The 114,976-nt window shown below is 55.2% G+C and carries 107 protein-coding genes and 2 pseudogenes (2 of these 109 only partly in view); 71 read left to right on the plus strand and 38 right to left on the minus strand.

Going from position 1 to position 114,976, the window contains the following annotated elements:
• The 6 genes from aspS to ruvB form a co-directional block, all read left to right on the plus strand.
• Window positions 1–1,727: the 3' portion of an aspartate--tRNA ligase gene (aspS, locus tag AC4OVS_RS08780; RefSeq protein WP_023300446.1), read on the plus strand. Its footprint begins 46 nt before the window's first position; only the last 1,727 of its 1,773 coding nucleotides appear in the window; the start codon falls outside the window, past its left edge; the stop codon is at window positions 1,725–1,727.
• 1 nt (window position 1,728) lies between these two features.
• Entirely contained in the window at window positions 1,729–2,172 is a 444-nt protein-coding gene (nudB, locus tag AC4OVS_RS08785; RefSeq protein WP_023300445.1) for a dihydroneopterin triphosphate diphosphatase, read from the plus strand.
• A 27-nt stretch (window positions 2,173–2,199) separates the two neighbouring features.
• Window positions 2,200–2,940: a YebC/PmpR family DNA-binding transcriptional regulator gene (locus AC4OVS_RS08790; RefSeq protein ID WP_003859747.1), complete on the plus strand. Its 741-nt coding sequence runs from the start codon at window positions 2,200–2,202 to the stop codon at window positions 2,938–2,940.
• A 34-nt stretch (window positions 2,941–2,974) separates the two neighbouring features.
• Window positions 2,975–3,496, plus strand: coding sequence for a crossover junction endodeoxyribonuclease RuvC (ruvC, locus tag AC4OVS_RS08795; protein ID WP_014884319.1), 522 nt, complete (start codon window positions 2,975–2,977; stop codon window positions 3,494–3,496).
• Window positions 3,497–3,576: 80 nt separating this feature from the next.
• Window positions 3,577–4,191: a Holliday junction branch migration protein RuvA gene (gene ruvA / locus AC4OVS_RS08800; RefSeq protein ID WP_022648487.1), complete on the plus strand. Its 615-nt coding sequence runs from the start codon at window positions 3,577–3,579 to the stop codon at window positions 4,189–4,191.
• An 8-nt stretch (window positions 4,192–4,199) separates the two neighbouring features.
• Window positions 4,200–5,210 carry a Holliday junction branch migration DNA helicase RuvB gene (gene ruvB, locus AC4OVS_RS08805; protein ID WP_491922323.1) on the plus strand — a complete coding sequence of 337 codons (1,011 nt, stop codon included), beginning with the start codon at window positions 4,200–4,202 and terminating at the stop codon, window positions 5,208–5,210.
• Between the two features lie 52 nt (window positions 5,211–5,262).
• On the opposite strand, the gene znuB is transcribed toward ruvB, so the two are convergent.
• Window positions 5,263–6,048 carry a zinc ABC transporter permease subunit ZnuB gene (znuB, locus tag AC4OVS_RS08810; RefSeq protein WP_022648485.1) on the minus strand — a complete coding sequence of 262 codons (786 nt, stop codon included), beginning with the start codon at window positions 6,046–6,048 and terminating at the stop codon, window positions 5,263–5,265.
• Window positions 6,045–6,800 (minus strand): zinc ABC transporter ATP-binding protein ZnuC, encoded by a 756-nt coding sequence (gene znuC / locus AC4OVS_RS08815; RefSeq protein WP_003859757.1) that lies wholly within the window; start codon window positions 6,798–6,800, stop codon window positions 6,045–6,047. The genes znuB and znuC overlap by 4 nt, the downstream gene beginning before the upstream one ends.
• Before the next feature lie 77 nt (window positions 6,801–6,877).
• Between znuC and znuA the strand changes: the two genes are divergently transcribed.
• The 3 genes from znuA (at window position 6,878) to lpxM (ending at window position 10,248) form a co-directional block, all read left to right on the plus strand.
• Window positions 6,878–7,822 (plus strand): zinc ABC transporter substrate-binding protein ZnuA, encoded by a 945-nt coding sequence (gene znuA / locus AC4OVS_RS08820; protein WP_491922324.1) that lies wholly within the window; start codon window positions 6,878–6,880, stop codon window positions 7,820–7,822.
• A gap of 15 nt (window positions 7,823–7,837) precedes the next feature.
• Window positions 7,838–9,157, plus strand: coding sequence for a murein DD-endopeptidase MepM (gene mepM, locus AC4OVS_RS08825; protein WP_022648483.1), 1,320 nt, complete (start codon window positions 7,838–7,840; stop codon window positions 9,155–9,157).
• Window positions 9,158–9,276: 119 nt separating this feature from the next.
• Window positions 9,277–10,248, plus strand: coding sequence for a lauroyl-Kdo(2)-lipid IV(A) myristoyltransferase (gene lpxM, locus AC4OVS_RS08830; protein WP_491922325.1), 972 nt, complete (start codon window positions 9,277–9,279; stop codon window positions 10,246–10,248).
• A 43-nt stretch (window positions 10,249–10,291) separates the two neighbouring features.
• Here the strand turns inward: lpxM and pyk are convergent, their stop codons facing one another.
• A complete protein-coding gene (pyk, locus tag AC4OVS_RS08835; protein ID WP_003859767.1) occupies window positions 10,292–11,734 on the minus strand; it encodes a pyruvate kinase in 1,443 nt (480 codons plus the stop codon).
• 114 nt (window positions 11,735–11,848) lie between these two features.
• The gene (locus AC4OVS_RS08840) at window positions 11,849–12,718 is read right to left on the minus strand and encodes a MurR/RpiR family transcriptional regulator (RefSeq protein WP_003859769.1); all 870 of its coding nucleotides are present in this window, start codon (window positions 12,716–12,718) and stop codon (window positions 11,849–11,851) included.
• A 354-nt stretch (window positions 12,719–13,072) separates the two neighbouring features.
• Here AC4OVS_RS08840 and zwf point away from each other — a divergent pair, with 354 nt between their 5' ends.
• The 9 genes from zwf (at window position 13,073) to AC4OVS_RS08885 (ending at window position 25,342) form a co-directional block, all read left to right on the plus strand.
• Window positions 13,073–14,548 (plus strand): glucose-6-phosphate dehydrogenase, encoded by a 1,476-nt coding sequence (gene zwf / locus AC4OVS_RS08845; RefSeq protein WP_022648481.1) that lies wholly within the window; start codon window positions 13,073–13,075, stop codon window positions 14,546–14,548.
• Between the two features lie 234 nt (window positions 14,549–14,782).
• On the plus strand, window positions 14,783–16,594 hold the full coding sequence (gene edd / locus AC4OVS_RS08850; RefSeq protein WP_032624046.1) for a phosphogluconate dehydratase: 1,812 nt from the start codon (window positions 14,783–14,785) through the stop codon (window positions 16,592–16,594).
• A gap of 39 nt (window positions 16,595–16,633) precedes the next feature.
• Window positions 16,634–17,275 (plus strand): bifunctional 4-hydroxy-2-oxoglutarate aldolase/2-dehydro-3-deoxy-phosphogluconate aldolase, encoded by a 642-nt coding sequence (kdgA, locus tag AC4OVS_RS08855; protein ID WP_023300441.1) that lies wholly within the window; start codon window positions 16,634–16,636, stop codon window positions 17,273–17,275.
• 338 nt (window positions 17,276–17,613) lie between these two features.
• Complete coding sequence (locus AC4OVS_RS08860) at window positions 17,614–20,127, plus strand: DUF2345 domain-containing protein (RefSeq protein WP_491922326.1); 2,514 nt, start codon at window positions 17,614–17,616, stop codon at window positions 20,125–20,127.
• A complete protein-coding gene (locus AC4OVS_RS08865; protein ID WP_323633591.1) occupies window positions 20,124–22,238 on the plus strand; it encodes a T6SS effector phospholipase Tle3 domain-containing protein in 2,115 nt (704 codons plus the stop codon). The genes AC4OVS_RS08860 and AC4OVS_RS08865 overlap by 4 nt, the downstream gene beginning before the upstream one ends.
• A gap of 9 nt (window positions 22,239–22,247) precedes the next feature.
• Window positions 22,248–22,955 (plus strand): T6SS immunity protein Tli3 family protein, encoded by a 708-nt coding sequence (locus tag AC4OVS_RS08870; protein ID WP_491922327.1) that lies wholly within the window; start codon window positions 22,248–22,250, stop codon window positions 22,953–22,955.
• A 3-nt stretch (window positions 22,956–22,958) separates the two neighbouring features.
• Window positions 22,959–23,678, plus strand: coding sequence for a T6SS immunity protein Tli3 family protein (locus tag AC4OVS_RS08875; RefSeq protein ID WP_150312831.1), 720 nt, complete (start codon window positions 22,959–22,961; stop codon window positions 23,676–23,678).
• A gap of 87 nt (window positions 23,679–23,765) precedes the next feature.
• A complete protein-coding gene (locus AC4OVS_RS08880) occupies window positions 23,766–23,948 on the plus strand; it encodes a PAAR domain-containing protein (protein ID WP_420536426.1) in 183 nt (60 codons plus the stop codon).
• The gene (locus AC4OVS_RS08885; protein ID WP_491922328.1) at window positions 23,948–25,342 is read left to right on the plus strand and encodes a hypothetical protein; all 1,395 of its coding nucleotides are present in this window, start codon (window positions 23,948–23,950) and stop codon (window positions 25,340–25,342) included. Before AC4OVS_RS08880 ends, AC4OVS_RS08885 begins: the two co-directional genes overlap by 1 nt.
• A 61-nt stretch (window positions 25,343–25,403) precedes the next feature.
• Here AC4OVS_RS08885 and purT read toward each other — a convergent pair whose 3' ends face one another.
• Window positions 25,404–26,582 carry a formate-dependent phosphoribosylglycinamide formyltransferase gene (gene purT, locus AC4OVS_RS08890; RefSeq protein WP_491922329.1) on the minus strand — a complete coding sequence of 393 codons (1,179 nt, stop codon included), beginning with the start codon at window positions 26,580–26,582 and terminating at the stop codon, window positions 25,404–25,406.
• A 172-nt stretch (window positions 26,583–26,754) separates the two neighbouring features.
• Between purT and AC4OVS_RS08895 the strand changes: the two genes are divergently transcribed.
• Together AC4OVS_RS08895 and ptrB are read left to right on the plus strand one after the other, a co-directional pair.
• Window positions 26,755–27,405 carry a tellurite resistance TerB family protein gene (locus AC4OVS_RS08895; protein ID WP_022648470.1) on the plus strand — a complete coding sequence of 217 codons (651 nt, stop codon included), beginning with the start codon at window positions 26,755–26,757 and terminating at the stop codon, window positions 27,403–27,405.
• Window positions 27,406–27,480: 75 nt separating this feature from the next.
• Window positions 27,481–29,556: an oligopeptidase B gene (gene ptrB, locus AC4OVS_RS08900; protein WP_022648469.1), complete on the plus strand. Its 2,076-nt coding sequence runs from the start codon at window positions 27,481–27,483 to the stop codon at window positions 29,554–29,556.
• Here the strand turns inward: ptrB and exoX are convergent.
• The 3 genes from exoX to AC4OVS_RS08915 form a co-directional block, all read right to left on the minus strand.
• Window positions 29,538–30,200 (minus strand): exodeoxyribonuclease X, encoded by a 663-nt coding sequence (gene exoX / locus AC4OVS_RS08905; protein ID WP_022648468.1) that lies wholly within the window; start codon window positions 30,198–30,200, stop codon window positions 29,538–29,540. The genes ptrB and exoX overlap by 19 nt on opposite strands.
• Window positions 30,201–30,224: 24 nt before the next feature.
• Entirely contained in the window at window positions 30,225–30,863 is a 639-nt protein-coding gene (locus AC4OVS_RS08910) for a nitrilase-related carbon-nitrogen hydrolase (RefSeq protein ID WP_023300434.1), read from the minus strand.
• Window positions 30,864–30,974: 111 nt separating this feature from the next.
• A complete protein-coding gene (locus AC4OVS_RS08915) occupies window positions 30,975–31,205 on the minus strand; it encodes a DNA polymerase III subunit theta (protein WP_003859784.1) in 231 nt (76 codons plus the stop codon).
• A 137-nt stretch (window positions 31,206–31,342) separates the two neighbouring features.
• Between AC4OVS_RS08915 and yobA the strand changes: the two genes are divergently transcribed.
• From yobA to AC4OVS_RS08930, 3 genes are read left to right on the plus strand one after another with little or no spacing between them, the layout of a single operon-like run.
• Complete coding sequence (gene yobA / locus AC4OVS_RS08920) at window positions 31,343–31,714, plus strand: CopC domain-containing protein YobA (RefSeq protein ID WP_023300433.1); 372 nt, start codon at window positions 31,343–31,345, stop codon at window positions 31,712–31,714.
• A 1-nt stretch (window position 31,715) separates the two neighbouring features.
• A complete protein-coding gene (copD, locus tag AC4OVS_RS08925) occupies window positions 31,716–32,585 on the plus strand; it encodes a copper homeostasis membrane protein CopD (protein WP_023300432.1) in 870 nt (289 codons plus the stop codon).
• Between the two features lie 16 nt (window positions 32,586–32,601).
• Window positions 32,602–32,940, plus strand: coding sequence for a YebY family protein (locus tag AC4OVS_RS08930; RefSeq protein ID WP_022648464.1), 339 nt, complete (start codon window positions 32,602–32,604; stop codon window positions 32,938–32,940).
• A gap of 125 nt (window positions 32,941–33,065) precedes the next feature.
• On the opposite strand, the gene AC4OVS_RS08935 is transcribed toward AC4OVS_RS08930, so the two are convergent.
• A complete protein-coding gene (locus AC4OVS_RS08935) occupies window positions 33,066–33,263 on the minus strand; it encodes a hypothetical protein (RefSeq protein WP_032609507.1) in 198 nt (65 codons plus the stop codon).
• Window positions 33,264–33,308: 45 nt separating this feature from the next.
• Window positions 33,309–34,289, minus strand: a complete 981-nt coding sequence (locus AC4OVS_RS08940; RefSeq protein ID WP_491922330.1) for a VirK/YbjX family protein — start codon at window positions 34,287–34,289, stop codon at window positions 33,309–33,311.
• 167 nt (window positions 34,290–34,456) lie between these two features.
• On the opposite strand from AC4OVS_RS08940, the gene pphA reads away from it, so the two are divergent.
• Window positions 34,457–35,101, plus strand: coding sequence for a protein-serine/threonine phosphatase (pphA, locus tag AC4OVS_RS08945; RefSeq protein ID WP_063148576.1), 645 nt, complete (start codon window positions 34,457–34,459; stop codon window positions 35,099–35,101).
• A gap of 34 nt (window positions 35,102–35,135) precedes the next feature.
• Here pphA and AC4OVS_RS08950 read toward each other — a convergent pair whose 3' ends face one another.
• The 4 genes from AC4OVS_RS08950 to yebS all read right to left on the minus strand — a co-directional run bounded on the left by AC4OVS_RS08950 (window position 35,136) and on the right by yebS (window position 40,885).
• Complete coding sequence (locus AC4OVS_RS08950) at window positions 35,136–35,375, minus strand: YebV family protein (protein WP_006811010.1); 240 nt, start codon at window positions 35,373–35,375, stop codon at window positions 35,136–35,138.
• A 104-nt stretch (window positions 35,376–35,479) separates the two neighbouring features.
• Complete coding sequence (gene rsmF, locus AC4OVS_RS08955) at window positions 35,480–36,943, minus strand: 16S rRNA (cytosine(1407)-C(5))-methyltransferase RsmF (protein WP_155024598.1); 1,464 nt, start codon at window positions 36,941–36,943, stop codon at window positions 35,480–35,482.
• Between the two features lie 56 nt (window positions 36,944–36,999).
• Complete coding sequence (locus tag AC4OVS_RS08960) at window positions 37,000–39,633, minus strand: PqiB family protein (protein ID WP_022648460.1); 2,634 nt, start codon at window positions 39,631–39,633, stop codon at window positions 37,000–37,002.
• Window positions 39,602–40,885, minus strand: coding sequence for a membrane integrity lipid transport subunit YebS (gene yebS, locus AC4OVS_RS08965; protein ID WP_022648459.1), 1,284 nt, complete (start codon window positions 40,883–40,885; stop codon window positions 39,602–39,604). Before yebS ends, AC4OVS_RS08960 begins: the two co-directional genes overlap by 32 nt.
• A gap of 132 nt (window positions 40,886–41,017) precedes the next feature.
• Between yebS and AC4OVS_RS08970 the strand changes: the two genes are divergently transcribed.
• From AC4OVS_RS08970 to htpX, 4 genes are all read left to right on the plus strand, one after another.
• Complete coding sequence (locus AC4OVS_RS08970) at window positions 41,018–41,515, plus strand: GAF domain-containing protein (RefSeq protein ID WP_038416256.1); 498 nt, start codon at window positions 41,018–41,020, stop codon at window positions 41,513–41,515.
• A 96-nt stretch (window positions 41,516–41,611) separates the two neighbouring features.
• The gene (gene proQ / locus AC4OVS_RS08975; protein ID WP_003859895.1) at window positions 41,612–42,298 is read left to right on the plus strand and encodes an RNA chaperone ProQ; all 687 of its coding nucleotides are present in this window, start codon (window positions 41,612–41,614) and stop codon (window positions 42,296–42,298) included.
• 19 nt (window positions 42,299–42,317) lie between these two features.
• Window positions 42,318–44,366, plus strand: coding sequence for a carboxy terminal-processing peptidase (prc, locus tag AC4OVS_RS08980; RefSeq protein WP_003859896.1), 2,049 nt, complete (start codon window positions 42,318–42,320; stop codon window positions 44,364–44,366).
• A gap of 193 nt (window positions 44,367–44,559) precedes the next feature.
• Window positions 44,560–45,441 carry a protease HtpX gene (gene htpX, locus AC4OVS_RS08985; RefSeq protein ID WP_003859899.1) on the plus strand — a complete coding sequence of 294 codons (882 nt, stop codon included), beginning with the start codon at window positions 44,560–44,562 and terminating at the stop codon, window positions 45,439–45,441.
• A 51-nt stretch (window positions 45,442–45,492) separates the two neighbouring features.
• On the opposite strand, the gene AC4OVS_RS08990 is transcribed toward htpX, so the two are convergent.
• On the minus strand, window positions 45,493–46,866 hold the full coding sequence (locus AC4OVS_RS08990; RefSeq protein WP_022648456.1) for an MFS transporter: 1,374 nt from the start codon (window positions 46,864–46,866) through the stop codon (window positions 45,493–45,495).
• Between the two features lie 178 nt (window positions 46,867–47,044).
• On the opposite strand from AC4OVS_RS08990, the gene kdgR reads away from it, so the two are divergent.
• The gene (gene kdgR, locus AC4OVS_RS08995) at window positions 47,045–47,836 is read left to right on the plus strand and encodes a DNA-binding transcriptional regulator KdgR (protein WP_022648455.1); all 792 of its coding nucleotides are present in this window, start codon (window positions 47,045–47,047) and stop codon (window positions 47,834–47,836) included.
• Between the two features lie 63 nt (window positions 47,837–47,899).
• On the opposite strand, the gene AC4OVS_RS09000 is transcribed toward kdgR, so the two are convergent.
• Entirely contained in the window at window positions 47,900–48,139 is a 240-nt protein-coding gene (locus AC4OVS_RS09000) for a YobH family protein (RefSeq protein ID WP_022648454.1), read from the minus strand.
• 160 nt (window positions 48,140–48,299) lie between these two features.
• Here AC4OVS_RS09000 and mgrB point away from each other — a divergent pair, with 160 nt between their 5' ends.
• From mgrB to rlmA, 6 genes and pseudogenes are all read left to right on the plus strand, one after another.
• Window positions 48,300–48,443, plus strand: coding sequence for a PhoP/PhoQ regulatory lipoprotein MgrB (gene mgrB, locus AC4OVS_RS09005; protein ID WP_003859906.1), 144 nt, complete (start codon window positions 48,300–48,302; stop codon window positions 48,441–48,443).
• Window positions 48,444–48,517: 74 nt separating this feature from the next.
• Complete coding sequence (locus tag AC4OVS_RS09010; RefSeq protein WP_023300358.1) at window positions 48,518–48,805, plus strand: YebO family protein; 288 nt, start codon at window positions 48,518–48,520, stop codon at window positions 48,803–48,805.
• Window positions 48,806–49,474: 669 nt separating this feature from the next.
• Window positions 49,475–49,619, plus strand: a pseudogene (locus tag AC4OVS_RS09015) (DUF2627 domain-containing protein).
• A gap of 12 nt (window positions 49,620–49,631) precedes the next feature.
• Window positions 49,632–49,841, plus strand: coding sequence for a transcription antiterminator/RNA stability regulator CspE (gene cspE / locus AC4OVS_RS09020; RefSeq protein WP_001062678.1), 210 nt, complete (start codon window positions 49,632–49,634; stop codon window positions 49,839–49,841).
• A 216-nt stretch (window positions 49,842–50,057) separates the two neighbouring features.
• A complete protein-coding gene (gene ftsI, locus AC4OVS_RS09025; protein WP_491922331.1) occupies window positions 50,058–51,803 on the plus strand; it encodes a peptidoglycan glycosyltransferase FtsI in 1,746 nt (581 codons plus the stop codon).
• A 39-nt stretch (window positions 51,804–51,842) separates the two neighbouring features.
• A complete protein-coding gene (gene rlmA, locus AC4OVS_RS09030) occupies window positions 51,843–52,658 on the plus strand; it encodes a 23S rRNA (guanine(745)-N(1))-methyltransferase (RefSeq protein WP_491922332.1) in 816 nt (271 codons plus the stop codon).
• Here the strand turns inward: rlmA and mntP are convergent.
• The 5 genes from mntP to manX all read right to left on the minus strand — a co-directional run bounded on the left by mntP (window position 52,655) and on the right by manX (window position 56,809).
• A complete protein-coding gene (mntP, locus tag AC4OVS_RS09035) occupies window positions 52,655–53,221 on the minus strand; it encodes a manganese efflux pump MntP (protein ID WP_032622454.1) in 567 nt (188 codons plus the stop codon). The genes rlmA and mntP overlap by 4 nt on opposite strands.
• Window positions 53,222–53,621: 400 nt before the next feature.
• Window positions 53,622–54,080 carry a DUF986 family protein gene (locus AC4OVS_RS09040; protein WP_022648449.1) on the minus strand — a complete coding sequence of 153 codons (459 nt, stop codon included), beginning with the start codon at window positions 54,078–54,080 and terminating at the stop codon, window positions 53,622–53,624.
• Between the two features lie 54 nt (window positions 54,081–54,134).
• Window positions 54,135–54,986: a PTS mannose transporter subunit IID gene (locus tag AC4OVS_RS09045; protein WP_006810994.1), complete on the minus strand. Its 852-nt coding sequence runs from the start codon at window positions 54,984–54,986 to the stop codon at window positions 54,135–54,137.
• A gap of 12 nt (window positions 54,987–54,998) precedes the next feature.
• The gene (manY, locus tag AC4OVS_RS09050; RefSeq protein ID WP_022648448.1) at window positions 54,999–55,799 is read right to left on the minus strand and encodes a PTS mannose transporter subunit IIC; all 801 of its coding nucleotides are present in this window, start codon (window positions 55,797–55,799) and stop codon (window positions 54,999–55,001) included.
• 47 nt (window positions 55,800–55,846) lie between these two features.
• Complete coding sequence (manX, locus tag AC4OVS_RS09055; RefSeq protein ID WP_022651434.1) at window positions 55,847–56,809, minus strand: PTS mannose transporter subunit IIAB; 963 nt, start codon at window positions 56,807–56,809, stop codon at window positions 55,847–55,849.
• Between the two features lie 463 nt (window positions 56,810–57,272).
• On the opposite strand from manX, the gene yoaE reads away from it, so the two are divergent.
• Window positions 57,273–58,832 (plus strand): CNNM family cation transport protein YoaE, encoded by a 1,560-nt coding sequence (gene yoaE / locus AC4OVS_RS09060; RefSeq protein WP_023300354.1) that lies wholly within the window; start codon window positions 57,273–57,275, stop codon window positions 58,830–58,832.
• Between the two features lie 6 nt (window positions 58,833–58,838).
• Here yoaE and AC4OVS_RS09065 read toward each other — a convergent pair whose 3' ends face one another.
• The 4 genes from AC4OVS_RS09065 to pabB all read right to left on the minus strand — a co-directional run bounded on the left by AC4OVS_RS09065 (window position 58,839) and on the right by pabB (window position 64,026).
• Window positions 58,839–60,437: an EAL domain-containing protein gene (locus tag AC4OVS_RS09065; RefSeq protein WP_023300353.1), complete on the minus strand. Its 1,599-nt coding sequence runs from the start codon at window positions 60,435–60,437 to the stop codon at window positions 58,839–58,841.
• Between the two features lie 130 nt (window positions 60,438–60,567).
• Complete coding sequence (gene sdaA, locus AC4OVS_RS09070; RefSeq protein ID WP_323633599.1) at window positions 60,568–61,932, minus strand: L-serine ammonia-lyase; 1,365 nt, start codon at window positions 61,930–61,932, stop codon at window positions 60,568–60,570.
• A gap of 184 nt (window positions 61,933–62,116) precedes the next feature.
• Window positions 62,117–62,695, minus strand: a complete 579-nt coding sequence (locus AC4OVS_RS09075) for a CoA pyrophosphatase (protein ID WP_022648443.1) — start codon at window positions 62,693–62,695, stop codon at window positions 62,117–62,119.
• The gene (gene pabB, locus AC4OVS_RS09080) at window positions 62,692–64,026 is read right to left on the minus strand and encodes an aminodeoxychorismate synthase component 1 (protein WP_063146326.1); all 1,335 of its coding nucleotides are present in this window, start codon (window positions 64,024–64,026) and stop codon (window positions 62,692–62,694) included. Before pabB ends, AC4OVS_RS09075 begins: the two co-directional genes overlap by 4 nt.
• Before the next feature lie 61 nt (window positions 64,027–64,087).
• Between pabB and AC4OVS_RS09085 the strand changes: the two genes are divergently transcribed.
• Window positions 64,088–64,267 (plus strand): YoaH family protein, encoded by a 180-nt coding sequence (locus AC4OVS_RS09085; protein WP_022648441.1) that lies wholly within the window; start codon window positions 64,088–64,090, stop codon window positions 64,265–64,267.
• A 6-nt stretch (window positions 64,268–64,273) separates the two neighbouring features.
• On the opposite strand, the gene AC4OVS_RS09090 is transcribed toward AC4OVS_RS09085, so the two are convergent.
• The gene (locus tag AC4OVS_RS09090) at window positions 64,274–64,618 is read right to left on the minus strand and encodes a RidA family protein (RefSeq protein ID WP_022648440.1); all 345 of its coding nucleotides are present in this window, start codon (window positions 64,616–64,618) and stop codon (window positions 64,274–64,276) included.
• 133 nt (window positions 64,619–64,751) lie between these two features.
• On the opposite strand from AC4OVS_RS09090, the gene yoaA reads away from it, so the two are divergent.
• The 5 genes from yoaA to rnd all read left to right on the plus strand — a co-directional run bounded on the left by yoaA (window position 64,752) and on the right by rnd (window position 71,131).
• Window positions 64,752–66,662, plus strand: a complete 1,911-nt coding sequence (gene yoaA / locus AC4OVS_RS09095; protein WP_491922333.1) for a DNA repair helicase YoaA — start codon at window positions 64,752–64,754, stop codon at window positions 66,660–66,662.
• 66 nt (window positions 66,663–66,728) lie between these two features.
• Window positions 66,729–67,424, plus strand: coding sequence for a tRNA (adenosine(37)-N6)-threonylcarbamoyltransferase complex dimerization subunit type 1 TsaB (tsaB, locus tag AC4OVS_RS09100; protein ID WP_409249237.1), 696 nt, complete (start codon window positions 66,729–66,731; stop codon window positions 67,422–67,424).
• 37 nt (window positions 67,425–67,461) lie between these two features.
• On the plus strand, window positions 67,462–68,043 hold the full coding sequence (locus AC4OVS_RS09105) for a Slp family lipoprotein (protein WP_023300347.1): 582 nt from the start codon (window positions 67,462–67,464) through the stop codon (window positions 68,041–68,043).
• 203 nt (window positions 68,044–68,246) lie between these two features.
• Window positions 68,247–69,932, plus strand: a complete 1,686-nt coding sequence (gene fadD / locus AC4OVS_RS09110) for a long-chain-fatty-acid--CoA ligase FadD (protein ID WP_491922334.1) — start codon at window positions 68,247–68,249, stop codon at window positions 69,930–69,932.
• A gap of 83 nt (window positions 69,933–70,015) precedes the next feature.
• Complete coding sequence (gene rnd, locus AC4OVS_RS09115) at window positions 70,016–71,131, plus strand: ribonuclease D (protein WP_491922757.1); 1,116 nt, start codon at window positions 70,016–70,018, stop codon at window positions 71,129–71,131.
• Window positions 71,132–71,217: 86 nt separating this feature from the next.
• On the opposite strand, the gene minE is transcribed toward rnd, so the two are convergent.
• From minE to minC, 3 genes are read right to left on the minus strand one after another with little or no spacing between them, the layout of a single operon-like run.
• A complete protein-coding gene (gene minE, locus AC4OVS_RS09120; RefSeq protein WP_003859937.1) occupies window positions 71,218–71,484 on the minus strand; it encodes a cell division topological specificity factor MinE in 267 nt (88 codons plus the stop codon).
• Between the two features lie 3 nt (window positions 71,485–71,487).
• Complete coding sequence (gene minD, locus AC4OVS_RS09125) at window positions 71,488–72,300, minus strand: septum site-determining protein MinD (RefSeq protein ID WP_003859938.1); 813 nt, start codon at window positions 72,298–72,300, stop codon at window positions 71,488–71,490.
• A gap of 22 nt (window positions 72,301–72,322) precedes the next feature.
• A complete protein-coding gene (gene minC / locus AC4OVS_RS09130; RefSeq protein WP_022648434.1) occupies window positions 72,323–73,030 on the minus strand; it encodes a septum site-determining protein MinC in 708 nt (235 codons plus the stop codon).
• Window positions 73,031–73,153: 123 nt separating this feature from the next.
• Between minC and AC4OVS_RS09135 the strand changes: the two genes are divergently transcribed.
• The 3 genes from AC4OVS_RS09135 (at window position 73,154) to ycgN (ending at window position 74,670) form a co-directional block, all read left to right on the plus strand.
• Window positions 73,154–73,429, plus strand: a complete 276-nt coding sequence (locus AC4OVS_RS09135) for a YcgL domain-containing protein (RefSeq protein WP_006810982.1) — start codon at window positions 73,154–73,156, stop codon at window positions 73,427–73,429.
• Window positions 73,430–73,476: 47 nt separating this feature from the next.
• Window positions 73,477–74,136: a fumarylacetoacetate hydrolase family protein gene (locus AC4OVS_RS09140; RefSeq protein WP_022648433.1), complete on the plus strand. Its 660-nt coding sequence runs from the start codon at window positions 73,477–73,479 to the stop codon at window positions 74,134–74,136.
• A gap of 93 nt (window positions 74,137–74,229) precedes the next feature.
• Window positions 74,230–74,670 (plus strand): cysteine cluster protein YcgN, encoded by a 441-nt coding sequence (ycgN, locus tag AC4OVS_RS09145; RefSeq protein ID WP_022648432.1) that lies wholly within the window; start codon window positions 74,230–74,232, stop codon window positions 74,668–74,670.
• Between the two features lie 99 nt (window positions 74,671–74,769).
• On the opposite strand, the gene dsbB is transcribed toward ycgN, so the two are convergent.
• Window positions 74,770–75,300: a disulfide bond formation protein DsbB gene (dsbB, locus tag AC4OVS_RS09150; protein ID WP_032622423.1), complete on the minus strand. Its 531-nt coding sequence runs from the start codon at window positions 75,298–75,300 to the stop codon at window positions 74,770–74,772.
• Window positions 75,301–75,346: 46 nt separating this feature from the next.
• Window positions 75,347–76,885, minus strand: coding sequence for a Na(+)/H(+) antiporter NhaB (gene nhaB / locus AC4OVS_RS09155; RefSeq protein WP_045308313.1), 1,539 nt, complete (start codon window positions 76,883–76,885; stop codon window positions 75,347–75,349).
• Between the two features lie 202 nt (window positions 76,886–77,087).
• Between nhaB and fadR the strand changes: the two genes are divergently transcribed.
• Window positions 77,088–77,807: a fatty acid metabolism transcriptional regulator FadR gene (gene fadR / locus AC4OVS_RS09160; RefSeq protein ID WP_015570315.1), complete on the plus strand. Its 720-nt coding sequence runs from the start codon at window positions 77,088–77,090 to the stop codon at window positions 77,805–77,807.
• A 111-nt stretch (window positions 77,808–77,918) separates the two neighbouring features.
• Here the strand turns inward: fadR and AC4OVS_RS09165 are convergent, their stop codons facing one another.
• On the minus strand, window positions 77,919–79,451 hold the full coding sequence (locus AC4OVS_RS09165) for a SpoVR family protein (RefSeq protein WP_022648429.1): 1,533 nt from the start codon (window positions 79,449–79,451) through the stop codon (window positions 77,919–77,921).
• A 321-nt stretch (window positions 79,452–79,772) separates the two neighbouring features.
• Between AC4OVS_RS09165 and AC4OVS_RS09170 the strand changes: the two genes are divergently transcribed.
• Window positions 79,773–81,071 carry a D-amino acid dehydrogenase gene (locus AC4OVS_RS09170; protein ID WP_022648428.1) on the plus strand — a complete coding sequence of 433 codons (1,299 nt, stop codon included), beginning with the start codon at window positions 79,773–79,775 and terminating at the stop codon, window positions 81,069–81,071.
• A 9-nt stretch (window positions 81,072–81,080) separates the two neighbouring features.
• Complete coding sequence (dadX, locus tag AC4OVS_RS09175; protein WP_022648427.1) at window positions 81,081–82,151, plus strand: catabolic alanine racemase DadX; 1,071 nt, start codon at window positions 81,081–81,083, stop codon at window positions 82,149–82,151.
• A 163-nt stretch (window positions 82,152–82,314) separates the two neighbouring features.
• On the opposite strand, the pseudogene AC4OVS_RS09180 reads toward dadX, so the two are convergent.
• Together AC4OVS_RS09180 and ldcA are read right to left on the minus strand one after the other, a co-directional pair.
• Window positions 82,315–83,982, minus strand: a pseudogene (locus tag AC4OVS_RS09180) (potassium/proton antiporter); the annotation flags it as partial.
• A 97-nt stretch (window positions 83,983–84,079) separates the two neighbouring features.
• Window positions 84,080–84,994 (minus strand): muramoyltetrapeptide carboxypeptidase, encoded by a 915-nt coding sequence (gene ldcA / locus AC4OVS_RS09185; protein ID WP_063849150.1) that lies wholly within the window; start codon window positions 84,992–84,994, stop codon window positions 84,080–84,082.
• A gap of 107 nt (window positions 84,995–85,101) precedes the next feature.
• Between ldcA and emtA the strand changes: the two genes are divergently transcribed.
• Window positions 85,102–85,713: a membrane-bound lytic murein transglycosylase EmtA gene (gene emtA / locus AC4OVS_RS09190; protein WP_022648424.1), complete on the plus strand. Its 612-nt coding sequence runs from the start codon at window positions 85,102–85,104 to the stop codon at window positions 85,711–85,713.
• A 37-nt stretch (window positions 85,714–85,750) separates the two neighbouring features.
• Here emtA and ycgR read toward each other — a convergent pair whose 3' ends face one another.
• On the minus strand, window positions 85,751–86,482 hold the full coding sequence (gene ycgR, locus AC4OVS_RS09195) for a flagellar brake protein YcgR (RefSeq protein ID WP_491922335.1): 732 nt from the start codon (window positions 86,480–86,482) through the stop codon (window positions 85,751–85,753).
• A gap of 160 nt (window positions 86,483–86,642) precedes the next feature.
• Here ycgR and AC4OVS_RS09200 point away from each other — a divergent pair, with 160 nt between their 5' ends.
• A complete protein-coding gene (locus AC4OVS_RS09200; protein ID WP_491922336.1) occupies window positions 86,643–88,745 on the plus strand; it encodes a TonB-dependent siderophore receptor in 2,103 nt (700 codons plus the stop codon).
• Between the two features lie 72 nt (window positions 88,746–88,817).
• Here AC4OVS_RS09200 and AC4OVS_RS09205 read toward each other — a convergent pair whose 3' ends face one another.
• The 3 genes from AC4OVS_RS09205 to AC4OVS_RS09215 all read right to left on the minus strand — a co-directional run bounded on the left by AC4OVS_RS09205 (window position 88,818) and on the right by AC4OVS_RS09215 (window position 92,783).
• Entirely contained in the window at window positions 88,818–90,500 is a 1,683-nt protein-coding gene (locus AC4OVS_RS09205) for an alpha,alpha-trehalase (RefSeq protein WP_045623225.1), read from the minus strand.
• Between the two features lie 213 nt (window positions 90,501–90,713).
• Window positions 90,714–91,724, minus strand: coding sequence for a type I glyceraldehyde-3-phosphate dehydrogenase (gap, locus tag AC4OVS_RS09210; protein WP_157507419.1), 1,011 nt, complete (start codon window positions 91,722–91,724; stop codon window positions 90,714–90,716).
• A gap of 78 nt (window positions 91,725–91,802) precedes the next feature.
• On the minus strand, window positions 91,803–92,783 hold the full coding sequence (locus AC4OVS_RS09215; protein WP_022648419.1) for a GlxA family transcriptional regulator: 981 nt from the start codon (window positions 92,781–92,783) through the stop codon (window positions 91,803–91,805).
• A gap of 929 nt (window positions 92,784–93,712) precedes the next feature.
• On the opposite strand from AC4OVS_RS09215, the gene AC4OVS_RS09220 reads away from it, so the two are divergent.
• The 21 genes from AC4OVS_RS09220 to tssF form a co-directional block, all read left to right on the plus strand.
• Entirely contained in the window at window positions 93,713–94,207 is a 495-nt protein-coding gene (locus tag AC4OVS_RS09220; protein ID WP_006810964.1) for a hypothetical protein, read from the plus strand.
• A gap of 23 nt (window positions 94,208–94,230) precedes the next feature.
• Window positions 94,231–94,734, plus strand: a complete 504-nt coding sequence (gene tssJ / locus AC4OVS_RS09225; RefSeq protein ID WP_023306460.1) for a type VI secretion system lipoprotein TssJ — start codon at window positions 94,231–94,233, stop codon at window positions 94,732–94,734.
• A gap of 28 nt (window positions 94,735–94,762) precedes the next feature.
• Window positions 94,763–96,106, plus strand: coding sequence for a type VI secretion system baseplate subunit TssK (gene tssK / locus AC4OVS_RS09230; protein WP_022648417.1), 1,344 nt, complete (start codon window positions 94,763–94,765; stop codon window positions 96,104–96,106).
• 17 nt (window positions 96,107–96,123) lie between these two features.
• Window positions 96,124–97,362, plus strand: a complete 1,239-nt coding sequence (locus AC4OVS_RS09235) for a DotU family type VI secretion system protein (protein ID WP_023300334.1) — start codon at window positions 96,124–96,126, stop codon at window positions 97,360–97,362.
• A 2-nt stretch (window positions 97,363–97,364) separates the two neighbouring features.
• Window positions 97,365–100,985, plus strand: coding sequence for a type VI secretion system membrane subunit TssM (tssM, locus tag AC4OVS_RS09240; protein WP_023306458.1), 3,621 nt, complete (start codon window positions 97,365–97,367; stop codon window positions 100,983–100,985).
• A 16-nt stretch (window positions 100,986–101,001) separates the two neighbouring features.
• Window positions 101,002–101,718: a type VI secretion system-associated protein TagF gene (gene tagF, locus AC4OVS_RS09245; protein WP_006810959.1), complete on the plus strand. Its 717-nt coding sequence runs from the start codon at window positions 101,002–101,004 to the stop codon at window positions 101,716–101,718.
• Window positions 101,719–101,729: 11 nt separating this feature from the next.
• On the plus strand, window positions 101,730–102,746 hold the full coding sequence (tssA, locus tag AC4OVS_RS09250) for a type VI secretion system protein TssA (RefSeq protein ID WP_023300332.1): 1,017 nt from the start codon (window positions 101,730–101,732) through the stop codon (window positions 102,744–102,746).
• 75 nt (window positions 102,747–102,821) lie between these two features.
• A complete protein-coding gene (tssB, locus tag AC4OVS_RS09255; protein ID WP_022648413.1) occupies window positions 102,822–103,346 on the plus strand; it encodes a type VI secretion system contractile sheath small subunit in 525 nt (174 codons plus the stop codon).
• 3 nt (window positions 103,347–103,349) lie between these two features.
• On the plus strand, window positions 103,350–104,849 hold the full coding sequence (gene tssC, locus AC4OVS_RS09260; protein ID WP_006810956.1) for a type VI secretion system contractile sheath large subunit: 1,500 nt from the start codon (window positions 103,350–103,352) through the stop codon (window positions 104,847–104,849).
• Window positions 104,850–104,928: 79 nt separating this feature from the next.
• A complete protein-coding gene (locus tag AC4OVS_RS09265; protein ID WP_045308301.1) occupies window positions 104,929–105,354 on the plus strand; it encodes a Rap1a/Tai family immunity protein in 426 nt (141 codons plus the stop codon).
• A 3-nt stretch (window positions 105,355–105,357) separates the two neighbouring features.
• Window positions 105,358–105,852 (plus strand): T6SS effector amidase Tae4 family protein, encoded by a 495-nt coding sequence (locus AC4OVS_RS09270; RefSeq protein WP_022648411.1) that lies wholly within the window; start codon window positions 105,358–105,360, stop codon window positions 105,850–105,852.
• Window positions 105,837–106,286 (plus strand): T6SS amidase immunity protein Tai4 family protein, encoded by a 450-nt coding sequence (locus AC4OVS_RS09275; RefSeq protein ID WP_491922337.1) that lies wholly within the window; start codon window positions 105,837–105,839, stop codon window positions 106,284–106,286. The genes AC4OVS_RS09270 and AC4OVS_RS09275 overlap by 16 nt, the downstream gene beginning before the upstream one ends.
• Before the next feature lie 180 nt (window positions 106,287–106,466).
• Window positions 106,467–106,949, plus strand: a complete 483-nt coding sequence (locus AC4OVS_RS09280) for an Hcp family type VI secretion system effector (protein WP_014884229.1) — start codon at window positions 106,467–106,469, stop codon at window positions 106,947–106,949.
• A 75-nt stretch (window positions 106,950–107,024) separates the two neighbouring features.
• Complete coding sequence (locus AC4OVS_RS09285; RefSeq protein ID WP_015570333.1) at window positions 107,025–108,014, plus strand: hypothetical protein; 990 nt, start codon at window positions 107,025–107,027, stop codon at window positions 108,012–108,014.
• Window positions 108,008–108,424 (plus strand): hypothetical protein, encoded by a 417-nt coding sequence (locus AC4OVS_RS09290; RefSeq protein WP_126314960.1) that lies wholly within the window; start codon window positions 108,008–108,010, stop codon window positions 108,422–108,424. The genes AC4OVS_RS09285 and AC4OVS_RS09290 overlap by 7 nt, the downstream gene beginning before the upstream one ends.
• A gap of 90 nt (window positions 108,425–108,514) precedes the next feature.
• The gene (gene tagH / locus AC4OVS_RS09295) at window positions 108,515–110,290 is read left to right on the plus strand and encodes a type VI secretion system-associated FHA domain protein TagH (RefSeq protein ID WP_491922338.1); all 1,776 of its coding nucleotides are present in this window, start codon (window positions 108,515–108,517) and stop codon (window positions 110,288–110,290) included.
• The gene (locus AC4OVS_RS09300) at window positions 110,287–111,084 is read left to right on the plus strand and encodes a PP2C family protein-serine/threonine phosphatase (RefSeq protein ID WP_003859969.1); all 798 of its coding nucleotides are present in this window, start codon (window positions 110,287–110,289) and stop codon (window positions 111,082–111,084) included. Before tagH ends, AC4OVS_RS09300 begins: the two co-directional genes overlap by 4 nt.
• Before the next feature lie 16 nt (window positions 111,085–111,100).
• Window positions 111,101–112,093 carry a hypothetical protein gene (locus tag AC4OVS_RS09305; protein WP_063147832.1) on the plus strand — a complete coding sequence of 331 codons (993 nt, stop codon included), beginning with the start codon at window positions 111,101–111,103 and terminating at the stop codon, window positions 112,091–112,093.
• A gap of 9 nt (window positions 112,094–112,102) precedes the next feature.
• On the plus strand, window positions 112,103–112,915 hold the full coding sequence (locus AC4OVS_RS09310; protein WP_022648404.1) for a type VI secretion system accessory protein TagJ: 813 nt from the start codon (window positions 112,103–112,105) through the stop codon (window positions 112,913–112,915).
• Window positions 112,908–113,471, plus strand: a complete 564-nt coding sequence (tssE, locus tag AC4OVS_RS09315; protein ID WP_015570336.1) for a type VI secretion system baseplate subunit TssE — start codon at window positions 112,908–112,910, stop codon at window positions 113,469–113,471. Before AC4OVS_RS09310 ends, tssE begins: the two co-directional genes overlap by 8 nt.
• A 2-nt stretch (window positions 113,472–113,473) precedes the next feature.
• Window positions 113,474–114,976, plus strand: the 5' portion of a protein-coding gene (gene tssF, locus AC4OVS_RS09320) for a type VI secretion system baseplate subunit TssF (protein ID WP_023300321.1). It continues 369 nt past the right edge of the window; only the first 1,503 of its 1,872 coding nucleotides appear in the window; its start codon is at window positions 113,474–113,476; the stop codon falls past the right edge of the window.

Consider the following 114,976-nt stretch of genomic DNA (forward strand, 5'->3'; position numbering starts at 1 on the left):
AGCAGGTCACCCTGTGTGGTTGGGTCAATCGTCGTCGCGATCTTGGTAGCCTTATCTTTATTGATATGCGTGACCGCGAAGGTATCGTTCAGGTGTTCTTCGATCCGGATCGCGCTGATGCGTTGAAGCTGGCCTCTGAGCTGCGTAATGAGTTCTGCATTCAGGTGACGGGCACCGTGCGTGCGCGTGACGAGAAAAACATCAACGCCGATATGGCGACCGGTGCTATCGAAGTGCTGGCGTCCGATCTGGTGATTATCAATCGCGCAGAAGCGTTGCCGCTGGACTCCAACCACGTCAACACCGAAGAAGCGCGTCTTAAATACCGCTACCTGGATCTGCGTCGCCCGGAGATGGCTCAGCGCCTGAAAACCCGTGCGAAAATCACCAGCCTGGTGCGTCGCTTTATGGATGACCACGGTTTCCTCGATATCGAAACCCCGATGCTGACCAAAGCCACGCCGGAAGGCGCGCGCGACTACCTGGTTCCATCCCGCGTCCATAAGGGCAAATTCTACGCGCTGCCACAGTCACCACAGCTGTTCAAGCAGTTGCTGATGATGTCCGGCTTCGACCGCTACTATCAGATCGTGAAATGCTTCCGCGATGAAGATCTGCGTGCAGACCGTCAGCCAGAATTTACCCAGATCGATGTGGAAACCTCCTTCATGACCGCCGAGCAGGTGCGTGAGGTGATGGAAGCCCTGGTGCGTAGCCTGTGGAACGACGTAAAAGGCGTTGAGCTGGGCGATTTCCCAATCATGACCTTCGCGGAAGCCGAGCGTCGCTACGGCTCCGACAAACCAGACCTGCGTAACCCAATGGAGCTGGTGGACGTGGCAGACCTGGTGAAAGCCGTTGAGTTCGCGGTCTTTGCTGGTCCGGCTAACGATCCGAAAGGCCGCGTGGCTGCCCTGCGCGTACCGGGCGGTGCTGCGCTGAGCCGTAAGCAGATTGACGACTACGGCAACTTCATCAAGATCTACGGTGCGAAAGGTCTGGCCTATATTAAAGTAACCGAGCGTGCTAAAGGTCTGGAAGGCATTACCAGCCCTGTTGCGAAATTCCTGAATGCGGACATCGTGGAAGCTATTCTGGAGCGCACCGGCGCGCAGGACGGCGACATGATCTTCTTCGGCGCAGACAACAAGAAAGTCGTTGCGGATGCGATGGGCGCGCTGCGTCTGAAGCTCGGCAAAGACCTGAACCTGACCGATGAAAGCAAATGGGCGCCGCTGTGGGTGATCGATTTCCCGATGTTTGAAGACGACGGTGAAGGCGGCCTGACCGCGATGCACCACCCGTTCACCTCGCCAAAAGACATGACGGCGGCGGAACTGAAGGCTGCACCGGAAGATGCGGTAGCGAATGCCTACGATATGGTTATCAACGGCTACGAAGTGGGCGGCGGCTCCGTGCGTATTCACAGCGGTGAAATGCAGCAGACCGTGTTCGGCATTCTGGGCATTAACGAGCAGGAGCAGCGCGAGAAGTTTGGCTTCCTGCTGGACGCCCTGAAATACGGTACGCCTCCGCACGCGGGTCTGGCCTTTGGTCTTGACCGTCTGACCATGCTGCTGACCGGCACCGACAACATCCGTGATGTTATCGCCTTCCCGAAAACCACCGCAGCGGCGTGTCTGATGACTGAAGCGCCAAGCTTTGCCAACCCGGCCGCGCTGGCTGAGCTGGGCATTGAGGTGGTGAAGAAGGAAGAGAAAAACTGATATGGCATATAAGCGTCCCGTTTCGGTTCTGGTGGTCATTTATGCAGAAGACTCGAAGCGGGTGCTGATGTTGCAGCGGCGCGACGATCCTGATTTCTGGCAGTCGGTTACCGGCAGTCTGGAAGAGGGAGAGTCCGCGCCGCAGGCCGCCGCGCGTGAAGTAAAGGAAGAGGTCGCCATTGACGTTGCTCGCGAGCAACTGACCCTGAAGGACTGTCAGCGCACGGTGGAGTTTGAAATTTTTAGCCATTTACGTCATCGCTATGCACCGGGAATTGAGCGCAATACGGAATCGTGGTTCTGCCTTGCGCTTCCCCATGAGCGGGAGATCGTGTTCACGGAACACCTGACCTACCGCTGGGTGGATGCGGCGGATGCCGCCGCACTGACCAAGTCATGGAGCAACCGGCAGGCGATAGAAGAATTTGTAATTAACGCTGCCTGAGAAGGCGCGATTTTTGGAGAACTTTTTATGGCAGGTCATAGTAAGTGGGCCAACACCAAACACCGTAAAGCGGCACAGGATGCCAAACGCGGTAAAATCTTTACCAAAATCATTCGTGAGCTGGTAACAGCGGCGCGTCTGGGTGGCGGCGATCCGGCCTCTAACCCACGTCTGCGCGCGGCGGTGGATAAAGCCCTGTCCAACAACATGACGCGAGACACCCTGAACCGTGCAATCGCACGTGGCGTGGGCGGTGATGAAGACGCGAACATGGAAACCATCATTTATGAAGGTTACGGTCCTGGCGGTACGGCGGTGATGGTAGAGTGCCTGTCCGACAACCGTAACCGTACCGTTGCGGAAGTGCGCCACGCGTTCACCAAAACCGGTGGTAATCTGGGCACTGACGGTTCCGTTGCTTACCTGTTCAGCAAAAAAGGCGTCATCTCCTTCGAGAAAGGCGACGAAGATGCGATCATGGAAGCGGCGCTGGAAGCCGGTGCGGAAGACGTAGTGACCTACGACGACGGCGCTATCGATGTCTACACCGCATGGGAAGAGATGGGGGCCGTGCGCGATGCGCTGGAAGCGGCAGGTCTGAAAGCGGATAACGCTGAAGTGTCCATGATCCCTTCCACAAAAGCGGACATGGATGCAGAAACCGCACCGAAACTGCTGCGTCTGATCGACATGCTCGAAGACTGCGACGACGTGCAGGAAGTGTATCACAACGGTGAAATCTCTGATGAGGTTGCAGCGACTCTCTGATGAGAGCCTGTAAACCGTTTATGGGAGACGCGTGATGTCGATTATCCTCGGGATTGACCCCGGCTCACGCGTCACCGGGTATGGCGTTATCCGTCAGGTGGGACGCCAGCTAACCTACCTCGGCAGCGGATGTATTCGTACCAAAGTAGACGATCTGCCGTCGCGCCTGAAGCTCATTTATGCGGGCGTGTCGGAGATCATCACCCAGTTTCAGCCGGACTTTTTCGCCATCGAGCAGGTCTTTATGGCGAAGAACGCTGACTCGGCGTTAAAGCTCGGGCAGGCGCGCGGCGTGGCGATAGTTGCCGCCGTGAACCAGGACCTGCCAGTGTTTGAATACGCGGCCCGTCAGGTTAAGCAGACGGTGGTGGGCATAGGTAGCGCGGAGAAAAGCCAGGTGCAGCACATGGTGCGTACCCTGCTGAAGCTCCCGGCGAACCCGCAGGCCGACGCCGCCGATGCGCTGGCCATTGCGATTACCCACTGCCACGTCAGCCAGAACGCGATGCAAATGAGCGAGTCGCGGCTCAATCTGGCGCGAGGCAGATTACGATAATGACAAATCAGGCTGGATGTTTATCCAGCCTTTTTTTATTATGTCGGCAGTTAATTTCATCCAGAACGCAGGAGCGTCACGTGATAGGCAGACTCAGAGGCATCATCATTGAAAAACAACCCCCGTTAGTGCTGCTGGAAGTGGGTGGCGTGGGCTATGAAGTCCATATGCCGATGACCTGCTTCTACGAGTTGCCGGAGGCGGGCAAAGAGGCGGTTGTCTTTACCCAGTTTGTGGTGCGTGAAGACGCTCAGCTGCTGTACGGATTCAATAACAAACAGGAACGCACCCTGTTCCGCGAATTAATCAAAACCAACGGCGTCGGGCCCAAGCTGGCGCTGGCGATTCTGTCCGGTATGTCAGCGCCACAGTTTGTGAATGCCGTTGAGCGCGAAGATCCGGCTGCGTTAATTAAACTTCCGGGCATCGGCAAGAAAACCGCCGAGCGCCTGATTGTCGAGATGAAGGACCGCTTTAAAGGTTTGCATGGCGATCTGTTCACTCCGGCGGCCGATCTGGTGCTGACTTCACCGGGCGGGCCAGCGACGGATGATGATGCCGAGCAGGAAGCGGTTGCCGCGCTGGTGGCGCTGGGCTATAAACCTCAGGAGGCCAGCCGTATGGTGAGTAAAGTTGCCAAACCGGATGCCAGCAGTGAAACTCTGATTCGTGAAGCGCTGCGCGCTGCATTGTGAGGTAAAGGATGATTGAAGCAGACCGCCTGGTATCGGCAGGCACCATTCAGCCAGATGACGTGGTGGATCGCGCGATCCGTCCAAAACTGCTGGATGAGTACATTGGCCAGCCGCAGGTTCGTTCTCAGATGGAGATTTTCATCCAGGCGGCAAAGCTGCGCGGCGATGCGCTCGATCACCTGCTGATTTTTGGTCCGCCGGGGTTAGGTAAAACCACCCTGGCGAATATCGTCGCCAACGAAATGGGCGTTAACCTGCGTACCACCTCCGGCCCGGTGCTGGAGAAAGCAGGGGACCTGGCGGCGATGCTGACCAACCTCGAACCGCATGACGTGCTGTTTATCGATGAAATCCACCGCCTGTCACCGGTGGTGGAGGAAGTGCTCTATCCGGCGATGGAGGATTACCAACTGGATATCATGATCGGCGAAGGCCCGGCCGCGCGCTCGATCAAAATCGATCTGCCACCGTTTACCCTGATTGGCGCCACGACCCGCGCCGGCTCGCTGACCTCACCGCTACGCGACCGTTTTGGTATCGTGCAGCGTCTGGAGTTTTATCAGGTGCCCGACCTTCAGCATATTGTGGGGCGCAGCGCGCGCTACATGGGGCTGGATATGAGCGAAGAGGGAGCGTTTGAAGTGGCGAAACGTTCCCGCGGTACGCCGCGTATCGCCAACCGCCTGCTGCGTCGCGTGCGTGATTTTGCCGAGGTGAAGTACGATGGCACCATTTCGGCTGACATTGCTGCGCAGGCGCTGGATATGCTGAACGTTGATGCCGAAGGCTTTGACTATATGGACCGTAAGCTGCTGCTGGCGGTGCTGGATAAGTTCTTTGGCGGGCCGGTGGGGTTGGATAACCTGGCGGCGGCAATTGGCGAAGAGCGTGAGACTATCGAGGACGTGCTGGAGCCGTATCTAATCCAGCAGGGCTTCTTGCAGCGTACCCCGCGTGGTCGTATGGCGACGGTGCGGGCGTGGAATCATTTCGGCATTACGCCGCCCGCGATGCCGTAAGTAGCGATTAATGGTAGCCCCGGTAAGCGAAGCGCCACCGGGGACATGCTGACTACTGCGCGGTTTTTTTCATCATACTGAAAATAAACAACACCGCCGCGCACAATACCACCGACGGCCCCGCTGGCGTGTCATAAAACGCCGAGAAGGTTAATCCGCCCGTCACCGCGATCATCCCGATTATCACCGCGATACCGGCCATTTGCTCCGGCGTACGCGCAAAACGACGCGCCGTGGCGGCAGGGATTATCAACAGCGACGTGATGATCAGCGCGCCAACAAATTTCATCGCCACCCCGATGGTTAACGCCGTCACCAGCATCAAGAGCAGCTTCACGCGCTGAAGCTTCACGCCGTCGACAAAGGCCAGATCGGGGCTGACGGTCATTGCCAGTAAATTCCGCCACTGCCACAGCAGGATCCCGAGTACCACCACCACGCCAATGGCAATCGAAATCAGATCTTCGGGCGTGACGGCCAGCAGATCGCCGAACAGATAGGCCATCAGGTCCACGCGGATGTTTGACATCAGGCTCACCACCACCAGGCCCAGCGACAGGGCGCTGTGCGCCATAATGCCGAGCAGGGTATCAATTGCCAGGTGAGGGCGTTTTTCCAGCCAGACCAGACCGGCGGCCAGCAGCAGCGTGACGACAATCACCGCATAAAAAGGGTTCACGTCCAGCAACAAACCAAACGCGACACCCAGCAATGACGCATGGGCCAGCGTATCGCCGAAATAGGACATTCTGCGCCAGACGACAAACGAGCCGAGTGGACCCGCGGCGCAGGCAAGCATAATCCCGGCCAGCCAGCCGGGCAGTAACAGTTCAATCATGAGTGTCCATTTCCCCGACGCAGGACAATTCGTCCCTGTAAATCATGGCGGTGATTGTGATTATGGCGATAGATGCCCAGCTGTTCGGCGCCACGATGGCCAAACATGGAGATAAATTCGGGATGCATTGACACCACTTCCGGCGTGCCGGAACAACAGATGTGGTGGTTCAGGCACAGCACTTCGTCGGTTTTGGCCATTACCAGATGCAGATCATGGGAGACCATCAGCACCGCGCAGTTAAGCTCCCGACGGAGCTGGTCGATAAGATCGTACAGCGCAACCTGACCGTTGACGTCGACACCCTGCGTCGGCTCGTCCAGTACCAGCAGCTGAGGGCTGCTGAGCAGGGCGCGGGCAAGCAATACGCGCTGGGTTTCACCGCCCGACAGCTTTTGCAAAGGCGCCTCAACAAGATGTCCCGCCTGAACGCGTTTTAGCGCCGGTAGGATATCCGCTTTACGCGTACCGGGACGGAGACGCAGGAAGCGGCTCACCGTCAGGGGCAGGGTGGCATCAAGATGTAATTTTTGCGGCACATAGCCGATACGCAATTTGTCCTCGCGGACGATAACACCTGCGTCAGGGGCTACCAGGCCTAATACGACGCGCACCAGCGTCGATTTGCCTGCACCGTTAGGGCCGAGCAGCGTGAGTATTTTGCCGGGCTTCAGATTCAGCGACACGTCAGAAAGGACGCGGCGCTGGCCGAATGAGACCGAAACATTTTCAAGAGAAACTAAAGTCGTCATGTCAATTTAAGCTTGCAGAAGTCATCGAATGTTATAATATCACATTCCACGCATTCATTACGATGATTAGTCGCATTATGTTACAGAAAAATACGTTTCTTTTCGCAGCTTTATCCGCTGCTCTTTGGGGGACAACAGCACAAGATGTTAACGCTGCCGTTGTCGCTTCGCTTAAACCACTTGGCTTTATCGCCGCTGCCATCGCCGACGGTGTGACGGACACAGAGGTTCTTCTGCCTGACGGGGCCTCCGAGCATGATTATTCTCTGCGTCCGTCTGATGTAAAACGCTTACAGAACGCGGACTTAGTCGTCTGGATTGGTCCTGAGATGGAAGCGTTCATGCAGAAATCCGCTAAACAGGTCCCTGCGCAGAAACAGGTGACGATTGGTGAGCTGTCCGCTGTGAAACCGTTGCTGATGAAAGGGGCTGAGGACGAGGGTGACGAACATGACCACGACCATGCTCATGGCGAAAAAGGTGACGACCATCACCATCACGGTGAATACAACATGCATCTCTGGCTCTCCCCAGAGATAGCGCGGCTTACAGCGGTTGCAATCCACGACAAATTAGTGGAACTTATGCCGCAAAGTCGAATCAAACTCGACGCCAACCTGAAGGATTTTGAGGCTCAATTAGCCGCAACCGACAAACAGGTAGGTAACGAGCTCGCACCGCTTAAAGGAAAAGGGTACTTCGTTTTTCATGATGCCTACGGGTATTACGAGAAACATTACGGTCTGACCCCATTGGGGCATTTTACCGTCAACCCTGAAATTCAGCCTGGTGCGCAGCGTTTACATGAAATCAGAACACAGTTGGTTGAGCAAAAAGCGACATGCGTTTTTGCTGAGCCACAGTTCAGGCCAGCGGTCGTAGAAGCCGTGGCCAGGGGAACATCCGTGCGCATGGGAACCCTTGACCCGCTAGGTACGAACATCCAGTTGAGCAAAGCGAGCTATTCGCAGTTCCTCAGCCAACTGGCGAATCAGTATGCGAGCTGCCTGAAAGGAGATTAACGAGGAAGTGAATACGTGCAACAGATAGCCCGCTCTGTCGCCCTGGCATTTAACAATCTGCCTCGACCCCACCGCGTTATGCTGGGGTCGCTTACAGTTCTCACGTTAGCGGTCGCCGTCTGGCGGCCCTATGTTTACCACCCGAGTTCTGCCCCTATTATTAAAACCATCGAACTGGAGAAGAGCGAGATCCGCTCTCTGCTGCCTGAGGCCAGCGAGCCTATCGATCAGGCCGCACAGGAAGATGAAGCTATTCCCCAGGATGAGCTGGATGACAAGATCCAGAATGAAACCGGCATTCATGAATATGTTGTTTCTACTGGCGATACGCTGAGCAGCGTCCTGAACCAGTACGGTATCGACATGGGCAACATAAGCCAGCTTGCCGCATCCGATAAAGAGCTGCGTAACCTGAAAATTGGTCAGCAGCTTTCCTGGACCTTAACGCCCGACGGCGATCTGCAACGTCTGACCTGGGAGATGTCCCGTCGCGAAACCCGCACCTACGATCGCACCGCAAACGGTTTCAAAATGACCAGTGAAATGCAGCAGGGCGACTGGGTTAACAGCGTGATGAAAGGGACCGTCGGCGGCAGCTTTGTTTCCAGCGCCCGCGATGCTGGCCTGACCAGCGCTGAAATCAGCTCGGTGATCAAAGCCATGCAGTGGCAGATGGATTTCCGCAAACTGAAAAAAGGCGATCAGTTCTCTGTCCTGATGTCCCGCGAAATGCTGGACGGTAAGCGCGAGCAGAGCCAGCTGGTGGGTGTTCGCTTGCGTTCAGACGGCAAAGACTACTACGCCATTCGCGCGGAAGACGGTAAGTTCTATGACCGCAGCGGTACGGGCCTGGCAAAAGGCTTCCTGCGTTTCCCAACGGCGAAACAGTTCCGCGTCTCCTCCAACTTCAACCCGCGTCGTCTGAACCCGGTAACGGGCCGCGTAGCGCCGCACCGTGGCGTTGACTTCGCCATGCCGCAGGGCACGCCAGTGCTGGCGGTAGGTGATGGTGAAGTGGTCATGGCGAAACGCAGCGGTGCTGCTGGCTATTACGTGGCTATTCGTCACGGTCGTACATACACCACCCGCTACATGCACCTGCGTAAACTGCTGGTCAAACCGGGCCAGAAGGTGAAACGTGGCGATCGCATCGCGCTGTCCGGTAACACAGGCCGGTCGACGGGGCCGCACCTGCACTACGAAGTGTGGATCAACCAGCAGGCGGTTAACCCGCTGACGGCGAAACTGCCGCGCACCGAAGGGCTGACCGGGAAAGATCGCAAAGATTACCTGGCGCAGGTGAAAGAGGTGATGCCACAGCTGCGCTTCGACTAAGCTAACACCCTCAAAAATAAGCCGGCGTCAGTGTGCGCCGGCTTTTTCTTTTGTACGCGGACGGCTGCCTCGCTACACTATCTGAATATATTTTTGCGTCACCAGACCCTGGAACCCGCATGGAAACCAAAAAAAACAATATTGAGTACATTCCCGAGTTTGAAAAATCCTTTCGCCACCCGCGTAACTGGGGCGCCTGGCTTGGCGTATACGCGTTTGCTGGCATGGCGTTACTACCTGCTTCCCTCCGCGATCCGGTTCTCGGAAAAGTGGGGCGCCTGGCAGGGCGCTTAGGTAAAAGCGCACGCCGCCGGGCGCAAATAAACCTTCTGTACTGCTTCCCGGATAAAACCGACGTCGAACGCGAAGCAATCATTGATGACATGTATACCACCGCGCCACAGGCCATGGCGATGATGGCGGAACTGGCGCTGAAAGGGCCGGAAAAGATCGTCGACCGCGTTGACTGGAAAGGGCTGGAAATCATCGACGAGATGCGTCGCAATGATGAAAAAGTGATTTTCCTGGTGCCGCACGGTTGGGGAGTCGACATTCCGGCAATGTTAATGGCATCGCAGGGCCAGAAAATGGCGGCGATGTTCCATAATCAGGGAAACAAAATCTACGATTTCGTCTGGAATACCGTGCGCCGTCGCTTTGGCGGACGCCTGCACGCCCGTAACGATGGCATTAAGCCTTTCATTCAGTCGGTACGTCAGGGTTACTGGGGCTACTACCTGCCCGATCAGGATCACGGTCCTGAGCACAGCGAGTTTGTCGATTTCTTCGCGACCTATAAAGCTACGCTACCCGCGATTGGTCGCCTGATGAAAGTCTGCCGCGCCCGCGTGATCCCGCTGTTCCCGGTTTATGACGGTAAAACGCATCGCCTGAGCATTGAGGTACGTCCGCCGATGGACGATCTGCTGACCGCGGACGATCGCACCATTGCACGCCGCATGAATGAAGAGGTGGAAGTGCTGGTGGGGCCACATAAGGAGCAATATACGTGGATCCTGAAGTTGCTCAAAACGCGTAAACCTGGCGAAACAGAGCCGTACAAGCGTAAAGAGCTTTTCCCGAAGAAATAGGAAACCTTCACCCCTCTCCCCTTAGGGGAGAGGGGATCGGAGCTTACTCTACGGTCAGTACGCGGGTGGTATTGGTTGAGCCGATGGTGCTCATCACGTCACCCTGCGTCACGATAACGATATCACCGGATACCAGATAACCTTTGTCGCGCAGCAGATTCACGGCATCGTGCGCGGCGGCCACACCGTCATTGGTGCTGTCGAAGTAGACTGGCGTCACGCCGCGATACAGCGCCGTCAGGTTCAGCGTACGCTCGTGACGGGACATGGCGAAGATCGGCAGACCGGAGCTGATGCGAGACGTCATTAGCGCGGTACGGCCAGATTCGGTCATGGTGATGATCGCTGTGACCCCTTTCAGGTGGTTGGCTGCGTACATCGCGGACATCGCAATCGCTTCTTCCACATTGTCGAACTGGATATCCAGGCGGTGCTTGGAGACGTTAATGCTTGGGATCTTCTCCGCACCCAGGCAGACGCGCGCCATGGCGGCCACGGTTTCCGCCGGATACTGACCCGCAGCGGTTTCTGCTGACAGCATCACCGCGTCAGTACCATCCAGCACGGCGTTCGCCACGTCCATGACTTCCGCACGGGTTGGCATTGGGTTGGTGATCATGGATTCCATCATCTGGGTGGCGGTGATCACCGCGCGGTTCAGCTGACGCGCGCGACGGATCAGCGCTTTCTGGATACCGACCAGTTCAGGGTCGCCAATTTCCACGCCCAGATCACCACGGGCAACCATCACCACGTCAGACGCCAGGATCACGTCGTCCATCGCGTCCTGATCGCAGACCGCTTCAGCGCGTTCCACTTTCGCAACAATTTTCGCATCGCAGCCTGCATCACGCGCCAGACGGCGAGCATAGTTCAGATCTTCGCCGCAGCGGGGGAAGGAGACGGCCAGATAATCCACGCCGATCTGCGCTGCGGTCACGATATCCGCTTTGTCTTTATCGGTCAGCGCTTCGGCAGACAGGCCACCGCCGAGTTTGTTGATGCCTTTGTTGTTGGAGAGCGGGCCGCCGACGGTCACTTCGGTGAACACCTTCATACCCTGAACTTCCAGCACTTTCAGCTGTACGCGTCCGTCGTCCAGCAGCAGGATGTCGCCAGGCACAACGTCAGCAGGCAGACCTTTGTAGTCGATACCCACTTTTTCCTTATCGCCTTCGCCTTTGCTCAGGTTGGCATCCAGCAGGAATTTATCGCCGATGTTGAGGAAGACTTTGCCTTCTTTAAAGGTCGATACGCGGATTTTTGGACCTTGCAGGTCACCGAGGATAGCAACATGGCGGCCCAGTTTAGCTGCGATTTCACGCACTTTGTCGGCACGTAATTTATGGTCTTCTGGCGTACCGTGAGAGAAGTTCATGCGCACCACGTTGGCACCCGCGGCGATAATCTTTTCGAGGTTATTATCGCGGTCGGTGGCCGGGCCTAGGGTGGTGACGATCTTGGTTCTGCGAAGCCTTCTGGACATGTAATACTCCGTTGACTGAAACAACTTTGGTGTTGCGTGAACATAGAATCGGCCTTCATCTATCGCAAGGCAGTAGCGAGGGGACCGAATGCCGTAAATCGTACATCGTCGTTATTAGGGAACATCGCTCTTTATAAGCAATTCTTTATCAAAACGCGATTCTTTCAGGGCTTCCTTGACCCGCTTCAAGTTATCCCGGAATTTTGCGCCCCGGCGTAAAGTAAAACCGGTCGCCAGCACGTCGATGACCGTCAGCTGCGCCAGGCGGGAGACCATCGGCATGTACATGTCGGTGTCTTCCGGTACGTCCAGGGTAATGGCGAGCGTCGCTTCCCGGGCCAGCGGCGTACCTGCCGTCGTCAGGGCGATGACCATCGCATCGTTGTCACGCGCGAGTTGCGCCAGCTCCACCTGGCTCTTGGTGCGGCCCGTATGGGAGATGAGTACCACGACATCATCTTCGCTACAATTCATACAGCTCATGCGTTGCAGCACAATGTCATCGGAGTAAATCACCGGCACGTTAAAGCGAAAGAACTTATTCATGGCGTCATGCGCCACGGCGGCGGACGAGCCAAGGCCAAAGAAGGCAATCCGTTTGGCCTGCGTAAGAAGATCGACCGCGCGATTCACTGAACTCATGTCCAGAGACTGGCGAACATGGTCGAGCGTGGCCATTGCCGATTCAAATATTTTTGCGGTGTAAGCATCAACGCTGTCGTCTTCATCTACATTGCGATTAACATACGGGGTACCGTTTGCCAGACTTTGTGCCAGATGCAGTTTAAAATCAGGAAAGCCGCGGGTGTCCAGACTACGACAGAATCGATTGACCGTCGGTTCGCTGACGCCCGATTCCTGTGCCAGAGCGGCGATGCTTGAATGAATCGCCTGAGCGGGCGCGGCGAGAATAACTTCGGCCACTTTGCGCTCGGATTTGCTAAGGTGTTCCAGTTGAAACTGGATTTTTTCCAGCATGTTCATTGTTAACAAGACGCTCATGAGGGCATAAACGATTTCATAGAGATGAAACCTTGATTCGATTTAGCCGATATTACCCCCGGGACACCCGAAAGGGTAATCGTCGACAAGAAATGTTGTTGTTTTTTTTCATTACTTGATCGACGTCGGGTTTTGCTCTGACCCTGTTGCGCAAAGAATCGACATTAGTTGCGTCACCAGACGGGCGTAATGGCCCGCGCGACGAAAAATCACCGTATCGCACGTGACGTTAAGCGCTAATGGTTTCAGGAAACGCGTAAAAGCAGTACAGTGCATTGTAATAAAATTACAACGATACCTGGCAGAGTACCAGGAGATCTAACTGAGGAGAATGACATGGCGGTAACGCAAACAGCCCAGGCATGTGACCTGGTCATTTTCGGCGCGAAAGGCGATCTTGCACGCCGAAAATTGCTGCCTTCCCTGTATCAGCTCGAAAAAGCGGGCCAGATCCATCCCGATACCCGAATCCTTGGGGTAGGGCGCGCCGACTGGGATAAGGAGGCTTATACCAAAGTCGTGCGCGAGGCGCTCGAAACGTTCATGAAAGAGAAAATCGATGAAAGCCTTTGGGATAAGCTGAGCGGGCGTCTCGATTTCTGTAATCTGGACGTCAACGATGTAAGCGCCTTTACCCGTCTGGGTGAAATGCTGGACCAGGAAAATCGCGTCACCATTAACTATTTCGCCATGCCGCCAAGCACCTTCGGCGCCATCTGCAAAGGTCTGGGCGAAGCGAAGCTGAACGCCAAACCGGCGCGCGTGGTTATGGAGAAGCCGCTGGGTACGTCGCTGGCAACCTCGCGTGAAATCAACGACCAGGTGGGCGAGTTCTTTGAGGAGTGTCAGGTTTACCGTATTGACCACTATCTGGGTAAAGAGACGGTTCTGAACCTGCTGGCGCTGCGTTTTGCCAACTCCTTGTTTGTGAACAACTGGGACAACCGCACTATCGACCACGTGGAAATTACCGTGGCGGAAGAAGTGGGCATCGAAGGCCGCTGGGGCTACTTCGACCAGGCCGGCCAGATGCGTGACATGATCCAGAACCACCTGCTGCAAATTCTGTGCATGATTGCCATGTCTCCACCGTCAGATCTGACGGCCGACAGTATTCGTGACGCCAAAGTGAAAGTGCTGAAATCACTGCGCCGTATTGACCGCTCCAACGTGCGTGAGAAAACCGTGCGCGGCCAGTACACCGCAGGTTTTGCCCAGGGGAAAAAAGTCCCTGGCTATCTGGAAGAAGAGGGCGCGAACAAGTCCAGCAACACCGAGACGTTTGTGGCGATCCGCGTGGATATCGACGACTGGCGCTGGGCCGGCGTGCCGTTCTACCTGCGTACCGGGAAACGTCTGCCGGCAAAATGCTCCGAAGTGGTGGTCTACTTCAAAAATCCGGAACTGAACCTGTTCAAAGAATCCTGGCAGGAACTGCCGCAGAACAAACTGACCATCCGTTTACAGCCGGACGAGGGTGTGGATATTCAGATCCTGAACAAAGTGCCGGGTCTTGATCACAAACACAACCTGCAAACCACCAAACTCGACCTGAGTTACTCTGAAACTTTCAACCAGACGCATCTGGCTGATGCTTACGAGCGTCTGCTGCTGGAAACCATGCGTGGTATCCAGGCGCTGTTCGTCCGCCGCGATGAAGTGGAAGAGGCGTGGAAGTGGGTGGACTCAATCACCGAAGCGTGGGCAGCCGACCAGGACGCGCCAAAACCGTATCAGGCGGGAACATGGGGACCTGTCGCCTCCGTTGCGATGATCACCCGTGATGGCCGCTCCTGGAACGAGTTTGAATAACCCCTATCTCTAGCCCAAAGGTGTTATTTTACCGGTAACATGATCTAACACAGCAAGTGGCATAATTTTTAATCTTTTAAGCTCCGCGTGGATTCACCCGCGGAGCTTTTTTTATTACACTCCCTTCAGACATTTTGCCCCTGTGCTCCGGATATCAGGCGTTTCAGCGTTGTTAACAACCGTCAGAAACTGTGTAAACTCCCGAGCCTGGACAGATAAATTAGAGGAGCTTTTATGAATCCGACATTGTTACGCGTAACACAACGCATCGTTGAACGCTCGAAAGAGACCCGTGCTGCCTACCTTGCCCGCATCGAACAGGCGAAGAGTGAAACGGTCCATCGCTCACAGCTGGCCTGCGGGAATCTGGCCCACGGCTTTGCCGCCTGCCAGCCTGGTGATAAAGACGCGCTGAAAAGCATGCTGCGTAACAATATCGCCATTATTACCTCCTATAACGACATGCTTTCAGCCCACCAGCCGTATGAGGTTTACCCGTCTATCATCCGCAATGCGCTGCACAGCGTGAACGCGGTGGGCCAGGTTGCAGGCGGCGTGCCGGCCATGTGTGATGGCGTGACTCAGGGACAGGACGGTATGGAGCTGTCTCTGTTGAGCCGCGAAGTGATCGCCATGTCGGCGGCAGTGGGCCTCTCTCACAATATGTTTGATGGCGCGCTCTACCTGGGCGTATGCGACAAAATCGTCCCGGGGCTGGTGATGGCCGCGCTGTCGTTTGGCCATCTGCCAGCGATTTTTGTGCCGTCAGGCCCGATGGCAAGCGGTCTGCCAAACAAGGAAAAAGTCCGTATCCGCCAGCTGTATGCCGAAGGAAAAGCGGACCGTCAGGCGCTGCTGGAAGCGGAAGCCGCGTCCTATCACGCGCCGGGCACCTGTACGTTCTACGGTACGGCCAACACCAACCAGATGGTGGTGGAGTTTATGGGGATGCAGCTGCCGGGCTCGTCGTTCATCCAGCCGGATGCGCCACTGCGTAAAGCGCTGACCGAAGCCGCAGCCCGTCAGGTGACGCGTCTGACCGGTAACGGCAACGAGTGGATGCCAATGGGCAAAATGGTGGATGAAAAAGTCATCGTCAACGGGATTGTCGCCCTGCTGGCGACCGGCGGTTCAACCAACCATACCATGCACCTTGTCGCGATGGCGCGCGCGGCGGGCATTCTGATCAACTGGGATGACTTCTCCGAGATCTCTTCCGTGGTACCGCTGATGGCTCGTCTGTACCCGAACGGTCCGGCGGACATTAACCACTTCCAGGCCGCGGGCGGCGTGCCGGTGCTGATGCGCGAGCTGCTGAAAGGCGGCCTGCTGCATGAGGATGTCAACACGGTGGCGGGCTTTGGCCTGCATCGCTATACCCTTGAGCCGTGGCTGAACAACGGTGAGCTGGACTGGCGCGAGGGGGCGAGCAACTCGCTCGATCCTCAGGTTATCGCGACCTACGAACAGCCGTTCTCTCCTCACGGCGGCACCAAAGTGCTGAGCGGTAACCTTGGGCGTGCCGTAATGAAAACTTCTGCCGTGCCGGAAGAGAATCAGGTTATCGAAGCCCCGGCGGTGGTGTTTGAAAGCCAGCACGACGTTTTACCTGCCTTCGACGCGGGTCTGCTTGATAAAGACTGCGTAGTCGTGGTGCGCCATCAGGGACCAAAAGCGAACGGGATGCCAGAATTACATAAACTTATGCCGCCGCTTGGTGTATTATTGGACCGCCGTTTCAAAATTGCGCTGGTGACCGATGGACGCCTCTCGGGGGCATCCGGTAAAGTGCCTTCAGCGATTCATGTCACCCCGGAAGCCTACGACGGCGGCCTGCTGGCGAAAGTCCATGATGGAGACATGATCCGCGTTAACGGTCAGACAGGCGAGTTAACCCTGCTGGTGGACGAAGCAGAGCTGGCGGCGCGTCAGCCACATATTCCTGACCTGAGCGCATCCCGCGTGGGTACCGGACGCGAAATGTTTGGTGCGTTGCGTGAGAAACTCTCCGGTGCGGAGCAGGGCGCAACCTGTATTACGTTTTAAGACGACTTGATTTTAACGATCTGGCGAGAGAAAACTCTGATGAAAAACTGGAAAACAAGTGCAGAAGCAATCCTGACTACTGGCCCTGTCGTGCCGGTTATAGTGGTAAACAAACTGGAGCACGCTGTCCCAATGGCGAAGGCGCTGGTTGCGGGTGGCGTTCGTGTTCTGGAAGTGACCCTGCGTACTGCCTGTGCGATGGATGCGATTCGCGCTATCGCCAAAGAAGTGCCGGAAGCGATCATCGGTGCTGGTACGGTTCTGAATGCGCAGCAGCTGGCGGAAGTGACCGAAGCGGGCGCACAGTTTGCCATCAGCCCGGGCCTGACCGAGCCGCTGCTGAAAGCCGCAACCGAAGGTACTATTCCGCTGATCCCGGGTATCAGCACCGTTTCTGAACTGATGCTGGGCATGGACTACGGCCTGAAAGAGTTTAAATTCTTCCCGGCTGAAGCGAACGGCGGCACCAAAGCGTTGCAGGCGATTGCAGGCCCATTCTCCCAGGTGCGTTTCTGCCCAACGGGCGGCATCTCTCCGGCCAACTACCGCGACTACCTGGCGCTGAAAAGCGTGCTATGCATCGGTGGCTCCTGGCTGGTTCCGGCGGATGCGCTGGAAGCAGGCGACTGGGATCGCATTACTAAACTGGCTCGCGAAGCGGTAGAAGGCGCGAAACAGTAACAAATGCTCAATGCATAAAGCAGGCCCTCTGGCCTGATGCTGGTCACTTTATGTGACCAGCATGTATAAGTTCTTCTTCTTCTTCCCACAAACATTTTTAATATCCCTAACCCCCAGGCGTATCATTCTTCATTATTAAATAATCCCTCACTTATATATTTGATGAATAATTCATTCTTAATTTATCTGTGATGAAATTGCCTGGGCTCTTTTTATTTATTCTATGAATAATATTACTTCCTTTGAGTCAATTCAACTTGAGGTTGGGTATTTTAATAGGAGAACGATAGGTGTATTGTTTTTAATAAACGGAATGTTTGTTAAAAGGATAGATAATAATGTCAGGGGAATCTGAGGTGGCTCAACGGTGGGACACGTTAAACAGATATTTATTGTATTTCCCGCGTAGCAAAAATGTTATTTCTGATGTTCATTCTTTTACAGGAAAAGAGATATTAAGCGAGCCTTATCGCTATACCATTCGCTTTACCAGTCCGGATCAAAACATTGCCATTAATGCTGTTCTTAATCAAAGGGCTGAGTTTATTCTGCGTGCACCCAATCTGGAAGCCTCATGGCATGGGCAAACCTCCTGGCTGCCGGTTCGCCAGATTAATGGCACGATCACCCAATTTTCCCGGCTGATGTCTTCAGGTGACGAAGCACTGTATGAATGCGTGCTGGAGCATGAGCTGGCGCTGCTGGATCAAAATTACCGTTCTGCGGTTTACATGAACATGACAGTCCCGGAGCTCGTTACAAAGCTGATGAAGGACAGTGGTCACTTTGACGGCTACAACATTGATTTTGACCAACTGAGCCACAGCTATCCACGACGGGAAATGATCATTCAGTGGAAAGAAACCGATTTGCGGTTCATCCGTCGGCTGCTGGCAGAGATAGGGATCTGGTTCCGTTTTGAGAATCACAACAAAGTGAAAACGGAAACCGTCGTTATTTTTGGGGATTCTGCGCGTCGTTACAACTTCAGCGACAAACAGATGCCTTATGTCCGACATTCAGGCATGACCAGTTATAACGAATACATCACCGATCTGGAGGAGCAGCACGGCCTGATCCCAAAAAATGTGTTGGTTCGTACCTATAACTACCGTGACCCGCAATCGCCGCAGACGGATAAGACCGTTAAAACGAGCGATATTCCCGAAGGTGTAACGACAGGCCAACACTATCACTATGCCGATCACTATCTTGCTGCGGGGGATTTTCACGGTGAAGAGGCGGAAACCGCCGCATTTTACGCCCGTCTGCGTTATGAACGCCTGTTGAACGGACAGAGTGTTCTGGGGGCGACAACCAGCGATCCCGAGCTTCAGCCAGGCATTATGTTTTATCCTGCAGGGCCTGTACCTGACGGGTTTAAGTCCGGGTTTGTGATAACTGCGATGATTATCCGCGGCAGCCGTGCTGAACACTATCGCGCCGTACTTTCTGGGATCCCCTATATCCACGGCTATAGCTTCCGTCCTGAATACATATCCCGGCCGGTGATAGCCGGAACGGTGCCCGCCAGAGTGATGGCTATCGGGGGAGATAAAACCTATGCCGGACTTGATGCGGTTGGACGCTACCGGGTTAAGTTCGATTTTGACCTTGATGAAAAACGGGTCGGATTTGAAAGCGCCCTGGTACGCCTCGGCAGGCCGTACGCCGGTGATACTTTTGGTATTCACTTTCCGTTGCTGGAGGGGACTGAAGTTGCCGTAGGTTTTGAAGGCGGCGACCCGGACAGACCTTTTATCGCCCATGTCATGCACGACGGCAGCCACCCGGATTTAGTCACAAACCGTAACGATACCCGAAACGTGATCCGCACGGCCGCGTTGAACAAGATCCGTCTTGAAGATCGTCGCGGGCAGGAACACATCAAAATCTCTACCGAGTACGGCAAAGGGCAAGTGAGTGTGGGCCACCTGGTTGATGCTGAGGGCAAAAAGCGCGGGGAAGGTGTGGAGGCTCGCACCGACGACTGGATGGCGCTGCGTGCTGCCAAAGGCGTGATGATCACCACGGAAGCACAGCCCCGCGCGGGGGGTAAGCAACTGGATATGACAGCGGCTATTGCACAACTCGAAAAGGCGTTATCGCTGGCGATGACCCTACAACAAAGTGCGCTTACGGCAGGTGCGAGTAATGTGGAAACCGATCGGCAAAATGCGCTCAGCCAGACGCTGAGTCATCTCGCGGAGCCCGGTATTTTGGCATATGGAAAAAGTGGAATTGCGCAGGTTACGCCGGACAGCCTGCAATTGTCAGCCGGGAAAGACCTGATTGCCACAGCGGGCGGGAATGCCAGCGTGAATGTGGTGAAAAAATTCTCGCTGGCCGTAGGGGAAAAACTGTCGCTGTTTACCCGCAAACTCGGCATCCAGATGATTGCCGGTGCGGGGGATATTACGACGCAGGCGCAGCGGGGCGAAATGCACATGCTGTCGCAGCAGGATTTCACGCTGACGAGCACCGCCGGGAAAATGAACGGCAGTGCCAGAAAGGGAATGCAGTTTGTCTGCGGGGGCGGCGGGATCCGGATCAGCCCGACCGGACTGGTCACGATTTTCTCGCCGACGGGCATTGAGCTCAAAGCGCCGAGCCTGAAATACGACGGTCCGGAAAGTGTGTCGGTACCGACGCCATCCTTTGACAAAGGCGCCTTTAAACTTCGCTACAAACTGCACGCCGGCGATGATCCGGAGCAAATTCTGGCAAACAAAAAATTCAGGCTGACCAGTGCATCCGGTCAGGTGGTGGAAGGCGTGACGGACAGCTCCGGTCGTTCAACACTGCTCGATGCTGACGACCTCGACAGCTATAAAATGGAGATAATGGAATGACGGAGGCGAAGACAAAACCCTACGCTCCACGGGTGGTATCAGAAGGCGATATTCCGGTACACAAAACCCTGGGCGAAGTCGCCCAGACGCGCAACGTCGGGATACCGCGCCCGATGCCCGGCATTGTGATCCTCGTCCATGGCGTGAACGATGTGGGTGAAGCCTACCAGAATCAGGAGAAAGGTATACTTACCGGGCTGGGTAAGCGACTTAACCGGCAGGATTTTTACGCCCACGAATGGAAAGACTACGGAATTATTACTCCCGGGCGTTCTCCCATCATCCCGTTTTACTGGGGATATAAACCGGTTACGCATGCTGACTACCGGGCGGACCAGAAGCGCTACCGGGAGGAAGTCGGGAAGCTGAGTGACAATGCGCATCTTCCCTATGATGCGTACCAGGAAGATAACGAGACGAATAAAAAGTCGCTGGGTAATGACGGGAAAGGGCCGTTTCAGTACCAGAACGATAACTTTAGGAACGCACTTGATACGAGTTTTGCCAAGGGGGGCGGGACCTTTGCCAACGCAACGACGACGATCCCGGATATGCTGGGACCCGGCGCCGGTGGCTTCGGCGTTGCCGCTGCGGGATTTGCCTCGCTGCACTTCAATGATGGCGATTTTACCCATCCCATTTATGGAAACCCGCACCGCATTTACCAGTTTTTTGCCGCTCAACGGCTGGCAGATTTGATTATTCAGGTTCGAAGTGAGCCGATTACGGCGAAAGATGTGATTAACATTGTGGCCCATAGTCAGGGCACGATTATTACTATGCTGGCAAATATGCTGGTGAAACAGGCCGGGTATGCTCCGGTAAACTGTGTGATTCTTAATCACTCACCGTATTCTCTTGAGTCGCGCGTGGCTGAAAATATTCAGCCGGGTTATCAACAGACCGACGATGCCAGACAGCAGACATTTAAAAATTTCTGTCGCCTGATGCATACGCAATGGAAAGGTGGCGGGAAAATGGCCGAGAGCGAATTGCTGGCCCTGGAGGCTTCCTGTACTCTGCGTAAACCTTCCGATAATCCGCTGCGAACGGATGACAGATATTGCCGAAGCAACGACGGTAAAGTGTATAACTACTTTTGCCCGAACGATGGCGTCGTGTCGCTGGAGAATGTGCAGGGGTTTGGCTGGCGGGGCATTCCTCAGAATATCGCCAGTGATATACCGAATCTGTTTCAGCGTGTGTTTTACCAGCATGGTGAAGTAGGAAACATCCCTGACGCTAACCCCTTTGAGTTACCGCCGCGAAATGAGGGGGATGCAAAATATGCCTTTCTCACGAACGCCAGTTACAGCGCTCGCGATGTGGTGATAAATGGTGAGGAGTTACCGGAACCTTTTATTTTCAAACTTCAGGGGGAGGATAATCACCCGGATAACGATCCTAAAACCAGTGATAAACCGTATACCTATTATGTCGATCCGGACAGCCCGGACGCCTACATTTCCTATTCCGCCAAAGCCAGCGCCATTAAGCGCACAGTAACGACAACCTTTGCAGTGAACCGCTATCAAAATATTGGCTGGCAGCCTGGTCACGTTTTATCTGCTTCAGAGCTTAAAGAAGAGAGTTTTGAACGTAAGCATGAGGTTATTTATGGTGAGGTGTCAGGTTCGCGAGATTTTCAGTTAGTCACACTTACCTGGAAGAAAACACCGGAAGAACTGCAAGCGGAATGGCAGAAAATTGACCCGGTGGGCTACAGCCAGCACTCCTCTATTGTGATGAGCGAATTTGTGCCATCGCACGCTATGGCGTTTGATTTGGCTATTGGGCAGTGCAAATCATTCGATTATCAGGCGGGGAAATTTTGGGAAGGGTTGTTACATCGGGCAGACTGGCGTGATCCGCAGAACGGTTATCAATTTGCGAAAGATTATTACAAAACGGGACGACTCAATGAGCAATTTACAAAAAACTACATGAACAAACCTGACGAGGTTTTACCGACAGGAGTGTTTGGGGTAAAGAACCACTTTAACAATTCCACAATGGTTAAACCGTCCCGCGATCTGGCTGTTGGAAATCAGGAAATAGCAAACCTGCAATGGGATATGCCGAAACCCAAGAGTGAGAGTCAGCTGGCTTAAGGATTGAGCATGAAACAATTATGTATGGGTCTGTCAGCCGCAGTAGTGGTGCTGGCGACCGGATGCCAGGTGAAAGAACCGCCGACACAGGTTGTTTATCGGTTTGATGATCACCGTTTTCTCGAATTGAAAGGCTGGGGCTGCGAAGGTGAACTCTGGTATACGAATACTCTTCGGGGTATTCATACCAGGCCCGTCAGTCAATTTTATCGGATTTTCACCAAAAAATTTGTTCATCCTTCTGAACGATATATTGCCATACCCACCTGGGATGACCCAGGAACAATGATTTCAAAAGATTATGGTAAAACATGGTCTCCCCAGTTTTTTTCGGTAGGGCCTAATGAGCCCGATGGTACTAACCAACCATCCTATGAGGATATTATTTCTTTCACCGTCGTCAACGATCAGGGCTTTTTACTAACCAAACACCGGCTGTTTATGTCATCAAAGCCATTTGAAGACCCGCGCATTTTGCCCGGCGGGCCGGGGATTGCCTATACCGTGGATGACGGAATGGGAAATAAAGTAAGCGATACGCTGGACCCCCGTTTCCCTGGCTGGGCCTGGGGAATGGTCTATATGACTAAGCAGGGGCTTAAGCACAGCACACAGCAATTTAAGGCTAACTGGCAAGATTTACCCAACAGCGTACCCGAAGTGAAGGAGTACACCGGCTGGGATCATATGCGCTGTGATATGGATGCGGGGCGATAACTGATGAAAGGATTATGTACCGTTCTCGCAGCTACGTCCGTTGTGCTGGCAACCGGATGCCAGGCGAAAGAACCGCCGACACAGGTTGTTTACCGGTTCGATGATCATCGTTATCTCGAACTGAAAGGCTGGGATTGCGAAGGTGAACTCTGGTTTAGCGATACTAAGAAAGGTATCCATTCACAAATTGCCAGTCAGTTTTATCGAATCTTCACCAAAAAATTCGTGCATCCTTCAGAGCACTATCTTGCTATTCCGTGGTGGGGAAATGTTACTGGTGGTTTTTCAGTATCAAAAGACTATGGGAAAACGTGGGAAAGAGGTGGTGCATCTATGTCACCAGGGAGCAATGAACCTGATGGAAGTAACGCTCCTTATTATGATGATGTCATATCTTTCACCGTCGTCAACGATCAGGGCTTTTTACTGACCAAACACCGGTTGTATATGTCATCAAAGCCATTTGAAGACCCGCGCATTCTGCCCGGTGGGCCGGGGATTGCCTATACCGTGGATGACGGAATGGGAAATAAAGTAAGCGATACGCTGGACCCCCGTTTCCCTGGCTGGGCCTGGGGAATGGTCTATATGACTAAGCAGGGGCTTAAGCACAGCACGCAGCAATTTAAGGCTAACTGGCAAGATTTACCCGACAGCGTACCCGACGTGAAGGGCTATACCGGCTGGGATCATATGCAATGCAACATGGATGCGGGAAAATAGGGAGATAAAGTGATGAAAGGCGTCATTAGGTTAAACGATCCGCTGATAAGCGGAGGAAAAGTCACTAAGGCCTCTGGGGCAGACTTTATGGGTCAGCCCGTGGCCTTGAAAGATGATCTTGTGCAGTGTCCGCTCCATAAAGGGACGTTCGCAATCACTGAATGTCACCCAACCTGGACCATGCATGGCCGTGGGGTTGTGGTAGATGGCTGTCGCGCGGCGTGTGGATGTGAAATCAAAAGTACCTTACCTGTGGCGGGAGCTTCGTAATGCGCGTGTGGTGGTTATACAAAAAACAGCCAGACCCGGATTCCACTGTGCCAGTCGTCATGATTGTTTTCCTCTATGTGATAGCCGTCGCAATGGGCCTCGCGATCCGGGCTCTAACCTGGCCTGAACAGGAACACGTTACGGCTCTCTTTTTTGTGCCTTCAGTTATTCTGCCCATCTGTGTTGTGTCGTTATTAGTTTTTACAAGTTTCATATTTCATGACGCCAACATTCATTATGCTGAAACCCGAAAATTCATAGCAAAAGAGCAGGAGATTAATTTAAAGGCGTATGCGCGGAAAAATATGGCTATCGCAGCATGGTCTTCAATAACCCCCCTGGAGCAACCCGCGCTGAATATGTTGAAACTGGAAGGCGAATTTCCGCTGGCACCGAAAACGCCGGTTAACATTCAGCTGCAAGATCGCTTCGACCAGACCAGGAATGAACAGATGTTTTACCGCTTACTGGACCCGATGGCAGAAAAATTGAAGGGCTATAACTACCGTATTTTTGAAACCGTTGTCTGGGTTCGCGGAGGGAGTGGATCCTGCATTGATGAACTGAGACGCACTCTGGAGCGGTTGGGTATTGAAACGGCCAGCACGTGTAAAATTGAGTACAGCACAGAATGCCCTGACTACGCGATCGTTAGCCAATGGATGAACTTATCTGATTACAGAGTTGAAAACCGGCTGATTGTTATCGTTGATTTACATGAAGAAAGCGGCGAATCAAAGAGCATGGAAAATGCATGTGCATTCCTGCTGACCAGTCATTATGTCCGGGAGGAGGGCGAAAAACCGGTATATTTATATCAGCCTATGTCTGATGTGACCGATGTAGAGGACAAAATGGCGGTCTTCCTTGAGACGGGTTCGGTACTTACGCCGAAAAATCTCTGGTATACCGGGCTGTCCCGTATCGAAAAATATCCATTAATGCAGGCACTGGACAAAAAAGCGCTCACGGTGGAACGGCTGGATATCGATGCCTCTCTGGGCGCAAAAAGTGCCGGGTATCGGTGGCTGGCTCTGGCATTTGCGGCGGATGCGGTCAAATATGCCCAGGGGGAGCAACTGGTAGCATATTCAGACAAAAACAAATTTTGTATTACTGCGCTTTCCTCCATGAAGACAGCTATCCCAAATAAACTTACCTGGTGTAACTGGAGTAATCCCCTTTATCCTGCGGGGATGGCGGCTTTATTCTGCGTGTTATCCCTCATTGCCTATCGTATCAGTTTCCTGGCGCAAAACGATCCGCCAGCAATCTGGGAACTGATTGCGAGCATAATCATTCCCTTCGTTATTTTTATAGGCCTCGGTAGTTTTGTTTTCATCTCGAAAACGAATGAAGCCTACGAGGACATGGAATACGAATGGAAGCGATAGAAACGAAACAACGTTAATCATGCTATGTGGCTGGTCGCTTACTTGACCAGCCTTTAGTTATTTACCCTGTCACTTTCACCGCAGTGGCCGCTTTTTTCGCTCTCGCGACGGCTTCGTCCACGTTTTCCCCGGTCGCTAATGCCACGCCCAGACGACGGGCTCCGTCGATCTCCGGTTTGCCGAACAGCCGAACCTGCAAGCCTGCGCCTACCGCACCTTCGACGTTGTCAAAGGTGACATTCTGGCTGGTCAGTTGCGGCAGGATCACCGCCGAGGCTGCAGGGCCGTACTGACGGATGCCGCCAACCGGCAGGCCGAGGAAAGCACGTACGTGCAGCGCGAACTCAGAGAGATCCTGCGAAATCAGCGTGACCATCCCGGTATCGTGCGGGCGAGGGGAGACTTCACTGAAGATCACCTCGTCGCCGCAAACAAATAACTCCACGCCGAACAGGCCGTAGCCGCCCAGCGCCAGCACCGTTTTGCGGGCGATCTCCTGCGCGCGTGCCAGCGCCAGCGCGCTCATTCGCTGCGGCTGCCAGGATTCGCGATAATCGCCGTCTTCCTGGCGATGACCAATCGGGTCGCAGAAATAAACACCGTCCACGGCGCTGACGGTGAGCAGGGTAATTTCAAAATCAAACTTCACCACGCCTTCTACGATGACGCGCCCGGCACCGGTACGGCCGCCCTGCTGGGCATAGTCCCAGGCCTTGTCCAGCGTGCTGCTGTCGCGGATAAAGCTCTGCCCTTTGCCAGAGGAGCTCATTACCGGCTTAATGATGCACGGGTAGCCAATCTCCTCTACGGCCTGGAGAAACGCAGCTTTATCCCCGGCAAAACGGTAGCTGGAGGTCGGGAGCTGTAATTCTTCTGCCGCCAGGCGACGAATGCCTTCCCGGTTCATGGTCAGTTTTGCCGCTGTGGCACAGGGCACCACGCGCTGGCCTTCCTGTTCAAGGGCAACCAACATCTCAGTGGCAATGGCCTCAATTTCAGGTACCACGAAATCCGGTTTTTCGTCGGCAATTAACGCCCGCAGGGCATTACCGTCAAGCATATCGATGACGTGCGAGCGATGCGCGACGTGCATGGCGGGCGCATTCGCATAACGGTCCACCGCAATCACTTCCACACCCAAACGCTGGCATTCAATGGCCACTTCTTTACCCAGTTCACCCGATCCCAACAGCATAACGCGCGTCGCGGCAGGACGCAGCGCAGTTCCTAAACGAGTCATAAAAATCCCCCTGAAAAAGATGCGGGCAGTATAAACGAAAACGTTTGCGTATGTCTTGTATAGGGATAACCCGAACAGGGGAGAAATTTGCGCTTCTTTAGCACTGACAGACATTTCCTGACACCCGCTCGCTTAGGCTGTGAAGGTTACGCACTGTTACGTGAGGAAAAATATGTCAGGCTGGATGAATCAACTGCAATCCCTGTTGGGACAAAAAGGCTCGTCGTCCGGCGAGCAGGGTCTGAGCAAGCTGCTAGTGCCGGGTGCGCTCGGCGGACTGGCCGGTTTGCTGGTTGCCAATAAATCATCGCGGAAACTGCTTACCAAATACGGTACCGGCGCGCTGCTGGCGGGCGGAGGGGCTATTGCAGGCTCCGTCTTATGGAACAAATACAAAGACAAGGTGCGCAACGCGCATCAGGATGAACCGCAGTACGGGAAGCAGGTTTCGCCGTTAGATTTACGTACCGAGCGTCTGATCCTCGCCCTGGTCTTTGCAGCCAAGAGCGACGGGCATATTGATGCCAGTGAACGTGCCGCAATTGAACAGCAGATGCGGGAAGCGGGCGTTGAGGAGCAGGGCAGGGCGCTGGTGGCGCAGGCCATCGAACAGCCGCTCGATCCGCAGCGTCTGGCGCAAAGCGTGAAAAACGAAGAAGAGGCACTGGAACTCTATTTTCTGAGCTGTGCCGCCATCGATATCGATCACTTTATGGAGCGCAGCTACCTGAACGCCCTGGGTGATGCGCTGAAGATCCCACAGGACGTTCGTGAGGGAATTGAGCAGGATATTCAGCAGCAGAAGCAGACCCTCGCGGGCTAGAAGGCCATGTTTCGCTTGCATCATACGCGTGTTTTGCCAACCTTATAGGATGTAAAACGAAAAAGTAAGAATGCCATGCCTCCAAAAGCCCGACGTACTCCTTATGCGATCACCACGCATGGCGATACGCGTATCGATAACTACTACTGGCTGCGGGACGATTCCCGTTCCCGGCCAGAGGTGCTCGACTATCTGCACGAGGAAAACGACTATGGCCGCCAGGTCATGGCCAGCCAGCAGGCGCTTCAGGATCAGCTCCTGAACGAAATGGTGCAGCGTATCCCCCAGCGTGATGTCTCTGCCCCGTGGTGCAAAAACGGTTATCGCTATCGCCATATTTATGAGCCGGGAAACGAATATCCCATCTACCAGCGCCAGTCTGTGCTGAGCGCCGAGTGGGACGAATGGGAGATCCTGCTGGATGCTAACAAACGTGCTGCCCACAGTGAGTTTTATACGCTGGGCGGCATGTCCATTTCCCCCGATAACGCCATTATGGCGCTGGCTGAGGATTACCTCTCCCGCCGCCAGTACGGTTTGCGTTTCCGCAATCTTGAAACGGGAAACTGGTATCCCGAAATGCTGGATAATGTCTCCCCCGATTTCGTCTGGGGTAACGATTCAGAAACGGTCTACTACGTTAAAAAGCATGCCTCAACGCTGCTGCCTTATCAGGTCTGGCGTCATACGGTGGGGACTGATTCCGCCGACGATGAGCTTGTGTATGAAGAAAAAGACGAGACGTTCTACGTCAGCCTGCATAAAACCTCGTCTCGCCACTACGTGATTATCTTCCTTGCCAGCGCCACCACCTCTGAGGTGCTGCTGCTGGATGCCGAACTGCCGGATGCCCAGCCGTTATGCTTCCTGCCGCGCCGTAAAGATCATGAGTACAGTCTGGATCACTTCCAGCACAGCTTTTACCTGCGTTCGAACCGCGAGGGCAAAAACTTTGGCCTTTATAAAACCAAAGTGCGCGATGAACGGAAGTGGGAAGTGTTAATTCCTGCGCGCGATCAGGTGATGCTGGAGGGGTTCACCCTGTTTACCGACTGGCTGGTGGTGGAAGAGCGTCAGCGCGGACTGACCAGTATTCGCCAAATCAACCGCAAAACCCGCGAAGTGGTGGGCATTGCGTTCGATGACCCGGCTTACGTGACGTGGATCGGCTTTAATCCGGAACCGGAATCGTCCCGCCTGCGGTACGGCTATTCGTCAATGACTACCCCGGACACGTTGTTTGAGCTGGATATGGACACCGGGCAGCGTCAGGTGATTAAACAGGCTGAGGTCCGGGGATTTGAGTCGGAAAATTATCGCAGTGAACACCTGTGGGTGACCGCGCGCGACGGCGTTGAAGTCCCCGTGTCTCTCGTCTACCACAAGGATCACTTCAACAAAGGTAAAAACCCCATCCTCGTCTACGGTTACGGCTCCTACGGATCCAGCATGGACGCCGATTTCAGCAGCAGCAGGCTGAGCCTGCTCGACCGCGGTTTTGTTTATGCGATTGCCCATATTCGCGGCGGCGGCGAGCTGGGTCAGCACTGGTATGAAGACGGAAAATTTCTCAAAAAGAAAAATACCTTCAATGACTACCTTGATGTCTGCGATGCGCTGATCGCGCAGGGTTATGGCGATCCGCAACTCTGCTTTGGCATGGGGGGCAGCGCCGGAGGCATGTTAATGGGAGCCGTGGTAAACCAGCGGCCTGAACTGTTTAAAGGCGTTATCGCTCAGGTGCCGTTTGTGGACGTGGTGACGACCATGCTGGACGAAACCATTCCGCTGACCACCGGGGAGTTTGAGGAGTGGGGGAACCCGCAGGATGAAACCTATTACCGCTACATGAAAGAGTACAGCCCGTACGATAACGTCGAGGCGAAAGCCTATCCGCATATGCTGGTGACCACCGGCCTGCACGATTCCCAGGTGCAGTACTGGGAGCCCGCGAAATGGGTGGCGAAGCTGCGTGAGCTAAAAACTGACGATAATCTGCTGCTGCTGTGTACCGATATGGACTCGGGGCACGGAGGGAAATCAGGGCGATTTAAATCCTATGAAGGGGTGGCGCTGGAGTACGCCTTTTTGATTGGCCTGGCGCAGGATACGCTGCCAGGCCGCGCGGGAACTCAGGCTTCGCCTAAATAATGCTTCAGCGTCAGGCGCAGTTCCGGGCTCATTCTGTCGAGGTTGTTGTACAGCCAGCGCAGATAGCCCGGATCGTTGTCCGCCACTTCCGATACCGGTTTTCCACGATATTTACCGAACGTGAAGGTGGTCAGTAGGGCGGGGCGGCCGGTAATGGTCGCCATATCGTCCGGCGTCCAGCCGGAAGTATTCATGATATCAATCAGAAGCGCTGCGGTGATGTAGCAGTCATAGAGGGCGCGGTGATGATGCAGCCCTTCCGGCGTCCGCACGCTTAGTTTGCGCGACTTATACAGCGCCATATTGCTGTATTTGATCCCCGGCCACAGACGGCGCGCCAGCTTCATGGTGCAAATCCATTCACCGGGCATCTCCGGCAGCACGCGGCGGTCAAAGCTGGCGTTATGGGCGACATACCACTGGCTACCGTGGTAAAGAGGGATGATCTCTTCAATCCACGGCTTATCCGCCACCATCGATTCCGTAATGCGATGAATTGCCATCGCCTGCGCACTGATGGGACGGTCCGGGCGCACCAGGTGGCTCATTGGATTGACTATCTTTCCGTCAACCACGTCGACAGAGGCGACTTCCACAATTCCACCCTGCAAATCGCAGGTTTCGGTATCGATAACGCGCAGCATTGATCGCTCCTGATCCTAAAATGCCTAGCCTAATGGAATGATATCCCCTTGCCAACCCTGTCGGCCCAAAGAACCGGTTAACAGCAACTCTCCCTTATCGGCACGCACGATCAGCTGACCTTTTTCATCCCATAACGCGCTACCGCTGCGCGCGTTCGCCATTAATACCGCGATGGCGTACTTATGCGCGAAGCGTTGTAACGAACTGATGGATTGCCGCCAGCGTTGCTCACCCACCGCCAGGCTGCTGGTGAACAGCGTTGCCTCTGGGTCCAGTTCCGGGGCGTCAGCCTGATTATCAACGATGGTTAACCGTTTATTGCCAGGAATAACACCCGCACCGTTACCCTGCGGATAACGCCGGATGGTCGACAGGTTAGGGGTGAATAGCGCGAGTCCTTTCTGTTGCTGGAGCGTAATACCGGCAATCACCGTGATGAAACGTGACTGCGCCGCGTGAAGGAGGGGGGCAAGCTGCAAATCGTCAGGGGGTGGGGGTAAGGTTGTTCCGCCAGGGCCAGTAAGCGAAAGCTCCGGAAAGACGACTAAATCGCACCCATGCGAGGCAGCCTCGGCAATAAAGTGCAGGTGATGTTTTACGTGCTCATCAACACAGTTGTGCCGCGGAGCATACTGAGCCGCGGCAATAGTCCATCGTGACATCGTGACTTCCTTATACACTAAGTCGCTGGGATTTTAAGATTACACCTAAATTTATCAGGGTTTTCTTATCCTGCCACATAACGCGTAAGGAAGTGTAACGGGACGTTAAGCTTATTTAACTTTAGGTTCGTACGGCAGGCGCGAGAGATTAACGGAGGCGAGGCGATGCGCAATAAGACGTTCGCGAAACCAGTCGCGCAGATGCGCGGGTTGTTCACGCTCTACCACTTCAGCCACGACGGGCATGTTGTAACGCTCTTTAAATGCGACCCCCGCGGCGGCGAGATCGACATTCACTTTGTCCATCTCGTCCTGAGGAAGGGCGGCCAGGTTAACGTTCATTTCCTTCTCCTTTTTCTGCGGCGGCAACGTTACCGCGATTGTTCAACGATGACAAGGGAGCAAAGGATGTTCCTCGACTCGTTAATTATACAGAGTTATTCTTTAGCATTCAGGCATAACGAAAAGGAATGATTGTGATGCACTTTACCCCTTCCCGCGTCGCGTGTGCGCTGGTGTTTCTGCTCTCTTCGGCAATCGCGCCATCAGCTCTGGCCCATGCGCACCTTAAGCAACAATCCCCGCAGGAAAATACCGTCGCGACGGCACCCGACGTCATTACCCTGAATTTCTCGGAAGGCATTGAACCTGCCTTCAGCGGCGTCGTGGTGACGGACGCGCAGCAGCACAAAATCCAGACCGGCGCGGTGAAGCGTGACGAGAAGGATAACGCAAAGCTGATTGTTCCTCTTGAGAAACCGTTGACGACCGGCACCTATACGGTGGACTGGCATGTGGTCTCCGTGGACGGCCACAAAACCAAGGGCAGCTATCACTTTAGCGTGAAATAGTATGCTGGCCCTGAGCTACGTAGCGTTTCGCTTTATCCATTTTGTTGCGCTGATACTACTGTTCGGCAACGCGTTATACAGTGTCTGGTTTGCACCGTCTTCGTTGCAGCGCCTCATGACGCAGCGTTTCCAGCGCCAGCAGAATATCGCGGCCTTAATCAGCCTGATGGCTGCTCTGCTGATGTTCGGCCTGCAAAGTGGGTTAATGGGTAACGGCTGGGGGGATGTCATTCGCCCGGCGGTCTGGCGCAGCGTGCTGGGCACGCAGTTTGGTGGCGTCTGGCTGTGGCAAATGGTGCTGGCCGCTGTGACCGCGGGCGCTGCATGGCTTACCCCGCAAAAGGGCTCACGGCTATTACTGCTCGCGATGGGGCAACTGGTGCTGCTGGCGGGCGTGGGACATGCCGCGATGAACGGTGGCGCGCCGGGTGCGTTGCATCGTCTGAACCATGCGCTTCACCTGCTCTGCGCCGCCACCTGGGTGGGCGGTTTACTGCCGCTGCTGTTCTGTATGCGGCTGGCGAAAGGCCGCTGGCAGCCAGCCGCTATCTTTACCATGATGCGCTTCTCCCGCGTGGGGCATTATGCCGTGGCGGGCGTGCTGCTGACCGGGATAATCAATACGCTCTTTATTGTGGGCATAGACGTGCCGTGGGAAGCGCCTTATGTACGGCTGTTGTTGTTCAAATGTGCGCTGGTCATCATGATGGTGGCAATTGCGCTGGCGAATCGGTATTTTCTTGTGCCACGCTTTCGCCCTGATGCCGGGCGGGAACAACAGATTTTTATCAGGATGACACAGGCAGAAGTGGTGCTGGGCGCGCTGGTACTGGCGGCCGTCAGCCTGTTCGCGACCTGGGAACCCTTCTGACAAGGTTTAATAACTTATGAAAAAGACACTGCTTTCTCTTTTACTTCTCACCTGTGCCAGCAGTGCGCTGGCCGCGCCGCAGGTCATCACCGTCAGCCGGTTTGAAGTGGGTAAGGACAACTGGGCATTTAATCGTGAAGAGGTCATGCTCACCTGCCGTCCCGGTAACGCGCTGTATGTCATCAATCCCAGTACGCTCGTGCAGTATCCGTTAAATGACGTAGCGGAGCAGCAGGTTGCCAGCGGGAAAAGTAACGGACAGCCTGTCAGCGTGATCCAGGTGGATGACCCGGCAAACCCCGGGCAGAAGAAGAGTCTGGCACCGTTTATTGAGCGCGCTAAAAAGCTCTGCTAGCCGTCAGGTTTCCAGTAAAAAAAAACCGCAGGTGCTTGTAAAAGCTCTGCGGTTTTTCACATTTAGTGATGTTCTGACGCTTTTTTTCAGACCACTTTTACTGTGGACTGGAAAACCTGACGTCGTCATCTATTCTTAAAGGGCAAGGCGATTGAGCCTGCATTAATGCCAACTTTTAGCGCACGGCTCTCTCCCAAGAGCCATTTCCCTGGACCGAATACAGGAATCGTATTCGGTCTCTTTTTATCTGCATGAAAATAAACGATAAAATCCGGTTTTCGTCTCAGCAGAAGGTTCACTTCCTGTGCGCCTGCTTCAAACATACCACAACCCGGCAGGCGTAAGTCCAGTCCTTTTTGGCTGTTTTGTTAAATTTTTGTTTGTATTTTGCCTGAGACGACTGCGGGATTAATGCGCGCATGTACGGAAGCCGCAATATCATCAAGTAACGCAAAGCGGCGACGGTATTCGGCGCGTTTTTTGCTGGCAATCTCCTCCAGTGCTTTACGCTCCATCTGGAGCGGCAACTGCCAGCAGAAGGGGGAGAGTTTCTTTCCGTTCAGGCCTTCCCAGAACTCGTCGTAGCTGGCGTGAAAATGACGCCCTTTGCTCAGACGGTAGCGCAACGCGCGGAAAACATGGCCTTCATCGCTGACGGCAAAAATCGCGCTGATGTTCGAGCGTGAGGCAAGCTGGAAGATCACCTCCATCAGCACGCGTTTCGGGAAAAGCCCATGGCAGGCACGGGTAGCCTGCTTAATCACCTCCCGTGAAACATGACGACGGGGACCCTGGAGGCCGCCGATCACCAGCACCATACGACCGTTACTGCGTGCGACACAGAACGTCAGGCTGGCAAGCAGCGTGTTGTCATTGTCATGCAGCCAAAGCGTGCTTTCGCCTTCACGTTCAGCCTTACCTGCGGACGAGGCGTGGACGGTATAGATTTCGCCGTTTTTTGCCTCGAACCGGACAACCGGCACCTCTTGCGGATTGGTCAGCGCGTGGGTGAGGGCGGTATTTTTCAGACTATCAATCCACTGATAGTGGCTGACGATAGCATCGGCCCGGTCGTTTGAGTTCAGGCCACGCATCAGATACTGGCGGTGAGTTTTGCTCGGCAAGGTAATTTGAGAGGTGAGCAGCCTGTCGAAATCATCGCGCCCGGATAGCGCCTCCAGCATGCGATGGGTGGAGGACCAGAATAAAAGCGAGCGCAGAAGGAACTTTAACCGGTAATCACGTTTGTGCCAGATTGGGCCGGGAACGCGTTTCCCTCTCACCAGTTCAGAAATAATATTTGTGCGATGCGGATAAAAAACATCGTTTTGCAGGTGTATGTTTGACACGTGAAAATCCCTCTTTTTATTCCGCATTATTTTAAAGGCCAGGGAATAAGGGATTAATAGCGCAGCGATCTTTATTTCCGGCTGGTTTATGGTTTGTTTGGATTCGCGATATCCAACGCCAGCGCATGACATTTTCTGTGGCAGCTATACTTCTTACAGGAGGCGTTATGTATCAGAAAATAGAGGGAGAACACTGGCGTCATGTCTGGGTTGTCAGCGATATTCATGGTTGCTATCAGTGGCTTATGGATGAGCTTAAACGACGGCATTTTAATCCTGCTGCGGATCTGCTTATCTCGGTGGGGGATATTATCGACCGCGGTCCCGACAGCGTGAAATGTTTACAGTTGATGCAGGAAAAGTGGTTTTATGCGGTACGCGGTAATCACGAGCAAATGGCGTTAGATGCGCTTGAAAATAATGATTTTAGTCTCTGGTCGATAAATGGCGGTAACTGGTTTACCGGGCTTACGGTCGCTCAACAAAAGCAGGCGAAGGATTTACTCGACGCGTGTCGGGACTTACCGCACATTATTGAAATAACCTGCAAAAACGGTCTGAACGTGATTGCTCATGCGGATTATCCCGCCGCCGAATATGCCTGGCATAAGCCGGTAGATGCCCAGCGGGTGCTGTGGGATCGCGACCGGTTAATGGGCTTTATGGTGGGTAGAGGGCAGGGCATTAGCGGCGCGGATCACTTCTGGTTCGGACATACGCCTGTGGACAAGCGCTACGATTTCAACAATCTGCACTACATTGATACGGGAGCGGTGTTCGGGGGCTTTCTGACGCTGGCGCAGCTTCAGTAATAAATAACCCGCCTTCGGGCGGGTTCTCTTTGGGTTATGCAAGACGCAAGACCCAGGCATCGGTTTTACTGTCGTAATGTTCACGGTACAGAACGGAATGTTCCCCATCAAGGATCGCCGGGACGCTGGTATCTGCATCCCAGGCGTCCAGTTGCATGCACAAATCCGGATCGGATTTGCAGGGAATACTTAACGTTCGTTCGCCTTGTGCTTCGCCGCGCAATTCAGCGTCGTCGATTTCAAAAGCGCCAATGCGTACGCTGGTTTTCGTCATAATGCTCTCCGGTTTGTTGCCCAAAATCTGGTATGACCAGTGCAGTCATCCATTTTTGATCCTAGACAAGGAGAGAGAAATCGCCAGTAAAAAAATGCGTTTTTTCAGTCAGTGCGGCTGTTACCGGTAAACAGGCGACCATCGCGTACCAGTTCACGCGGATAGCTATTTTTCAGCCGCGAGCCGACTTTTTTCGCCAGCCCGAGCGGATAGCCCTGATACGTCACGATGACTTCATCCTGTGACGGGCCGTCTTCCGGGTAAACGTCACGACCGCGATACCACTCTTCCGCTTCATGATGCGTCAGGGCGAAGGTGTTCTCATTGCCTGCCAGCGCAATGACCGCTTCGTGCTGCCAGCGATATCCTTTGTTGTGGATCTCCGCCAGGCGAATACCGAGGCGGGAGAAACGCACCTTACCAATCAGCGGTTCGATGTTGACCGGGAACAGCCACAGCTCTTTGTCCCGCATCCAGAGGCGCAGGCTCTCATCCCAGTGCAGTCCCACTTTGCTGGCAGCCGCTTGCGCCTGTGTCGCCTCACGGCCTTTGACCGGCGCGAACGGGAAGTTGCCGACCTTAAACTTAGGGACAGGCAGCGGATCGACGGCGCGGGTTTTACGCAGTCGTGCGACAAAGAACCCCTCGCAATCGTAAATCTGCGGGAAGACGTGCAGGAAGCCTTCAGGGGTGGCCGCGTGACTGGCCGAATCGAAGAGGGTGTCCAGCGGCAGAAACTCGACGGCATCCGCATAGCGTTGCCTGAGCCACAGGCAGACGTCCTCGTTTTCATCGCGATTCAGCGTGCAGGTGGAGTAAACCAGCGTTCCACCGGGGCGCAGGGCATGAAACGCACTGTCGATCAGTTCACGCTGCGTGGCGGCGATCTCCAGGTTGCTTTCAACGGACCAGTTTTTTAACGCATCAGGATCTTTACGCACTACGCCTTCGCCGGAGCAGGGCGCGTCGAGCAGGATGGCATCAAAAGCTTCCGGCAAGGCAGCGCCAAACACGCGACCGTCGAAGTGTGTTAACGCGACGTTGTGGATCCCGCAGCGGCTGATATTGGCGTGCAGGACTTTGACGCGGCTGGCGGAAAATTCGTTGGCGAGGATCGCGCCGCGGTTGTTCATCCGGGCGGCAATTTGCGTGGTTTTAGAGCCCGGCGCCGCCGCGACATCCATCACCCGCTCAGGCTGGTTTCCGTCGGCAAACAGCGCGGCAACCGGCAGCATGGAGCTGGCTTCCTGAATATAAAACAGCCCGCTCAGGTGCTCGGCGGTGCTGCCGAGCGGCAGGCTCTCCTCGTCATCCCGCTCGATCCAGAACCCTTCCTCACACCACGGCACCGGCGTCAGCTGCCAGCCGTAGGAGGAGACGAGATCCAGAAACGCTCCGACGCTGATTTTCAGCGTATTGACGCGAATACTTCGACGCAAAGGGCGCTGGCAGGCGGCGACGAAATCGTCGAAAGAGAGATGAGCAGGAAGCGCCTCGCGCATCTGTGCGAGGAATTGTTCAGGAAGAAATACGGAGTTTTGAGCCACGGGCACACCACAGGGAAACATTCAGGCGCGCAGTGTAACATAAAGGCTCCGGCGCGTTGACACCGGAGCCTGCGAGATTAACGCGGCAGCGCCGTTCCCCATTCGCGCCACTCTTTCGGTTCACTTTCCAGCAGCAGGAAGTGTTTTCCTGCCTGCGCCTTAGGCGCCAGAGGCGTGCCAGGCGGCGTCGCGAAGGCAATGCCGCCGCGAATGAACTGGTTAAAGGTCCCCGTTTTGACCACGCCACCGGTCAGGCCGAAGTCCAGCGAGTAGCCTGAAGCGAGCCAGAACACTGAGTTGTTGCGAACCAGATGCTGATAACGCTGGCTGATGCGCAGGCCGACCATCACGCGGTCGGACAGATTACCCAGCGTCAGGCTTGTTACTGTCCCCACTTCAATACCGCGGAACAGGACCGGCGTACCGATGCCCAGCGAACCGGCTTCCGGTACTTCAACCACAATGCTCAGACCGTCCAGATAACGGGAATCGGTGATGGTCGCCTCCTGCAACTCAAACTCACGACGCGCGTTGCCCCGACCCGGTTCAACGTTAATGTACGGCTGAAGTATGGTGTCGAGATGCTCAACCCCTGCGGCAGAAATTTGCGGCGTAACCACCGAGAAGCGCGAGCCTGCCCGGGCGAACGTCTGTACATATTCCGGATAAAGCACGGCGGTAGCCTGAACTTCATTGCGCGCGGTGATCAGCGTCAGCTTCTGAACCTGCCCGATATCAATTCCGAGATAGCGGATAGGCATGCCTTCTGCCAGTTTACCGGCATCAAAGGTGTGCAGGGTAATCTGTCCCCCGACGGCGCGCGCCGCGGTTTCAGACGGGAAGAGGATCCGCTTGTCACCTTTACGCATGTTGCCGCCCGCGCCGCTCAGGTTATCGAAGCTGATCGCACCGCGCAGGGCACGGGAGAGGGGAGACGCCTGTACGGTCAGCCCGTTGCCATTGAGCTGCACTTTCGCGCCGCCTTCAGCCCAGAACACGCTGTTTGGCGTGAGCAGCTTGCGATACTCCGGCTTGATATGCAGTTCGATATCAAACGCGTCCGCACGAGGACGAACGGTGATCACTTCTCCGACCTCAAACTTACGATAAAGCACGACGGAACCTGCCTGGACATCCGGCAGCGTTTCAGCGCTTAAGGTCAGCGTGGTGGTCGGCAGGTCGCCGAGGCTGTTTTCAATGGCTTTGTCCAGATTGGCGAACAGTGGATAGCTCTCACGCAGCGCGCCTTTGCTGCCCGGCAGAATGCGGATCCCGCCGTTAACCCACTCGCTGGCGCTGGCGCCGAGGAACTCAACGCCGTCCAGACCCACCTTCACGTCGACCCGGCTGTTCACCACAAATTTACTGTCGCCGTGCACAAGGTTGCCGTACTGCGGATCGATGGCGGCGGAGAAGGAGACCCCTTTTTCCGTCAGCTTTCTTTCCAGAACCTGACCCACCTGCACACCGTGCAGGATTAGCGGTTGACCGGCTTCGATACCATAGCTTTCCGGCGCATTCAGCTTAACCGTCAACACGCCCGGTTTTTGCAGCAGAGCTTTATCCGCCGGCGCGATGACAAAGTTTTTATTCGGCGCACCTTCACCGGGGATCAGCTCAAAGGTGCTTCCCGTCAGCAGGGAACTGATGCTGGCGTCGCTGAGGGAGAGCTTCGGATTACGCAGCTCGATGCGTGTTTTTTCCCGCAGGAGGTCCACAACGCTCGGATCCACCGTCATTTCGCCGGTAACGGAGCCGCCCGCGTTGAGGGTTAATTTTGTCAGTTGCCCGACCTCTAAACCCTGGTACATCAGCGGGGTCGAACCGGCTTTCAGGCCTTTGGCATCCGGCAGGGTCAACTTGACGATGACACCGCGCTGGCTGTGTGCCAGGTCGGCGTACAGACCAAAGGTATCCTCTGCGGCGGCAGGGCTGGAGTCAGCAGGTGAGTCGAAGGCGATAGCGCCATTCACCAGCGCCGCCAGGCTCTCAAGCTTCACTTTCGCACCGCTTAAGCTCAGGTCAGCATCGACGCCGGAGACGTTCCAGAAGCGGCTGCCTTTTTTTACCAGGTTGGTAAAACGGCGATCGATCAGTACATCAATGGTCACGCCATCTTTGTTCGGGTTAATGGCGTAGTCGTAAACGCGGCCAACCGGAATTTTGCGGAAATAGACCAGAGAACCACTGTTCAGCGAGCCCAAATCCGGCGCGCGGAGGTGGATCATCAGATCGCCGTTATTCAGCCGATATTTCGGCTGGGTATCCAGCGCAACAAAGTGATCCTGTGGCTCACCTTTGCCAGGCATCATGCCGATATAGTTACCGCCCACAAGCGCATCCAGCCCGGAAACGCCGGCCAGGGAGGCTTTAGGCGTGACCAGCCAGAACTGCGTTTCGGCGCGCAGGGCATCCTGCATGTCAGACTTAATGCTCGCCCGGACCTGGATTTTGTTCAGCCCTTTGCCGAGGGAAATATCCTGCACGGTACCCACTTCCACCCCCTGGAAGCGAACGGGGGTACGTCCGGCGACAATGCCGTCCGCAGACTGGAAATCAATCGTGATGGTACTTCCGCGATCTTCATAGCTCGTCCAGATAAGCCAGCCTGCGATCATCAGCGCGATGACAGGCAGCAACCAGAATGGCGAAATGCGGCGTTTTGTTTTAATTCTCGCTTCAGTCGGCGAAGCGGGCGTTTCCTGACTCATGTGCGTCCCAAAGTAAGCGGCTGTCCAGCCATTCCACTGCAAGAATAGTCAATATCACCGCAGAGCCGAAATAAAAAGCTGCGGGTCCCATGGTAAAAGCAAGTAACTGATCGCGATTGATGAGCGACATCATCAGCGAAATCACGAACAGATCCAACATCGACCAGCGACCAATCCAGGTCACGAATCGCAGAAGCAGGATGCGGGTGCGTAGTCCTTGTTCGCATTTAAAGTGAATGCTGATAAGTAGCGTAAACATCACCACCACTTTGGTAAAGGGCACCAGAATACTGGCGATGAACACAATGGCGGCAACCCCCACGTTACTGTGCGCCAGAGAGATAATCCCCGAAAGGATAGTATCTTCCTGTCGGGCGCCGTTCACATAAATTACGGAGATCGGCAGCATATTGGCCGGGAATAAAAATATCAGTGAGGCGATAAGCGCCGCCCAGCATTTTTGCAGGCTGTTGTTGCGCCGCAATCTTAACGGAATGTGGCAGCGAGGACACCTCCCGCGTTTATCCGGAAAACCGGTGTAATGGCACCCCAGGCAGACGCGCAGGTTTTCATCAGGCCGGGTCGCGGGACGCTGAGGGTAAAATCGCTCCCAAAGCTGTTCAACATTCAGATGAATCAGGGTCAAAATACTCAGCAGGACCAGTGAAATAAACGCAAAAAGGCCAATGCCGGGTTGTAAAAACGCATAATCCTGCACCTTAATGGAGGCCACGCCGACGCCCACCAGATAGATGTCCAGCATCACCCACTCCTTGAGCTTTTCCAGCATGAGCAGGACAGGGCGCAGGTTCATCCCCAGAATGTTGCCAAACCACAGGTAGGCAATTGCCGCGACCAGCACCAGCGGTGCGCCGACGACGCAGAACAGCACCATAGCGCCGGTGAGCGGATCGCCCTCGCGCGTCATCTGCCAGATCCCCTGCAATACGTTAGCGTCAATACGCACGCCAAGCAGGTAGAGCTTTAACAGCGGCTCGGTCCAGGCGAACGGCATCAGCAGCAGCATGGTAACCGCCATTGCCGCCAGACGCGTCAATGACCAGTCCCGGCCATCGCGAATTTTGGCATCGCAGCAAGGGCAAAAAGCACTTTGGTGCGATTTCATCTTCGGCAACATAAAAAGCGTATCGCACTGGGGACAACGCTGATAATGTGCACGAGGCAGAGCCTGGCTTACCGTACGGACAACGATCTTTCTTGTCGGCGTAATTTGGGGTGTTTTTAGGGCCATCAGTCGCACACAGATAAGTATTGTTGAAAGTTATAATAACTCATGAACGGATTCATCTTGAGCATGAGCGCATTTAATGCTTATTTTAATAGGCTATGCGGTAATTATGTAAGATAACTAAGTGATTGAATAATGAACAAAACAGAATTCTACGCGGATCTGAATCGCGATTTTAAGGCATTAATGGCAGGGGAAACCAGTTTCTTAGCCACTCTGGCAAATACCAGTGCGTTACTGTACGAACGCCTTTCTGACGTGAACTGGGCGGGCTTTTATCTGCTGGAAGGCGACACGCTGGTGCTGGGGCCTTTCCAGGGGAAACTCGCCTGCGTACGCATCCCGGTAGGTCGCGGCGTGTGCGGTACCGCAGTGGCGACCCGTCAGGTTCAGCGTGTCGAAGATGTTCATGCGTTTGACGGCCACATTGCCTGCGATGCCAGCAGCAATTCTGAAATCGTACTGCCGCTGGTGGTTAAAAATCAGATTATTGGCGTTCTGGATATCGACAGCACGGTCTTCAGCCGCTTTACTGCCGAGGATGAGCAGGGGCTGCGCGCGTTGGCCGCAAACCTGGAAAATGTTCTGGCAGAGACCGATTATCATAAATTCTTTGCGAGCGTCGCAGGATAATCAACGGATAACGTAGCATTTACTGATAGCGTCATTATAATGTCGCCTGTTCATGCCTGCGCTTGTTGGCAACGTCCGTTGTAATCAGGAAATTTCATGGAAAATCAACCTAAGTTGAATAGCAGTAAAGAAGTTATCGCATTTCTGGCCGAGCGTTTCCCGCAGTGCTTCAGCGCTGAAGGTGAAGCGCGTCCTCTGAAAGTCGGTATCTTTCAGGATCTGGTCGCGCGCGTTGAGGGGGAGATGAACCTCAGCAAAACGCAGCTTCGTTCTGCCTTGCGCCTTTATACCTCGAGCTGGCGTTACCTGTACGGTATCAAGCCGGGTGCGACCCGTGTCGACCTTGACGGCAACCCGTGTGGTGAGCTGGACGAGCAGCACGTAGAACATGCGCGTAAGCAGCTTGAAGAAGCCAAAGCTCGCGTTCAGGCACAGCGTGCTGAACAGCAGGCCAAAAAACGCGAAGCCGCAGCGGCAAACGGTCAGGAAGACGCCCCTCGTCGCGAGCGTAAACCGCGTCCGGCACCGCGTCGTACTGAAAATAACGATCGCAAACCGCGTGCTGACAAACCAGCAGCTAAAGCCCCACGTGCGCCGCGCGAAGAGCCGCGCCACACCCCAGTTTCGGACATCAACGCCCTGAGCGTAGGTCAGTCTCTGAAGGTTAAAGCGGGTAACAATGCGATGGATGCCACCGTACTGGAAATCACCAAAGATGGCGTTCGTGTACAGCTGACTTCTGGTATGTCAATGATTGTACGCGCAGAACACTTGTTGTTCTGAAACGGAGGCCGAGCCTGGCATGAACACTTTTTTTAAGCTCACCGCGCTGGCTGGCCTGTTTGCTATAACAGGCCACGCTTTCGCTGTGGACGATATTACGCGTGTTGATCAAATTCCGGTTCTTAAGGAAGAAACTCAGCACGCGACGGTGAGTGAGCGCGTGACGTCGCGCTTTACTCGTTCGCACTATCGTCAGTTCGATCTCGATCAGGCCTTTTCGGCCAAAATCTTTGACCGTTATCTGAACTTGCTGGATTACAGCCATAACGTACTGCTGGCCAGCGATGTCGAACAGTTCGCTAAACGCAAATCCGAAGTGGGTGATGAGCTGCGCTCCGGAAAGCTGGATCTTTTCTACGATCTGTACAACTTATCGCAAAAGCGCCGTTTTGAGCGTTATCAATACGCGCTGAAAGTGCTGGAACGTCCGATGGACTTCACCGGCAACGACACCTTTAATCTGGACCGCAGCAAAGCGCCATGGCCGAAAGATGAGGCTGAACTGAATGCGCTGTGGGACGGAAAAGTCAAATATGACGAACTGAGCCTCAAGCTCACAGGCAAAGACGAGAAAGAGATCCGTGAGACGTTAAACCGTCGCTACAAATTCGCAATTCGTCGTCTGGCGCAGACCAACAGTGAAGATGTTTTCTCGCTGGCGATGACCGCGTTTGCGCACGAAATTGATCCGCACACTAATTATCTCTCTCCACGTAACACCGAACAGTTCAATACCGAAATGAGCCTGTCTCTGGAAGGTATCGGTGCTGTGCTTCAGATGGATGATGACTACACCGTTATCAACTCCATGGTGGCCGGTGGCCCTGCGTCGAAAAGCAAAGCGATCAGCGTAGGCGACCGTATTGTCGGTGTAGGACAAACCGGAAAGAGCATGGTGGACGTGATTGGCTGGCGACTTGATGACGTAGTTGCGCTGATCAAAGGGCCGAAGGGCAGCAAAGTTCGCCTGGAGATCCTGCCTGCCGGAAAGGGGACCAAAACCCGTATCGTTACTCTGACCCGTGAGCGTATCCGTCTGGAAGATCGCGCGGTGAAAATGTCGGTGAAAACCGTGGGTAAAGAGAAGGTTGGCGTTCTGGATATCCCTGGCTTCTACGTTGGCCTGACCGATGATGTAAAAGTGCAGCTCCAGAAGCTTGAAAAGCAGAATGTCAGCAGTGTGATCATCGACCTGCGCAGCAACGGCGGCGGGGCATTGACCGAGGCCGTCTCGCTCTCCGGGCTGTTTATCCCGTCTGGCCCGGTGGTTCAGGTGCGCGATAACAACGGTAAAGTGCGTGAAGATGCCGATACCGATGGCGTGGTCTACTATAAGGGTCCGCTGGTGGTGCTGGTCGATCGCTTCAGCGCCTCTGCATCGGAAATCTTCGCTGCTGCCATGCAGGATTACGGCCGGGCGTTAATCGTCGGCGAACCGACGTTTGGCAAGGGCACCGTTCAGCAGTACCGCTCTCTGAACCGTATTTACGACCAGATGCTGCGTCCTGAATGGCCGGCGCTGGGCTCAGTACAGTACACCATTCAGAAGTTTTACCGTGTTAACGGCGGCAGTACGCAGCGCAAAGGCGTGACGCCGGACATCATGATGCCGACAGGTACCGAAGAGACGGAAACGGGCGAGAAGTTTGAAGATAACGCGCTGCCGTGGGATAGCATTGATGCCGCGACATTCGTGAAATCGGGTGATATGAAACAGTTCGGTCCGGAACTGCTGAAAAATCACAACGACCGCATCGGGAAGGATCCGGAATTCCAGTACATCATGAAGGACATCGCGCGTTTCAACGCTCTGAAAGCGAAACGGAACATTGTCTCTCTGAACTACGCCCAGCGTGAGAAAGAGAACAATGAAGATGACGCGACACGTCTGGCGCGTATCAACGATCGCTTCAAACGTGAAGGCAAGCCTCTGCTCAAAAAACTGGACGATCTGCCTAAGGATTACCAGGAGCCCGATCCGTATCTGGACGAGACGGTGCATATCGCGCTTGATCTCGCGAAGCTGGAAAAAGAGAAACCTGCCGTACAACCTGCTCCGACAAAATAATCCCCCAACAGGCACAAGAAATTGTGCCTGTTTCTTTTTGTTCCTCATCCTTCCGTCAGGCAGATTTCCAATTGTGTAAAGTTGTGTCTTTCTGGTGACTTACGCCGTCTGGATGCTTGAAAATAGCCGCAATACCCATACGATGTGGGTAATCGCATAGTGCGTTTTGTTAAACTGAGGTTAAAAGAATATTATGATGCGAATCGCGCTCTTCCTGCTCACCAACCTGGCGGTGATGGTGGTATTCGGGCTGGTGCTAAGCCTGACGGGAATTCAGTCGAGCAGCGTTCAGGGTCTGTTGATTATGGCGCTGCTGTTTGGTTTCGGCGGCTCTTTCATTTCACTGCTGATGTCGAAGTGGATGGCACTGAAATCCGTGGGCGGTGAAGTTATTGAGCAGCCGCGTAACGATATGGAACAGTGGTTGATGAGCACGGTTGCTCAGCAGTCAAAGCAGGCGGGCATAGCCATGCCGCAGGTGGCGATCTACCACGCGCCGGATATCAACGCGTTTGCTACCGGTGCGCGTCGTGACGCGTCCCTGGTGGCCGTCAGTACCGGTCTGCTGCAAAACATGAGCCGTGACGAAGCGGAAGCGGTTATTGCTCACGAGATCAGCCACATCGCTAACGGCGATATGGTCACCATGACCTTGATCCAGGGCGTGGTGAACACCTTCGTTATCTTTATTTCCCGTATTCTGGCGCAGATTGCTGCCGGATTTATGGGTGGCAACCGTGATGAGGGTGAAGAGAGCAACGGTAACCCGCTGATCTATTTTGCTGTTTCAATGGTGCTGGAGCTGGTGTTCGGTATCCTGGCAAGCATCATTACCATGTGGTTCTCCCGTCATCGTGAGTTCCACGCGGATGCCGGTTCTGCGAAACTGGTGGGTCGTGAGAAGATGATTGCTGCGCTGCAACGTCTGAAAACCAGCTACGAGCCGCAGGAAGCAAACAGCATGATGGCCTTCTGCATCAATGGTAAATCAAAGTCGCTGAGCGAGCTGTTTATGTCACACCCGCCGCTGGATAAACGTATTGAAGCGCTGCGAAGCGGCGAATACCTGAAATAATACCCGCCGGATGAAAAAAAACCGGGCAGGAGACAATCTCCGCCCGGTTTTTTATGCCTGCGCCTTTGGCTGGGTCACACGAAGGCCGCTAATGATAGCCGCGAGGGTCGCCAGTGTCCCTGCGGTAATCAGCGCAACGTGTGTCGCATTTTGCCCGGCAAGGTTAAACATCAACGCCACCATTGCGGCCCCGGTGCTTTGCCCTAATAGTCTTGCCGTACCCAGCATCCCGCTGGCGCCACCGCTGCGATGACGTGGGGCAGAGGTGATAATTGTGTGGTTGTTAGGTGACTGGAACAGACCAAAACCTGCCCCGCACAGGATCATGCGCCAGATAATATCCAGATCCCCCGGCGAGGAGGGCAGGAGCGACAGCGCAAACAGTCCTGCTGCCATGACGATCAGCCCGATAGCCCCCAGCAGTCCGGCATGAACGCGCTCAATAAGGTACCCGGCCAGCGGGGCCATCACCATGGTTGCCAAAGGCCAGGGCGTGAGCAGCAAGCCTGTTTCCACTTCCGAACGGCCAAGCACGCTCTGCAAAAAGAATGGCAGCGCAACCAGCGCCAGCATCTGGGCGCAGAACGAGCAAATGGAGGTACAAATTGATAGCGAAAACAGCGGAATACGCAGCAAATCGACCGGCAGTAACGGCACGGGCAGCGCCAGCTGGCGTCGTACAAAGAAAAAGCCGATGATAAGCAGGGCAACGATTTCTGCGGCAATGAGCGACAAAGACTGTCCCTGCGCAAATCCGCTCAGCGCAGTAATCAGCAGGCCAAAGGTCAGCGCGTTCATCACAGCGCTGGGCAGGTCAAAACGTGGCATGGTGTTTTTCGGACCATTTTCCGGAAGATAGCGCAGGGCGAAGAAGATCGCCACAATGCCCAGCGGCACGTTAATGGCAAACAGCCACTGCCACGAGGCAACGGACAGAATGGCGGCGGCAATCGTCGGCCCGGCGGCGGACGACACGGCCACAATAAAGGAGTTAATGCCCATGCCGCGCCCCAGATGGCGATGAGGATAGATAAGCCGTATCAGGGCCGTGTTCACGCTCATTAGCGCCGCACCGCCAAAACCCTGTGCGATACGCGCAAGCGTAAGGGTGTGCAGTGAATCGGAAAGGGCACAGAAGAGCGAGGTGAGAGTAAAGACCACCAGCCCGCACTGATAAACCCGGCGATAACCAAACATATCGCCCAGGAAAGAGAGTGACAAAAGGGAAATCACAATCGCTATCTGGTACGCGTTCACAATCCAGATGGAGCTTGCCGGAGAAGCATTAAGGTCTTTGGCAATGGTAGGAAGAGCCACATTGGCAATCGCACCGTCAAGGACAGCCATCGAAATGCCGATGACAATAGTGGCTATTGCCCCGTACCGCTGTGGTAAGGGCAGGCCATCAGAAACGTTTTTTTGCATGGGAAAAGAATGACTCAGTGTGAAATTATTTTCAGAGTAACTATTTTAGCATCGTTATTTCGGTTTTATGTCGCAGATTTGTAACGAAGTAAACCCAGATAGATTGCAGCGCGCATCACACGAATTTATAATAAAAACCGGTTCTGATTTTTATAAAACACTCTCCATGAGGTGATAAATGGCAATCGCAGATTTGGATAAGCAGCCAGATTCTGTTTCTTCCGTGCTGAAGGTGTTTGGCATCTTGCAGGCGCTCGGAGAAGAGCGTGAAATTGGTATTACAGAGTTGTCGCAGCGTGTGATGATGTCGAAAAGCACCGTTTATCGCTTTTTGCAGACGATGAAATCATTGGGTTATGTCGCGCAGGAAGGAGAATCAGAAAAATATTCTCTGACCCTGAAACTGTTTGAATTGGGCGCCCGCGCCTTGCAGAACGTGGATCTGATCCGCAGCGCTGACATTCAGATGCGTGAACTTTCGCGGTTGACGAAAGAGACCATTCACCTCGGCGCACTGGATGAAGACAGCATCGTTTACATCCACAAAATTGACTCCATGTACAACCTGCGCATGTATTCACGCATCGGTCGTCGTAACCCGCTGTACAGTACCGCAATTGGTAAAGTCCTGCTGGCCTGGCGCGATCGTGAAGAGGTTAAGCAAATCCTTGACGGTGTGGAATACAAACGCAGCACCGATCGCACGATTACCAGTACGGATGAACTACTGAGCGTGCTGGATAAAGTGCGTGAGCAGGGTTATGGGGAAGATAACGAAGAGCAGGAAGAAGGGTTGCGCTGCATCGGTGTGCCGGTGTTTGACCGCTTCGGCGTTGTCATTGCGGGACTGAGCATCTCTTTCCCAACGCTGCGTTTCTCCGAAGAGCGTCTTCATGAGTATGTGGCAATTCTGCATACCGCAGCGCGCAAAATTTCAGAGCAGATGGGCTATAACGAATACCCGTTCTGATCAATGCCTCCAATAAAAACGCCGCACTCTTGCGGCGTTTTTGTAAGCGAAATTTAGCTCTGATTAGCCGTTATCCACCACAACAGATGATTTACGCAGCACAGGACAGTTGGTTAACCCGATGATCCCGCTGTCGGAATGGATGTACTGAGCCGTGCTTACCCCCTGGGCGGTGAGATATTTACACTGAATACCCAAACCCGCGGCATTCTCTTTGCTTCCCATTAATACGCCATACCCACTTAACAGCAGGCCGATCCACACAAGTGCCAGTACAATTATCGTACGAACGAGTAAACGCATCGATGCCTCTTTTTTCTTTGTTGTCATGGAGTAAGCGTAACGGGTTTACGCAGTGAAACAAGTGCACGATTCCGAAAAGCGTCTGTTGAAGGTACAGTTAGCCCCTGTTTAAGATAGCCGTGATAACCTGGCTACATCAGGTCATAAGACGGAGTGTGGAGTGAAAAAAATACGCTGGGTAATTCTGATTATAGTGCTGATAGCATGCGTGGTGCTGTGGACGCAGACTATCAATGTGATGTGCGATCAGGATGTACAGTTCTTTAGCGGCATTTGTTCAATCAATAAATTTATCCCCTGGTAGTGGCTATTTTTGCACTGAGCGATGTCCTTACGTGGCTGCAGTGGTAAAATGACTGTTTTTACTGAGGTGGTGAAATGGGTGAGTTAATGAATTCGGGGCTGCTGAGCATTGCATCCCTGGTAATGTCTTTAGTGGTGCTGGTTGTTGGACTGGTGCTGTGGTTCTTCGTTAATCGCGCCAGCTCCCGCACAAACGAGCAGATTGAGCTGCTGGAAGCATTGCTCGATCAGCAGAAACGGCAGACTGCGTTGCTGCGTCGTCTGTGCGAAGCCAACGAGCCGGAGGAGAAAGCGGTGCCGAAGGAAGCTGATGCTCAAAAACAAGACGAGGAAGAGTTCATTCGCCTGGTGGCCGAACGATAGTCTGCCCGGAACGGGGAGGTGGCCTGACGTACGGCGTAAATCTCCTCCCTTATCAAATGTAACCCATAACATCCCAACATATAATTAAGCAGCAGTTAACTACTGTTTCAGTATACTGAAAACTGGCGAATATTTATCCTTATACAAGTCATACCGTTTCGTTGAATAAATTGTGAGCTTTAACTTTCCTGAAGTGTTTTATTTTTATCGAAACGTTTTGCTTGCCTTGTTTTGAGGCAGAGTCATAAAAATTTCATTATTTTGGTGCAGAATAACGCTTATTAAATGGTGGATTTTAATACAGTTAGCAAAATGTATTTAACATCGTTTATTCACTGTCACACTCTGGTGCATTGCGATGTTTTCAGCATAACTTTTCACAAAATGTTCTAACTCAGTCATTCCTTTAAAGAAATTCAGGGATTGGGATGGACGCTTTGAAATGATTGAGCTATGTTTAAAAAGTCTTTGATTACAGGGCGCGTCAGCGCACTCTGTGGGCGGTGAGGTCAGGTGGCGCTTCATTTGACAATTCGCATAACTGTGCAGATTGTTATGGAGTAACCCCTGAATTTGTGCGGCGGATCGAGACACGTTTAAAAATGGCTTGCCATATTAAACGTTGTGTGTGATAACACGTTTTGGGTCAAACGAGGTACAGTTCTGTTTATGTGTGGCATTTTCAGTAAAGAAGTCCTGAGTAAACACGTTGTCGTTGAATACCGCTTCTCTGCCGAACCTTATATTAGTGCCTCAAGCAGTAATGTCTCAGTTTTATCTATGTTAAAGCCTGCGGGCTAAGAAAACACTCTAAGGAATTTTGCAAATGGCAAAGATTAAAGGTCAAGTTAAGTGGTTCAACGAGTCTAAAGGTTTTGGTTTCATTACTCCTGCTGACGGCAGCAAAGACGTGTTCGTACACTTCTCTGCAATCCAGGGTAACGGCTTCAAAACTCTGGCTGAAGGCCAGAACGTTGAGTTCGAAATTCAGGACGGCCAGAAAGGCCCAGCTGCGGTTAACGTAACTGCTATCTGATCGAATCACTGCTGACTGAAGCGCTTGGCGCTTCGATCTCAGACATAAGCCTCGCCGATGCGGGGCTTTTTTATTCACTTATTTTTCAAAATGTTACGTATTCCTCCTCTGTTATTATCTTGTTGCAAACCCGCGAGATTATTAGCATTGTTTTCCCGCCTTATTATCCCTTTTTCCCGTTAAATCAGGGCGTTGATTAACAGCCCTGGGGTTAAAGTGAAAAAAAAGACAATAACGGCCAACGGAAACTTTACACCGGCACGTTTTGCACTTCTGTGTCTCGCCATCTTTTGTAGCCTTGCTTTTCTGTTAGGCCGCGTGGCATGGCTACAAATTATCAAACCGGATAATCTGGTGAAGCAGGAGGATATGCGTTCCCTGCGCGAAGTGGCGATAGACGCCCCACGTGGGATGATTGTTGACCGTGAAGGGCGTCCCCTTGCGGTAAGCGTACCTGTCCAAGCCGTCTGGGCCGATCCCAAAACTGTGCTTGATAAAGGGGGGATCGGCTTTGATTCGCGCTGGCAGGCCCTGGCAAATGCTTTACACCTTTCTCTGAGCACGCTCGCATCGCGAATAAACAGCAATCCGCACGGGCGATTCATTTATCTAGCTCGTCAGGTTGATCCCTCCCAGGCAAAGTGGATTGATAAGCTGCGTCTTCCCGGTATCAACCTACGCGATGAGTCCCGTCGCTTTTATCCTGCCGGACACGTGGCGGCAAACCTGATTGGCTTCACTAATATTGATGGTCAGGGTATTGAGGGCGTCGAGAAAAGCTTTAACACGCAGCTCACCGGGAAGGCAGGCGTGCGGCTGGTCAGGAAAGATCGATACGGGCATGTGGTTGAGAACCTCACGGAGGTGGCGCCCGTACCGGCACATAATATCCAGCTTAGTATCGATGAACGCCTGCAAACTATCACCGAAGACGCGCTGGATAATGCCGTGGCGTGGAATAAAGCCGAGTCAGGCGCGTCGGTGCTGATTAATATCCAGACGGGCGAAATTCTGGCGATGGCGAGCTTCCCTGACTTCAACCCCAACAATCGGGAAGGGGCAACGCTGGATGACTTTCGTAATCGCGCGATCAGCGACACCTTTGAACCGGGTTCGACCGTTAAGCCTCTGGTGCTGATGACGGCGCTACAGCAGGGGCTGGTGCAGCCTGACAGCGTGATAGACACGCATCCCTACACCATTGATGGTCATCGTATTCGCGATGTGGGCTACTACCCCGAGCTGACCATGACCGGGATCCTGCAAAAATCCAGCGACACGGGCGTATCCCGTCTTTCTCTCGCGATGCCCGTGCAACGGTTACTTGATACCTATAAAAACTTTGGTTTTGGCGAGAGTACCGGGCTTGGCTTAACGGGAGAAAGCTCAGGTTTACTGCCGCAGCGAAAATTCTGGAGTCAGTTAGACAGGGCGACCTTTGCCTTTGGGTATGGCCTGATGGTTACCCCCCTTCAACTGGCGCATGTGTATGCCACCATCGGTAGCTATGGCATTGAACGGCCTCTGTCCATCACCCGTATCGATCCCCCCGTGATTGGCAAACGGGTGATGCCCGGGGAGATTGTTCACGAGGTGGAACACATGATGGAGAGCGTCGCGTTACCCGGCGGTGGCGGGATCAAAGCGGCGGTGCGTAACTATCGTGTGGCGATTAAAACCGGGACGGCCAAAAAAATCGATGAACACGGTAACTATGTGGATAAATACGTCGCCTACACAGCAGGCGTTGCGCCCGCCAGCGATCCCCGTTTTGCACTGGTGGTGGTGATCAACGATCCGAAAAACGGAGCCTACTACGGCGGGGCCGTTTCCGCGCCCGTGTTCAGCGAAATTATGGGTAACGTCTTGCGCCTGGAAAACGTGAAGCCAGACGGGCTGCCAGCAGATTCTGACCATCTGATCGTGATGCGTCACCCAGCCGTTTATAACCCTGGCGAATAGCGGTACACTTCGCCTTTTGGTTTTCGCCCTGGAGCTGTCATGTCTTTCAGTTGTCCCCTTTGCCACGCGCCGCTGACGCGCGCGGAGAAAACGTTTATCTGTCCACTGGGACATCAGTTTGACCGGGCTAAAGAGGGCTATGTCAATCTTCTGCCGGTACAGCACAAGCGCTCCCGGGATCCGGGTGACAGCGCGGAGATGATGCAGGCGCGCCGGGCGTTTCTTGACGCCGGACACTATCAACCGCTCAGGGATGCCGTTGTCGACTTACTCCGTCAATATCTGACAGAAGGCGCATCCGCCATGCTGGATATCGGCTGCGGTGAGGGCTACTACACCGCCACGTTTGCTGACGTCGCGGCTGGGAAGGGCGCCGAAACTTACGGGCTGGACGTGTCGAAAGTGGCTATCCGTGCAGCAGCAAAACGCTACTCAGCGGTAACGTTCTGCGTGGCCTCCAGCCACCGCCTGCCGTTTGAGGAAGCGAGTATGGACGCCGTAGTGCGTATCTATGCCCCGTGCAAGGCAGAGGAGCTGGCGCGCGTCGTTAAGCCCGGCGGGTGGGTTATCACCGTTACGCCGGGACCGCGTCATCTGCTGGAGCTAAAAGGGCTGATCTATGATGAAGTTCACCTGCATGCGCCGCACTCTGAACAGCTGACGGGCTTCGCGTTAAAGCAGGCGCAGTCAGTGGCGTATGAGATGACGTTGCAGGGAAGTGAAGCGGTGGCGTTACTGCAAATGACGCCGTTTGCGTGGCGGGCAAAACCAGAGGTGTGGGAAACGCTGGCAGCACAGACAGAATTTCGCTGCCAGACGGATTTCAGCATCCATTGCTGGCAGCGCGAAGATTAACCCGCGAAGTGTGCCCAGAGTATTTGGGCACCAATTCCGATCAACACGATACCGCCCAGAATTTCGGCGCGTTTGCCTAACAGCGGGCCAATGAACCGCCCCACCATCATCCCCAGCGTTGACATAATCAGCGTGGCGCAGCCAATCGCCAGCGCGGTGGCGATAATATTGACCTGCAAAAACGCCAGACCGACACCGACGGCCATTGCGTCCAGGCTGGTTGCGATAGCGGTTGTCACCAGAAGCCAGAAGCCGTGGCGTTGCAGCGGCGCATCATCTTCATCGCTGTTGCCACGAAAACCTTCAATTACCATGCGTCCGCCGAGGAACACCAGCAGCACGAAGGCGATCCAGTGGTTCCACTCCAGCACAAACTGGCTGGCGAGCATCCCCAGACCCCAGCCAATAAGCGGCGTCAGCGTTTCGATTGCGCCAAAGATGAGACCGGTGCGCAGGGCTTCGGAAAATTTAGGTTTATGGAGGGTGGCACCTTTACCGATAGAGGCGGCAAATGCGTCCATGGACATGCCAAAAGCCAGAAGGATCGTAGCGGAGATATTCATAAGTGCGTCCAGACCGGGGATATCCATATGACACATCACTGCCCCCAGTAAACAGCAGTTGATGTATCTATGGTCTCGCCTGATCGCTTTTGGCACAGTAAGTGTGCTGAAAACGATCCGTACGCGCCACGTTTTGCAACGAGTATGTTGACACGTACATTTCCCGCAGGCAGGAAATCGGCTACTCCCCAACGACGGGCGCAACCTTAACATATTTTGAGAATATAAAACAACAACGAAGATGGCTTTATATAGCCACTATATTGATAACGATTTTCATTTAGGTTTATGCGTGAAAGTATCGTTAATAAATATAAGTTAATTCGCAGGGGAGATATAGCATCGGCTATATTGCTGGTTTGAGAATAATACAATACATAGCCGATGCTATAAAATTAATTCATTGAGTTTTAAGGAGTAATTTGTAGATTTTTTCCAGGTCGTCAATATTTTTGACCCGAATGAGCAGGCGGCGTTGTTCTAATTGCATCACCAGAACTCCGTCTTCGGATAAATTCATCTCTTTAATGCGGTTATATTCTATCCAGACATTGGCGAAGAAGAATCCGTGTTTTTTAAAAATGAGTTTTGGCGAGCGGATCCAGAACAGGTAAATCGCCATTAATGCCAGCGCACATAATAACCATGTGGTTAATATTGCGCCGTGGCTGGTCACATTATTGTAAATCAGGATGACTACCAGACCGGCGAAGATAAACGCATCAATGCGCCCACGGCGTAAGAGGGGAAGGGTCAGCAGCGTCTCGCCGTGGCGGCGAGGCATAATGAACTCGTCATAGATCGCGTAAGCCAGAAGGGCAACAATAAATAAAACCAGTACGGTGTCCGTGACAGTCATTCATCCTCCAGATAAAAAGACCGGGGGCAAGCCCCCGGTCGGTAACGCATTTTATTACAGACCCAGCAGGCCGACGGCGTAGCCCGCGATACCGATGACGAAGAAGCCAACGATGATCCAAAGCGGGTTCACTTTCTTACGCAGCAGCCACATACAGGCGAAGGTTAACAGCAGCGGTACCAGGCCAGGCATCAGCTGGTCCAGAATGGTCTGCACGGTGGTGACGCGCGTCTGACCATCCTGACCGGTGATCGTCGATACCACCAGCGGGATGTTCACGTGCGTCCACTTGTTAACCAAAGCCCCCATTACAAACAGGCCGAGGATTGACGCCCCCTCAGTCAGTTTTTGCAGGAAGCCGCCGCCCATATCCTTAACGATATCCACCCCTTTACGGTAACCGTATGCCACGCCGTAGTAGCGGGTCAGCAGACGCACCGCGTTGAACAGGATAAAGAACAGCAGGGGACCAAGCAGACTGCCGCTCATGGCGATCCCGGCGCCCAGTGCCGCAAAGACCGGACGCACGGTACCCCAGAAGATCGGGTCGCCCACGCCTGCCAGCGGCCCCATCAGACCGACTTTAATACCGTTGATAGCACCATCGTCGATCTCAGCCCCGTTTGCACGCTGCTCTTCCATCGCCAGCGTTACGCCCAGAACAGGCGCCGCTACGTAAGGGTGAGTGTTGAAGAATTCCAGGTGACGCTTAATTGCCTGACGGCGTGCTTCGTTGTTTTCCGGATACAGGCGTTTGATTGCCGGCACCATGGAGAAGCAGAAGCCGAGCGCCTGCATACGTTCGAAGTTCCATGAACCCTGAAACAGGTTAGAACGGATGAACACGCCACGAATATCACCCGGAGTGAGTTTTTTCTCAGTGGTAGTTTTTGTCATATCAACCATTTCGCTCACCTGTTAGTCCAGTTCGTTATCGAGATCGTTGTTACCAGCAGCCTGCGCAGGGGCACCCGCGACACGGTTGTATTTCGGGCTGAGCTGGATATAAAGAATCGCCATCACCGCACCAATCACACCCAGCGCAACCAGGTTGAAGTTGGTGAATGCAGCGGTAACGAAGCCAAGGTAGAAGAACGGCATCAGATAGCCTGCGCGCATCATGTTGATGACCATCGCGTAACCTACGACCACAATCATACCGCCCGCGATATTCAGACCGCCGGTGACCACTTCTGGTATGGCGTTCAGCATACTTTGAACTTCACTGGTCCCAACGGAAATCGCCACGATAACGGCCGGAATAGCGATACGCATCGCCTGCAGGAACAAGGACGAGACGTGGATCCAGGAGAGCGCTGTCAGGTTGCCGTTATCGGCCGCCTTATCCGCCGCGTGCTGGAAGGCAACGGTGATGGTACGAACAATGATGGTCAGCACCTGGCCTGCCGCGGCCAGTGGAATGGCCAGCGCGATACCGGCACCGATACTCTGATGACCGGCGATGACCAGAACGGTCGAAATAATGGACGCCAGCGCGGCATCTGGCGCAACTGCCGCACCGATGTTCATCCAGCCGAGGGCGATCATTTCCAGGGTACCACCGATGATGATACCGGTTTTCATGTCACCGAGAACGGCGCCAATCAACGTACAGGCCACCAGAGGGCGGTGGAACTGAAATTCATCAAGTACGGACTCCATACCCGCAATACACGCGACGATGAACACCAGCACAATCTGAAGAGTAGTAATCTCCATTGCACTTCTCCTATTACATAAGCTCTATATGAAAAACCGGCCCGGGCTTATTTCCCCACTTTGCCGATCAAATCCATCATTTTCAGTTTCTGATCCGTGGAAACCTTACGGGCTTCCAGCTCGATACCGCGTGCATTCAGCTTGTTGAAGGCCTCGATATCTTTCGCATCCACTGAAATCGCGTTGTTGACCTGCGTTTTGCCCTGACGGAAAGCCATACCGCCAATGTTAACGGAGGTGATTTTCACGCCGCCTTCAACAATGCGTTCAACGTCTGTCGGGTTGGTGAACAGAAGCATCACGCGTTCGCCCGCATATTTCGGGTTGTTGTAAACGCGGATCATTTTGGCGACATCCACGACGTGCGCGGTGACGCCCGGCGGTGCAACCTGGGTAAGAAGGGTTTTACGGACAGTGTCGGCGGCCACTTCGTCACTGACCACGATGATGCGTTGTACGTTGGTCTCTTTGGTCCAGCGCGTCGCCACCTGGCCGTGGATCAGACGGTCATCAATACGCGCAAGGCCGATAACCATGTAATCGTTCGGACCCATTGGCTTCGCCGGTGCCGCGGCTTTTGGTGCAGCAGGGGCAGGGGCAGGTTTTTCAACCGGCTGTGCTTTCAGCGCCTTCACGCCTTCGCGACCGGTTTCCACCGCCAGCGCCACCAGCTCGTCAAAGCCTGGGTTGTCGTCACGCGCCATGAAGGTTTCCACCAACATTGGGATATTTACCCCGGCGACGACTTCATAATGCTCTTTATCGACGACAATGCGGCTGGCAGCGTTGAACGGGCTGCCGCCCCATGTATCCACGAGAAACAGCACGCCTTTGCTGGTATCCAGCTTCTCAAGCTGAGCAGTGTACTTTTCAATCAGCGTCTCGGCGTTTTCACCGGGAACGAAATCGATCCAGCCGACGTTTTCCTGCTCGCCCAACAGCATTTCTGCCGTTTTGAGTAACTGCTCCGCAGCCCAACCATGTGTGCCTATGACAATAGCAATGGTCACTTGCTACCTCCTATTATTATCATTTATACGTCTGCCAGGCAGGCGTACTGAGAATCGTATTGGCGAACCGAATCGATTCAGATAAGGGTTAGAGTTCTAAAAAACCAAGACTTCCGCGAATTATTTTAGATAGTGAAAAAATAATTTATGTGATGAAGATCCGTAATTTAGCTACGCCTTACAGATTTTTCTGTAAGATAAACCACGTGTGTTACAGAAGTTTGCAAAGGAACGTAAATCTTTGCTAAAAACCCATTGTCTCTGATATGTTTAGCGTCCGTTTAATTATTCAGGAGTATAGGGCTACAGCCCACTATATGGACCGTCACCGACGTCAGTCATCTTCCAGGCCATCCCGCGCCTTATTCACCGGCGACCATCGCCACGCATCGACCCCCATTCCCTTTGAAATGCCCGAAATTAGCGGGGCACCGTTTTGTCATTCCTTTAGCAGGAGCGTGTCATGGAATTCTTAATGGACCCGTCAATCTGGGTAGGCTTGCTGACGCTGGTCGTACTGGAGATCGTTCTCGGTATTGATAACCTGGTGTTTATTGCCATCCTTGCGGATAAGCTGCCGCCGAAACAGCGTGATAAAGCCCGTCTGATCGGCCTCTCGCTGGCGCTGATCATGCGACTGGGCCTGCTGTCCGTGATCTCGTGGATGGTTACGCTGACTAAGCCTCTGTTCACCGTCATGGATTTCACCTTCTCCGGCCGTGATTTAATCATGCTGGTGGGGGGGCTTTTCCTGCTGTTCAAAGCTACAACAGAGCTGCATGAACGGCTGGAGAACCGGCAGCATGATGATGGTCACGGTAAGGGGTATGCCAGCTTCTGGGTGGTAGTCCTGCAGATTGTGGTGCTTGATGCGGTCTTCTCACTGGATGCGGTGATTACAGCGGTTGGCATGGTGAACCATCTGCCGGTGATGATGGCGGCGGTTGTGATTGCGATGGCGGTAATGCTGCTGGCGTCGAAACCGCTGACGCGTTTCGTCAACCAACATCCGACGGTCGTCGTGCTGTGTCTCAGTTTCCTGTTGATGATTGGTCTGAGCCTGGTGGCAGAAGGTTTTGGTTTCCATATACCGAAAGGCTACCTGTACGCCGCGATTGGCTTCTCGATTCTGATCGAGCTGTTTAACCAGATTGCGCGCCGTAACTTCATTAAGCAGCAGTCGAATCAGCCGCTGCGCGCGCGTACCGCCGATGCGATCCTGCGCCTGATGGGCGGGCGTCGTCAGGTGAACGTGCAGGCGGATAACGAGAACCGCAACCCGGTTCCGGTGCCGGAAGGCGCGTTTGTGGAAGAAGAACGCTACATGATCAACGGCGTGCTTTCGCTGGCCTCCCGCTCCCTGCGCGGCATTATGACGCCGCGCGGTGAAATCAGCTGGGTGGACGCCAACCTGAGCGTCGACGAAATTCGCCAGCAGCTGCTCTCCTCGCCGCACAGCCTGTTCCCGGTCTGTCGGGGCGAGCTGGATGAGATCATCGGTGTGGTGCGCGCGAAAGAGATGCTCGTGGCGCTGGAAGAGGGCGTCAACGTCGAGGCCGTAGCGGCCGCGTCGCCTGCCATCGTGGTGCCGGAGACGCTGGATCCGATTAACCTGCTGGGCGTGTTGCGTCGTGCTCGCGGGAGCTTTGTTATCGTCACCAACGAATTTGGTGTGGTACAAGGTCTGGTAACGCCGCTGGACGTGCTGGAAGCCATTGCCGGTGAATTCCCTGATGCGGATGAAACGCCAGAAATCGTTGCCGACGGTGACGGCTGGCTGGTGAAAGGCACCACCGACCTGCACGCGCTCTCGCACACGCTGGGCGTCGAAAACGTGGTCAATGACGATGAAGACATCGCCACGGTAGCGGGGCTGGTGATTGCCGTTAACGGGCAGATCCCGCGTATCGGTGATGTGCTTGAGCTGCCGCCGCTGCAAATTACCATCGTTGAAGCCAACGACTATCGCGTTGATATGGTTCGTATTGTTAAAGAGCACTCTGTACACGACGAAGAAGAGTAACGCTATCTAGCGTAACGGCAATAAAGGCACGATGTGTCCGTTGTGACGGGCTGGCGGAGGGTTACTTTCCGCCAGCCATTTCGGAAACTCCCGCAGCGGCATCGGCCGCGCATACAAGTACCCCTGTAAAATATGTACGCTGTGGCGGCGCAAATAGCGTGACTGCTCCTCGGTTTCAACCCCTTCTGCAACCAGTTCAATATTCAACCTCTGGCCCAGCGCAATAATAATATCCGTTACCGTTGAGTTCACGGCGTCGGTGCCGATCGCGGTGGTGAAGGATTTATCAATTTTCAGCACGTCCGGGTGAAGTTTTTCAAGCCACGAAAGAGAACTATTGCCCGTACCAAAATCATCAATCGCAAGCTTCACCCCTTTGCGATGCAGCTCCCGCACGATGCGGTAATCCACATCGAGCAACGCATCGCGTTCGGTTAACTCTACAATCAACTTTTGAACAGGGTTCGCCTTAAACCAGATGCGGTTGAGATCCCGGATCAGCGCAGCGCGGCGAAAATGGCTGGCGGCCACGTTGATGCCAATATGGAAATCCCGTGAGGCCGGGAAAAAGCCTATCTGCCGCACCGTTTCGCTGATGACGTAGCGGGTAAGCGGAACAATCAGGCTATGTTCTTCAGCCAGGGGGATAAAGACATCGGGAGAAATCCAGCCCTGACGCGGGTTGTTCCAGCGCAGGAGGATCTCGACGCCAACGCATTCCCGGGTGCGGGCGTTTACCAGCGGCTGGCAGAAGAGTTCAAACTCCCGGGCAGCAATCCCCATATTAATTTCCCAGGTGAAACTTATGCGTCGCGCCGTGGCAAGCCAGGCGATATAGCCCATCAGTAAACTGAGCATCAACGCCAGCGGTAGCTGGGTGGGCAGATTTTTCAATGCCATTTGGCCTGCCCCCGGGCCGCTGACCGTGACGCTGAAAGGGTAGTGCTGTGAAGACTGTTCCAGCAGGGAGGCGTGTTCATCGAAGGTCGGCGTATTCGTCACCTGCTGCCCGTCGCGGAGAAAATTATCGCCTACTCTCAGGACCACGTCGGTGATTTGTGGCCGCTGTGGCTCCAGAATCATTTTGGTGATGAGATCGATATTCACTACCTCCATCAACCCGTCACTGCCGTCGCCCGCAAGGGGTGACCACTGAATCAGTACCGGACTGCCCTTTAACAGCCACCGATCGGTCAACAAGATCAGCCTGGGTTCACTGGACGGAAGCATCGGCTCAATGTCACTGACGGGCATATTTCGGCTGCCAAATACGCTCGAGCAATACAGTATTCCGTCTTTGACGAGGGCGATGGAGCGCACGGTCTGGAGGATCGCCGCCTGTTTTCGCAGAATCGGATTCGCTTCAGCGCAGGGCATATCAACCAGAAAACGTAGAGTTTCACGCTGGGTTTCTAACGCAAGAAGCACCTTATCAAGCGCACGCACTGTGTGGTGAGTAAAGTCGTGGATCCGATCCTGATTAATGTTGCGCTGTGAAATAAAGCGAATGCCCAGCGTCAGGACGAGCGTAACGAGCGCAACCGTAACACAGACGATAACGCGTTTTCGGCGATAGTCTTTAATGATCGTTTGTGCAGTTTGCATGAACGGTCGCCTGATAAGCACCGGCCGGAAAAGCCAGACGCAACAGTGACAGTGTAGTGGGGAATACGTGAAGCGACGAGAGGCGGTGGGAAAATTCGCCCATCTGTTGCAGATGGGCGAAAAGGAAGGTTTAGTCGCACTGCACCTTAATGGCCAGACCGCCGCGCGAAGTCTCACGGTACTTCGCGTTCATGTCCTTGCCGGTTTCGTACATGGTTTCAATAACCTTATCCAGTGACACGCGTGGCTCGCTGGTACGGCGCATCGCCATACGCGAGGCGTTGATCGCTTTGACGGAGGCGATGGCGTTACGCTCAATGCACGGTACCTGCACCTGGCCGGCAACCGGGTCACAGGTCAGACCGAGGTTGTGCTCCATGCCGATTTCCGCCGCCACGCACACCTGCTCAGGGCTTGCGCCCAGCAGTTCCGCCAGACCGGCCGCCGCCATAGAGCAGGCCACGCCCACTTCACCCTGACAGCCTACTTCGGCACCGGAGATGGAGGCATTCATCTTGTACAGCGCGCCGATAGCGCCTGCCGCGAGGAAATAACGGATATAGATCTCCGGTGTCACGGGCTCAATAAAGTGATCGTAGTAGGCCAGCACCGCCGGAACGATACCGCACGCGCCGTTGGTTGGCGCCGTCACCACGCGACCACCCGCTGCGTTCTCTTCGTTAACCGCCAGCGCAAACATGTTCACCCAGTCAACCACATTCATCGGATCATTGGAGAATTTGTCGGTGGTGACCAGCATACGGCGAAGCGCAGAGGCACGACGCGGCACACGCAGTGGCCCAGGCAGAACCCCCTCGGTGTTCATCCCGCGGTCAATACAGGCGCGCATGGTTTGCCACACGTTAGCAAAATAGTCTTCGATCTCTTTCTTGCTGTGCAGCGCCAGTTCGTTGTGCATCACCATGCCGGAGAGGGAGAGACCGGTCTCTTTGCAATAGGCCAACATCTCGGTGGCAGATTTAAACGGATAGGGCACATTCACATCGCCCGCGCTCTCTTTGCCAAAGTGTTCTTCGTCAACGATAAAGCCGCCGCCGATGGAGTAGTAGGTTTTACTGTAGATCTCTTTTTCGCCGCTCCAGGCGTGGATGGTCATACCGTTTTCATGCAGCGGCAGGTTGTCGCTACGAAAACGCATCCCGTCATCCTGCGGGAAGTCCACTTCGTGCTGACCGTTAGCCAGTAGCAGACGACCGCGCGTTTCCACGTCGCGGATAAATGCCGGAATGGCATCAATATCAACTGTGTCCGGCATATTGCCCGCCAGACCCATAATAATGGCGATATCGGTGTGGTGGCCTTTACCCGTTAATGACAGTGAACCGTAAACGTCTACGGCGACTCGGGTAACGCTTTCCAGTAATCCTTTTTCGACCAGATCATCGACGAACTGTTTACCGGCCTTCATCGGCCCTACAGTGTGGGAAGATGATGGACCAATCCCCACTTTGAACATGTCGAATATACTAATCACTTTCACACTCCTGACAGGGTTACTGGGGTTCCAGTAACGATGTTATAACTGCGCATAGTGTAAGAGGGAACACTAACCTCGGCTTAACTATTCACATGAATTAAACTAATGGTTAACGATGGTTTAGCTAATAGCGCGACGCCGATCGCAAACCTGCCAGAAAAGGGTGGAATGTAAAGTATAGTCAAGGCTTCAGGCCGATTTGTAGCGCAAGCTCACGAATGATGCCTGCCGTCATGCCCCAGACAAAATAATGCTGATACCATGACAGCCAGACCCGATGATCGTGCCCGCGGCGGTGAATATCCAGAGGATGATAGCGGCCCAGACGAAGGGCCTCTTCAAGCGGCATTTCGAACACCGCTGAAACTTCATCGACGCTGGCGTGATACTGAAGATCGGGCGGAATAATGCCGACGACCGGCGTGACCTGAAAACCGGTTACGCTGTCCACTGGCGGCAGCACGCCAATTACCTCGACCGCCTCCGGGGGGATCGCCACCTCCTCATGCGCTTCGCGCAGCGCGGCGGCAATCAGGGAAGCATCGGTGCTGTCCACCGCGCCGCCCGGAAACGCAACCTGACCGGCGTGTTTTCGCATATGCGGTGAGCGCTGGGTAAGCAACAGACCCGGCTGTTCACGACGCACGACCGGGATCAGCACCGCCGCCTGACGTTGATTCAGCGCGGCGCGGTTAACCTGGGGCCGCAGAAGCTGAAAGCGCGACAGAAAATCATCCAGCGTCAGGTTGTCTTTCTTCACCGTGAGTTCTCCAGTTGTTTCAGGATACGATTCACTTTATCAAAGGTTTCCTGATATTCCGCTCCGGCCTGGCTGTCGGCCACAATGCCGCCGCCTGCGGAACAGTACAGGTTACCGCCGCAGGCCGTCAGGGTGCGAATAGTGATGCTGGTATCCATGGTTCCGCACAGGCTCACATAGCCGATGCTGCCGCACCAGGCGTTGCGGCGATGCGGTTCCAGTTCGTCGATAATCTCCATCGCGCGGACCTTCGGCGCGCCGGTGATGGAGCCGCCCGGAAACGCGGCGCGGAGCAGATCGCAGGCGGTTCGCGAGGCCGGCAGGCGTGCAGTGATAGTACTGACCAGATGATGCACCGCCGGGAAAGGTTCCACAACGAACAGCTCCGGCACGCGCACGCTGCCCGGCTCGGCGACGCGGCCAATATCATTGCGCATCAGATCGACAATCATCAGGTTTTCAGCGCGATCTTTCGGCGAGGCCGCCAGCGTCTCCGCCTGCTGGCGGTCGGCGTTAGCATCGGCAAGGCGCGGCAGGGTGCCCTTGATCGGGCGGGTCTGAATAATACCGTCAGCCAGATGAATAAAACGCTCAGGCGAAAGGCTGAGGATGGCGCCGTGTTCAAGGCGTAAAAATGCGCTAAACGGGGCCTTATTGCTGGCATTGAGGCGAGTAAATGCCTGCCATTCGTCTCCCCGGTACGCCGCCTGGAAACGCTGGGCAAGGTTGACCTGATAACAGTCGCCGCTGTGAAGATACGCCTGCACGCGAGAGAATTTTTCCGCATATTCCGCCGCGCTCATGTTCGAGTGCCAGCCGGAGGTCAGCATAAAGTGTTCCGCTGTGGCGGGCCGTTGCGCCTCAAGCCAGGCCAGACGCGCCTGCACGTCTCGGTGGCTAAGCAGGGAAACCGTCTGCTTACGGTGATCCACGATTAGCGCCCAGTCATACAGCCCGACCGCCATATCCGGCAGGGAAATATCCGCCTGCGCATGCTCGGGCAGCTTTTCGAAACGGCGACCCAGATCGTAACCAAACAGGCCCAGCGCGCCCCCCTGGAAAGGCAGATCCGGATCCGGTGTGGCAGATAAGCCCAGAGCATGGATCTCGTTCTGAAGCCGCATCAGCGGATCGTCCGTGGGTGACAGCGCATCGGTCGTCAGCGTTTTAACCGGGTCGGCCACCAGAATATCAAAGCGGCTGTAGGGGTGATCCGCATGCCCGGAGTGCAGCAGCATGGCAAAAGGAAGGTGGCTCAGACGGGCAAACCAGAACTCGGCGGCGTCTGCACGCCAGGGTAAGGTCATAACAGTGGGGAAGCGCATGTTCATGTATGGCATACTACCGGGTAGCGTGAAATAATTAGCGCGAATAATTTAGCAGGAGTTAACGATGTTTGCAGGTTTACCTTCTCTCAGTCATGACCAACAGCAGAAAGCGGTAGAGCGGATTCAGGAACTGATGGGCCAGGGTATGAGCAGCGGAGAAGCGATCACCGTCGTCGCTCAGGAAATTCGCGCCAGTCATACCGGCGAGCGGATTGTGGCGCGATTTGAAGATGAAGATGAATAACCGGGCTTAAACTGCCGCGATAATCTTAATCTCCACCTTATACTCCGGTTTCATCAGCGTGGCCTGTACGGTGCAGCGTACAGGCGCGTGACCCGCCACTACCCACGCATCCCAGGCTTTATTCATCTCCGCGAAGTCGTCTTTATTCGCCAGGAAAATCGTCGCGTCCAGAATGCGGGATTTATCGCTGCCCTGTTTTTCCAGTACGGCGTCGATCTGCGCCAGGGTGTTAGCGGTTTGCTCGAAGGCGTCGGCGTCCAGATTGGCAGGGACACCGGTGTAGTACAGCGTCTGGTTGTGGATCACCACATCAGACCAGCGGGCTTCGGCATCAATGCGCGTAATTGTCATAAACGTATCCTCGTTATCTTTCATCGTCAGGCGGCAAGACTGCCATATTGTTCCGCCGTCGTCACTATTTGGGGTGGCACCGGAGAGAAGGGGCTGACATAATCCCTGTGCAAAAATACAGTGAGAGAACACCGTGGCAGACGATTTTTCCCCTGAAGGTCAGTTAGCACAGGCAATTCCCGGTTTTAAACCGCGCGAACCCCAACGTCAGATGGCGCATGCCGTCGCGCACGCCATCGACAAGGCGCAGCCGCTGGTTGTGGAGGCCGGCACCGGTACGGGGAAAACCTACGCTTACCTCGCTCCTGCGTTGCGGGCGAAAAAAAAGGTGATCATCTCTACGGGATCAAAAGCGCTCCAGGATCAGCTCTACAGCCGCGACTTACCTACGGTGGCGAAAGCGCTAAAATACAAAGGGCGTCTGGCCTTGCTGAAAGGGCGTTCTAACTATCTGTGTCTGGAGCGTCTCGAACAGCAGGCACTGGCGGGCGGTGACCTGCCGGTACAAACACTCAGCGATGTGATCGTCCTGCGCGCCTGGGCCAACCAGACGGAGGAGGGGGACATCAGCACCTGCGCGAGCGTGCCGGAAGACTCCCTGGCCTGGCCGCTGGTGACCAGCACCAACGACAACTGCCTCGGCAGCGACTGCCCGCTGTATAAAGACTGCTTTGTGGTGAAAGCGCGTAAAACGGCGATGGACGCCGACGTGGTGGTGGTGAACCATCACCTGTTTCTTGCGGATATGGTGGTCAAGGACAGTGGTTTCGGCGAGCTGATCCCGGAGGCGGAGGTGATGATCTTCGATGAAGCCCATCAGCTACCGGACATCGCCAGCCAGTATTTTGGCCAGTCGCTCTCCAGCCGTCAGCTTCAGGATCTGGCGAAAGATATTACCATTGCCTATCGCACCGAGCTCAAAGATACCCAGCAGTTGCAGAAGTGCGCGGACCGCCTGGCGCAATGCGCACAGGATTTCCGCTTACAGCTTGGCGAGCCGGGCTATCGCGGCAACCTGCGCGAACTGCTCGCGGACAAAAATATCCAGCGCGCGCTGCTGCTGCTCGATGATGCCCTTGAACTCTGTTACGACGTGGCGAAGCTGTCCCTCGGACGTTCAGCGCTGCTGGACGCCGCCTTCGAGCGGGCCACGCTCTACCGTGGGCGGCTGAAGCGGCTGAAAGAGATCAACCAGCCGGGCTACAGCTACTGGTATGAATGTACCTCGCGCCACTTCACCCTGGCGCTCACGCCGCTGACCGTTGCCGATAAATTCAAAGAGGTGATGGCGCAAAAGCCCGGCACCTGGGTCTTTACCTCGGCCACGCTGTCGGTCAACGACGATCTGCACCACTTTACCGAGCGTCTCGGCATTGAGCAGGCTGAATCCTTACTCCTCCCAAGCCCGTTCGACTATGAGAAACAGGCGCTGCTGTGCGTGCCACGCAATCTGCCGCTGCCTAACCAGCCAGGGGCGGCGCGCCATCTGGCGGCCATGCTAAAGCCGATGATTGAGGCCAACAACGGACGCTGCTTTATGCTCTGCACCTCTCACGCCATGATGCGCGATCTGGCCGAGCAGTTCCGCGCGACCATGACGTTGCCGGTGCTGTTGCAGGGGGAAACCAGCAAAGGCCAGCTGCTCCAGCAGTTTGTCAGCGCCGGTAATGCCCTGCTGGTGGCGACCAGCAGCTTCTGGGAAGGGGTGGACGTGCGCGGTGATACGCTCTCGCTGGTGATTATCGATAAGCTGCCATTCACATCGCCGGACGATCCGCTCCTGAAAGCACGCATGGAGGACTGCCGTCTGCGCGGGGGCGATCCGTTCGACGACGTCCAGTTGCCGGACGCGGTTATCACGCTTAAACAGGGGGTAGGGCGACTGATACGCGACGTCACCGACCGCGGAGTGCTGGTGATCTGCGACAATCGCCTGGTGATGCGTCCCTACGGCGCCACCTTCCTCGCCAGCCTGCCGCCTGCGCCGCGCACACGGGATATTAAACGCGCGGTCCGCTTCCTGGCGAACCCGACGGCGGAGTAATTCTTCCCGGAGTGTGTTAAGATGCGCGCCATTTTGTGACTGACCATTGCGAGAGCGCGACGACTGATGCGAATTCTGGCTATTGATACCGCGACAGAGGCCTGTTCCGTTGCCCTGTGGAACGACGGTACGACTTTTGCTCATTTCGAAGAGTGCCCACGGGAACACACCCAACGTATTCTGCCCCTGGTAAAAACCATTTTAACCGAGGGCAACACCGCCCTGACTGACCTCGACGCGCTGGCCTACGGCCGTGGCCCGGGTAGCTTTACGGGCGTCCGTATCGGGATTGGCATTGCGCAGGGGCTGGCGCTGGGCGCTGACCTGCCGATGATCGGCGTTTCAACGCTTGCGACTATGGCTCAGGGTGCCTGGCGCATGATCGGTGCCAGCCGCGTGCTGGCCGCGATTGATGCCCGCATGGGTGAAGTCTACTGGGCGGAGTACACCCGTGACGAAAACGGCGTCTGGCACGGCGAAGAGTCGGAAGCCGTGCTTAAACCTGAAGCCGTCACCGAGCGCCTGAAACAGCTCACGGGTGAGTGGGCGACGGTCGGAACCGGCTGGCCGGCATGGCCTGAGATGGCGAAGGACACCGGCCTTACGCTGGTGGATGGTAACATGCTCCTGCCTGCCGCCGAAGATATGTTGCCTGTTGCCTGTCAGCAGCTTGCCGCAGGAAAAACCGTGGCCGTTGAACACGCCGAGCCGGTTTATTTACGAAACACCGTCGCATGGAAGAAACTTCCTGGCCGCGAGTGAATCTCAGTAACAGGAACTGAGAAAAAGGAGTCGCATCATGGCGGTTCAGACTAAAGTTGTACGCTTTTTTATGGCAGGCGCGGTTGCCATAGCACTGAGCGGGTGCGTCACCGTTCCTGATGCGATCAAGGGCACCAGCCCGACGCCACAGCAGGATCTGGTACGCGTGATGAATGCTCCGGAGCTGTATGTCGGGCAGGAAGCGCGCTTTGGCGGCAAGGTGGTTGAAGTGCTAAACCAGCAGGGGAAAACCCGGCTGGAGATTGCCACCGTTCCACTGGACAGCGGCGCACGGCCTGTTCTGGGTGAAGCCTCGCGCGGGCGGATCTACGCTGACGTCAGCGGCTTCCTCGATCCGGTAGATTTCCGCGGGCAGCTGGTGACCGTCGTCGGGCCGATTACCGGTTCGGTGGCGGGGAAAATCGGCAATACGCCATACAAATTTATGACCATGCAGGTGAACGGTTACAAACGCTGGCGTATCGCCCAGCAGGTGGTGATGCCGCCACAGCCAATCGATCCGTGGATGTGGGGTCCGCATCCGTATCGTTACGGCTACGGTGGCTGGGGTTGGTACAATCCAGGCCCTGCACAGGTTCAAACAATTGTAACTGAGTAAGTTACTGTTATTGTTAGGAAAGAGACAGCGGCTCAGCCGCTGTCTCTGTTTTTTTACGGATAAAACGAAAAAAAAGAGTGACGCGCTTCGCAACCTGCAATCTGAACAATTAATAAACTGGTACGCTGAGTTAATATAATGTTAACAAACTGTTTATTATCGGGGCTGTGATGACGACGAACACTCATTTCAGAGGTGATGCATTGAAAAAGGTTTGGCTTAACCGTTATCCCGCGGATGTCCCTGCGGAGATCAATCCTGACCGTTATCAATCCCTGATTGAATTATTTGAACACTCGGTACGGCGCTACGCTGACCAGCCCGCATTTGTGAATATGGGCGAAGTGATGACTTTCCGTAAGCTGGAAGAGCGCAGCCGGGCGTTTGCGGCCTATTTACAGGAAGGGTTGGGCTTGCAGAAAGGGGATCGCGTCGCGCTGATGATGCCAAACCTGCTGCAATACCCGGTGGCGCTGTTCGGGATCCTCAGGGCGGGGATGATCGTGGTTAACGTTAACCCGCTCTATACCCCACGCGAGCTGGAACATCAGTTGAATGACAGCGGTGCGGCGGCGATTGTGATTGTCTCCAACTTTGCCCACACGCTGGAAAAAGTCGTTGAAAGAACTCAGGTTAAGCACGTCATTCTGACGCGCATGGGCGACCAGCTCTCTACCGCGAAAGGTACGCTGGTCAACTTTGTCGTGAAATACGTTAAGCGGCTGGTGCCGAAATACCACCTGCCGGATGCCATCTCTTTCCGCCGCGCGCTGCATGCGGGCTATCGGATGCAGTACGTTAAGCCGGAGATCGTGTCAGAAGATCTGGCTTTCCTGCAATACACCGGCGGTACCACCGGCGTGGCTAAAGGGGCGATGCTGACCCATCGTAACATGCTGGCGAACCTTGAACAGGTGAACGCCACCTACGGGCCGCTACTGCACCCGGGCAAGGAGCTGGTGATCACCGCGCTTCCGCTGTATCACATTTTTGCGCTGACCATGAACTGCCTGCTGTTTATCGAGCTTGGCGGTCAAAACGTATTGATCACCAACCCGCGCGACATTCCGGGGCTGGTTAAAGAGCTGGCGAAATACCCGTTCACCGCCATGACCGGCGTGAACACCCTGTTTAACGCGCTGCTTAACAATAAAGAGTTCCAGCAGCTCGATTTCTCCACGCTGCATCTTTCTGCGGGCGGCGGGATGCCGGTTCAGCAGGCGGTTGCCGAGCGCTGGGTAAAACTCACCGGACAGTATCTGCTGGAAGGCTATGGTCTGACGGAGTGCGCCCCGCTGGTCAGCGTCAACCCGCATGACATCGACTACCACAGCGGCAGTATCGGTCTGCCGGTCCCGTCGACGGAAGCTAAACTGGTGGACGATGAGGGTAACGAAGTGCCTCACGGCGAACCGGGCGAGCTGTGCGTCAGAGGGCCGCAGGTGATGCTGGGCTACTGGCAGTGCCCAGATGCCACGGATGAGATCATCAAAGACGGCTGGCTGTACACCGGCGACATCGCGGTGATGGATGACGAAGGTTTTCTGCGTATCGTCGATCGCAAGAAAGACATGATCCTCGTTTCCGGTTTCAACGTCTATCCGAACGAAATCGAAGACGTGGTGATGCAGCACAGCGGCGTGCTGGAAGTGGCGGCGGTGGGGGTTCCTTCCGGCAGCAGTGGTGAAGCGGTGAAGATATTTGTGGTCAAGAAAGATCCTTCTCTTACCGAGGAAGCGCTGATAACGTTTTGTCGCCGGCAGCTGACGGGCTATAAAGTACCGAAGCTGGTGGAATTCCGCGATGAGCTGCCGAAATCCAACGTCGGGAAGATATTACGACGAGAATTACGTGACGAAGCCCGTGCCAAAGTGGACAATAAGGCCTGAGCTTCACGTTAATCGCCCAGACGCCGGTTAAGCCGGCGTTTTTTATGGGCGCAAACAAAAGAGAGTCCGATTTGAATTACCAGATGATCACTACCAACGACGAGCTGGCTTCGCTGTGCGAGGTGACGCGTGATTTCCCCGCTATCGCCCTGGATACGGAATTTGTCCGTACCCGCACGTACTACCCGCAACTGGGCCTGATCCAGATGTATGACGGCAAACACGTGTCGTTGATTGACCCCCTCGGCATTACCGACTGGGCGCCAATGCGCGAGCTGTTGCTTGATACCGCCGTGACCAAATATCTGCACGCCGGCAGTGAAGATCTGGAAGTCTTTCTCAACACCTTTGGCATCATGCCGCAGCCGCTGATTGATACCCAGATCCTCGCGGCGTTCAGCGGTCGTCCGCTCTCCTGGGGCTTCGCGGCGATGGTGGAAGAGTACACCGGTCTGACGCTGGATAAGAGCGAATCGCGTACCGACTGGCTCGCGCGCCCGCTGACGGCGCGTCAGCTTGAATACGCCGCGGCAGATGTATTCTACCTGCTGCCGATTGCTGGCCAGCTTATGAAAGAGGCTGAGGCGTCCGGTTGGCTGTCTGCCGCCCTGGACGAGTGCCGCATGACGCAGCAGCGTCGTCAGGAAGTGGTTGATCCGAAAGAGGCCTGGCGTGACATCACTAACGCCTGGCAGCTGCGCACCCGTCAACTGGCCTGTCTGCAACTGCTGGCTGACTGGCGGCTGCGTAAAGCGCGTGAGCGCGATCTGGCGGTTAACTTCGTGGTGCGTGAAGAACACCTGTGGGCGGTAGCGCGCTATATGCCGGGTAGCCTTGGCGAACTGGACAGCATTGGCCTTTCCGGGAGTGAGATCCGTTTCCACGGTAAAATGCTGCTCGCGCTGGTAGAGAAAGCTCAGCAGCTGCCGGAGGACGCACTGCCAGAACCACTGCTTAACCTGATGGATATGCCGGGCTACCGCAAGGCGTTCAAAGATATCAAAGCGATGGTGCAGACGGTGGCCGGGGAAAGCAAACTGAGTGCCGAACTGCTGGCTTCACGTCGTCAGATTAACCAGCTGCTGAACTGGCACTGGAAGTTGAAACCGCAAAATGGTTTACCTGAACTGGTCGCCGGATGGCGGGGGGAACTGATGGCTGAACGCCTGAATACCCTGCTGGAAGGGTATCCGCGCTAAAGAATTGTAGCCCCGGTAAGCGCCGCGCCACCGGGGAAATTGCCGGGCGGTACGATGCTTGCCCGGCCTACAAAACCACAAACGGATTAACGTGACTCTTCCGCTTCCGGAAGCGTCACGTTCAGCTCCAGAATCGAAATATCCCCGTCTTTTTGCTCCAGCTGAACGGTGACCATTTCCGGGTCAATCTGCACGTATTTGCAGATCACTTCCAGAATGTCTTTGCGCAGCTGCGGCAGGTAGTGCGGTTCGGCGTCGCTACGACGACGTTCCGCCACAATGATTTGCAGACGTTCTTTTGCGATGTTGGCGGTGCTTTTTTTCCGCGAGAGAAAAAAGTCCAGTAATGCCATAACTTATCCTCCGAACAGGCGTTTGAGGAAACCTTTCTTCTCTTCTTCAATGAAGCGGAAAGGACGTTCTTCTCCCAGCAGACGGTCAACGGTATCCGCATACGCTTTACCCGCGTCTGCCTGTGTATCCAGGATCACGGGCTCACCCTGGTTAGAGGCGCGCAATACGGACTGATCTTCCGGGATCACGCCAACCAGTTTGATGCGCAGGATCTCCAGCACGTCTTCCATGCTCAGCATGTCACCTTTGTTCACCCGACCCGGGTTGTAGCGGGTCAGCAGAAGGTGCTCTTTGATCGGCTCCTGGCCATTTTCCGCGCGACGAGATTTCGAGGCCAGAATGCCGAGAATACGGTCGGAGTCACGTACTGACGAGACTTCCGGGTTAGTAGTGATGATGGCTTCATCCGCGAAGTAGAGCGCCATCAGCGCGCCGGTTTCGATACCGGCCGGGGAGTCGCAGACCACGAAGTCGAACTCCATCTTTTTCAGATCGTCAAGCACCTTTTCCACGCCTTCACGGGTCAGCGCGTCTTTATCACGGGTCTGGGACGCCGGGAGAATGTAGAGGTTCTCGGTACGCTTATCTTTAATTAGCGCCTGGTTAAGCGTGGCATCGCCCTGAATGACGTTCACGAAGTCATACACCACGCGACGCTCGCAACCCATGATCAGGTCCAGGTTACGCAGACCGATATCGAAGTCGATTACGACGGTTTTCTTTCCCTTCTGGGCCAAACCAGTAGCGATGGCCGCGCTGGAGGTGGTCTTGCCAACGCCTCCTTTACCCGAAGTCACAACAATAATGCGTGCCATAGAAATTCCTTGTTAAAAGGGATCAATTTAACGGTTGAACGGTCAAAGCGTTATCTGCCAGCTGCAGACGAGCCGCTTTGCCATAAAATTCGGCTGGGATTTTATCGCTCAGCCAATATTCACCTGCGATAGACACCAATTCTGCCGTCAGGTGAGTACAAAAAATTTGTGCTTCTCGATCGCCGCTGGCGCCCGCAAGCGCACGCCCACGCATCATACCGTAAACGTGAATATTGCCGTCTGCAATCAGTTCTGCGCCCGCACTGACGTGGCTTGTAACAATCAGATCACAGTTTGGCGCATAAATGCGCTGACCGGAACGAACCGGCAGATCAATCAATCGCGTTTTTGTGACTGGGGCTACATTTTGCGCCGAAGGCGGGGGAGCGGGAACGGTTGCAGGCGTTGCGCGCGGGGATTTTTCTTTACCCTCGTTTAACAAGGGCAAACCCGCGCGTTCAATTTCGGCTTTTAACTCTGCGTCTTTACAGCCGCTTATACCCACGATGCGCAACCCCGTGGAGACGACGGCCTGCTGGAGTCGCTTCCAGTTAACCGGCCCCTCAAGGTCGCTTACATTGACGACAACAGGAGCATGCTTAAGAAAAGCGGGAGCCTGCGCGATTTTGTCTTCTAACGCCTGACGAATAACCTCGGGTTTTGCATCATGCAAATGAACCACTGATAAGGTGAAGCTACTGCCTTTAAGCTCGATGGGCGTATTTGACATCCTGGCCTTACTCAATTTGCTATTAACCGCAACACATCGCCGCGATATTCCGAAGAGTATCAGGCATGTTATAGTCAGGAGTATATTGAGGCAAGCAACCACCCATTAATTCAGAGTAAAAACATGTTTTGTGTGATCTACAGAAGTACCAGCCGCGACCAGACCTACCTTTATGTCGAAAAGAAAGACGATTTTTCCCGCGTGCCTGAGGAATTAATGAAAAGCTTTGGCCGACCGCAACTGGCGATGCTGCTGCCGCTGGACGGCCGTAAGAAGCTGGTGAACGCCGATCTGGAGAAAGTCAAAAAGGCGTTAACCGAGCAGGGCTATTATTTACAGCTTCCGCCGCCACCGGAGAATTTATTAAAACAGCATCTTGAGGTGAGCGGAAAGAAATAAGCCCGGGTCACTCCGGGAACAACTCATCAACCGATTAGGGGTCGACCATGTATCAACATCATAACTGGCAAGGTGCATTACTGGATTATCCCGTAAGCAAAGTGATCTGCGTGGGCAGCAACTATGCAAAACATATTCAGGAGATGGGCAGCGCCGTGCCGGATGAGCCGGTTCTGTTTATTAAGCCAGAAACCGCACTGTGCGATATTCGCCAGCCGCTGGTTCTGCCGCAGGGGCTGGGCTCGGTGCATCATGAAGTGGAGCTGGCGGTGCTGATCGGCGCGACGCTGCGCCAGGCGACCGAAGAGCATGTAGAGAAAGCGATTGCGGGTTACGGTGTCGCGCTCGACCTGACCCTGCGCGACGTCCAGAGCAAAATGAAGAAAGCGGGGCAGCCGTGGGAAAAAGCCAAGGGCTTTGACAATTCATGCCCGATTTCCGGTTTCGTTCCGGTGAGTGAATTTACCGACGATCCGCAGAATACGCCCCTCAGCCTGAAGGTCAACGGCGAGATCCGCCAGCAGGGGACGACCGCTGACATGATCCATAAGATCGTTCCGCTGATTGCCTACATGAGCCGCTTCTTCACCCTGAAACCCGGCGACGTGATCCTTACCGGCACTCCGGAAGGTGTGGGGCCGCTGCACAGTGGCGACGAGCTGGACGTCAGTTTTAACGGCCTGTCGCTGAAAACCCGCGTGCTGTAAAAGCACCTTGCCGCCTGAAAAGGGCGGCAAAACTTGCATCAACGTGCCAGACTCGTTATAAGGTGCGCTCTATTTTGACGTGTGGACATCCCGATGAACGACATTCCTTTCTGGCAAAGCAAAACTCTCGACGACATGACCGACGCGGAGTGGGAATCGTTGTGTGACGGCTGTGGGCAGTGCTGCCTGCATAAGCTGATGGATGAAGATTCGGATGAGATCTATTTCACCAACGTAGCCTGCAAGCAGTTAAACATCAAAACCTGCCAGTGCCGCAACTACGAGCGCCGTTTCGACTATGAGCCGGACTGCATCAAGTTAACCCGTGAAAATCTGCCGACCTTTGAGTGGCTGCCGCATACCTGCGCGTATCGCCTGCTGGCGGAAGGTAAAGATCTGCCCACATGGCATCCGCTGTTGACGGGGTCGAAAGCGGCGATGCACGGCGAGCGTATTTCCGTGCGCCACATTGCGGTGAAAGAGTCCGAGGTGCAGGACTGGGAAGACCACATTATGAATCACCCTAATCGGTGATAATAAAAAACCCGCCGAGGCGGGTTTTTTATTGTGCGCAATTTTGTCGGGTGGCGCTGCGCTTACCCGACCTACAAAACTGACGTTGCCGTTTTGCTTTTACCTTCCAAAAAGATCGCGTTTCTTTGGCTTGAACGGCTGGGCAATCAGCACCAGCAGCGCTACCACGAAGTAGGCGACAAAAATGCCCACCAGCCACTGCGGCATCTCCAGCGTCAGAAACTCCCACTGGCGTACAGAGCAGTCACCGGAGGCCACAAACACCTGCGGCAGCCATTTATCCAGCGGCAGCCAGCTCGGGAAGCGGGCGGCAAAGTCGCAGGTCATAAACGGCGACGGGTGAAGCTGCATCTGGGTGTGCTCCCAGGCAAGCGCAATCCCTTTCCCGGCGCTGTACAGCCAGATGGCAATTGCGGCATAGCGTAACGGTGTTTTAGGTGCAATCGCACCTACCAGACCTGCGCCCATAATGCCGAACAGCGCACAACGCTCATAAATACACAGGACGCAAGGTTTCAGCCCCATCACATGCTGAAACCACAGCGCGACCATTTCCAGCGCAAAGGCGGTCAGGGCCATCAACAACCACGCTCCGCGACCGCGTGAGCACTGGTTCAAAAATCGCAACATAATCATTTCCCTGGAACATGCTTAGACAGCGCAGTGTAAACGAATTTTAATGCGCCGCAAGTATACCTGCTTGCAACAACCATTGCGTACAGGGAACGAGAGTAATTTTGATGCACAGCAAACCAACAAGGGTAAGCACCAGCGTGTACGGCAGCGCCATCCAGACCATTCTTCCATAAGAAAGTCGTATGAGTGGCGCCAGCGCCGAGGTCAGCAGGAAGAGGAAGGCCGCCTGACCGTTCGGGGTTGCCACGGAGGGGAGGTTGGTTCCAGTGTTGATCGCCACCGCCAGCAGCTCGAACTGTTCACTGCTGACAATCCCTTGCTCCATCGCGGCTTTGGCCTCATTGATGTATACCGTCCCGACAAAGACGTTATCGGATATAGAAGACAACAGACCGTTAAACAAATAGAACAGCGTTAGCTGCGAATCTGGCGTGGCCTGAAGCACAAACGCGATGATTGGCGCGAACAGATGTTGGTCAATAATCACCGCTACGACGGCGAAAAACACCGCCAGCAGGGCGGTAAACGGCAGCGCTTCGGTAAAGGCTTTTCCGATAGCATGTTCGTCCGTGACGCCGCTCAGGCTGGTTGCCAGAATAATTACCGACAGACCAATCAGCCCCACCTCGGCAAGGTGGAAGGCCAGCGCAGCGATAAGCCACACGCCGATGATGCCCTGTGCAATCAGGCGCAGCGTCTCCTGGCGCGTGCGTTGTTTGCGGCTCTGCTCGTCAAACTTATGCAGCTCCTGACGGACCTGATCGGGCAACTTCGCGCCATACCCAAAAAGGTTGAATTTTTCGACCAGCACGCAGGTCGCTAAGCCGCAGATCAAAACGGGCACGCTGACCGGCGCCATGCGCAGGAAAAATTCGCCAAAATGCCACTCAGCCGCTTTGGCGATAATCAGGTTTTGCGGCTCTCCAACCATTGTCATCACGCCGCCCAGCGCCGTCCCCACGCCCGCATGCATCATCAGGCTGCGCAGAAACGCGCGGAACTGCTCGAGCACATCGCGGTTGTGCGCCTCAACGTGGCTGTCGTCCTGCAAGTTATCGCCAGGACGAGACGAGGCGACCCGGTGGTAAATACCGTAAAAGCCGACGGCGACGCTGATCACCACCGCCACAACCGTCAGCGCATCCAGGAAGGCAGAGAGGAAAGCCGCGGCGAGGCAAAACGCCAGCGAGAGCAGCGTTTTCGACGGAATGCTCAGCAGCAGACGGGTGAAGATAAACAGCAGAAGCTGCTTCATAAAGTAGATCCCCGCCACCATGAAGATCAGCAGTAGCAGGACTTCAAGATTCGACGCAATCTCGTTTTTAACATGCTCCGCGCTGGTCATTCCAATGACCACGGCTTCCAGCGCCAGCAGCCCGCCGGGCAACAGCGGATAGCACTTCAATGCCATCGCCAGGGTAAAGATAAACTCGGCGACCAACATCCACCCGGCAACGAAGGGATCCAGCAAAAAGATAACGGGATTAACGACCAGGAATACCAGTAGAGTGAGTTTGTACCAGTCAGGTGACTGACCTAAAAAGTTGCGCCACAGCGCGCGCCCAAATGAAATTTCCACGACAGACGTCCTTTCCCCGTCAAATAAGACAAGACATCAGTATACGCAAAAACGGCGGCGGAGAGGGGGATAAAGCCATTTTGTAAATTTCATAAAAATGAAACGGCGATCCCTCTTTTCTGTCTCTGCTGCGCTATCTGCCTCTGCGCGCCTCTGGTATGATGAGTGCAATTTGCTAAAGCTGTGTAATGGAAATCTCACTATGGTCATTAAGGCGCAGAGCCCGGCGGGTTTCGCGGAAGAGTACATCATTGAAAGCATCTGGAATAATCGTTTCCCTGCGGGATCAATTCTACCTGCTGAACGCGAACTCTCTGAACTGATTGGCGTCACCCGTACCACGCTGCGAGAAGTGCTCCAGCGTCTGGCGCGCGATGGCTGGTTGACGATACAGCATGGCAAACCCACTAAGGTGAATAACTTCTGGGAAACGTCCGGGCTGAATATTCTGGAAACGCTGGCGCGTCTTGATCACGAAAGCGTACCGCAGCTGATTGACAATCTGCTTTCGGTGCGCACCAACATCGCTACCATTTTCATCCGCACCGCGTTTCGTCAGCATCCTGAAGATGCGCTGAAGGTGCTTGCCACCGCCAATGAGGTGGAAGACCACGCGGACGCCTTTGCGACCCTCGACTACAACGTGTTCCGCGGTCTGGCGTTTGCTTCCGGCAATCCGGTTTACGGTCTGATCCTGAATGGAATGAAAGGATTATATACACGCATTGGTCGTCACTACTTTGCCAACCCTGAAGCCCGCAGCCTGGCGCTCGGCTTCTACCATAAACTGAGCAAGCTCTGCACCGAAGGGCTGCACGATCAGGTCTATGAAACGGTGCGTCGTTATGGCCACGACTCCGGTGAAATCTGGCACCGAATGCAGAAAACCCTGCCGGGTGATTTAGCGATTCAGAGTCGCTGAAATAAAAAACCTCTCGATTGAGAGGTTTTTTTCGCCCGGTGGCGCTTCGCTTACCGGGCCTACAAAACCCGTAGGCCGGGTAAGGCGTAGCCGCCACCCGGCTAAAACTCACTACAGCGTATTCAACCGCGCCGGACACCGCTCCAGCAGCTCCACGCTACCATCTTCATTCTGCTGCTCCAGCGACACGTCAAATCCCCACAGGCGATGCACATGCTTCAGCACTTCCTTACGCCCCTTATCCAGCGGCGCGCGGTTGTGAGGGATATAGCGCAGCGTCAAAGAGCGGTCACCGCGCAGATCCACATTCCAGACCTGAATGTTCGGTTCAAGATTGCTCAGGTTGTACTGAGACGACAGGCGCGAGCGGATCTCACGATAGCCCTCTTCGTTGTGGATCGCAGAGATCTCCAGGTAGTTGTTGCGGTCATCATCCAGTACGGTGAAGAAGCGGAAATCACGCATGATCTTCGGCGACATGAACTGGCTGATAAAGCTCTCATCCTTAAAATCACGCATCGCGAAGTGCAGCGTTTCCAGCCAGTCAGAACCGGCAATATCCGGGAACCAGTATTTGTCCTCTTCGGTGGGCGACTGGCAGATACGCTTGATATCCTGGAACATGGCAAAGCCGAGTGCGTACGGGTTAATGCCGCTGTACCACGGGCTGTTATACGCTGGCTGGAATACCACGTTGGTGTGGCTGTGCAGAAACTCCATCATAAACCGCTCGGTGACTTTTCCTTCGTCATACAAGTGGTTAAGAATGGTGTAGTGCCAGAAGGTCGCCCAGCCTTCGTTCATCACCTGGGTCTGCTTCTGAGGATAGAAATACTGGCTCACCTTGCGCACGATGCGCAAGATCTCACGCTGCCACGGCTCCAGCAGTGGGGCGTTCTTCTCCATAAAGTAGAGCAGGTTTTCCTGCGGCTCGGAAGGGTAACGACGCGCCTCGGCGACGGTTTTCTCCTCCTCACGTTTCGGCAGGGTGCGCCACAGCATATTCACCTGGCTTTGCAGATACTCCTCGCGGCTCTTCTGCCGGGCTTTCTCTTCCTGCAATGAGATCTTCTGCGGACGCTTATAGCGGTCAACGCCGTAATTCATCAGCGCGTGGCAGGAGTCCAGTAGCTTCTCTACCTCGTCCACGCCGTAGCGCTCTTCGCAGTCGGTAATGTATTTGCGGGCGAAGATAAGGTAATCGACGATGGAGCTGGCGTCCGTCCAGCTGCGGAACAGATAGTTATTTTTGAAGAACGAGTTATGTCCATAGCAGGCGTGCGCCATCACCAGCGCCTGCATGGTAATGGTGTTCTCCTCCATCAGATAGGCAATACACGGGTTAGAGTTAATAACGATTTCATACGCCAGCCCCTGCTGTCCGTGCTTATACAGTCGCTCCGTTTCAATGAATTTTTTACCAAACGACCAGTGCGGATAGTTAATCGGCATCCCGACGCTGGAGTAAGCGTCCATCATCTGTTCCGAGGTGATGACTTCAATCTGATGGGGATAGGTGTCCAGACGATAGAGTTTGGCCACCCGGTCGATCTCCGCCAGGTAGACATCCAGCAACTCGAAGGTCCAGTCGGGTCCATCGCTCAGACGGGTGCTGTCCCTTGACATGGAATCTAGTGTAGCCATTAGCGCGCCCTCGTTGTTGGTCGCTCTCTCTGACTGGAGAGCCTCCTTTCAAGCATAGATCACCCCATTCAAATACGCGGGGCGCAGAAATTTTTTCTTTGCGATTTCCCGTTTTCGATACGGCAAAAAAAGCAGTGCTCGCAGAATTTTCTACTGGTTAAAAATAACGCGCAGCAGGAGATCCCAAATAAGCGCTATCCCCTGATACAGCGGGATATGTGAGTTGAGTCACCATAAAAAAGTCATATGTTGAATAATATTTTCAGCTAGGTTATCAATCTGTAATTAGATGATTGTTCTTTTGCTCATAATGGAGTGGCTATGCGTGTTGTCATACTGGGAAGTGGTGTCGTTGGCGTAACCAGCGCCTGGTATTTAAGTCAGGCGGGACATGAGGTTACCGTTATCGATCGCGAATCCGGTCCGGCGCTGGAAACCAGTGCGGCGAATGCGGGGCAGATCTCCCCGGGCTACGCTGCGCCGTGGGCGGCCCCGGGCGTTCCGCTGAAGGCGATCAAATGGATGTTTCAGCGACATGCGCCGCTGGCGATAAGCCTTGACGGCACACAGTTCCAGCTTAAGTGGATGTGGCAGATGCTGCGCAACTGCGATACCCGCCACTACATGGAAAACAAAGGGCGCATGGTGCGCCTCGCAGAATACAGCCGCGATTGCCTGAAAGCGCTGCGTTCCTCAACGGGGATCGAATATGAAGGGCGCCAGGGCGGCACACTTCAGCTGTTCCGTACCGCGCAACAGTATGAAAACGCGACCCGCGATATCGCCGTGCTTGAAGATGCGGGCGTACCCTATCAGCTGCTGGAAGCCAGCCAACTTGCCCAGGTGGAGCCAGCACTTGCCGAGGTCGCGCACAAGCTGACGGGCGGTCTGCGTTTACCGAACGATGAAACCGGCGACTGCCAGCTTTTCACCCAGCGTCTGGCGCGCATGTGTGAGCAGGCCGGGGTGAAATTCCGCTTCAATACTTCTGTCGACAAGCTGCTGTCGGAAGGGGAGAAGATTTACGGCGTGAAGTGTGGAGAAGAGGTGATCAAAGCCGATGCTTACGTGATGGCGTTCGGATCCTATTCTACCGCGATGCTGAAAGGGATCCTGGATATCCCGGTCTATCCGCTGAAAGGCTACTCCCTGACCATTCCCGTGAAAGAGGACAGCGGCGCGCCAGTATCAACCATTCTTGATGAAACCTACAAAATCGCCATCACCCGTTTCGATAACCGGATCCGCGTCGGCGGCATGGCGGAAATCGTGGGCTTCAATACCGAACTGCTCAAACCACGTCGTGAAACGCTGGAGATGGTCGTCGGCGATCTCTTCCCGCGCGGCGGTTTCATTGAGCAGGCGACGTTCTGGACCGGCCTGCGTCCAATGACCCCGGACGGCACGCCGATTGTGGGCCGTACGCCTTACAAAAATCTGTGGACAAATACCGGCCACGGTACGCTTGGCTGGACCATGGCCTGCGGTTCGGGCCAGCTGCTTAGCGACCTGATTTCCGGGCGGACGCCGGCAATTCCGTTTGACGATTTAAGCGCCGCACGCTATCAATCAGGGTTTACCCCCTCGCGTCCACAACACCTGCACGGCGCGCATAATTAAGGAGTCGTCATGTCCCGTCCCATTCTGGCCCAGCTGGATTTGCAGGCGCTGAAGGATAACCTGCAAATTGTTCGTCGTGCTGCGCCGGGTTCTCGTGTCTGGTCGGTGGTGAAAGCCAACGCCTACGGTCATGGTATCGACCGTATCTGGAGTGCGCTCGGCGCCACCGACGGTTTTGCCTTACTGAATCTGGAAGAGGCCATCCTGCTGCGTGAGCGCGGCTGGAAAGGACCGATCCTGCTGCTGGAAGGATTCTTCCATGCGCAAGATCTGCCTCTGCTGGATAAGTACCGCCTGACGACCAGCGTTCACAGTAACTGGCAGATCAAGGCCATTCAGGACGCGAAGCTGCATGCCCCGCTGGATATCTATCTCAAAGTGAACAGCGGTATGAATCGTCTGGGCTTCCAGCCTGAACGCGTGCACACGGTCTGGCAGCAGCTTCGTGCGCTGAAAAACGTCGGTGAGATGACGCTGATGGCGCATTTTGCCGATGCGGAAAAGCCGGACGGCATTGCCGATGCCATGGTCCGCATTGAGCAGGCGGCAGAAGGGCTGGACTGTCCGCGCTCGCTGTCGAACTCAGCGGCAACGCTCTGGCATCCCGAGGCGCATTACAACTGGGTGCGCCCGGGGATCGTGCTGTACGGCGCGTCACCCTCAGGTCAGTGGCAGGATATCGCCAACAGCGGCCTGAAGCCGGTGATGACGTTACGAAGCGAAATTATCGGCGTGCAAACCCTGAAAGCGGGCGATACGGTGGGCTATGGCAGCCGCTATCGGGCAGCGGGCGAACAGCGTATCGGTATCGTGGCGGGGGGCTATGCAGATGGTTATCCGCGCATCGCCCCGAGCGGCACGCCGGTGTGGGTCGATGGCGTGCGTACGGGCACGGTAGGCACCGTCTCAATGGACATGTTGGCTATTGATTTGACGCCATGTCCTCAGGCGGGGATCGGCTCACCGGTTGAGCTGTGGGGCAACGAGGTTAAAATTGATGATGTGGCCGCTGCGGCGGGCACTGTCGGGTATGAACTGATGTGCGCGCTGGCGTCAAGAGTGCCTGTTGTGACGGTGTAACATGTGTGTGCCGGGTGGCGGCTTCGCCTTACCCGGCCTACAAAAGCCCGAACGTAGGCCGGGTAAGCGTTAGCGCCACCCGGCAAAAAAGCAGCTACTCCGCCGCCTCCTCCTCCATCGGCCTTACGCCGACTTTGCGCACCGCGTTATCCTCTTTCTCGGCCACCGTCCAGACCATCCCGGCAAACTCAACCTGGTCGCCGACGACCGGTGCAGCCCCTAATAATTGCTGAATAATCTCGCCCAGTGTTTGCTGGTTATCGCGATTCTCCATTCCTCCCTCCAGGCCATAAATCAGCGCCACATCCGCAAAGCGGGCGCTGGCTTCGAGGATAAAATCGCCGAAGAAACGCTGATCCAGCGCCACCGGGGGCGACTGGCTGAACAGCTTGCCAAGGGCAGGCAGGTCGCGCTCGCGGCCAATCACGCAGAGGATATCGTTCTCTCGCAGCCGCGTGCTGCCGGTCGGGTGAAGCAGGGCGTTATCCCGGAACAGGGCGGCAATGCGCGTTTCAGCGGGCATATGCAGATCGCGTAGCGAAGCACCCACGCACCACTTATCGGCGCTTAGCTGATAGACAAACTGTTCCCACGGGTTGTCTGGATGAATATCCAGCCCCACGCGGGAGACCGGCCAGCCAACGGGCGGTACCACCACTTTGGCTTTTTTCGCCGCCCAGCCCAGCGACGTCCCCTGGAACAGCAGCGATACCAGCACCACGAAGAAGGCGACGTTGAAGAACAGACGAGCGTTGTCCAGCCCGGCCATCATCGGGAAAACCGCCAGGATAATCGGCACCGCGCCGCGCAGCCCCACCCAACTGATAAATATCCGCTCACGCAGGTTAAACCCGCGGAACGGCAGCAGCCCGGCAAACACCGACAGCGGACGGGCGATGAAGATCATCCAGGCCGACAAAAGCAGCGCTGGCACGACGATAGGCAGCAGGTCGGAAGGCGTCACCAGCAGGCCCAGCACCAGGAACATGGCGATCTGTGCCAGCCAGGCCAGCCCGTCAAAGTTTTGCAGTATCGCATAACGGTTACGAATCGGTCGGTTGCCCAGCAGGAATCCACAGAGGTAAACCGCCAGAATACCGCTGCCGTCCAGCGCGGTGGTGACGGCAAAGATCAGGATCCCGCCGCTCAGGGCCAGCAGCGGGTAAAGGCCGGAAGGCAGCGTAATACGGTTGATTGTCTGCTGTAACAGGTAACCGCCGCCGAGACCAATGATAATCCCGAGGCCAAACTGCTGGAGGATGTGCCAGGCGAACATCCAGCTCAGGCCAGTTTCGTGCTGCTGGATCATCTCAATCAGGGTGATGGTCAGGAACACCGCCATCGGATCGTTACTGCCGGATTCAATCTCAAGCGTGGAGCCAACGCGTTCGTTCAGCCCCTTGCCGCCGAGCAGCGAGAACACTGCCGCCGCATCGGTAGAGCCGACAATCGCGCCAATAAGCAGGCCTTCCATCATATCGAGGTTAAACAGCCAGGCTGCCATCATACCGGTCAGGCCGGAGGTGATTAGCACGCCGACGGTAGCCAGAGACAGCGCCGGGCCTAAGGCAACGCGAAACGAACTTGCCTGGGTGCGCATGCCGCCGTCCAGCAAGATCACCGCCAGCGCGAGGTTACTTACCATATAGGCGAAAGGGTAATTATCGAAGGGGATACCGCCGATTCCGTCAACCCCCGCCAGCATGCCGATAGCCAGGAAAATGACAAGAATAGGTATGCCAAGGCGCGATGAAAATGAACTTAATAAAATGCTGAAGGTTACCAGGATGGAACCCAGAATGAAAAGACTGATTATCGCTGTGGCACTCAATGTCGTCTTACTCCCACCTCAATGTGAACGCTGTTATTAAAACCCTAACATATTAACAACTGTATCTGCGTTTTATTGAGGGGGAATAACGGCTTTTTTATGCCTTTAAGACCGGATGACCGCTGATTGTTAACCGACTGCCTGAATTACCGTGTGCAAGGTGCGCCCGGGCACCCAGTGGCAAGGTAACGGTTTGCTGCTCATGGCCGAAATTCAGACCGGCGATCACCGGAATATCCAGCCGGGAACGAATGAAATCGACCATCGTCTCCAGCGTGTAGCCCGCGTCGTAATCGTTGGGGGCTGACCCGCTGAAACTGCCCAGCACAATGGCCGACTGCCGATCCAGGATCCCGGCGTGATAAAGCTGTAACAGCATGCGTTCGACGCGGAACGGGTGTTCGTTGATATCTTCCAGCACCAGAATGCCGTCCTCGATCTGCGGCAGCCACGGTGTCCCAATCAGCGATACCAGCATCGCGAGGTTTCCGCCCCACAGCTGCCCTTCACATTCCCAGTGCGGTCCGTTGCCTTGCCACTCGACGGTAAACGTCGGGTTTTGCAGGGCGCGCCAGAAATGGTCCTGCGTAAACGCATCCAGCTCCGGCGCACCAAAGTTGCCGGCCAGCATCGGGCCGCTAAAGGTAATGACGTTATGCAACGCCAGCAGCCCGAGCTGGATCGCCGTGAAATCGCTGTGTCCGCAGATTAACAGCGGATCCTGCTGCTGGCGTGCGGCCAGCCCGGCCCAGTCGATGCTCTCCAGCAGCCGGCTTGCGCCATAGCCGCCGCGCACGGCCAGCACAATGGTGTTTTCACCTTCCAGCGTTGCCAGGCTGTTGATATCGCTCAGTCTCTGCGCCTCCGTACCGGCAAAACGCTGCATGCGGCGGGGGATAATTGTCTGATTTTTTACCTGATGGCCCATTTCCAGCAGGCGCTGAACGCCCCGCTGTGCCGCCTCCTGGTTGATGCAGTAGCCCGACGGTGCAATGAGATGAAACTGAGGCATGGCAATTCCTTGCTGAATGAGAATCTAATTGTCTATATCATGCCGCTTATACGCCGCCTGCTTCAAGGGGCGACGTACCGCGATGACCGGCTATAAGGATAGATGACGTGAAATTGAGATGGTTTGCTTTTTTGATTGTGTTGCTCGCTGGCTGTAGTTCAAAACATGATTATAAAAATCCCCCCTGGAATCCTGAAGTCCCGGTAAAGCGGGCCATGCAGTGGATGCCGATCAGCGAACAAGCCGGGAAGGCCTGGGGCGTGAGCCCGCGCCTGATCACCGCGATCATCGCCGTGGAGTCCGGCGGGAACCCGACGCTGGTGAGTAAATCGAATGCGGTGGGGCTGATGCAGTTAAAAGCCTCTACGGCGGGAAGAGAGGTCTATCGCTACATGGGCTGGAAGGGACAGCCATCCACCAGCGAGCTGAAAAACCCGGAACGTAATATCTCTATGGGAACCGCTTACCTGAGCATTCTGGAGCATGGCATTCTGAAGGGGATTGACGATCCGGAAGTGATGCAATATGCGCTGGTGGTGTCGTACGTTAACGGAGCTGGCGCGCTGCTCCGAACCTTCTCATCCGATCGCAAAGAGGCGATAGAAGAGATTAACGATATGGATAAAGATGAATTCTTCGAACACGTTGTGAAGAATCATCCGTCAGCACAGGCTCCACGTTATATCTGGAAAGTACAGAAAGCAATGGACGCCATGTAACGTCTTTGTCGGGCGGCAGCACGCTGCCCGACGCCTTTCAGCGCACTTTATTCGCGCGTTCCCGCGCTTCACGCTCCAGTGAAAAAATGATGCGCTGTAGTTCGCGCTCGGCGCCTGGCCCGACATTCAGAAAGCGAAAACTCAGTCGCGGCGTGGTAATGGTTTCGTTTTTGCCGTCCACCACCTTGCGCTCGCTGATGGCAATCAGCTGGGCGTCAAACCAGAAGCGTCCCCATCCGCCCATATCCAGCTCGATCTGACTAAAACGCATACCTTCCACCAGCCCTTCCGGCTTCGGCATATCCATCAACGCTCCCATGCCGCCCAGCGACAGGTCGAAGAGACGAAAGCGGATCTCTTTTTTGTCCGGCATTTTCGCCTTACAGAAGTAGGCCGGGTGAAGCGGGGCGCTGATGCGAAAATACTCGCGGCGCTGCACGAACCAGAGATTAGCGGGCAGGGGGGTGATAAACGCAGGCAAACCCTGGTACACGATCGTGGTCAGGCGAGGCAGTATAAACTCGACTTTAGCCCCCTGCGTTTCGGCCATCACCGAGAGGTTTTCTGCCTGTAGCGCGGCACGGTTTTCATAGCTCTGGCTACCCAGATCCACGATCAGGTGTTCTGCCGTCACGTCCAGGATCTTGCTGATAAACTGGCTGGTTGACCAGTTGATGCGCAGCGGCACCTCGCCCTTTTTCAGGTCGCGTAACACCCCTAATACAGCCAGCGGATTTTGTTTCAGGAACTGCTCACTGTAGCTACTCACGCCAGATGGCTCCTCGATAGATGACAGACTGTCTCTGGGTTATCGGCACGCTGGCATGAAACTTAATACAAACGATCTGTTTTTCTCCGCTGATATTGATTTGGTAATAAAAATGATAATAATTGTCGTTCCCAATATCATCTAATAATAAGACGACACTATGAGCACCTCACGTTTTGCGTTATGCGCGTTGGCAGGCGCCGTCACGCTGGCATTGCAGACACAGGCTTTCGCAGAAGAACCCAACATCGTGGTAACCGGTACAGAGCAGGGCAGCGCGCTCCCTGCCTGGACCAATAGCGCCACGAAATCAGCCGTCGCGGAAAGTAAAACGCCGCAGGTGATCAACACCATCGCCGCTAAAGAGATTGAGCAGCGGCACGCCAGTTCGGTAAACGAGATCCTGCGCTATGCGCCGGGCGTTTCCACGGAGGTGCGCGGGAGCACCTCTTACATGAGCGAGTACAAAATCCGCGGGTTCAACGTTGATCAGGAGTTCTACAACGGCCTGCAACTTCCCTATAACGTCACCGGGAACACCAAAGCGCGAATCGATCCGCTGCTGATTGAGAGCGTCGATATCCTGAAGGGGCCGTCATCCGTGCTGTATGGCGGCGGCTCCCCGGGTGGGCTGGTCAATATTCAGAGTAAAAAGCCGCAGAAAGAGGCGAAAACGGAACTGGGCTTTAATACCGGAAACCGCAATCTGAAAGAGGGGTACCTGGATTCCACGGGGCAGATCGCGAACAGCGACTGGAACTATCGTCTGCTGGGCAAAGCAACGGAAAGTGACGAACAGGCGCACACCACGCGCTATGAAAACTATCTGGTGGCCCCCTCCGTGACCTGGCAGCCGGATGACAAAACGCGCCTGACCATTGACGCGCTGGCGCAAAATACGCCGAGCCTGACGCCGTCTGATCCGATGCCGCTAAGCTATCTGCGGTCTAAATACGCCGATCGTCGTGACTATGCCGGGGATGAGTGGAGCGGCTTCAAACAGCGCCAGTGGATGCTGGGCTACAGCTTTGAGCATGAGTTTGACAGTGGCTGGGGCTTTAACCAGAAAGCGCGCTACTTTGACGTGGATACCCACCAGCGCAGCGCCTATTCCACCGGGACGGGCAGCGAGGTCTACCAGCTTAACCGCTTCGCCTATACCACGGATGAAGATTTGCAGAGCTTCAACATTGATAACCAGGTTACCCGAACCGTCGCGCTGGGGGACTGGCAACATCATCTGCTGGCGGGCTTTGACTACCAGAAGCTGAACTCTCACTTCCATTATCGTTACGCCTCGTCCACACCGGGTATCGATATGCGCAATCCGGATCACTCGCAGATCGATAACGATGCGCTGGGGCTTTACACCGCGCAGAAAAACCGTCTCAGCTATCAGCAGAATGGCTATTACCTCCAGGATCAGATTGCGTTTGGCGGGCTGAACGTGCTGGCCAGCCTGCGCTATGACGACTACCGTTCCGTCACCACCAACTATCTGCAAAACGGTGACAAAGCCTGGGTATCGCAGGATCGCCTCACCAAACGACTGGGCGCGCTTTATGCCTTCGACAATGGTCTCTCGCCGTTTATCAGCTATTCGGAAGGTTTCGCACCGGTATCGCCGCAGGGTACGCTGACCGCGAAAGACGTTAAGCCCACCACCAGTAAGCAGGTGGAGGGTGGGGTGAAATATCTGCTGGCGGAATATGCAACTACCTTCACCGCCTCGGTGTTTAACATTCGTCAGAAAAATGTGGTGACCAGCGATCCGGGCTTCCTCAACTACCGACAGACCGGGGAAGTGGAATCGAAAGGCGCGGAGCTTTCCGCTATTAGTCGTCCAACGGATAACCTGACGCTGATTGCCAATTATGCCTACACCCACGCCATCAATACCGAAGATGACAAGTACCAGGGCAAACGACCGACGCAGGTCCCTGAGAACGCCTTTAATCTGTGGGGAGATTACACCTTTGACAGCACGCCGCTGAGAGGGTTAGCGCTGGGGGCTGGTGCACGCTACACCGGGCCGATGGAGATCTCGCCAGCCAATGATGCAGGCAAGCTGGGCGGTACGACGCAGTACGATCTGGCGGCATCTTACCGCATGGGCGAACTGGCGCCATCGCTGGAGGGGCTGACGCTGAAAGCGAGCGCGCAGAACGTCACCAACAAAGAGACGCTCACCTGCTATGACGCGACCAACTGCTGGATAGGCCGCGACCGCACCTTCCAGGTCGGGGCGAGCTACAGCTTCTGAAAAAAGCCCGGTGGCGTTACCGCACTGAACAGTCCCCTCGCCCCTTTGGGGAGAGGGTTAGGGTGAGGGGCGCTACTGCGCCGCCTGTTTAGCAGGTGCAACATCATCGTTTGCCGCAGACTGATTCTCCGGTACGCTGTCGCACGGCTTCTCTTTCGGGCAGACCATGTCCAGCATCCTGAGCGTCACACCGTTACTCCAGCCGAAACCGTCCTGCAACGGATACTCACCGCCGCCACCGCCGGTACCTGTCGAAGAGACATCGTACTTCTCAACCAGTTTCTTCTCGCGATCGTAGGTATGCTGAACGTTTTTCAGGAAACGCCAGGTCACGTCCATCGCCACTTTCTGCTGACCATAGTTCTGCAACCCTTCCACCGCTACCCACTGCAACGGCGCCCAGCCGTTCGGCGCATCCCACTGCTGCCCGCTGTTGATGGTGGTGGTAGAAATACCGCCCGGTTTCAGCAGGCGCGACGATGCGGCTGCGGCCACTTTATCGGCGCGATCCTGTGATGCGGCCTTCACATACAGCGGGAAGAGGGCCGCGGCAGTCAGCTGATTACGCACCTTCCTGGTTTTCAGATCGTAATCCGCATACCAGCCCTCTTTATCGTTCCACAGGTGGCTCTCCATGGCTTTCTGACGTGCGGAGGCCAGCGCGTCATATTTACTTGCGCTTGCGGTATCCCCGTCTTCCTGGCTGGCACGGGCCAGCAGTTTTTCCATCTTAAACATCAACGCATTCAGATCCACCGGCACGATGCTGGTGGTGCGGATGGTACCCAGCTTCTGGGGATCGTCCATCCAGCGGGAGCTGAAATCCCAGCCCGAGGCCGCGGCAGAGCGCAGATCACGGTAAATCTCGGTGGCCGGACGGTTAGGGTTATTTTTGGCGGTGGTCACGTCATCCAGCCACGACTCAGGGCGTGGCGTGTCCAGATCGTCCCAGTAGCGGTTGAGGAGGGAGCCGTCATCCAGCTTCACCACGCGTTTGTTTGCCTGACCAGGCTGGAGCCCATCAGCCCCCTCCATCCAGTAGGCATACTCCTTCTCCATCTGCGGACGGTATTTCTTCAACGCGTCGCTGTCATGCGTGGCCAACAGTTCCACCATCAAAGAAAAGAACGGTGGCTGAGAGCGGCTCAGGTAGTAGCTGCGGTTACCGTTAGGGATATGGCCCCAGGTATCAAGCTCGTATGCGAAGTTGTCCACCATGTCGCCGATCTTATCCCAGTGGCCGCTCTCGGCCAGCCCCAGCATGGTGAAATAGCTGTCCCAGTAATAGACTTCGCGGAAGCGTCCTCCCGGCACGACATAGGGTTTTGGCAAAGGCAGGAGGGAGTCCCATTTGTTCGCTTTGTCGGTGGTGCGGGTCAGCACAGGCCACAGATCGTCTATGTGTTCGCGCAGGCTCTGGCCCTCAGGGGGAACATATTTCTCACCCTCCTTCGGCAGGATAAAGTTCATCTCCACGAAGTGACGCAGGTCAAAACCGGACTGGGTATGCTGCATCCGGTAATCCGCCAGGATCATCAGCGGGTCGCTTTTGGGAACGGCATCCGCGAAGGTTTTCTGATCCGGGAACAGTTTGGCGCTCTGAACGTCATTAAAGAGGGGGCCAAGAAGAATATCAGGTGAGCTTTGCTGGCTCGTTGGCTGGTCTTCAGCATAACCAAATGCGGTAACACCGAGTAGTGCGCCTGCCAACGCAAGGGGTAAAAAAGCGGGGCGTCGTGCGCGAGGTCTTATCATCGGTTCGTCTCCTGTCTTCGCTGAGCAGCGTGACCGCTGTTGTCAATTACCTGAAAACCTTAGACGAATATCGATAACTTCGCGTGTTGAATGTCCCATTTTTCGCATAACCAGATAATTCGGGTGCGCTTTCACTACACCAGGGTTGAATTACTTAATTTTTAACCACACCACGGAAAAGCCGGGTAAGCTTCATGCCACCCGGCTTAAGCCCTACAACCCTTTTTTATCCATCAGCACCGCCAAATCCACCAGACGGTTTGAGAAGCCCCACTCGTTGTCATACCACGACAGGATCTTCACCATATTCCCGCCAATCACCAGCGTTGAAAGCCCGTCGATAATGGATGAGCGCGGGTCGCCCTGATAATCACTGGAGACAAGCGGTTCATCGCTGTAGCCCAGGATGCCTTTCAGCGGCCCGCTACCGGCAGCCTGACGGAACGCGTCATTCACCTCTTCGGCGGTCACGTTGCGGCTCAGCGTCACCGTCAGATCGACAATCGACACCACTGGCACCGGCACGCGCAGGGAATACCCGGTGAGTTTACCGTCCAGTTCGGGGATTACTTTCCCGAGCGCTTTTGCCGCGCCGCTGGAATAAGGCACAATCGATAATGCTGCCGCACGCGCGCCGCGCAGATCTTTTTCTGGCTGGTCATGCAGCGCCTGGCTGTTGGTGTAGGCATGCGTGGTGTTCATCAGCCCGTGTTCAATGCCAAACTGCTGGTGCAGCACCTGCGCCGCTGGCGCCAGACCGTTAGTGGTGCAACTCCCGTTACTGACCACAAAATGCTGGGCCGGATCGTACAGCGTGTGGTTCACGCCCATTACCACCGTAAGATCATCATTTTTAGCCGGGGCGGAAATAATGACGCGTTTTGCGCCGCCGCTCGTGATATGCACCGCCGCTTTTTCACGTTCGGTGAAGAAACCGGTGGCTTCGATTACCACCTCAACGTCAGCGTCTTTCCACGGAATGTTTGCCGGGTCGCGTTCACTGAATACGGTGATGCGTTGCCCGTCAACCTGTAGCGCGCCGTCCGCCGCTTCCACAGGTACCGGTAGCGTGCCGAGCAGAGAGTCATATTTCAGCAGATGGGCGAGGGTTTTACTGTCCGTCAGATCGTTAATGGCCACAATCTGGAGATCCGGATTGCCCAGCGCCGCGCGCAGGACATTACGTCCGATACGGCCGAAACCGTTAATACCGACCTTAACCATGATGCACTCCTTATCTGTGTTGTCTGGAGTTACTGTAGGTGTCAGGTCGGTTGGCGTAAATGACAAAAAAGGATCAGATTACGCCATTCTGCGGCAGTGGAAACGCTGGCGATATTCGCCCGGCGTGAGATGAAGCTGCTTTTCAAAAACGCGGCGCAGGTTGATGCTGGTCCCAAACCCGCTTTTTTCGGCAATGACCTCAAGCGGATACGGGGTCTGCTCCAGAAGCTGTCGTGCGGCGGCCAGGCGCGCTTCGGTGACATAACGGGCCGGAGGTACACCGACGTCACGCGTGAACACGCGGGTGAAATTGCGCGGACTCATGGCGACCCGTTCGGCCAGCCTTTCGACGCACAAATCTGCGGTGAGGTTTTGCAGGATCCAGCTTTGCAGTTCGCTAACCGGTCCGGTCGCGCCGGACTGCTCCAGATTATAGCGGCTGAACTGTAGCTGGCCGCCAGGCCGACGCAGGTACATCACCATATCCTGCGCCACGTTGCGGGCGAGGGTGAAGCCGTAATCATCCTCTACCAGCGCCAGCGTCAGATCAAACCCGGAACTGACGCCGCCGGACGTCCAGACGGGACCATCCTGAACATAGAGCGGGCCGCCCTCAACGTTGACCGCAGGATAGCGGGTTTTCAACGTTTCCAGAAGCCGCCAGTGGGTCGTTGCCCGGCGCCCATCGAGCAGTCCGGCCTGTGCCAGCAGCAGGGCCCCGCCGCAGACAGAGGCGACGCGTCCCGCATGCGGCGCGGCCAGGTGCAGCCAGTCCACCACCGCAGTGCTTTCCTGCTCATTCATGCCACGGCCGGTGATGATAATCGTGTCCAGCGGCTCGCGCGGATCCAGCTCCGGCAGGCGATAGTCCGCCAGCAGATTTAAGCCGGACTGGCCATGGATCACCAGGTGAGGCTGGGTAGTGGCAATAATGATGCGGTAGCGGGGCTGCGCCAGACCGTCCGGGTGCAGACGGTTGGCCTGCATCAGAATGTCGGCTATACCGGCGGCTTCAAACAACATGCCACCATCAGGAACGATTATCAGGATCTTCTTCATGTCCTGAAAAGTACCTTTCTTACAATATAAGTCAAGTGGAGGACGTTGACAGTTACCGAGCACGGTTATGGTCAACCCCGATGCCGGCAACGGCACATATTTTGAAACCCACTTAACCTGTTTTTACCGCTCGGCCTGTAAGTTATGGTGCGGGAAAGCAAAGAACTCATAACAAATTTTCATCATGTTTGTAATAAATCGTCGGAGTGGTGGAAAGCAAGCAATAGTGTAGTGACGGTAAAATGCCAAATGAAGTTCGCCTGTCGAAAGCAGCGTCTTTATTCATTACCTGGAAAGGGTGGGTTATATTTTGAGCAATGCTTTGGCGAGCAAGAGTGTAGTCAGGCTTAATTATTCATACGGCCCAGACGAAAGAAAATTATCTTAAGAAGGGGGAGAGCATAAAGTTAATTTGCGGCGTGAAATTAATTTTTTCATCCTTACTGTGTTTTCTTAATTTGATGGGACATCGTCCTGAGTATTGACGATTTGCTATCGATACAACAAATAATTCGTGTGAGATATATTCATATGCAACTGAAAAATTCTCCGTTCTACTAATTATGGTAGTGGCAGGAATAGTGGTATTACGTTAGTGATAATGGTTCTCTTTTGGATTTTTTTGTCTTTAAATCAGTTAATTGCGTGATTTTTCTATTTTTCAGATTAATCTCAGAGTGAGGCGAATGCCTCATGAATCAGCAGTAGCGAAAAAGGAAATATTGAAAAGGTGATAAGCTCATGTAAACTTGTTTACCGTTTGTCAAAATATGTCAGGATTACGCTGGGCCTTATTCTCGAAGGCTCGTGCGGTAGCTATGCCCAAATAATAGTAACGCCCCGGAAAAACCTGACTATTTTTAACAATAGCACCTAAGTCAAATTTTATCCCCTCTCTTCATCCTCTAAATATCGCTACGGAAAAGCATATGAAACTGCGTGTATTGTTATCACTTCTGTTTGTTATGGCGGTGGCGGGCTGTAAGGCGCCGCAAAAACCAGCGATCACCGATGATACGATTGTGACCAGCCAGGTTAATGGCATCACGCTGACGCACCGTCACGCTGTTACCCCTCCGGCGGAGTTCACTCAGGTGAATGAACCGTATCGTGCTATGTACCCGGCATCCCTGATGAGCCGTCCTGACTACGGTGGAAAAGTGATCCGTACGCTTGAGACCGGAAAAACTTACGTCGTGCTGGGGCAGGTTGAACATTTCTGGATGGCGCTGGCCGATGAAGGGAGTGAACAGCTGATTGGTTACGTGCCGATGCGTGCCGTAATCAAGGCCGACCAGTACGAAGCCACCGTGCGTAAACAGGCACTGCGCCCTAAAGCGCGCAAGAAAACCACCTGTGTTGATGTCGATGGCAACAGCAAAGCCTGCAAAGACAGCGCGAACGGTACCTGGATCCTGAACTAAACGGGTTTCACGAGCATATTTTTATGAATAATAAAAATTTCCATCGGATGTGGTTCCCTTTTTTTGCGTTGATTCTCGCGCTGATCGGTGGTTGTACGTCGTCTTCACACAGCGACCCCTCCCGCTACAATCTTCAGTTTCAGGCTCATCCTCAAATCAATGATTCTGCACCGCTTAAGGTCAGAGTATTGCTGCTGAAATCCGATGCGGATTTCATGTCCAGCGACTTCTACTCCTTACAGAACAACGCGTCAGCCACGCTTGGCGCGAATCTGCTGAACAGCGATGTGTTCTTCCTGATGCCGGGCCAGCTTTCGAAAACCCTGAGCGGTCAAAGCTCACCGGAAGCGCGCTATATCGGCGTAATGGCGGAATACCAGGCACTGGACGGCAAAAAATGGCGCGTCTCACTTCCTTTGCCTGTTCCCGGCGAAAACGCGATTTACCAGTTCTGGAAATGGTCCGCAGATGAACTCCAGGCCAGTGTCTTCCTTGACGTAAATGGTATCCGGGTCATCAACCAGTAACGCCCTTCATTACAGGAAAGAGATCATCATGACGAAAGCAGAAAAGGTCGTCTGGACCGAGGGCATGTTCCTGCGTCCCCACCATTTTCAGCGGACAGAAAGTTACCTCCTCAACCACGTTCGTGAGTGGGGGGCCTTGCAGCGTTCGTATCTCTGGGGCTTTCTCGACCTTGAGCTGGATGAAGCGATGCTTCGCCAGGGCTGTATTGCCCTGAGCTACTGTAGCGGTTTGCTCCCTGACGGCACCTTTTTCCAGGTGCGCAGCGACCGCAACGGTCCGGCCCCGCTAAAAATCCCCGATAATCTTACCAATGAAAAGGTGGTGCTTGCGCTGCCGGTTCGTCGCGGTGGACGTGAAGAGGTGATTTTCAGCGAGGAGCACTCTTCTCTGGCGCGTTTTATTACGTTTGAACAAGAGGTAGAAGACGACAACGCCATGTCGGTCGGGGAAGCGACGGTTCAGTTTGGCCGCCTGCGTCTGACCCTGATGCTGGAGAAAGATCTGACGGCAGAATGGACCGCCATCGGCGTGGCGTGCGTCGCTGAAAAGCGCAACGACAACCACGTGCGGCTGGATAACAGCTACATCCCACCAATGCTGAACGCCAATAACAGCCCGCAGCTGTACGGCATGATCAATGACCTGCACGGCCTGCTGGTGCAGCGTAGCCAGCAGATCGGCGGCCGCCTGCGCCAGCCAGGGCGTTTCAATACGTCCGAGATGGTTGAGTTCACGCTTCTTTCGCTGATCAACCGCCACCTTGGCGACATCTCACATTTAAAAACGCTGCCGCTGCTTCACCCTGAAGCGCTCTGGCGAAGCTGGCTGCCGTTTGCCACGGAACTCGCCACCTGGACGCCGCAGCGTACCGCAGAGAGCGTACTGCCGGTATACGACCATGACGATCTCGCCCTTTGCTTCGGCAAACTGATGCTGATGCTGCGTCAGGGGCTGTCGCTGGTCATGGAGGATCATGCCATCCAGCTGCCGCTGCACGAACGCTCTCACGGTCTTAACATCGCCACCGTGCCGGAGACCAGCATGGTCCGCGAATTTGGCTTCGTGCTGGCGGTAAAAGCCAATGTCCCCGGCGAACACCTGCAAACCCATTTCCCTGCCCAGATGAAGGTTGCGCCAGTCTCGAAAATTCGCGATCTGGTTCAGCTCCAGCTGCCGGGCATCATGCTTCGGGCAATGCCCGTCGCGCCGCCGCAGATCCCGTGGCATGCAGGCTACAGCTATTTCGAGCTCGAGAGGGGCAGCGAACTGTGGCACGAGATGGACAAGTCTGGGGCATTTGCGCTGCATCTCGCAGGGGAATTCCCGGGTCTCGATATGGAGTTCTGGGCCATCCGTAGCCCGACAGAATAATAAAGCGAGCGCTTAATATGCAGGAACGACAGGATACCGGCAGTGATGCCCTGTTTACCGGAGCCAGTGGGAACAATCAGCTGGTGGCGGCCGCCAATCCGCTGCTCAATGCGATTCCGCAAATCCGTCATTCGGTTTCCCACGACGATCAGGTCGGGCTGCGCCAGCGCCTGATTGACGAAATTCGCCGTTTCGAGGTGCGATGCCAGCAGGCGGGCTTACCATATGAAGTGATTGTCGGCGCGCGCTACTGCCTCTGCACGGCGCTGGACGAAGCCGCCGCTCTGACCCCCTGGGGAAGCAGCGGCGTCTGGTCAAGCAATGGTCTGCTGGTGACGTTTCATAACGAAACCTGGGGTGGCGAGAAGTTTTTCCAGCTGCTGGCACGTCTTTCGCAGAATCCGCGCGAACACATTCTGCTGCTGGAGATGATCAACTACTGTCTGCTGCTCGGCTTTGAAGGCCGCTACCGCGTGCTGGACAATGGCCGGACCCAGCTTGAAACCATCAAACAGCGCCTGTGGCAGATGATCCGTGGCGTGCGAGGCAGCTACCCGCCGCCGCTCTCGCCGCACCCGGAAGATCGCCCCGTTCTGCGCAAGCTCTGGCGGCCGATGATTCCACTCTGGGCGTGCGTGGCGCTGGTCGGCTTTATCGCCTGCCTGTTCTATATCGTGTTGAACTGGCGTCTCGGTGATAACACCAGCCCGGTGCTGGCGAAAATTTACCAGTCCCAACTGCCGGAAACCACGATCCAGCAACCTGCACGTCAGCTACCGGCGGTACTGAACCTGCGCGGCTTCCTGAAACCGGAAATTGATGCCGGTCTGGTGGCCGTTAAGGATGAGGCGGATCGCAGCGTGGTGATCCTGAAAGGGGACGGACTCTTTGCCTCGGCCTCAACGGTGGTGCGCGATCGCTATGAGCCGGTCATCGACCGCATCGCCCAGGCGATGAATAACGTCAGCGGCAAAATTCTGGTGGTGGGGTACAGCGACAACGTGCCGATCCGCAGCGCACGCTTCGCCTCCAACTATGAACTCTCGCTTGAGCGCGCCCGTTCGGTGCAAAAACAGCTCCAGGGTAGCCTCTCGCAGCCTGAGCGCGTCAAAGCCGAAGGGCGGGGCGAGATCAACCCGGTAGCGCCTAACACGACGCCTGAAAATCGCGCCCGTAACCGCCGCGTGGAGATTACGCTGCTGGTATCGCCTGACAATACCCAGGCCGAGCTGAACGGATTGCCGCAAGGAAACTAAGGATGCTGACTACTCTACTTTCTATACTGACCAATCGCATTCTGTGGAGCTTCCTGGGCGTAACGGCACTCGCGGCGGTCATCTGGATGATTGGCCCGCTGTTGTCCATCGTGGACACCCGGCCCCTTGAATCAGAGCAGAACCGCGTCATCAGCATTGCGGTGGTCTACCTGATTTGGGCCCAGAGCCACATTCTGCCGCGGCTGTATAACGCCTGGCTGAACCGTAAGCTGATGGACAAGCTTAACGAAAATACCACCAGCCCGGAGGCGGCCGATCCGCAGAAACGTCTGAACAGCGAGGAGCAGATCCTTGCCGGGCGTTTCGATGAAGCCGCCCAGATGCTGAAAAAAGCCCACTTCAGCAAAGCGGGACATGGCGCGCAGTGGACGCAGCGCTTCAGTACGCAGTACCTCTATCAGCTGCCGTGGTACGTCATTATTGGCGCGCCGGGTTCAGGTAAAACCACCGCGCTGGCCAACTCCGGGCTGCAATTCCCACTGGCGGACCGCTTCGGTAAAACCGCGCTGCGCGGCATTGGCGGCACGCGCAACTGTGACTGGTGGTTTACCAACGAGGCGGTTCTGCTGGATACCGCGGGGCGCTACACCACTCAGGAGAGCGAGCAGGTTCAGGACGCCGGGGAGTGGCTGGAATTTATCAACCTGCTGCGTAAATACCGCCGTCGCCAGCCCATCAACGGCGTGATTATCACCATCAGCATTTCCGACCTGCTTTCGCAGTCCGCTGAGGCCTCCCGCCAGCAGGCGGTCAACCTGCGCCAGCGTCTCTCCGAGCTGCATGAACAGCTGGGTATTCGCTTCCCGGTGTATGTGATGGTGACCAAAGCGGACCTGCTTAAAGGCTTCCGCGCCTGGTTTGCGGATTACGACAAAGCCCAGCGCGATCAGATCTGGGGCTTTACGCTGCCGTGGGAGCAGACCAAACACGCCGATTACGACCTGATGGGCAACTTCCAGCAGGAATTTTCCCTGCTGCAACAGCGTCTGGATGCCGGCCTGCCGGAAACCATGCTTAAAGAGCATGACGCCAAAACCCGTGCGGAAGCCTATCTCTTCCCGCAGGAGTTCGCCGCGCTGCGTCCGCTGCTGGCAGACTACCTGAGCACGGTCTTTGCCCGCTCAAACTTCGAAACCGAATTTTCGCCGCGCGGCATCTACTTTGCCAGCGGCACCCAGGAAGGGATGCCGTTTGACCGCGTGATGGGCGAGCTGAACCGCGCGCTCTCCTTACCTGAAGGGGAGGAAAGCACGCGCTGGGATTCGGTAAGCAAAGAGGCGCCGATCCCGGGCGCGAAGGGCCAAAGCTTCTTCATTAAAAATCTGCTGCAAAACGTGATTTTCCAGGAAGCGGGCATCGCCGGGGAAAACCGCTGGTGGGAGCTGCGCAACCGCGCCGTGATGTGGTCCGGCTACGCGGCGCTGCTGGCCCTGCTGGTGATCCTGGGTGGTCTGTGGCTGACCAGCTACGCCAAAAATAAAGCTTATCTGGAAGAGGTAGATGCAAAAGTGCCGATGCTGGAGCAGCAGAGCAAGGCGCTGCAAAACCAGCCCCAGCGAGATCTGTTTGCGCTTCTGCCGCTGCTTAACAGCCTGGTGGATCTGCCGAAAAGCGATGCCTTCGACGTTAACAACCCGCCGGTTTCCCGCCGCATGGGGCTTTATCGCGGGGATGACGTCAGCGATGCCTCGCAGTCTCTGTATCAGAAGGCGCTGGATCAGATGCTGCTGCCTGCCGTGGCGATGCACATTACCACCTGGCTGCGCAACGACAACGGCAGCGACGTGGAGTACAGCTATGAGGCGCTGAAAGCCTATCAGATGCTCTACCAGCCTAAGCATTATGACGGTAAATTCCTGCACTCGTGGGTTATGCTCAACCTGCAACGCAACCTGCCGCAGAACGTGACGCAGGCGCAGCTTCAGGAGCTGGAATGGCACCTGACGCAGCTGCTGGAGCCAAAAATTCAGGCTTCACCGTATGCGCAGGATGAGGATCTGGTGGCCCGCGAGAGGGCGCTGATCAACCAGCAGCCGCTCTCAACACGCGTATATGGGCGCCTGAAACGTCTGCTGGAGCATGATGAGAACCTGAAGCCGGTTTCGCTTTCTGATCTCGGCGGCCCGCAGAGCGAGCTGGTGTTTTCGCGCAAAAGCGGCAAGCCGGTGAGTGAGGGCGTACCGGGCCTCTACACGCCGGACGGCTACTGGAAAAGCTTCAACGACCAGATCGACAGCGTGACCACCGCCCTGCACGAGGACGATGCCTGGGTACTGGGAGCGACCACTGCCCAGGAAGATAAACAGCAGATCGACAACGCCGTGCGTCAGCTCTACATGCGCGACTTTATCGTTAACTGGGATCGCTTTCTCGCTGATATTCAGCTCAACAACAGCGCCGATCTTTCCCAGCGTATCAACACCGCGCGCCTGCTTTCAGGCACCAATTCGCCGCTGCGCCGTCTGGTACTTAACCTGAGCAAGGTGCTGACCCTGTCGCGCACTGCGCCTGCGCCGGAAGATGCGCAAAAAGCGGAAGACCAAAGCAACCGCGCCACCCGCACGCTGGAAGCGCTGTTCAGCAACGGTGACAATGCCCCGACGCAGGGCGCGGTTGTGACGCAGGCGCCTGAGCAACTGGTGACTGACCACTATGCGCCGATGATTGAGCTGGCGCAGCCGCTGGAGAAGGGCGGTAAGACCATCGTCTTTGATGATTTTCTCAAGCAGGTTGACGAGCTTTATCGCTACCTGACTGCCGTTCAGGATGCAGCAAACAGCGGTATGCCTGCGCCGGGCGGCGATGCAATTAGCCGCCTGCAAGCCAGCGCGGGACGTCTGCCGGGCGGGCTGCAAACCATGTTCAGCAATATGGCCGTCGGCGCCAGCAGCGACACTCAGCGTCGCGATCTGGAGAACGTGCGTAAGCGCATTAACGTGGAAGTGGGTGGGTTCTGCCGTCAGGCGATTGCCGGGCGTTATCCGCTGGTGCGCAGCGCCAGCACCGAGGTGACGCCGGACGATCTCGCCCGCATGTTCGCGCCGGGCACCGGACTGATGGACACCTTTTTCCGCGACAACCTGACCAACAAGGTGGACACCACCCAGGCGAACTGGCGCTTTATGCCGGGCATCGACGGTAAAACGCTGCCGGGCAGTGAAGGGCTGCTGCGTCCGTTCCAGCAGGCGCAGTCTGTCCGCGATGCCTTCTTCGCAAACGGCGCGACCACGCCATCCTTCAAGGTGACGGTGCGCACCGTGCGTATGGACAATACCATTCTGAACCTGACGCTGGACGTGGACGGCCAACTGCTGCGCTACAGCCACGGTCCGCAGGCGGTGCAGATCATGACCTGGCCGGGGCCGGGCGGGACGAACCAGGTGCGTATGCAGCTCGGTCTGGCCAATGGCAGCACCGCAACGCTGGTGACTAACGGTTCCTGGGCGCTGAACCGCTTTTTCGACAAGGCGCGCACCAGCCCTGGCGCGGGTAGCCTGAGCCGTCAGGCCACCTTCAACGTCGACGGACATCAGGTCACGCTGGAGTTTGCCCCGAACAGCATCCGTAACCCGTTCCAGCTTCCCCGTTTCTCATGCCCATAACCGCAAGGACAGCCGTATGACGAATACCCCTGCGATGAACCGTTATAGCTGGTATGGCAAATTACCCAGCGCCGGAGATTTTTTGCAGCGTCGCTTTCCGGATACCCTGCAACGCCAGTGGTCGCACTGGTTTCAGGTCGGCCTGCTGGCCTGGCAACAGGAAGAGCAGCGCAGCGGTGAGCGCCCGTTTTCTAAAGCCCCGGTGTGGAACTTTGTCGTCCCGCCGATGCTTGGTAGCCAGATGATTCAGATGGGCTGCCTGCTACCGGGCCGTGACAGCGTAGGCCGTCACTATCCGGTATGCCTGCAACTGAGCTTCACCCCGGCCGAGTGGTCATCCCGTCTGCTCGGGCAGGCTGAAAGCTGGTACCAGCAGCTTGGCCGTCTGGGGCTGCACGCGGTACGTAACAGCTATTCTGCCTCCCAGCTGGATGAAATGCTGATGACCATCCCGGCGCCCCAGCCGGTTGAGCCGCAAAAGCGTTCCGACATTCTCGACGTGATTGGCTATGACGACGAGGGTCAGAGCACGCTGGGCTGGCCGCAGGCGGCGGAGTGTTTTGATCCGCTGCGCCAGACCAGCTACTGGTGGACAAACCGCTGCGACGGCTATCCGCTTTACACCCACGTCCACAGCGGAAACTTCACCGGGCAGCTCTTTACGCTGCTGTTCGATCCGGCAGGCGGCGCCCGTCCGGGCCGCCACGGTCTTTACCCGCCTATGTTTGAATAAGCAGGGATCTTATGAATATCGATGAATTTCTCGCGCCGATAAGCCCCGATAACCCCTGCGGTGAAAACCTGGAGTACGACGCTGATTTCCAGGCCATGGGGCAGGCCAGTCAGGGCAAAGCCGAACAGCAGTTTGGCGACACCATCATTCCGGCAGAGCCTGCCGACTGGAACACGGTGGAAAAACTCGCCACCAGCCTGCTGGGCCGCACCAAAGATCTTCGCGTCATGCTGGCGTTAACCCATGCCTGGACGCGTCGTCGCGGGCTGGCAGGTTACGCCGACGGGCTACTGCTGGTGCAGGAAGCCCTGTCCCGTTACTGGGAGCAACTTTACCCGCTGCTGGAAGAGTATGGCGAAACCGATCCGTTCTACCGCATTAACGCCCTCGCCGGGCTGAGCGATAAATCTGACCTGACGGTCGCGGTGCGTAACGCCTCACTGCTCCGCTCTAACGGCGATGAGATTTCGCTCCGTGACGCCCAGGCGCTGCTTGACGGCAGTAAAACAGAGTGTCCGGATTATCCGGGCGGTCGTCCACGACTGATCGATGAGCTGGCCCGGGGCGATCAGCCAGGCACCGAAGCGGTAATCGTGATCAACGAACGCCTGCTCGCCATCCGCGAACTGCTTACCGGCTATCTCGGGGAAAGTGGCGTACCGGAGATGGAACAGCTGCTGAAAACCGTCGGGCAAGTTTCGAGCGCCTGTCAGGTGACCGATATCAGCAAGTTGCTGCCGAACCGTGACGCGCAGGCTGAGCAGCACGCCGAGCCGCAGCCGGTGACCGCGTCGCCCGTTCAGCAGGTGACGGACTGGCGCAGCGTGCAGGTGACCAGCCGCGCCGACGCGCAACTGATGTTGGAAAAAGCGAAACAGTATTTTGCGCAGTACGAACCCAGCCACCCCGCACCGCTGATGATTGAACGGGTGCAGCGGCTGTCTGAACTCAACTTTATGGACATTATTCGCGACCTGGCGCCAGACGGCGTTAACCAACTGGAAAACATCTTTGGACGCCGCGAATGACGCGTCCTGGCATTATGACGACAGGCATGGAGTCTGCCGTTTCACCTTCACCGCGCATCTTTGATGGAGAACATCATGGCAATGAGTAACAGTGGACAGAAATTCATCGCACGCAACCGTGCTCCCCGCGTGCAGATCGAATATGACGTAGAGATCTACGGCGCAGAACGCAAAATTCAGCTGCCGTTTGTGATGGGCGTTATGGCCGATCTGGTTGGCAAGCCGGTGGAAAACCTGCCAGCCGTCGACGAGCGTAAGTTCCTTGAAATCGACATCGACAACTTCGACGAACGCATGAAGGCGCTGAAGCCGCGCGTGGCGTTCCAGGTGGATAACACCCTGACCGGCGAAGGTAAGCTCAACGTCGATCTGACCTTTGACAGTATGGACGACTTCCTGCCGGACGCGGTAGCCCGCAAAGTAGAGCCGCTGAACAAGCTGCTGGAAGCGCGCACCCAGCTCTCTAACCTGCTGACCTACATGGACGGCAAAAACGGCGCGGAAGAGCTGATTGCAAAAATCCTTCAGGATCCGACGCTGCTCAAATCCCTGAGCCAGATGCCAAAAAATGACGAAAGTGCGAAAGGTAGCGAGGAATAATCGATGAGCAACCAGACTCAACAACACGATCAGCAGGCGGGCCAGGCCTTCAGCCAGGACGAGTTCAGCGCGCTGCTGAATAAAGAGTTCCGCCCGAAAACCGATCAGGCGCGCTCTGCCGTAGAAAGCGCGGTAAAAACCCTGGCGCAGCAGGCGCTGGAAAACACCGTGACCTTCTCAAACGATACCTACCGCACCATTCAGAACCTGATTGCCGGTATTGACGAGCAGCTTTCACAGCAGGTGAACCAAATCATTCACCACGAGGAGTTCCAGAAGCTGGAGAGCGCCTGGCGCGGGCTGAGCTATCTGGTGAACAACACCGAAACCGACGAGATGCTGAAGATCCGCTTTATGAGCATCTCCAAGCAGGAGCTGGGCCGCACCCTGAAGCGCTACAAGGGCGTGGGCTGGGACCAGAGCCCGATCTTCAAAAAAATCTACGAGCAGGAGTACGGCCAGTTCGGTGGCGAGCCGTTTGGCTGCATCGTAGGCGACTACTACTTCGACCACAGCCCGCAGGACGTTGAGCTGCTGGGCGAGATGGCGCGCATCGGCTCTGCGGCCCACTGTCCGTTCATTACCGGCACCGCGCCGGGCGTGATGCAGATGGAGTCCTGGCAGGAGCTGGCTAACCCGCGCGACCTGACAAAAATCTTTCAGAACACCGAATACGCCGCCTGGCGTTCACTGCGTGAATCGGAAGATGCCCGTTATCTGGGCCTGGTCATGCCGCGCTTCCTGTCGCGTCTGCCGTACGGCATTCGCACCAATCCGGTCGACAGCTTTGACTTTGAAGAGCAGACCGACGGCGCGAACCACAACAGCTACTCCTGGGCGAACGCGGCTTACGCGATGGCCGCCAACATTAACCGTTCCTTCAAAGAGTACGGCTGGTGCACCTCGATTCGCGGCGTGGAGTCCGGCGGGGCGGTGGAAAACCTGCCGTGCCACACCTTCCCGAGCGATGACGGCGGCGTGGACATGAAATGCCCGACCGAGATCGCCATCAGCGATCGTCGTGAAGCCGAGCTGGCGAAAAACGGCTTTATGCCGCTGGTTCACCGCAAAAACTCCGACTTCGCCGCCTTCATCGGCGCGCAGTCCCTGCAAAAACCGGCCGAGTACCACGACCCGGATGCCACCGCTAACGCGCGCCTGGCCTCCCGTCTGCCTTACCTGTTCGCCTGCTGTCGTTTTGCTCACTACCTGAAGTGCATCGTGCGCGACAAAATCGGCTCCTTCCGCGAGCGCGAAGAGATGGAACGCTGGCTGAACGACTGGGTGATGAACTACGTGGATGGCGACCCGGCTAACTCCTCCCAGGAAACTAAGTCCCGCAAACCGCTGGCGGCTGCGGAAGTGCAGGTGCAGGAAATTGAAGACAACCCGGGCTACTACGCCGCGAAGTTCTTCCTGCGTCCGCACTACCAGCTGGAAGGCCTGACCGTTTCCCTGCGTCTGGTATCTAAACTGCCGTCGCTGAAGACGAAGGACGCGTAATGATGATTGCCGGCCCGAAGGGGCCGGCAATTTGAGCGGAAGAGCTTAGCTTGTTTCTGTCAGTGAATAAGGATAGCCGGTGAAACATATACTTTTGATCGCGACCAGTTTGCTGGCAGTTTCTACTCTCGCAAGCGCGGACGCAGGAAATTACAAATACCCTCAAGCGGAAGCATTGCCTCAGGATGACACATCAAACTTCCAACGCGATCCGACGCTGTTAACAGGGTACGATTTAAATCTGAGTGCAGAGCGTTTTGCTAAAGCCTGGCTTTCGAAAACGAATGAACGTGAACGCATTAAGGCAAATATGTATCTTCTCGGCGTAGTCGACGCGTCTGAGGGCACTGCATGGTGCAAGGGCAGGCCTTTTTTGCCAAATACAATACATGAGTTTCTCTATTCTCGTTTTGCGGACTTATCGAAACAGCAAGGCGAGGAACGCGCTTCAAAAATCATCATTGACGGCATGAAAGAATTACGCCCGTGCAAAAAAGGAGAGTGACAGATGAGACCATTATACGAACAACTTAAACGTCAGCATTACTCTTCAAATCACACACGCGCGGGTTTTGCCTCGGGTGAACAGGTTTTTTCAGAAATTGGCTACGATTATTCGACGATTATCAAGCAACAACCGGCATACGAAAATACCTGTGCGGTAAGAATGAGCCTGGCATTGTTAAAATGCAATGTTGAATTTACAGGGCGTTTACCCATAAAGACCGGTCCCTATAAGGGAAAAACAATCGAGCCTGGCGCAAAATTACTTGCCGATCAGCTTTATAAATCCCATGTGTTTGGCAAGGCAGAAATCTTTAAAGACCGCGAGGCTGGTGCACGCTCAATGTTGGGCCGAAAAGGTGTTGTTTTCTTCAATAAAATTGATGGGTATGGGGGTGGTCATATCGACCTTATCGAGCCTCTGAGTAATAATTCGTTTATATGTAACTCCGATTGCTTTCCGTACTGTCAGGAAATCTGGTTTTGGGAATTAAAATAATTATATTCAGGTTTCTAAAGACCGCATTTCTTTTGCTCACTTGCTTATCTTTTTCTGCTCGCGGTGACAACCCTTACGTTGATTTTTATCAGCAGCAAACATACCGGCAGGTGGTTAAAGATTTTGTCCTGGCGCGCTGCCTTGCGCAGGTAGCAGATAAAGGCAGTCAATTTTCTGCTGATGCGGCCCGCAGTGCGAGTGCATTTATTGAATGGATACCGTTTGATGCTGAAAACGGTACTGACAAAGTTAACGCCATTATTGGGAAGTATAAAAACCAAATTAATGGTTTCCACTCGGAGCGCAAACCTGATGTAAAAGGCGTAACCTTAAATTGTCTACGTCTTTATCATAGCGACGAACTGAATAAACTGGTTCCGCAGCTCATCATTGGCGATCCTGATCGTACCTGGATTCAGGATAATCCGCAGTAGTAAAAGACTTCACATTCTTTCCGTTCATTCAGGGGGAATGTAAGACTGTCAAATGACACGGGTCGTTTGATATGAGGCAGAGGTAAAATATGGACGGTTTTATTCAGCCCCATGCTTTCCTGTTTGCCATATAAGGGCTTTTTCGAAAGCAATATTGTTCATCCACGAAGAGTAGATATTATGGCTATTGATATGTTTCTGAAGGTCGAGGGTGTTACGGGCGAATCTAAAGATTCTAACCACACCGGCTGGACTGACATTACCTCCTTCTCCTGGGGCGCGTCCCAGCCAGGTAATATGAGCGTTGGTGGTGGCGGCGGTGCCGGTAAAGTTAACTTTAACGATCTGCACGTTAACGCTCTGATCGACAAATCCACTACAGCAATCCTGAAACACTGCGCAAGCGGTAAACACCTGACCAAAGTTGAACTGTCCGTCTGCAAAGCGGGTGGTCAGCAGGTTGAATACACTCGCATCACCCTGGAAGACGTTCTCGTGACTTCCGTTCAGTACACCGGTGCCGACAACGGCGATACCGTTGGCGTGACCTATGCATTCCAGGCTGCGAAAGTGAAACAGCAGTACTGGGAGCAGACCACTGCCGGTGGTAAAGGTGCTGAAAGCAGCGCTGGCTGGAACATCAAAGAAAACAAAGAAGCGTAATTGCGCGCGTGACCGGGGAGTTTTCCCCGGTCATTATTTACAGAGACTTAATTTCGTTTGCAAAGGGATGTCAATATGAGTGTAAAATCAACGGTTGCTCCTGGTTATTGTGTTGTTCAGCAGGCTGGTACGTTAGATTTCCAGGCAAGACTACTGTTCAATAAACCAGACAGTGAAGCGGCACGTTATTTTATGCAAGTGAACAGGGACACACGGTGGTTAAAACCCGGGCAAATATTGATCCTTAATGCTCCGGGTGCTGAAAATGCGGTTCAGCTAAAACAATTACAAAATGCAAAGCAAAAGGTTAATGGAGCATTGGCAGAACTGAATACAGATGAAGCTAATTTCTTTAACAAGCATTTTAGTACCATCGCAGCATTAACTAATTTTATGGATAAATCTCTTGGGGTGGTTGCTGATGCAGGTGAAAGGTACTTTAGCGAAATAGAAAAGAAATTAAAAGCTATCGAACTGGCTTATCAAAATCAATACAGAACGCAAGGCACATTGATCGGGCAGCAGTTTTTTGTTGAGAGGCAAAAACTTTTTTCTGAGCTGGACGTTTTATTAAATAAGCTGTCCAGACTAACGCTGAAACTGAAACCTTATGAAGAAATCAAGCACGCTTTAGGTTTATCAAGCAGGTCAATTGTCCACGAATGGAGTACTGCGGGTGTTGCCTCGATACGAGGGTATTCAACATATGTAGACAATGCATCAAAAGCTGCCCGTTTTCTGAAAATGGGAGGATGGCTTGCTATCGGCTTCGCTGGAGCAAACACAACCAATGAAGTTTACGATGCCTGTACAGTAGGTAGAGAGCAGAGTTGTTCCAAAGTCGCCGTTAAGAAGTACAGTCAATTTGGCGCCAGTCTTGCGGGCGGGATTTATGGCGGAAAATATGGTGCCATGGCTGGGGCTGGCGTATGTGTTGCATTGGGCGTGGCAACAGGTGGTGTAGGGTTGCTCGCGTGTTCTGTGGTAGGCGCCGCTGCGGGTGGATACATTGGTGGCGAAGTTGCCGGTGGAGCAACTGAATATGTCATGGATAAACTATGGTGAATGTAGAAAATATTCTTTTATTTCTGATTGTTGTTTTATTTTTACTTGTCGTAATTATGGACTTCATCAGTTCTCGTTATTTTAAAAAACACGAGGCCGAATATAATCAGCTTCTTTCAGAATATCGGCAAAAAGGCTACGATCTCGATCTGGTGACAAATTACGCATCTTTTTTTGGCTCGCTGGCGAACTATCAAAAAATAATCTGGTTTGTTCGTCTTCGCAAAGGCGTGAAGATGAAATTTACCAAAGATAGAAATGTTCAGGATGATGCCTATAAATTCGTTCAGGCTTTACCGGAAGAGAGAATCGGCTGGATATTAAAACTGCATCGACGCTATAAAGTTCAGGCCTTACTTTTTACGCTATGGCTGCTTATCGGCATTATTTTCCTGAATGTAGTCAAATAGCTTTAATCAGCCCTTAACCCCCAAACCCCGCCGTTTTCACCCCCGAGAGCGGCAGCGTTTGAGCGCTAATCATACCAGCAGGAATACGCCATGCGATTCACGATTATTTCTACGAAACCCGGTCATCAGCCGCCGCAAAGCAGCTGTGATTTTTATGCCCCGGGCGGCACCATTGGGCGCGGTACGGATAACAATCTGGTGCTGCCGGACAACGATCGCACCATCTCGCGTTTGCAGGCCATCGTTCACGTCGACGCCAGCGGCGAATGTCGCGTCACGAACCGCGGCAGCGTTACCCGCGTGGTACTGAATGATATCCCGCTGGAGCGTGGGCGTCAGGTTGAGCTTCAGGACGGGGATATTCTCGGTATTGATGATTATCGCATTGAAGTCAGCGAACTCATTCATGACACCCAGCCCGTAAGCCGCATGGCGGCCAGCATGCAGCAGGCGCGCCCAGCGGCGACACCTGCTCCGGCGGCACAACCGAAACCGGCCAGCGCCGCGCCTCGCGGAAAAGCTGAACCTACGGCCGTGCCGTCGGAAATCTGGGACAGCCTGATGCAGGAGTTCTCCATCTCCGACAGCATCTCCAGCAATCGGGCAAAGCCACAGCCCGCGGCCTCCCACGATCCGTTCTCTCAGCCTGCGGCCCCGGAGCGGAATGCCGAAGATCCGCTGGCAATGTTTAACGACGCCGAACCGTCGCTTGAACGTAAAAACGTTGACCCGGACACGCTGTTCAGCGATGAAGCGTTGTTTAAACAGGAGAGCATCTTTGACGATGTCACCCCTTCAACGCTGGTACAGCCGGACGAAAGCAAACCTGCCCAGCCAAAGGAAGAGGTGTCGGACGAACTCGATCCGTTAGCCCTGTTTGGCGGGTCGGCGAGCGCACCTGCCGCGCGTCACGATGACCCCCTCGGCCTGATGGGCGGCGCGCCGTTAACCCATCCGGATGAAATCGTGGCAGATAAGCCGGAGCCAAAGCCTGAAGCGCAAGCCGCACAGGAAGAGGATGCGCTTGCCAGCTCACCGCTGTTCGATCCGGAACCGACTGAACCACAGGACGCGCCGCGCGCGGAAGAAGAGCCCGCGCGTCCCGATTACGCTGGCTTCACCATGCCAACGCCGCAGGCCGTGGCGCGCAGCAACGCGCAGGCGCCGAAAGGCCGCCTGCGTATCGACCCGGTTAAAAACGCTGCATCGCCTGCTGCCTCCGCACAGACCGGCGAGCGGGGCGAGGTGCTTCAGGGCGAACTGCTGGAGGCGCTGCTGGAGGGCATGGGCCTGAGCGAAATGCAGCCGGTGCCGCAGTTTGACCGGGAAAATATGCGTCAGCTGGGGCAGATCCTGGGCATGTTCTCGCAGGGGACCGTGGCGCTGCTCTCCTCGCGCTCCATCCTCAAGCGTGGGGTGAAGGCTGATATGACCATGGTGCTCGACGATGCCAACAACCCGTTCAAGCTGCTGCCAACCGGTAAAACGGTCCTGATCCAGATGTTCGGCACGCCGATGCCGGGCTTTATGCCGCCGACCAAATCGGTGCGTGATGCGCTGATCGATCTACAGGCGCACCAGCTGGGGATGATCTCCGGTATCCGCGCCATTATCGCCGCCATGCTGCAATCCTTTAACCCGGAACAGCTGGAAGAGCAGGCGAAACAGAACGGAATGACGTCACGCCTGGCGCTGCCGGGCAGCCGTAAAGCCGCGCTGTGGGATTATTTTGTTCGCAGCTATGGCGAGACGGCGGGCGAGATTGAGGACGACTTCCACACCCTGTTTGGCGAAGCCTTCCTCCATGCCTATGACATGGAGGTCAATCAGTACAAAGACTCACAAAGCGGATCCGAAGAAAAATGAATATCGCAACGGCTTCTCTCTCCCGCCAGGGGACGCGCGCCAGCAACCAGGATCAGACGGGAGAAACCATCGGGGAACGTTCAGCCTGCTTTGTCGTCTGTGACGGCATTGCGGGCCTGCCGGGCGGCGAGGTGGCCGCTGAGCTGGCCCGCAACAGCATTATTTCCCGCTTTGACGGCGACAAGCACCTGAATGCGCAGCATATTCGTGACTACGTCCAAACGGCGAACCGCACCATCCTCAGCGAACAACAGGCCGTGCAGGACTATCGCCGGATGGGTACCACGCTGGTCAGCCTGTTTATCGACAGGGATTACCGTCTGGCTTACTGGGCGCACGCCGGAGACAGCCGCCTGTACCTGTTTCGCCGCGGCTGGCTGTGGCACGTCACCACCGATCACAGCCTCGTCCAGCAGATGAAGGATGCCGGGCATCAGACCGACGATCTCAACAGCAACCTCCTGTATCTGGCGCTGGGTATTGAGAATGGCGGACCGGAAGCGAGCTACAGCGATGTCGTGCAGGTTGAAGACGGTGATGCGTTTTTACTCTGCACCGACGGTTTCTGGCACGGCGTCAGCGAAGAGCAGATGAAACAGTCGCTGCACATGGTCAATACGCCACAGGAGTGGCTGACCTTGATGAACCAAATCATTCAAAAGAATGCTGAACAGGAGGGCAATGCTCAGGATAACTATACCGCCGTGGCGGTGTGGATGGGCAACCCTCAGGACACCACTTTGCTGCATACGCTCTCTGACGCAGCACAATTTCTTCCCTGCGGAACTGATTAGACACACAAGGATTGATATGAAACTTTGGCTATCGGGTTTAGCTCTTCTGACGGTGGCGACCACCGCACAGGCTGAAAACTTCCGCATCGTGCAGTCTCCTGCGCAGAAGCTGGATATCTGGATCGACAACATTAAAGACAATACGCCGCAAAGCTGGTGTAAGGCGGACGTGGCGCTGCGTATCGTGGCGAACGGCAAGAAAGAGGTTTCGGTGCTGGAAAACTTCGTGCCGCGCCTTGGCTCGCTGCTGGAGCACCAGTGTAGCAAACTGAATACCCTGAACTGGACGCTTAACGATCCGGAAGGCACGACGCTTGCCCGGGGCACAGCGGCTAAAGCGCAGGACTGGGCGCTGGTGGTGAAACAGCAGGAAACGGCGGCGGCAACGACTACCACCACCACCTCAGGCGCGCTGCTACCGCCTGACCAGAATCCGGAGACGCACACCGTGGCGGCAGATCGTACGCCATGGCAGGAGTTCACCCTTCAGGACGGTTGCCACCTGCGCACCTTCTGGGAGGGCGGTTCCTCCGCGCCAGCGCTGTTTATTCCCGATTCCGACACCACTCGCTGCGGCAACGGCAGCTGGCTCAGCGGCCACACCGTGGTGACGCAGAATCGTAACGGGACGCAGAAAGCGATTCCGGTCACCTACATTCACGGCTTCCCGGTGATGGGACTGAACAACGCGGTCGATCCTGAAAAGGCGCTGATCACCTCCGTCAACAAAGAGCGCATGGTCTTCAGCACCCCGAACAGCGACCAGAGCTGGATGATCCTGCCGTACGACAGCACCCTGAACGGCTGGAAGAGCAACGGCACGGTGGCGGTGGAAATCACCCGTGAGATCGCCAGCGACGACGCCAGACTCCAGGCGCGTATCGCAGAGGTGAAGAAGATCTGGAGCGCATGGGTTGCACCGGGCGCGGAGCTGAATGTTGTTCTGATTGACACGCTGCGTCCGCAGCTACGCGATCCGGCTGTGGGCGCCTGGCGCGCGGCGAATTAAGGAGGGGCTATGAATACGCTTTATCAACGTCTGGCGGGTGAGTCGATTAGCGACGCGCTGCTTCGCCTGGAAGCCGAAATCAAAGCTCGTCCGGCGGATGCCGATCTGCGCGCTGCGTTTGTGCAGTTTCTGATCCTCAGCGGCAACTGGGCGCGCGCCCTGACCCAGCTGAAAAGCTGGCTGGCGCTGAAGCCGCAGGCAAAACCAACCGTGACGCTGCTGGAGCAGGCCATTCAGGGTGAACAGCAGCGGGCGCGCGTGTTCGCGGGAGAGGTACGACCGGCAATGCCCGAGGCGCAGTGGCCGTGGCTGACCACGTTAGCTCAGGCGCTGACCGAAAGCGCAGGGCATGCGCAAACGCTGCGCCTGGCGGCACTCGAACAGGCCCCGGCAAGCCGCGGGCAGGTCACGCTGGAGAATGAAGAGAGCCACACCTTTGAATGGCTGATGGACGGCGATGCCCGTCTGGGGCCGGTGTGTGAAACCCTGGTCAACGGCCGCTATTTCTGGGTGCCGTTCTGCGCCATCGACACGATCCGTTTTCAGGCTCCGGCCAGCGTGACCGATCTGGTGTGGCGTCATGCGCTGGTCCGCCTCACGGACGGCACCGAGCAGGTGTGTCAGATCCCGGCGCGTTATCCGTTTGCTGACGGAGCGCCAGACAGCGTTAAGCTGGGGCGCACCACCGAGTGGCTTCCACTCGACGATGACGGCACCCTGTATGAAGGCATGGGGCAGAAAGCCTGGCTGAGCGAGCAAAGCGAAAGCCCGCTGCTCACCCTGAGCCTGGTGACGTTCGCCGCGGATGGCGCGGATGAGTAATCCCGCTGGCGAAGGCGATCTGCTGCGCAGCGGCTGGCAGGCCCGCAGCAGGCAGGAGAAAGTGGGGGCGCGCGACAAAATGCAGCCGTCACTGCTGGATCGCCTGACGGATAACGATCCGGAAAAAAAACGCGAGTCCGCCAACAGTAATCTGATTACCCACGCCGCGCTGCGTCGTAACGTCCTGCGGGATTTACAGTGGTTGTTTAACACCATTAACCACGATGCCTCCAGCGATCTGAGTGGTCTGACGCAGGTGAGCCGTTCTGTCGTTAACTTTGGCGTCGCGCCGCTGGCGGGGAAAAGAATGTCCGATATCGAATGGCACGACATTCAGCGCAAGCTCACCGAAGCGATTATTAACTTTGAACCGCGGATCTTGCCGCAGGGGCTTCAGGTTCGCTGCGTGTCCGATACCTCCTCATTAGATCTGCACAACGTGCTGTCTATCGAAATCAAAGGCCGCCTGTGGTGCGTACCGTATCCGCTGGAGTTTCTCTTTCGCACCGACGTCGATCTTGAGAACGGCCATTTTGAACTGAAGGATGCGGGGTAATTATGGAAAGCAAACTGCTCGAATATTACAACCGTGAACTGGCCTATCTGCGCGAGATGGGCGCGGAGTTCGCCGAACGCTACCCAAAAGTGGCGGGGCGGCTCGGCATGCGCGGCATCGAAGTGGCGGATCCGTACATTGAGCGCCTGATGGAAGGTTTCGCCTTCCTGACCTCCCGCGTGCAGATGAAAATGGACGCCGAATTTCCACGCTTTTCACAGCGTATGCTGGAGATGATTGCGCCAAATTACCTGGCGCCTACGCCGTCGATGGCGATCGCTGAGATTCAGCCCGACAGCAGCCGCGGCGACCTGAGCAAAGGCTTTATTGTGCCGCGCGGCACCATGATGGACAGCCTGGCGCTGAAAAAAACCGGCGTTACGTGCAGCTATACCACGGCGCACGAGGTCAACCTGCTGCCGTTAAAAATTGAGCGGATCGAGCTGGGCGGCGTTCCCGCCGATCTGCCGCTGGCCCAGCTCGGCCTGAGCCAGCGGGGGATCAGCAGCGCCTTACGGATCCGCATTGCCTGCGATGGCCCGCAGCATCTTGGGCATCTGGATTTTGACCGCCTGGAGTTCTTCTTAAGCGGCCCGGACATCGAGGCGCTGAAGCTGCTGGAGCTGGTGATGGAGCACCACGCGGGTATTGTCTGCCAGACGGTCAGCAAGCAGCCCCAGCGCCAGCTGCTGTCGTCTGACGCCCTGCGTCAGGAAGGCTTTGATGCGGATCAAGCGCTGCTCCCGGACGATCTGCGTAACTTCGACGGCTATCGCCTGTTGCAGGAGTACTTTGCGTTCCCGGCGCGTTTTCGCTTCATCAGCCTGAGCGGGCTGGGCAAGCTGATCCAGCGCTGCGAAGACGAAAAAGCGTTTGATATCTTCATTCTGCTCGACAAAAGCGACGATCAGCTGGAGCGCGTGGTGGATGCCAGCCACATGGCGCTGCACTGTACGCCGGTGATCAACCTGTTCCCGAAAGTGGCGGCCCGGCAGAAGCTGAGCGAAAGCCAGCATGAATACCATCTGGTGGTGGATAACATCCGCCCGCTGGATTATGAAATTTATGCTGTGAAAAAAATCTATGCCAGTGCGGATGGTCAGCGGGACGACCAGACGTTTCGTCCGTTCTGGAGTACCTGGAGCGGAGACGCGGGCAACTACGGCGCCTATTTTTCCCTGCGCCGTGAACAGCGCGTCCTCTCTGAACACGCGCTGCGCTACGGCACCCGCACGGGCTATATCGGCTCGGAGGTCTTCGTCTCGCTGGTGGATGCGCAGCACGCGCCGTGGCAGGAGAATTTGCGCTACATTTCCGCCGAGGTGCTGTGTACCAGCCGCGACCTGCCGCTGATGCTCCAGCAGGAGCTTGGGCAGTTTATTATGGCAGACTCCATGCCGGTGAAGGCGTTAACCCTGCGTAAAGGCCCGACGCCGCCGCGTCCGGCGCTGGCGGAAGGGTTTAGTACCTGGCGGCTCATCAGCCAGCTGCAAATGAACTACCTC

It is taken from the genome of Enterobacter sp. 4974935 (assembly GCF_058661735.1).

Excerpts from the sequence above, each read along its gene's own strand:
- nudB (WP_023300445.1), top strand. The coding sequence starts at position 1,729 with ATGGCATATAAGCGTCCCGTTTCGGTTCTGGTGGTCATTTATGCAGAA.
- AC4OVS_RS08790 (WP_003859747.1), top strand. The coding sequence starts at position 2,200 with ATGGCAGGTCATAGTAAGTGGGCCAACACCAAACACCGTAAAGCGGCA.
- ruvC (WP_014884319.1), top strand. The coding sequence starts at position 2,975 with ATGTCGATTATCCTCGGGATTGACCCCGGCTCACGCGTCACCGGGTAT.
- ruvB (WP_491922323.1), top strand. The coding sequence starts at position 4,200 with ATGATTGAAGCAGACCGCCTGGTATCGGCAGGCACCATTCAGCCAGAT.
- znuB (WP_022648485.1), bottom strand. The coding sequence starts at position 6,048 with ATGATTGAACTGTTACTGCCCGGCTGGCTGGCCGGGATTATGCTTGCC.
- znuC (WP_003859757.1), bottom strand. The coding sequence starts at position 6,800 with ATGACGACTTTAGTTTCTCTTGAAAATGTTTCGGTCTCATTCGGCCAG.
- znuA (WP_491922324.1), top strand. The coding sequence starts at position 6,878 with ATGTTACAGAAAAATACGTTTCTTTTCGCAGCTTTATCCGCTGCTCTT.
- lpxM (WP_491922325.1), top strand. The coding sequence starts at position 9,277 with ATGGAAACCAAAAAAAACAATATTGAGTACATTCCCGAGTTTGAAAAA.
- pyk (WP_003859767.1), bottom strand. The coding sequence starts at position 11,734 with ATGTCCAGAAGGCTTCGCAGAACCAAGATCGTCACCACCCTAGGCCCG.
- AC4OVS_RS08840 (WP_003859769.1), bottom strand. The coding sequence starts at position 12,718 with ATGAACATGCTGGAAAAAATCCAGTTTCAACTGGAACACCTTAGCAAA.
- zwf (WP_022648481.1), top strand. The coding sequence starts at position 13,073 with ATGGCGGTAACGCAAACAGCCCAGGCATGTGACCTGGTCATTTTCGGC.
- edd (WP_032624046.1), top strand. The coding sequence starts at position 14,783 with ATGAATCCGACATTGTTACGCGTAACACAACGCATCGTTGAACGCTCG.
- kdgA (WP_023300441.1), top strand. The coding sequence starts at position 16,634 with ATGAAAAACTGGAAAACAAGTGCAGAAGCAATCCTGACTACTGGCCCT.
- AC4OVS_RS08860 (WP_491922326.1), top strand. The coding sequence starts at position 17,614 with ATGTCAGGGGAATCTGAGGTGGCTCAACGGTGGGACACGTTAAACAGA.
- AC4OVS_RS08865 (WP_323633591.1), top strand. The coding sequence starts at position 20,124 with ATGACGGAGGCGAAGACAAAACCCTACGCTCCACGGGTGGTATCAGAA.
- AC4OVS_RS08870 (WP_491922327.1), top strand. The coding sequence starts at position 22,248 with ATGAAACAATTATGTATGGGTCTGTCAGCCGCAGTAGTGGTGCTGGCG.
- AC4OVS_RS08875 (WP_150312831.1), top strand. The coding sequence starts at position 22,959 with ATGAAAGGATTATGTACCGTTCTCGCAGCTACGTCCGTTGTGCTGGCA.
- AC4OVS_RS08880 (WP_420536426.1), top strand. The coding sequence starts at position 23,766 with ATGGGTCAGCCCGTGGCCTTGAAAGATGATCTTGTGCAGTGTCCGCTC.
- AC4OVS_RS08885 (WP_491922328.1), top strand. The coding sequence starts at position 23,948 with ATGCGCGTGTGGTGGTTATACAAAAAACAGCCAGACCCGGATTCCACT.
- purT (WP_491922329.1), bottom strand. The coding sequence starts at position 26,582 with ATGACTCGTTTAGGAACTGCGCTGCGTCCTGCCGCGACGCGCGTTATG.
- AC4OVS_RS08895 (WP_022648470.1), top strand. The coding sequence starts at position 26,755 with ATGTCAGGCTGGATGAATCAACTGCAATCCCTGTTGGGACAAAAAGGC.
- ptrB (WP_022648469.1), top strand. The coding sequence starts at position 27,481 with ATGCCTCCAAAAGCCCGACGTACTCCTTATGCGATCACCACGCATGGC.
- exoX (WP_022648468.1), bottom strand. The coding sequence starts at position 30,200 with ATGCTGCGCGTTATCGATACCGAAACCTGCGATTTGCAGGGTGGAATT.
- AC4OVS_RS08910 (WP_023300434.1), bottom strand. The coding sequence starts at position 30,863 with ATGTCACGATGGACTATTGCCGCGGCTCAGTATGCTCCGCGGCACAAC.
- AC4OVS_RS08915 (WP_003859784.1), bottom strand. The coding sequence starts at position 31,205 with ATGAACGTTAACCTGGCCGCCCTTCCTCAGGACGAGATGGACAAAGTG.
- yobA (WP_023300433.1), top strand. The coding sequence starts at position 31,343 with ATGCACTTTACCCCTTCCCGCGTCGCGTGTGCGCTGGTGTTTCTGCTC.
- copD (WP_023300432.1), top strand. The coding sequence starts at position 31,716 with ATGCTGGCCCTGAGCTACGTAGCGTTTCGCTTTATCCATTTTGTTGCG.
- AC4OVS_RS08930 (WP_022648464.1), top strand. The coding sequence starts at position 32,602 with ATGAAAAAGACACTGCTTTCTCTTTTACTTCTCACCTGTGCCAGCAGT.
- AC4OVS_RS08935 (WP_032609507.1), bottom strand. The coding sequence starts at position 33,263 with ATGTTTGAAGCAGGCGCACAGGAAGTGAACCTTCTGCTGAGACGAAAA.
- pphA (WP_063148576.1), top strand. The coding sequence starts at position 34,457 with ATGTATCAGAAAATAGAGGGAGAACACTGGCGTCATGTCTGGGTTGTC.
- AC4OVS_RS08950 (WP_006811010.1), bottom strand. The coding sequence starts at position 35,375 with ATGACGAAAACCAGCGTACGCATTGGCGCTTTTGAAATCGACGACGCT.
- rsmF (WP_155024598.1), bottom strand. The coding sequence starts at position 36,943 with ATGTTTCCCTGTGGTGTGCCCGTGGCTCAAAACTCCGTATTTCTTCCT.
- AC4OVS_RS08960 (WP_022648460.1), bottom strand. The coding sequence starts at position 39,633 with ATGAGTCAGGAAACGCCCGCTTCGCCGACTGAAGCGAGAATTAAAACA.
- yebS (WP_022648459.1), bottom strand. The coding sequence starts at position 40,885 with ATGGCCCTAAAAACACCCCAAATTACGCCGACAAGAAAGATCGTTGTC.
- AC4OVS_RS08970 (WP_038416256.1), top strand. The coding sequence starts at position 41,018 with ATGAACAAAACAGAATTCTACGCGGATCTGAATCGCGATTTTAAGGCA.
- proQ (WP_003859895.1), top strand. The coding sequence starts at position 41,612 with ATGGAAAATCAACCTAAGTTGAATAGCAGTAAAGAAGTTATCGCATTT.
- prc (WP_003859896.1), top strand. The coding sequence starts at position 42,318 with ATGAACACTTTTTTTAAGCTCACCGCGCTGGCTGGCCTGTTTGCTATA.
- htpX (WP_003859899.1), top strand. The coding sequence starts at position 44,560 with ATGATGCGAATCGCGCTCTTCCTGCTCACCAACCTGGCGGTGATGGTG.
- AC4OVS_RS08990 (WP_022648456.1), bottom strand. The coding sequence starts at position 46,866 with ATGCAAAAAAACGTTTCTGATGGCCTGCCCTTACCACAGCGGTACGGG.
- kdgR (WP_022648455.1), top strand. The coding sequence starts at position 47,045 with ATGGCAATCGCAGATTTGGATAAGCAGCCAGATTCTGTTTCTTCCGTG.
- AC4OVS_RS09000 (WP_022648454.1), bottom strand. The coding sequence starts at position 48,139 with ATGCGTTTACTCGTTCGTACGATAATTGTACTGGCACTTGTGTGGATC.
- AC4OVS_RS09010 (WP_023300358.1), top strand. The coding sequence starts at position 48,518 with ATGGGTGAGTTAATGAATTCGGGGCTGCTGAGCATTGCATCCCTGGTA.
- cspE (WP_001062678.1), top strand. The coding sequence starts at position 49,632 with ATGGCAAAGATTAAAGGTCAAGTTAAGTGGTTCAACGAGTCTAAAGGT.
- rlmA (WP_491922332.1), top strand. The coding sequence starts at position 51,843 with ATGTCTTTCAGTTGTCCCCTTTGCCACGCGCCGCTGACGCGCGCGGAG.
- mntP (WP_032622454.1), bottom strand. The coding sequence starts at position 53,221 with ATGAATATCTCCGCTACGATCCTTCTGGCTTTTGGCATGTCCATGGAC.
- AC4OVS_RS09040 (WP_022648449.1), bottom strand. The coding sequence starts at position 54,080 with ATGACTGTCACGGACACCGTACTGGTTTTATTTATTGTTGCCCTTCTG.
- AC4OVS_RS09045 (WP_006810994.1), bottom strand. The coding sequence starts at position 54,986 with ATGGTTGATATGACAAAAACTACCACTGAGAAAAAACTCACTCCGGGT.
- manY (WP_022648448.1), bottom strand. The coding sequence starts at position 55,799 with ATGGAGATTACTACTCTTCAGATTGTGCTGGTGTTCATCGTCGCGTGT.
- yoaE (WP_023300354.1), top strand. The coding sequence starts at position 57,273 with ATGGAATTCTTAATGGACCCGTCAATCTGGGTAGGCTTGCTGACGCTG.
- AC4OVS_RS09065 (WP_023300353.1), bottom strand. The coding sequence starts at position 60,437 with ATGCAAACTGCACAAACGATCATTAAAGACTATCGCCGAAAACGCGTT.
- pabB (WP_063146326.1), bottom strand. The coding sequence starts at position 64,026 with ATGAACATGCGCTTCCCCACTGTTATGACCTTACCCTGGCGTGCAGAC.
- AC4OVS_RS09085 (WP_022648441.1), top strand. The coding sequence starts at position 64,088 with ATGTTTGCAGGTTTACCTTCTCTCAGTCATGACCAACAGCAGAAAGCG.
- AC4OVS_RS09090 (WP_022648440.1), bottom strand. The coding sequence starts at position 64,618 with ATGACAATTACGCGCATTGATGCCGAAGCCCGCTGGTCTGATGTGGTG.
- tsaB (WP_409249237.1), top strand. The coding sequence starts at position 66,729 with ATGCGAATTCTGGCTATTGATACCGCGACAGAGGCCTGTTCCGTTGCC.
- AC4OVS_RS09105 (WP_023300347.1), top strand. The coding sequence starts at position 67,462 with ATGGCGGTTCAGACTAAAGTTGTACGCTTTTTTATGGCAGGCGCGGTT.
- rnd (WP_491922757.1), top strand. The coding sequence starts at position 70,016 with ATGATCACTACCAACGACGAGCTGGCTTCGCTGTGCGAGGTGACGCGT.
- minE (WP_003859937.1), bottom strand. The coding sequence starts at position 71,484 with ATGGCATTACTGGACTTTTTTCTCTCGCGGAAAAAAAGCACCGCCAAC.
- minD (WP_003859938.1), bottom strand. The coding sequence starts at position 72,300 with ATGGCACGCATTATTGTTGTGACTTCGGGTAAAGGAGGCGTTGGCAAG.
- minC (WP_022648434.1), bottom strand. The coding sequence starts at position 73,030 with ATGTCAAATACGCCCATCGAGCTTAAAGGCAGTAGCTTCACCTTATCA.
- AC4OVS_RS09135 (WP_006810982.1), top strand. The coding sequence starts at position 73,154 with ATGTTTTGTGTGATCTACAGAAGTACCAGCCGCGACCAGACCTACCTT.
- AC4OVS_RS09140 (WP_022648433.1), top strand. The coding sequence starts at position 73,477 with ATGTATCAACATCATAACTGGCAAGGTGCATTACTGGATTATCCCGTA.
- ycgN (WP_022648432.1), top strand. The coding sequence starts at position 74,230 with ATGAACGACATTCCTTTCTGGCAAAGCAAAACTCTCGACGACATGACC.
- dsbB (WP_032622423.1), bottom strand. The coding sequence starts at position 75,300 with ATGTTGCGATTTTTGAACCAGTGCTCACGCGGTCGCGGAGCGTGGTTG.
- fadR (WP_015570315.1), top strand. The coding sequence starts at position 77,088 with ATGGTCATTAAGGCGCAGAGCCCGGCGGGTTTCGCGGAAGAGTACATC.
- AC4OVS_RS09165 (WP_022648429.1), bottom strand. The coding sequence starts at position 79,451 with ATGGCTACACTAGATTCCATGTCAAGGGACAGCACCCGTCTGAGCGAT.
- AC4OVS_RS09170 (WP_022648428.1), top strand. The coding sequence starts at position 79,773 with ATGCGTGTTGTCATACTGGGAAGTGGTGTCGTTGGCGTAACCAGCGCC.
- dadX (WP_022648427.1), top strand. The coding sequence starts at position 81,081 with ATGTCCCGTCCCATTCTGGCCCAGCTGGATTTGCAGGCGCTGAAGGAT.
- ldcA (WP_063849150.1), bottom strand. The coding sequence starts at position 84,994 with ATGCCTCAGTTTCATCTCATTGCACCGTCGGGCTACTGCATCAACCAG.
- AC4OVS_RS09200 (WP_491922336.1), top strand. The coding sequence starts at position 86,643 with ATGAGCACCTCACGTTTTGCGTTATGCGCGTTGGCAGGCGCCGTCACG.
- AC4OVS_RS09205 (WP_045623225.1), bottom strand. The coding sequence starts at position 90,500 with ATGATAAGACCTCGCGCACGACGCCCCGCTTTTTTACCCCTTGCGTTG.
- gap (WP_157507419.1), bottom strand. The coding sequence starts at position 91,724 with ATGGTTAAGGTCGGTATTAACGGTTTCGGCCGTATCGGACGTAATGTC.
- AC4OVS_RS09215 (WP_022648419.1), bottom strand. The coding sequence starts at position 92,783 with ATGAAGAAGATCCTGATAATCGTTCCTGATGGTGGCATGTTGTTTGAA.
- AC4OVS_RS09220 (WP_006810964.1), top strand. The coding sequence starts at position 93,713 with ATGAAACTGCGTGTATTGTTATCACTTCTGTTTGTTATGGCGGTGGCG.
- tssJ (WP_023306460.1), top strand. The coding sequence starts at position 94,231 with ATGAATAATAAAAATTTCCATCGGATGTGGTTCCCTTTTTTTGCGTTG.
- tssK (WP_022648417.1), top strand. The coding sequence starts at position 94,763 with ATGACGAAAGCAGAAAAGGTCGTCTGGACCGAGGGCATGTTCCTGCGT.
- AC4OVS_RS09235 (WP_023300334.1), top strand. The coding sequence starts at position 96,124 with ATGCAGGAACGACAGGATACCGGCAGTGATGCCCTGTTTACCGGAGCC.
- tssM (WP_023306458.1), top strand. The coding sequence starts at position 97,365 with ATGCTGACTACTCTACTTTCTATACTGACCAATCGCATTCTGTGGAGC.
- tagF (WP_006810959.1), top strand. The coding sequence starts at position 101,002 with ATGACGAATACCCCTGCGATGAACCGTTATAGCTGGTATGGCAAATTA.
- tssA (WP_023300332.1), top strand. The coding sequence starts at position 101,730 with ATGAATATCGATGAATTTCTCGCGCCGATAAGCCCCGATAACCCCTGC.
- tssB (WP_022648413.1), top strand. The coding sequence starts at position 102,822 with ATGGCAATGAGTAACAGTGGACAGAAATTCATCGCACGCAACCGTGCT.
- tssC (WP_006810956.1), top strand. The coding sequence starts at position 103,350 with ATGAGCAACCAGACTCAACAACACGATCAGCAGGCGGGCCAGGCCTTC.
- AC4OVS_RS09270 (WP_022648411.1), top strand. The coding sequence starts at position 105,358 with ATGAGACCATTATACGAACAACTTAAACGTCAGCATTACTCTTCAAAT.
- AC4OVS_RS09280 (WP_014884229.1), top strand. The coding sequence starts at position 106,467 with ATGGCTATTGATATGTTTCTGAAGGTCGAGGGTGTTACGGGCGAATCT.
- AC4OVS_RS09285 (WP_015570333.1), top strand. The coding sequence starts at position 107,025 with ATGAGTGTAAAATCAACGGTTGCTCCTGGTTATTGTGTTGTTCAGCAG.
- AC4OVS_RS09290 (WP_126314960.1), top strand. The coding sequence starts at position 108,008 with ATGGTGAATGTAGAAAATATTCTTTTATTTCTGATTGTTGTTTTATTT.
- tagH (WP_491922338.1), top strand. The coding sequence starts at position 108,515 with ATGCGATTCACGATTATTTCTACGAAACCCGGTCATCAGCCGCCGCAA.
- AC4OVS_RS09300 (WP_003859969.1), top strand. The coding sequence starts at position 110,287 with ATGAATATCGCAACGGCTTCTCTCTCCCGCCAGGGGACGCGCGCCAGC.
- AC4OVS_RS09305 (WP_063147832.1), top strand. The coding sequence starts at position 111,101 with ATGAAACTTTGGCTATCGGGTTTAGCTCTTCTGACGGTGGCGACCACC.
- AC4OVS_RS09310 (WP_022648404.1), top strand. The coding sequence starts at position 112,103 with ATGAATACGCTTTATCAACGTCTGGCGGGTGAGTCGATTAGCGACGCG.
- tssE (WP_015570336.1), top strand. The coding sequence starts at position 112,908 with ATGAGTAATCCCGCTGGCGAAGGCGATCTGCTGCGCAGCGGCTGGCAG.